This window comes from Longimicrobium sp. (assembly GCF_036399255.1).
Lineage (GTDB): Bacteria > Gemmatimonadota > Gemmatimonadetes > Longimicrobiales > Longimicrobiaceae > Longimicrobium.
Genome location: NZ_DASWNM010000099.1, coordinates 57,303 through 160,948 on the forward strand (window position 1 = coordinate 57,303; position 103,646 = coordinate 160,948).

78 protein-coding genes, 10 tRNA genes and 2 pseudogenes (1 of these 90 only partly in view) are annotated in these 103,646 nt (G+C 70.2%); 45 read left to right on the forward strand and 45 right to left on the reverse strand.

Annotated elements, in window-relative coordinates; all coding sequences use genetic code 11:
• From VGC13_RS18210 to VGC13_RS18220, 3 genes are all read left to right on the forward strand, one after another.
• On the forward strand, positions 1-348 hold the final stretch of the coding sequence (locus VGC13_RS18210; RefSeq protein ID WP_331126711.1) for an alpha/beta fold hydrolase. Its footprint begins 486 nt before the window's first position; only the last 348 of its 834 coding nucleotides appear in the window; its start codon lies beyond the left edge, outside the window; it ends in the stop codon at positions 346-348.
• 195 nt (positions 349-543) lie between these two features.
• Positions 544-891, forward strand: coding sequence for a hypothetical protein (locus tag VGC13_RS18215; protein WP_331126712.1), 348 nt, complete (start codon positions 544-546; stop codon positions 889-891).
• Between the two features lie 316 nt (positions 892-1,207).
• On the forward strand, positions 1,208-1,705 hold the full coding sequence (locus VGC13_RS18220; RefSeq protein WP_331126713.1) for a hypothetical protein: 498 nt from the start codon (positions 1,208-1,210) through the stop codon (positions 1,703-1,705).
• Between the two features lie 875 nt (positions 1,706-2,580).
• Here the strand turns inward: VGC13_RS18220 and VGC13_RS33490 are convergent.
• Positions 2,581-2,901: a hypothetical protein gene (locus VGC13_RS33490; protein ID WP_349264240.1), complete on the reverse strand. Its 321-nt coding sequence runs from the start codon at positions 2,899-2,901 to the stop codon at positions 2,581-2,583.
• A gap of 523 nt (positions 2,902-3,424) precedes the next feature.
• On the opposite strand from VGC13_RS33490, the gene VGC13_RS18225 reads away from it, so the two are divergent.
• The 4 genes from VGC13_RS18225 (at position 3,425) to VGC13_RS18240 (ending at position 6,765) form a co-directional block, all read left to right on the forward strand.
• Positions 3,425-4,156 (forward strand): phosphotransferase, encoded by a 732-nt coding sequence (locus VGC13_RS18225; protein ID WP_349264241.1) that lies wholly within the window; start codon positions 3,425-3,427, stop codon positions 4,154-4,156.
• Between the two features lie 534 nt (positions 4,157-4,690).
• Positions 4,691-5,437 (forward strand): protein-glutamine glutaminase family protein, encoded by a 747-nt coding sequence (locus tag VGC13_RS18230; protein WP_331126715.1) that lies wholly within the window; start codon positions 4,691-4,693, stop codon positions 5,435-5,437.
• A 204-nt stretch (positions 5,438-5,641) separates the two neighbouring features.
• Positions 5,642-6,124, forward strand: a complete 483-nt coding sequence (locus VGC13_RS18235) for an OsmC family protein (RefSeq protein WP_331126716.1) — start codon at positions 5,642-5,644, stop codon at positions 6,122-6,124.
• A 50-nt stretch (positions 6,125-6,174) separates the two neighbouring features.
• Positions 6,175-6,765: an HAD-IA family hydrolase gene (locus VGC13_RS18240; protein ID WP_349264242.1), complete on the forward strand. Its 591-nt coding sequence runs from the start codon at positions 6,175-6,177 to the stop codon at positions 6,763-6,765.
• A gap of 138 nt (positions 6,766-6,903) precedes the next feature.
• On the opposite strand, the pseudogene VGC13_RS33495 reads toward VGC13_RS18240, so the two are convergent.
• The 3 genes and pseudogenes from VGC13_RS33495 to VGC13_RS18260 all read right to left on the reverse strand — a co-directional run bounded on the left by VGC13_RS33495 (position 6,904) and on the right by VGC13_RS18260 (position 8,430).
• Positions 6,904-7,452, reverse strand: a pseudogene (locus tag VGC13_RS33495) (dihydrofolate reductase family protein).
• 154 nt (positions 7,453-7,606) lie between these two features.
• Positions 7,607-8,092 (reverse strand): SRPBCC domain-containing protein, encoded by a 486-nt coding sequence (locus tag VGC13_RS18255; protein WP_331126720.1) that lies wholly within the window; start codon positions 8,090-8,092, stop codon positions 7,607-7,609.
• On the reverse strand, positions 8,089-8,430 hold the full coding sequence (locus VGC13_RS18260; RefSeq protein ID WP_331126721.1) for a metalloregulator ArsR/SmtB family transcription factor: 342 nt from the start codon (positions 8,428-8,430) through the stop codon (positions 8,089-8,091). Before VGC13_RS18260 ends, VGC13_RS18255 begins: the two co-directional genes overlap by 4 nt.
• Positions 8,431-8,682: 252 nt before the next feature.
• Here VGC13_RS18260 and VGC13_RS18265 point away from each other — a divergent pair, with 252 nt between their 5' ends.
• A complete protein-coding gene (locus VGC13_RS18265; protein WP_331126722.1) occupies positions 8,683-9,246 on the forward strand; it encodes a GNAT family N-acetyltransferase in 564 nt (187 codons plus the stop codon).
• Positions 9,247-9,659: 413 nt separating this feature from the next.
• Here VGC13_RS18265 and VGC13_RS18270 read toward each other — a convergent pair whose 3' ends face one another.
• Positions 9,660-10,787, reverse strand: coding sequence for a Kelch repeat-containing protein (locus VGC13_RS18270; protein WP_331126723.1), 1,128 nt, complete (start codon positions 10,785-10,787; stop codon positions 9,660-9,662).
• Positions 10,788-11,146: 359 nt separating this feature from the next.
• Here VGC13_RS18270 and VGC13_RS18275 point away from each other — a divergent pair, with 359 nt between their 5' ends.
• The 3 genes from VGC13_RS18275 to VGC13_RS18285 all read left to right on the forward strand — a co-directional run bounded on the left by VGC13_RS18275 (position 11,147) and on the right by VGC13_RS18285 (position 13,298).
• A complete protein-coding gene (locus VGC13_RS18275; RefSeq protein ID WP_349264243.1) occupies positions 11,147-11,851 on the forward strand; it encodes a hypothetical protein in 705 nt (234 codons plus the stop codon).
• 351 nt (positions 11,852-12,202) lie between these two features.
• The gene (locus VGC13_RS18280) at positions 12,203-12,646 is read left to right on the forward strand and encodes a hypothetical protein (RefSeq protein WP_331126725.1); all 444 of its coding nucleotides are present in this window, start codon (positions 12,203-12,205) and stop codon (positions 12,644-12,646) included.
• A 184-nt stretch (positions 12,647-12,830) separates the two neighbouring features.
• Positions 12,831-13,298 carry a hypothetical protein gene (locus VGC13_RS18285; RefSeq protein WP_331126726.1) on the forward strand — a complete coding sequence of 156 codons (468 nt, stop codon included), beginning with the start codon at positions 12,831-12,833 and terminating at the stop codon, positions 13,296-13,298.
• 127 nt (positions 13,299-13,425) lie between these two features.
• Here VGC13_RS18285 and mce read toward each other — a convergent pair whose 3' ends face one another.
• The gene (gene mce, locus VGC13_RS18290) at positions 13,426-13,833 is read right to left on the reverse strand and encodes a methylmalonyl-CoA epimerase (protein ID WP_331126727.1); all 408 of its coding nucleotides are present in this window, start codon (positions 13,831-13,833) and stop codon (positions 13,426-13,428) included.
• 135 nt (positions 13,834-13,968) lie between these two features.
• Here mce and trxA point away from each other — a divergent pair, with 135 nt between their 5' ends.
• The 8 genes and pseudogenes from trxA (at position 13,969) to VGC13_RS18330 (ending at position 23,640) form a co-directional block, all read left to right on the forward strand.
• Entirely contained in the window at positions 13,969-14,304 is a 336-nt protein-coding gene (gene trxA / locus VGC13_RS18295) for a thioredoxin (protein ID WP_331126728.1), read from the forward strand.
• A gap of 219 nt (positions 14,305-14,523) precedes the next feature.
• Positions 14,524-15,501: a hypothetical protein gene (locus tag VGC13_RS18300; protein WP_331126729.1), complete on the forward strand. Its 978-nt coding sequence runs from the start codon at positions 14,524-14,526 to the stop codon at positions 15,499-15,501.
• A gap of 2 nt (positions 15,502-15,503) precedes the next feature.
• On the forward strand, positions 15,504-16,355 hold the full coding sequence (gene rsmI, locus VGC13_RS18305) for a 16S rRNA (cytidine(1402)-2'-O)-methyltransferase (RefSeq protein ID WP_331126730.1): 852 nt from the start codon (positions 15,504-15,506) through the stop codon (positions 16,353-16,355).
• A 491-nt stretch (positions 16,356-16,846) separates the two neighbouring features.
• Positions 16,847-18,676 (forward strand): diguanylate cyclase, encoded by a 1,830-nt coding sequence (locus VGC13_RS18310; RefSeq protein WP_331126731.1) that lies wholly within the window; start codon positions 16,847-16,849, stop codon positions 18,674-18,676.
• Between the two features lie 99 nt (positions 18,677-18,775).
• Positions 18,776-20,569, forward strand: a complete 1,794-nt coding sequence (locus VGC13_RS18315) for a diguanylate cyclase (protein ID WP_331126732.1) — start codon at positions 18,776-18,778, stop codon at positions 20,567-20,569.
• Positions 20,570-20,712: 143 nt separating this feature from the next.
• Positions 20,713-22,500, forward strand: coding sequence for a diguanylate cyclase (locus VGC13_RS18320; protein ID WP_331126733.1), 1,788 nt, complete (start codon positions 20,713-20,715; stop codon positions 22,498-22,500).
• A 249-nt stretch (positions 22,501-22,749) separates the two neighbouring features.
• A pseudogene (locus tag VGC13_RS18325) lies at positions 22,750-22,881 on the forward strand (IS66 family transposase); the annotation flags it as partial.
• 519 nt (positions 22,882-23,400) lie between these two features.
• Positions 23,401-23,640: a hypothetical protein gene (locus VGC13_RS18330; protein WP_331126734.1), complete on the forward strand. Its 240-nt coding sequence runs from the start codon at positions 23,401-23,403 to the stop codon at positions 23,638-23,640.
• Positions 23,641-23,736: 96 nt separating this feature from the next.
• On the opposite strand, the gene VGC13_RS18335 is transcribed toward VGC13_RS18330, so the two are convergent.
• The gene (locus VGC13_RS18335; protein ID WP_331126735.1) at positions 23,737-24,108 is read right to left on the reverse strand and encodes a hypothetical protein; all 372 of its coding nucleotides are present in this window, start codon (positions 24,106-24,108) and stop codon (positions 23,737-23,739) included.
• 46 nt (positions 24,109-24,154) lie between these two features.
• A complete protein-coding gene (locus VGC13_RS18340; protein ID WP_331126736.1) occupies positions 24,155-24,430 on the reverse strand; it encodes a hypothetical protein in 276 nt (91 codons plus the stop codon).
• 412 nt (positions 24,431-24,842) lie between these two features.
• On the opposite strand from VGC13_RS18340, the gene VGC13_RS18345 reads away from it, so the two are divergent.
• From VGC13_RS18345 to VGC13_RS18375, 7 genes are all read left to right on the forward strand, one after another.
• The gene (locus tag VGC13_RS18345) at positions 24,843-27,392 is read left to right on the forward strand and encodes a helicase C-terminal domain-containing protein (protein ID WP_331126737.1); all 2,550 of its coding nucleotides are present in this window, start codon (positions 24,843-24,845) and stop codon (positions 27,390-27,392) included.
• A gap of 533 nt (positions 27,393-27,925) precedes the next feature.
• The gene (locus tag VGC13_RS18350; RefSeq protein ID WP_331126738.1) at positions 27,926-28,543 is read left to right on the forward strand and encodes a fumarylacetoacetate hydrolase family protein; all 618 of its coding nucleotides are present in this window, start codon (positions 27,926-27,928) and stop codon (positions 28,541-28,543) included.
• Complete coding sequence (lspA, locus tag VGC13_RS18355; protein WP_331126739.1) at positions 28,540-29,037, forward strand: signal peptidase II; 498 nt, start codon at positions 28,540-28,542, stop codon at positions 29,035-29,037. Before VGC13_RS18350 ends, lspA begins: the two co-directional genes overlap by 4 nt.
• 16 nt (positions 29,038-29,053) lie before the next feature.
• Entirely contained in the window at positions 29,054-30,229 is a 1,176-nt protein-coding gene (locus VGC13_RS18360; protein ID WP_331126740.1) for an aminotransferase class I/II-fold pyridoxal phosphate-dependent enzyme, read from the forward strand.
• A 79-nt stretch (positions 30,230-30,308) separates the two neighbouring features.
• Complete coding sequence (locus VGC13_RS18365) at positions 30,309-30,731, forward strand: endonuclease domain-containing protein (RefSeq protein ID WP_331126741.1); 423 nt, start codon at positions 30,309-30,311, stop codon at positions 30,729-30,731.
• A 165-nt stretch (positions 30,732-30,896) separates the two neighbouring features.
• A complete protein-coding gene (locus VGC13_RS18370) occupies positions 30,897-31,763 on the forward strand; it encodes a hypothetical protein (protein WP_331126742.1) in 867 nt (288 codons plus the stop codon).
• Positions 31,764-31,946: 183 nt separating this feature from the next.
• Entirely contained in the window at positions 31,947-32,990 is a 1,044-nt protein-coding gene (locus VGC13_RS18375; RefSeq protein WP_331126743.1) for a BON domain-containing protein, read from the forward strand.
• 611 nt (positions 32,991-33,601) lie between these two features.
• On the opposite strand, the gene VGC13_RS18380 is transcribed toward VGC13_RS18375, so the two are convergent.
• From VGC13_RS18380 to VGC13_RS18430, 11 genes are all read right to left on the reverse strand, one after another.
• Entirely contained in the window at positions 33,602-33,814 is a 213-nt protein-coding gene (locus VGC13_RS18380) for a heavy-metal-associated domain-containing protein (RefSeq protein ID WP_331126744.1), read from the reverse strand.
• A gap of 127 nt (positions 33,815-33,941) precedes the next feature.
• Positions 33,942-34,529 carry an HNH endonuclease gene (locus VGC13_RS18385; RefSeq protein WP_331126745.1) on the reverse strand — a complete coding sequence of 196 codons (588 nt, stop codon included), beginning with the start codon at positions 34,527-34,529 and terminating at the stop codon, positions 33,942-33,944.
• A gap of 87 nt (positions 34,530-34,616) precedes the next feature.
• Positions 34,617-34,692 (reverse strand) — tRNA-Pro (locus VGC13_RS18390).
• A 64-nt stretch (positions 34,693-34,756) separates the two neighbouring features.
• Positions 34,757-34,831 (reverse strand) — tRNA-Arg (locus tag VGC13_RS18395).
• A gap of 8 nt (positions 34,832-34,839) precedes the next feature.
• Positions 34,840-34,913 (reverse strand) — tRNA-Asp (locus VGC13_RS18400).
• Positions 34,914-34,936: 23 nt separating this feature from the next.
• A tRNA-Ser gene (locus tag VGC13_RS18405) sits at positions 34,937-35,024 on the reverse strand.
• A gap of 6 nt (positions 35,025-35,030) precedes the next feature.
• Positions 35,031-35,116: transfer RNA gene (locus tag VGC13_RS18410), tRNA-Ser, on the reverse strand.
• 90 nt (positions 35,117-35,206) lie between these two features.
• Positions 35,207-35,289: transfer RNA gene (locus tag VGC13_RS18415), tRNA-Cys, on the reverse strand.
• Positions 35,290-35,313: 24 nt separating this feature from the next.
• Positions 35,314-35,386, reverse strand: a tRNA-Trp gene (locus tag VGC13_RS18420).
• 20 nt (positions 35,387-35,406) lie between these two features.
• Positions 35,407-35,481, reverse strand: a tRNA-Arg gene (locus VGC13_RS18425).
• A gap of 25 nt (positions 35,482-35,506) precedes the next feature.
• Positions 35,507-35,580: transfer RNA gene (locus VGC13_RS18430), tRNA-Gly, on the reverse strand.
• Positions 35,581-36,398: 818 nt separating this feature from the next.
• Between VGC13_RS18430 and upp the strand changes: the two genes are divergently transcribed.
• On the forward strand, positions 36,399-37,040 hold the full coding sequence (gene upp, locus VGC13_RS18435) for a uracil phosphoribosyltransferase (protein WP_331126746.1): 642 nt from the start codon (positions 36,399-36,401) through the stop codon (positions 37,038-37,040).
• A gap of 378 nt (positions 37,041-37,418) precedes the next feature.
• Here the strand turns inward: upp and rhaD are convergent, their stop codons facing one another.
• From rhaD to VGC13_RS18465, 6 genes are all read right to left on the reverse strand, one after another.
• Positions 37,419-39,488 carry a bifunctional rhamnulose-1-phosphate aldolase/short-chain dehydrogenase gene (gene rhaD / locus VGC13_RS18440; RefSeq protein WP_331126747.1) on the reverse strand — a complete coding sequence of 690 codons (2,070 nt, stop codon included), beginning with the start codon at positions 39,486-39,488 and terminating at the stop codon, positions 37,419-37,421.
• Between the two features lie 28 nt (positions 39,489-39,516).
• Positions 39,517-40,623, reverse strand: coding sequence for an S-methyl-5-thioribose-1-phosphate isomerase (mtnA, locus tag VGC13_RS18445; RefSeq protein WP_331126748.1), 1,107 nt, complete (start codon positions 40,621-40,623; stop codon positions 39,517-39,519).
• 208 nt (positions 40,624-40,831) lie between these two features.
• The gene (locus VGC13_RS18450; protein ID WP_331126749.1) at positions 40,832-41,047 is read right to left on the reverse strand and encodes a hypothetical protein; all 216 of its coding nucleotides are present in this window, start codon (positions 41,045-41,047) and stop codon (positions 40,832-40,834) included.
• A gap of 729 nt (positions 41,048-41,776) precedes the next feature.
• Positions 41,777-44,014, reverse strand: coding sequence for a penicillin-binding protein 1C (gene pbpC, locus VGC13_RS18455; RefSeq protein WP_331126750.1), 2,238 nt, complete (start codon positions 44,012-44,014; stop codon positions 41,777-41,779).
• Positions 44,011-49,755: an MG2 domain-containing protein gene (locus tag VGC13_RS18460; RefSeq protein ID WP_331126751.1), complete on the reverse strand. Its 5,745-nt coding sequence runs from the start codon at positions 49,753-49,755 to the stop codon at positions 44,011-44,013. The genes pbpC and VGC13_RS18460 overlap by 4 nt, the downstream gene beginning before the upstream one ends.
• 85 nt (positions 49,756-49,840) lie before the next feature.
• Positions 49,841-50,266 (reverse strand): hypothetical protein, encoded by a 426-nt coding sequence (locus VGC13_RS18465; protein WP_331126752.1) that lies wholly within the window; start codon positions 50,264-50,266, stop codon positions 49,841-49,843.
• Between the two features lie 386 nt (positions 50,267-50,652).
• On the opposite strand from VGC13_RS18465, the gene VGC13_RS18470 reads away from it, so the two are divergent.
• Positions 50,653-51,927, forward strand: a complete 1,275-nt coding sequence (locus VGC13_RS18470) for a hypothetical protein (protein WP_331126753.1) — start codon at positions 50,653-50,655, stop codon at positions 51,925-51,927.
• Positions 51,928-53,043: 1,116 nt separating this feature from the next.
• A complete protein-coding gene (locus VGC13_RS18475; RefSeq protein WP_331126754.1) occupies positions 53,044-53,409 on the forward strand; it encodes a hypothetical protein in 366 nt (121 codons plus the stop codon).
• A 320-nt stretch (positions 53,410-53,729) separates the two neighbouring features.
• Here the strand turns inward: VGC13_RS18475 and VGC13_RS18480 are convergent.
• Both VGC13_RS18480 and VGC13_RS18485 read right to left on the reverse strand, forming a co-directional pair.
• Positions 53,730-53,802, reverse strand: a tRNA-Ile gene (locus VGC13_RS18480).
• 637 nt (positions 53,803-54,439) lie between these two features.
• On the reverse strand, positions 54,440-54,808 hold the full coding sequence (locus VGC13_RS18485; protein ID WP_331126755.1) for a hypothetical protein: 369 nt from the start codon (positions 54,806-54,808) through the stop codon (positions 54,440-54,442).
• A 1,184-nt stretch (positions 54,809-55,992) separates the two neighbouring features.
• Between VGC13_RS18485 and VGC13_RS18490 the strand changes: the two genes are divergently transcribed.
• The 5 genes from VGC13_RS18490 to VGC13_RS18510 all read left to right on the forward strand — a co-directional run bounded on the left by VGC13_RS18490 (position 55,993) and on the right by VGC13_RS18510 (position 61,378).
• Positions 55,993-57,039: a hypothetical protein gene (locus VGC13_RS18490; protein WP_331126756.1), complete on the forward strand. Its 1,047-nt coding sequence runs from the start codon at positions 55,993-55,995 to the stop codon at positions 57,037-57,039.
• Between the two features lie 32 nt (positions 57,040-57,071).
• Entirely contained in the window at positions 57,072-58,106 is a 1,035-nt protein-coding gene (locus tag VGC13_RS18495; protein ID WP_331126757.1) for a hypothetical protein, read from the forward strand.
• 286 nt (positions 58,107-58,392) lie between these two features.
• The gene (locus VGC13_RS18500; protein WP_331126758.1) at positions 58,393-59,484 is read left to right on the forward strand and encodes a sensor histidine kinase; all 1,092 of its coding nucleotides are present in this window, start codon (positions 58,393-58,395) and stop codon (positions 59,482-59,484) included.
• A complete protein-coding gene (locus tag VGC13_RS18505) occupies positions 59,481-60,620 on the forward strand; it encodes a sensor histidine kinase (protein WP_331126759.1) in 1,140 nt (379 codons plus the stop codon). The genes VGC13_RS18500 and VGC13_RS18505 overlap by 4 nt, the downstream gene beginning before the upstream one ends.
• Positions 60,617-61,378, forward strand: a complete 762-nt coding sequence (locus VGC13_RS18510) for a LytTR family DNA-binding domain-containing protein (RefSeq protein WP_331126760.1) — start codon at positions 60,617-60,619, stop codon at positions 61,376-61,378. The genes VGC13_RS18505 and VGC13_RS18510 overlap by 4 nt, the downstream gene beginning before the upstream one ends.
• Before the next feature lie 140 nt (positions 61,379-61,518).
• Here VGC13_RS18510 and gspG read toward each other — a convergent pair whose 3' ends face one another.
• The 6 genes from gspG to purE all read right to left on the reverse strand — a co-directional run bounded on the left by gspG (position 61,519) and on the right by purE (position 68,020).
• Positions 61,519-61,971 (reverse strand): type II secretion system major pseudopilin GspG, encoded by a 453-nt coding sequence (gene gspG / locus VGC13_RS18515; RefSeq protein WP_331126761.1) that lies wholly within the window; start codon positions 61,969-61,971, stop codon positions 61,519-61,521.
• Between the two features lie 222 nt (positions 61,972-62,193).
• The gene (locus VGC13_RS18520) at positions 62,194-63,558 is read right to left on the reverse strand and encodes an APC family permease (protein WP_331126762.1); all 1,365 of its coding nucleotides are present in this window, start codon (positions 63,556-63,558) and stop codon (positions 62,194-62,196) included.
• A gap of 282 nt (positions 63,559-63,840) precedes the next feature.
• A complete protein-coding gene (locus tag VGC13_RS18525; RefSeq protein ID WP_331126763.1) occupies positions 63,841-65,364 on the reverse strand; it encodes a flavin-containing monooxygenase in 1,524 nt (507 codons plus the stop codon).
• Between the two features lie 299 nt (positions 65,365-65,663).
• Positions 65,664-66,083, reverse strand: coding sequence for a hypothetical protein (locus tag VGC13_RS18530; RefSeq protein ID WP_331126764.1), 420 nt, complete (start codon positions 66,081-66,083; stop codon positions 65,664-65,666).
• A 291-nt stretch (positions 66,084-66,374) separates the two neighbouring features.
• On the reverse strand, positions 66,375-67,541 hold the full coding sequence (locus VGC13_RS18535) for a 5-(carboxyamino)imidazole ribonucleotide synthase (protein ID WP_331126765.1): 1,167 nt from the start codon (positions 67,539-67,541) through the stop codon (positions 66,375-66,377).
• Between the two features lie 8 nt (positions 67,542-67,549).
• Positions 67,550-68,020 (reverse strand): 5-(carboxyamino)imidazole ribonucleotide mutase, encoded by a 471-nt coding sequence (purE, locus tag VGC13_RS18540; protein WP_414683006.1) that lies wholly within the window; start codon positions 68,018-68,020, stop codon positions 67,550-67,552.
• Positions 68,021-68,454: 434 nt separating this feature from the next.
• Here purE and VGC13_RS18545 point away from each other — a divergent pair, with 434 nt between their 5' ends.
• Positions 68,455-70,104 (forward strand): hypothetical protein, encoded by a 1,650-nt coding sequence (locus VGC13_RS18545; RefSeq protein ID WP_331126767.1) that lies wholly within the window; start codon positions 68,455-68,457, stop codon positions 70,102-70,104.
• A 358-nt stretch (positions 70,105-70,462) separates the two neighbouring features.
• Positions 70,463-71,065, forward strand: a complete 603-nt coding sequence (locus VGC13_RS18550) for a hypothetical protein (RefSeq protein WP_331126768.1) — start codon at positions 70,463-70,465, stop codon at positions 71,063-71,065.
• Here VGC13_RS18550 and VGC13_RS18555 read toward each other — a convergent pair.
• Entirely contained in the window at positions 71,053-73,815 is a 2,763-nt protein-coding gene (locus VGC13_RS18555; RefSeq protein ID WP_331126769.1) for a BTAD domain-containing putative transcriptional regulator, read from the reverse strand. The genes VGC13_RS18550 and VGC13_RS18555 overlap by 13 nt on opposite strands.
• Positions 73,816-74,084: 269 nt before the next feature.
• On the opposite strand from VGC13_RS18555, the gene VGC13_RS18560 reads away from it, so the two are divergent.
• The 5 genes from VGC13_RS18560 to VGC13_RS18580 all read left to right on the forward strand — a co-directional run bounded on the left by VGC13_RS18560 (position 74,085) and on the right by VGC13_RS18580 (position 80,228).
• Positions 74,085-75,635 (forward strand): hypothetical protein, encoded by a 1,551-nt coding sequence (locus tag VGC13_RS18560; protein ID WP_331126770.1) that lies wholly within the window; start codon positions 74,085-74,087, stop codon positions 75,633-75,635.
• A 162-nt stretch (positions 75,636-75,797) separates the two neighbouring features.
• The gene (locus VGC13_RS18565) at positions 75,798-76,292 is read left to right on the forward strand and encodes a nucleotide pyrophosphohydrolase (protein ID WP_331126771.1); all 495 of its coding nucleotides are present in this window, start codon (positions 75,798-75,800) and stop codon (positions 76,290-76,292) included.
• Between the two features lie 543 nt (positions 76,293-76,835).
• The gene (locus VGC13_RS18570) at positions 76,836-78,203 is read left to right on the forward strand and encodes a sigma-54 dependent transcriptional regulator (protein ID WP_331126772.1); all 1,368 of its coding nucleotides are present in this window, start codon (positions 76,836-76,838) and stop codon (positions 78,201-78,203) included.
• Positions 78,200-79,669: an ATP-binding protein gene (locus tag VGC13_RS18575; RefSeq protein WP_331126773.1), complete on the forward strand. Its 1,470-nt coding sequence runs from the start codon at positions 78,200-78,202 to the stop codon at positions 79,667-79,669. The genes VGC13_RS18570 and VGC13_RS18575 overlap by 4 nt, the downstream gene beginning before the upstream one ends.
• Positions 79,670-79,838: 169 nt before the next feature.
• Entirely contained in the window at positions 79,839-80,228 is a 390-nt protein-coding gene (locus VGC13_RS18580) for a response regulator (RefSeq protein ID WP_331126774.1), read from the forward strand.
• A 703-nt stretch (positions 80,229-80,931) separates the two neighbouring features.
• Here the strand turns inward: VGC13_RS18580 and VGC13_RS18585 are convergent.
• Positions 80,932-81,300: a hypothetical protein gene (locus VGC13_RS18585; protein WP_331126775.1), complete on the reverse strand. Its 369-nt coding sequence runs from the start codon at positions 81,298-81,300 to the stop codon at positions 80,932-80,934.
• Between the two features lie 578 nt (positions 81,301-81,878).
• Between VGC13_RS18585 and VGC13_RS18590 the strand changes: the two genes are divergently transcribed.
• From VGC13_RS18590 to VGC13_RS18600, 3 genes are all read left to right on the forward strand, one after another.
• The gene (locus VGC13_RS18590; RefSeq protein WP_331126776.1) at positions 81,879-82,637 is read left to right on the forward strand and encodes a hypothetical protein; all 759 of its coding nucleotides are present in this window, start codon (positions 81,879-81,881) and stop codon (positions 82,635-82,637) included.
• A 17-nt stretch (positions 82,638-82,654) separates the two neighbouring features.
• Positions 82,655-83,131 (forward strand): hypothetical protein, encoded by a 477-nt coding sequence (locus tag VGC13_RS18595; protein WP_331126777.1) that lies wholly within the window; start codon positions 82,655-82,657, stop codon positions 83,129-83,131.
• 208 nt (positions 83,132-83,339) lie between these two features.
• On the forward strand, positions 83,340-83,573 hold the full coding sequence (locus VGC13_RS18600) for a hypothetical protein (RefSeq protein ID WP_331126778.1): 234 nt from the start codon (positions 83,340-83,342) through the stop codon (positions 83,571-83,573).
• Positions 83,574-83,663: 90 nt separating this feature from the next.
• Here the strand turns inward: VGC13_RS18600 and VGC13_RS18605 are convergent, their stop codons facing one another.
• The 8 genes from VGC13_RS18605 to VGC13_RS18640 form a co-directional block, all read right to left on the reverse strand.
• A complete protein-coding gene (locus VGC13_RS18605; RefSeq protein WP_331126779.1) occupies positions 83,664-86,246 on the reverse strand; it encodes a carboxypeptidase-like regulatory domain-containing protein in 2,583 nt (860 codons plus the stop codon).
• A gap of 8 nt (positions 86,247-86,254) precedes the next feature.
• On the reverse strand, positions 86,255-86,830 hold the full coding sequence (locus VGC13_RS18610) for a hypothetical protein (RefSeq protein ID WP_331126780.1): 576 nt from the start codon (positions 86,828-86,830) through the stop codon (positions 86,255-86,257).
• Between the two features lie 4 nt (positions 86,831-86,834).
• Positions 86,835-87,695, reverse strand: coding sequence for a hypothetical protein (locus VGC13_RS18615; RefSeq protein WP_331126781.1), 861 nt, complete (start codon positions 87,693-87,695; stop codon positions 86,835-86,837).
• Positions 87,696-87,723: 28 nt separating this feature from the next.
• The gene (locus VGC13_RS18620; RefSeq protein WP_331126782.1) at positions 87,724-88,206 is read right to left on the reverse strand and encodes a hypothetical protein; all 483 of its coding nucleotides are present in this window, start codon (positions 88,204-88,206) and stop codon (positions 87,724-87,726) included.
• Between the two features lie 37 nt (positions 88,207-88,243).
• Positions 88,244-88,759, reverse strand: a complete 516-nt coding sequence (locus VGC13_RS18625) for a hypothetical protein (RefSeq protein ID WP_331126783.1) — start codon at positions 88,757-88,759, stop codon at positions 88,244-88,246.
• Between the two features lie 396 nt (positions 88,760-89,155).
• A complete protein-coding gene (locus VGC13_RS18630) occupies positions 89,156-90,292 on the reverse strand; it encodes an aminotransferase class V-fold PLP-dependent enzyme (protein WP_331126784.1) in 1,137 nt (378 codons plus the stop codon).
• Entirely contained in the window at positions 90,289-90,672 is a 384-nt protein-coding gene (locus VGC13_RS18635) for a carboxymuconolactone decarboxylase family protein (protein ID WP_331126785.1), read from the reverse strand. The genes VGC13_RS18630 and VGC13_RS18635 overlap by 4 nt, the downstream gene beginning before the upstream one ends.
• Before the next feature lie 154 nt (positions 90,673-90,826).
• Positions 90,827-91,252, reverse strand: a complete 426-nt coding sequence (locus VGC13_RS18640) for a GxxExxY protein (protein WP_331126786.1) — start codon at positions 91,250-91,252, stop codon at positions 90,827-90,829.
• Positions 91,253-91,350: 98 nt separating this feature from the next.
• Between VGC13_RS18640 and queG the strand changes: the two genes are divergently transcribed.
• Entirely contained in the window at positions 91,351-92,517 is a 1,167-nt protein-coding gene (gene queG, locus VGC13_RS18645) for a tRNA epoxyqueuosine(34) reductase QueG (RefSeq protein ID WP_331126787.1), read from the forward strand.
• A 607-nt stretch (positions 92,518-93,124) separates the two neighbouring features.
• On the opposite strand, the gene VGC13_RS18650 is transcribed toward queG, so the two are convergent.
• Positions 93,125-93,904, reverse strand: a complete 780-nt coding sequence (locus VGC13_RS18650) for an aspartate/glutamate racemase family protein (RefSeq protein WP_331126788.1) — start codon at positions 93,902-93,904, stop codon at positions 93,125-93,127.
• A 77-nt stretch (positions 93,905-93,981) separates the two neighbouring features.
• Positions 93,982-103,641, reverse strand: coding sequence for a methylaspartate mutase subunit E (locus tag VGC13_RS18655; RefSeq protein WP_331126789.1), 9,660 nt, complete (start codon positions 103,639-103,641; stop codon positions 93,982-93,984).
• Positions 103,642-103,646 lie beyond the last annotated feature (5 nt).

Here is a 103,646-nt window from a genome sequence, read left to right on the forward strand (position 1 = left end):
GTCGTGTCGAGCCAGGCGGAGGAGCTGGCGGCGCGCCTGGAGCCGCTCTTTGGGCACGATCTGGCGGAGCAGCCGCCCGTGGCGATGCGGCAGCTGCGGGCACTGCGCGCGTATGACGCGAGTACGCGGCTGGGCCGGTTGGCGGGCGTGCCGACACTCGTCGTCAGCGCCACGCACGATCCCATCGCACCGCCGCGGTATGGACGGGCACTGGCGCAAGGGGTGCCGGGTGCCCGCTTCGTCGAGGTGAGCGATGCCTCGCACGGAGTGACGATCCAGCGTGCGGAGCAGATCAACACCCTGCTGAGGGAGCACCTCACGCGAGCGGAGGCGCTGTGTCACTCCTGAGCCCGCACCGCGTCCACCAAACGGGTCCAGCTGACTGCCGTCCATGCGTTCCCCGAGGCTTGCGCGCCGGCCCCCCACCCCTTGACCCCTGTGTCGTTCGGCGGCTTTGTATGGTTCCGTTTCGCGCAGTGGGTTGAATTTGCTCTTCCGCCACACGAGGATCCCTGAGCGATGACGCCGCGCCGGCTGAAGCTGATGGCTGACTACCAGTGCAACCCGCTGTGGGAATACGAGGAACCGCCCGGCGACCTGTACACGAACCCGGATCCGGCCGAGCTGCCGCTCTCTCAGGCTACGATACGGGACTTGCGGGCGTGGGCGGCGTGGTTCGACACGTTCATCAACCTGGACGACCCGCATGACTCCCGCGAGGTGCTTCCGGAGGAGACGGCGGCGTTCGACCAGGCGGGCCGGCGGTTGTGGGCAGTGCTCCGCAGGGAGCTGGGGCCAGCATGGGTAGTCAGCTACTTCCATGATGGAAAGCTGTTGTCCCCGCCCTGCCCAGCCGCCGAACCAGGCGCTGCAGCGGACGACGCGCCGTAGGCAGGCGCGTGCAGGAGGCTCCGAGCTGCGCGTCCCGGTTGAGCCTGGTGTTCGGCGGCTCCGACCACGTGCTGATTCAACCGCTCAGGTCCAGCTTTGGATCGACGGCGTCGCGGTTCCACGCCCAACAATCGGGCTACCGGGGTTGCGGGGCCGTCCATACTTTCGGCCGCCGACAGGCGTGCGCGCCGTTCCGGCACCCTGACCCTTGTGTCCTTGGGCCCGTTCACACTTCTTCTGACAGGCTCCCCACGCGATATGCCGTCGGTCTGGCTTTACGGTATCCGCAGGGTGTGTTGCCGCTTCGCGAGGATCCATGTTCGAGCACATCACTGCTCCGCGGCCGCCGCTCACGACCCGCTTCATCCTCTCGGTAGCCACCGCGTACGCACCGCTCGGGGTGCTCTTCTCCGTTCATCCAGATCGGTTCGCGCCTGAGCCCGCGCGTGTTCTTCAGTTCACCCTCGCGCTCCTGGTCTACGTTGTCTCGACGGGCCTCTTCGCGGTGCGGACGAAAGGGGCCTGGGTCCGAACCACCGTGCTGCACGCCGGTGCATCCGCGACCGCTGGGAGTGTGCTCATGCTCTTCACTGCATGGATCGCGGCTAGAACACCGCTCGGCCGGGATCCTGATCCGGGCCCCGCCCTGGACTTCCAGTGCATGTGGGATTGTCCCTCACGCCTGGGCGAGGCGGTTACGACGCTCATGCTCGCTCTGGCAGCCGTCTACGTGGCAGCGTTGTTTGCCCCGCTGGTGGGAGGAGTCGTTCGCTACCTACACCCGCTGCCGGTTCAGCAGCCCGACCAACCATGAGCTGCAGGGACACCTGGCCGTCTGCGTTCTGTTGATTCTGGCACTGCCAAACCCCAAAACTCACAAAGAAGCGGTGACTTCCTGAGGGAGCGCACCACGTGTAACCAGAAGCTACACAACCGCCTGCGCGCGACCGAAGGATCTCGTCCGCCTTCGCGAAGGCCTGTCCTCCGGGCGCGGCAGCCAGCCCCCCGGTTCTGCCGGCGAGATCCTTCGGTCGGCGCCAACGTCCATCGTACCCGCAGGCTGCGTAGCGGCGCCTCCCTCAGGAAGCCAATCGCAGGGCGAGGTTTGGCAACACCCTCTCAGGTTGCGAGCCGCCGCACTACCTCCCTCGATCCCCTGCGGTACACGGTGAGGCAGACGAGCTCGTCCTCCAGGTGCGCGCCTCCCGCCAGCGGCTGTGCTTCTGCTCGATGATGGTGACGGCGGGCTTCGCGGCTGTGGGCGCGGGGTCATCCGGGTCGGGAAAGTTGTCCCCACGGCCGGCGGAGACACGAAGTGCGGCGGCATCCAGACCTGCGGCGCCGGATGTAACGCGTGACGAGGGCGCCCCGCCTGGCCGTGGGCCAGGCGGGGCGATTTCAACCGGCCAGGTTTACGTGGCTGCGCGCTGGTAGCGCCGGTGGTAAAGGCGACCCGGTCGAGCAGCATTCCCGGCTGCCACTGGTAGTGGACCACTGGAGGTACGCGGTACACGCAGCCTGACAATCGGCTGCGGGAGATGCGGGGCCGGCCATGCTTTCGCTCGACGACAGTCTTGCGCGCCGGTCCCGCCCCCCCTGAACCTGGTGTCGTCAGGCGCCTCGTCCAGCAGGCCTCCTCGCGCGGGCCGGGCCTCTGCCTGACTCGCCTTCGGCGTTCTCCCACACTGCCTACTCGTCCGGTATGCTCGCGAACCACTCCCGATAAGGGGTGTTCCTCGCCATGTGCCGGTTGTAATCCGGGGCTCCGTCCGCCCACCAGACTGCCCCTCGCTCTCCCAGGGCGACTTTCGCCCGGTTCACCGCGGTGCGGGCGATGCGCACACCCTCCTCGTCCCCCGCGCGCTTCGCCCGTCCGACCGCGGCACGTGCCCGCATCAGCTCGCGTGTAAGCCGCTCGCGCTCATCCGGGTTCAACCCGGGGTTGGTACAGCGCCAGAGACGGCCCCGCACCACGAAGTATCGTCCATCGGGGGTAACCGGGTAGCGCATCCGCACCGTGTCCAGTAAGCTGAGCTCAGGCGTCTCCGGCGCGCCGTCAGCAGGGTCTGTTCCCCGTGGTGCCGCTGCGCCTGACCGCTGCGCCGCGGGCGACATGCGGCCGGCGATTCTTTTTGTGCATCATGATGGCTGAAGCGCCGGTCGTCGCGTCCGGGTGGTGCGGTCCGGGCGCACGCGCCTGAAAGTCTGGAAGCGCTGAGCGCCGAAAAACGCGATGATCGGATTTACCTTCGATTTTTGCGGAGACCACGATCGGCACGGCGGTCGGGGCGCTCGGTTTCCCGCCGACCGGGGAGCAGGTCCCCGGCCTCGAGCACGCCGCGTCGCCATGGCCGAGCGCCAGCGCAAGAATTTCACTTCGAGTTCACGACCCTTCGCTTCTGGCCGATCGCCGAATCTGGCAGTGGGGAAGGGCGTGCCAGCATCATTCCAGCGTGAGACACGGGCGGCCCCGCACCCGGTCGCCCTGACCTTGTATCGTCAGCCGCACGGACTGGAAACCATGAGGTGGCCGGTGGGATGGGAGGCACTCGCGCAGTGGGGTGCCGGCGCCGCTCGCATCGAACCGCTCGCGGGCGGAGTCGCCAACGACGTGTGGAGCGTGCGCGTCTACGGGCACCTTGCGGTCGGTCGTCTCGGCGCCAGGAGCGACGCGGATCTCGCGTGGGAGACCAGGCTCCTCCAGCACCTCGACCATGAAGGTATGGCCGTGCCGGTGCCGATTCCGACGACGGACGGCCGGCTGTTCGACGACGGTCTGGTGGTGATGACCTGGGTGAAGGGCGGACCGCCCGGTACGGAGGCCGACTGGCGTCGCGTGGCGGACACGCTCCGCCAGCTTCACCGGTTGACGCGGGGCTGGCCGCAGCGCCCGGGGTGGCGATCGTCGGCCGACCTTCTGCACGCCGAGACCGGGACGAAGATCGATCTCGGCGCGATGCCGCGTGAGGGCGTTGCTCGATGCCGGGCAGCGTGGGCGCGGCTCGCCGGACGTGGGACCTGCGTCGTCCACGGCGACCCCAACCCGCGCAACATCCGCATGACCGCGGAACGGGTCGCGCTGATCGACTGGGACGAGGCGCACGTCGACGTCCCCGACCTCGACCTGGTGCTTCCCCACAACGCCGCGGGTCTCGACGAGGGCGCGTACGACATCGCCGCGCAGGCCTCGGCCGCCTGGGAAGCCGCCGTCTGCTGGGACGACGCGTACGCGGTCAGCCGGCTCGCCGAAGTTCGAGCGGTCTGAGCAGCGGCCGCGAATCGAGCGAGTATGCTGGCGAACTCGAAACGCCGGCCACGCTCCTGGAGCCCAGGTAAGCCGCGGCATGTTTTCAGCCGGACAAGAGTCTTGCGCGCCGGCCCCGCATCCCTGACCCTCGTGTCGTCAGGCCGCCGGGCAAACATCGCGGCAGCACACAGGTGATCCTCCCGGTGGCTGCCGTGCGTTACAGTGCTGGTCCCGTCTCAGGCGGCCAGGCGGCGAATCGCCTTCTCGCGTCCTTCCGGTACACGGTGAGGCACACCAGTTCGTCGTCCGGGTCGCGCACCTCTACCCGCAGGAGCCAAGAATATGCAACGTGCCCGTTTTTTCTGCCTCCTTCCTACATCCTCGCTTCTACTGCTCGCAGCTTGCCTTGGGGGGGCACCGTCAACGGCGTCCGAGACGATGGCCTCGCCAGTTGCACCGGCACCTCTGAATGCCCCGCAAACTCAGGAGTCTGGGCCCAGCCCATCCACCACGGGGCTGGTGCTTGTTCCTCCTGAGGCAAGGAACCCCTTCATGCGCCAACGTGAGGCTGGCGCGCTGTTGGCTGCTGAGCTTCAAGAAGTGCAAAGCGCCGCGACAAACGTTGGTGTCGAGACTGGGTACTATCGAAACGGATGTCAGTCGCGTGCCCATGCCGCATGGCTAAGTCTGCCGCGTCACATCCAGCCCCGAGTCGGCAAAATCTGGATCTTTCAGCCTTCGCTCCACTCGTACTTTCGCAGGCGAGAAGCGATTTTGACAAAGCTAGATAGCGGCGTTCGGTGGGACTACCATGTAGCTCTTGTATTTGACACGCCCAGCGACGGCGAGCAGGTGCTCGACATGGCCCTCGGCGCCAACTGGATGTCGATTGACGATTGGCTTGGGCAGTTCACGGTGCCGGACGAGTCTCTCCTCGTGACGACTGCAGGTGACTACTATGCCTATTTCTCGGCTGGGGGTGTCATGACCGGGTTTCACGACTACTCTGGCCTGTCTTGCGAACAGAAGTGGATCCCCGGTGACCTTGCCTTTGAGAAGGTAGGCAAGGCACTGTTGGAAGATCCGACCGCCTGCCCATCGCTGAACGAGTACGCAGAAAGTAGTATAAAGGGCAAAGCGGAACTCGAACATCACGACTTCGAAAGCCGACATGCGGGTACCCGGTGTCAGGAGCTCCGCGATGTTTACCTGCGCGAATCCCAGCGAGTGCTGGAGCTTCTTCCAGGTTGGGCAATTCCAGATAGTGGCGGTCTGTGTCGCGTCCCTCCCCGGTCGTAATCTCCGGGCATCCCTGCGGTCGCATCCGCGACCGCAGGGCTTTGCTGAAGCTTCAAGGAGGTGCTCGACCTGAGCGGGGGTGCCGCCTGACATCGGCCGCAGGGGATGCGGGGCCGTCCATGTTTTCAGCCGGACGAAAGTCTTGCGCGCCGGCTCCGCACCCCCTGGCCCTTCTGTCGTCAGGCCGCGTCCACGGTTTTCGACATGACCGCACCAGCGATACCCTCGAGTACGCCACGCACCTACGAGGCACACGCGGAATCGACCGAGATCTTCGGCCGGGTCGCTGCCTCCGTCCGCACCCACCGGCTGACGGTGGATGGCCCGGTCCGCAACGGCGCGCCGGGCGAGGCGCCGACACCGGGCGAGCTGGTCCTCGTGGCTGTCGCCAGTTGCGGGGCAGAGGTGCTGCAGGTACTCGCCCGCGACGCCGGTGCGCCGCTCGACGCGGTCACCGTCACCGCGCGCGGAACCATCGACCTCGAGCAGCAGCCGCACCCGGGCGTCACGGTGTTCAGCAGCGTGGAGCTCGAGATCGTACTTCGCGGGCCGATCCCCGAGCAGGCGGCGGCGCTGGTCGCGGGGTTTCAGCGGCGCTGCCCCGTCTACGGTTCGCTCGCGGTGGCGAGTGGCCGAATGTCCGTGCACCACCACACCGAGCCCGGCACCGATCAGCCGGAGAGCTAGGCCGTACGGGGTGTCTGAAAGGAGGGAGAGTCTTGCCTGCGAAGGCGCTGATGGTAGATGTAGACGGCGTTCTGGTCGACGGGCGGCCAGAAGACGGGCGTCACTGGCAGGCGTCTCTTGAAGAGGATCTTGGATTCACTTCTGATGCACTCCATGAACACTTCTTTGCTCCTTGCTGGGAGAACATCGTCCTCGGTCGTGCCGGGTTGATGGAGCATCTGGCCACTGCACTTCAGAAGATCGCTCCACATGTAAGTCCGGCCCAGCTGGTTTCCTATTGGTTCCAGATGGATTCGCGGCTCGCCGCACCTCTCCTGGCGGAACTTTCGCTGGTTCGCGCCGCGGGAGTCCGTGTGTATCTGGCGACCAATCAGGAACACCTGAGAGCTGCCTGGCTCATGGAGAAACTGGGTCTGGCGGAACATGTGGATGGCATCTTTTACTCTGCGCGCCTTGGAGCCAAAAAGCCCGACATGGAATTCTTCGCCAGGGTCCAGGCGGCGGTCGGGCTGCGTGGCGAAGAGCTGCTGCTCATCGACGACAGCCGCCCGAACATCGAGGCTGCGCGAAAGGCGGGATGGCAGGCGCTCCATTGGACAAAGCACAGTTCGCCCGGCATCGTGCGCAGCCTGTGTACATGATCCGCCGCGCGTGGCGGCCTGACGAAGCGGAGCACGAGCGCGGGGAGTGCCTGGACGCACCACGGCAGAATGTCGAGTGGGCGCCCCGCGGCGGCGGGGCGGGGGCTGCAACGCTGCCTGACGTACGACTTCCGGCGCTCAGGCCAGGGATGCGTATGCCAGCTTCACCGCGTCCTCGCCGACGGATTCCGTGCCGGCGAGGCGAAGTGGCGGCCGGGGACCGGAGAAGTACGGCTTGCCACCCCCGAGGATGAACGGCCGGAAGTACAGGTGATACGCGTCGATCAGGCCGAGTGCGGTGAGACTGCCGGCCAGTTCGGGTCCGGCAACGTCGACAACACCGTCCAGCCTGGCTTTGAGCGCGCGCACGAACGCTCCGGCGTCGTCGCGGACCAGGGTGGCATTCGGCCCGGCGGATTCCAGCGTGTGCGACACGACCCACTTCGGCGTCGCGCGTCACGCTGCCGCGAAGTCCCGTGCGACGGCGTCCCAGTCCGGCTGGTCGTCGTCCCAGTAGCGCATCACCTCGTACATGCGCCGGCCGTAGATGATGCCCGCCGACGCACGGACAGCGTCGTTGAAATGGCGATGGAGCCGATCGCCGGGCGGCGGCAGCTGCGGGCCGCCGGCGGCATCGGAAACATAGCCGTCGAGCGACTGCATCATGCCGAAAACGAGCGTTCCCATGGGATCGCGCCTCCGTACCGCGGTGTGTGGATGGTCCCGGGAGCCCTGTCGCTACGGGACCGGGACGATCGTGAGCCGCCCGGTGAAGCGCGACCCGGCGAAGGCGGCCGCAAAACGCGCGACGCGCAGGGCCGCCCGCCCCGGATGTCCCCAGCTACTTCATCGACTCCACGTGCGCCACGAGCTGCTCGATGGCGATCTCGGTCCCCTGCCGCCATCCGCTCGTCCTGTTCTCCTCGAGGTCCGCTTCGTTCCGGTGCAGCGCCGTGAAGACGTAGCGGGTGCCCGTTCCCACGCTCTCCATCGTGATGATGGCGGTGATGGGAACGTCGTCGAAGACTGCCGGGCGATAGCCGGGGAACAGCATGGAGGTCCAGACAAGCCGCTCCATTGGAACGGCTTCCAGGACACACCCCAGGTTGGGAACCTCCTGGCCGCCCGCCGTCGTGATGTCGATGCTGAAGATGCCGCCCGGCCGCACGTCCATTTCGGCGCGCGCCACGCGCCCCCAGGCCCGGGGCATGTACCACTCCTTGAGATGCTCCGGTTTCGTCAACGCTTCCCAGACGAACCGCGCGGGGGCGTCGATGAACCGTTCGAAGACGATGTCGAGCTTCGGGTCGACGGTGTGATTGCTCATGCTTCCGATTCCCTTTCCTTGAGTTGTAGGACGTATTCGTCGAACCGGTCCAGTCGGGCTTCCCACAGCCGGCGACGCTCGGTCAGCCAGTCTTCAGCGACCTTGAACCGTTCGGGCGCGAGCTCGTACGTCCGCACGCGCCCGCGCTTCTGGGACCTGACCAGCCGGCTTTGCTCGAGCACCGAGAGGTGCTGCACGAACGACGGGAGCTGCATGTCGAACGGTGCCGCCAGCTCGCTGACGGTGGCGGGTCCGGCCGAGAGTCGCTCCAGGACTTTTCGCCGGGTCGGGTTGGACAAGGCGTGAAAGACCTCGTCGACGTCTGCGAATTGAACCATTTCCTAGGCCAGATGCTCGGGTGATCCGATCGGACAGGGGGATTCTACATCGGGTTGATACTTTTGTAAATGCCTAAGTATTGTGCTATCCTGGAAGTGTTGTCCGCGCTGACAGGGAATAAGGAATAGGGAATAGGGAATAGGGAATAGGTAATAGGGAATAGGTAATAGGGAATAGGGGACAGGGGACAGCCGGCAAAGGCGGGCAGGATGCCGCTGCTGCTGGTGGGGAACTCACAGGGAGACAACGGCATGCAAGACGTCGAAGCGTTCACGATCCGGGCGTGCGGGCCCGGCGAGGCGGGCCGCCTGGCCGCCACCGCGGCGCGCCTTTTCACGCAGGCCTACGGGCCCACGCACCCGGAGCCCGAGCTGGGCGCCTACCTTGCCCGCGCGTTCGCGCCCGTGCGGCTGGCCACCGAGCTGGCCCAGCCGGACCGGCGCGCGCTGGTCGTCGAGAGCGGCGGACGGTGGATCGGCTATGCCTGGCTGCGCGAGTCCGCGGAGGGGTGGCCGGGCAGCGTGCCGGGGCAGCGCCCGGTGGAGATCGTACGGTTCTACGTCGACGCCGGGTGGCACGGGCGTGGCGTCGCCGCGGCGCTGATGGCGGCGTGCGAGGGCGAGGCGCGCCAGCGGGGCGCCGACGCGCTCTGGCTGGCCGTGTGGCAGGAGGCGGCGCGCCCGCTCGCCTTCTACCGGCGCGCGGGATTCGAGGTCGTGGGCACGGCCACGTTCGCGTTCGGCGACCGGCTCGACGACGACTTCGTGATGGCGCGGCGGCTCGCCGCCGCCGCCGAGGCCGGGATCATGGAGTAGTCTCCGCGATCGCCGCGGCACCCTGTCCGCCGTGCGCCTCGCGGATGGCCTCGTGCAAAGGTGGCGATCCTCAGCTCGCTGCCGCGCGCAGGCGCGCGCCGTACCCCGCCGTGTCCACGTCTTCCATGCGGTAGCGAGCGCGGGCGCGAGCGCCTCGATCCCCGGCTCCCAGCTCGCGCGCAGCTCCACGTATTCGCGTGCGCCGGCCTCCGGGTCCGCGCGCGTGGGGATGCCGGCCTCGCGCAGCCGCAGCAGGGCCTGCTCATAGCACAGATCACGGCAGCCGCAGGAGATCCCTCCCGCGGCTGCCGTGTGTTTCACTCCTGGTCCGTCTCAGGCGGCGAGCCGCCGCACCACTTCTCGCGCGTTCTTCCGGTACACCGTCAGGCGCACCCGCTCGTTTTCCGGAGCCCTCACTGGCAGCTCATGGTGGGCCGGTACACCTGCATGGCGTTGGTGCCGGAATTTCCGCCCAGCGTGATCCCGCCGCCCGGCAGGAAGATCCGGCCGCCGATCACCGCGGTACCCTTGAGGCCGTGGACGGCGATGGGGAGATTCGGCAGCGTGGTCCAGCGGTCGGCGCGGGGATCGTAGCCATACGTGGTGGGCGTCAGGCCCAGCACGTGGGTCGGCTCGCCTTCGCCGCCAAAGACGAACATGCAGCCGGCATGGGCCGCGCCGGTGATGCCCCCTCGGGGCGCCGGAAGCGGCGCGCCCCGGGTCCAGGTGCGGGTCGCGGGATCGTAGATCTCGACCACGTCGGTGCGCTCGGCGCCGGCACCGGGGCCAAAGCGGCCGCCGGCCACGATGATCTTTCCGTTCAGCGCGACCATGGCCAGGTGGTTGCGCTGGGTGGGCAGGTCCGGAAGCTTTTCCCACGTGTCGGTCGCCGGGTCGTAGACCTCGAAGGCGTGGCCCGCGGGCGGGCGGCCGCCGGCCACGTAGATCTTGCCGTCGATCACCGCCTTGCCGCCACCGCTTCGCGCGGTCGGCATCGGCGCGCGCGCAACCCACCCGCCGCCGGCCGGATCGTGAAGCCAGGTGTTCGCCACGAAGACCTCCGGCCGTCCCGTGCTGGCGCCGTCGATCTCGCCGCCGATCATGTAGAGCTTGCCGCCGACGGCCGCGACGTGGGTGTGGTGGATGGGCTGGGGCAGGCGCGGGCCCAGCGACCAGCGGCTCGTGGCTGGATCGTAGACCTGGACCAGGTCGGAAGGGAGCCGCCCGGGCGGATAGCCGCCAAGCACCCAGACCTTGCCGCCGAATTCCGCGACCGCATGCTCGGAGCGAGGAAGGGGCATCGCGGCGCCCATGCTCCATCCATCGAACTCCCGCATGGCACCGACCGGAGGACCGGCGCTCACCCGGTCGTTCCAGGTCTCGCGAAGCTCGTTCGCCTCGACGGGGGTAGACCGATTGGGGGGCGGCCCGCCGCCCGGACCCGGCTGGGCCATTGCGGCCGTGGCGAGCAGCAGCGCCGCCGCGGTGCCCAGAAGGGGGAGGGCGGCAGGGCCGCGGGGAAGGGTGCGCCGGTGGGTCATCTCGATCTCCTCTCCAAACAGTTCCGAATTCATCATCCTTGCGCAGGACGTCAACGGTCGGACCGCACGTTCGGCAAGCGGCAGGCTGGGATCGCCTGGTGTGCGCCCGGGCCGTAAAGCGGATGGAAATTCAAAAAACGCCATTTGGTGCCTCAGGCCAAGATCGGCTCCAAAGACCGGGCGTGTCAAGGCCGCCGCGGCGTGGACGCGGGCGGGCGGGAGCCGCGGATCGGGGTGGGTGGATCGCCGCGCGGACGGGAGAACGCGAGCATCGTCCACCCGGGTTTCGCGTGGGGGCGACCCCACGCACATTCATCGGCGAGGTGCTGCTCATCACACGTCCTCGATGGATGCTCGGCATGCCGATCTTCACCTTCCATTTGGCGAAGACCACCATCGCGACCACGGCCACGGCCCTGCTTCGGCCGCCCGCCACGCGCCGTCTGCCGGGCCTGCGCCGGATGGAGTGCATGACGGTGATGGCGCTCGGGTCGCCGATCGTGTCATCCGCGCGATTCCAATCGCGAAACCTCGCCGTCTTCGCGTCATGGGACGACGAGCACGCAATCGACCGCTTCCTGGTCGATGATTCCCTGGGTCGCGCCCTTGCCGCTGGATGGCACGTACGGATGGAGTTCCTGCGCCGCTGGGGTCGCGTCTCCGGCTTCGACGACCTGCCCGCCAAGGCCGAAGACGAGGACGCGGCTGCGCCGGTCGTTGCCGTAACGCTGGCCCGGCTGAAACTGCCGGAGGTCCCTCGCTTCATCCAGTGGGGCAGGCCCGTCGAGGAGCTGGTGCGTGATCACCCCGCCACGATGCTGGCGCTTGCCGCGATGCGGCCTCCGCGTACCGTCAGCACGTTCTCCGTGTGGCGCTCGCTGCGGGAGATGACCGACATGGTGCGCGGCCGGGACTCCGTCCCGGGTGCCCATCGCCACGCCGCGGCAATGGTGGAGCGGAATCGCAGGGACTTTCACCACCAGTTTACGACCCTCCGATTCCGACCGCTCGCCGAACACGGGTCCTGGGGCGGTCGCACCGGCATCGTGCCGAGGTCCGGATGATCGTCACGAACAGCGCGGTCCCGGGCGCACGCCTGCCAGGACGGCACGACGTCGCCTGTGCCGCCTCCGCCGGGCCGCGCTCATCCACCCCGCTCGCACCCGACGACATCACCGCCTGGTGAGCGGCTGACAGGTACGACCGGCCCTCCGGGCACTGCGGGGGCCGGCTGCTGTTTCAAGGACTGCCTCCGCACCTCCGCACCTCCGCACCTCCGCACTTCCGCACTTCCGCACTTCCGCACTTCCGCACTTCCGCACTTCCTGCTGGCGGAAAACATTTGTTGCAGGCCCGTGGGCCGGGCGGTAAGATCAAGCACCGCACGCGTCCGCGAACTCGCACTTCAGGAATCCATGTCCGGCCAGCTCAACCAGGAGATCAAGAACAGCCGCCCGTTCGCCTCGCTGGAGGTGGAGGCAGCGCTGAACATCCAGTGCACGGGCGACTTTCTGGAAAAGTGGACGGACTCGGTGCTGGAGCCGGCGGGGCTGCGCGCGGACCAGTACAACGTGCTGCGCATCCTTCGCGGCGCGGGGGCGGAGGGGCATCCTTCGTCCGAGGTGCGCAAGCGGATGGTCCAGGACACGGACCGGCTTCCCGGGCTGGTGCACACGCTGCGCGCGCGCGGCCTCATCGAAGGCACGCTGCGCCTCACCATCACCGACGCCGGGCGCACGCTGCTGGCTTCCGTGGACGACACGCTGGACAACGCCATCCGCGAGCGGCTGGGCCGCATCGACGCCGCCAAGCTGCGCATGGTGGTGGAGGTGATGGAGCGCCTGCGGTCGGACAGCTGAGGCGATCGATCACCCTTCCGGAGAAAACCGGCCCCGCGTACACTCCCGCGGGGCCGGTTTCCCGTAGCCGGCGGAACGAGAGCCGTCCCGCCCTCCCGTACTTTCGTACGCCCGTACATCCCGTTACACTGTGCGGGCCGGTGCTTGCCGGAATCCACAGATCACTTCCCCGCCCGGAGGTCCCGTGCGTCCCAGGCATCTCCCCGCAGTGGTGCTTTTTGCTCTCGTTTCGCTGGCCGCGTGCGGCGGCGGAGGCCGCTCCGGCGGTGGGCCCGCGCCCAGCGGCGTGGGCGCCGCGATGGCCCCGGCCTCGGCCGTGGAGCAGTTCATGGGCTTTGCGGCCCAGCAGCGGTACGTAGAGATGGGCTACGTCTTCGGCACCGTGCGCGGCCCGCTGGCCGAGCAGCAGGAGCCGCAGCGCGTGAGCCGGCGGATGCAGGCCATCGCCAGCGTGCTGCGGCACGACACCTACTCCATGACCGGCGTGGTCCCCGTCGCCGGCCGTGCCGAGGCGCGGCAGGTGACCGTGCAGCTTCGCCAGGGCCAGCGCACCTTCTCGGTGCCCTTTACCGTGGTCCAGGGCCCCGGCGGCCGCTGGCTGGTGGAGGTGGTGGACGTGGAAGCGGCCATGCAGGCGGGCCGGAGAAGCTGAACTACAGGGAATAGGGAACAGGGAATAGGGAATAGCGGGCAACGGCAACGGCTCCACGCGGGCGCCGTTCATCCCTTGCAGGCATTCCCTATTCCCTATTCCCTATTCCCTATTCCCTATTCCCTCTTCAGTGTCCCTCCTCCAGCAGCTCCACCAGCACACCCTCGGTAGACTTGGGATGCACGAAGGCCACCAGGTGGCCGGCGGCGCCGGGGCGGGGGGCCTCGTCGATCAGGCGGCGGCCCTCGGCGCGGTAGCGGTCCAGCTCCGCGGCCACGCTGGGCACCCGGTAGCACAGATGGTGCATCCCCGGGCCCCGCTTGGCGAGGTACTTTGCCACGGCGGAGTCGTCGCGGGTGGGGGCCAGCAGCTCCAGGCGGCCGGCGCCGGTGCCCAGGAACACCACCTCCACCCCCTGCGACTCCACCCGCTCGCGGCCGTACCCCTTGTGCCCCGTGATAGATTCGAACACGGGGAGCGAGTCGTCCAGCGAGTGCACCGCGATTCCCACGTGGTCCAGCGCGTGCTCGGTCATCGGGCTCCGTAACGATCGGTTTGAGGTTTGCGTGGTACTAACCGGATCAGCCGCGACAGCATAGCCCGGAGCGCCGGGCGCGGCTACCGCACAGGGCCCGGCGGCGGGCCCTTACAACGGGGAAGGAATCCAGCAATGGCGGACAGCAACAACATCAAGGTGGTCACCGACGCCGACTTCCAGTCGGTGATCGCGGACAACAACGGCCTGTCGATGGTCGACTTCTGGGCGTCGTGGTGCGGCCCCTGCCGCATGATCGCGCCCTTCGTGGAGCAGCTGGCCGACGAGTACGCCGGCCAGGTGACCGTGGCCAAGCTGGACGTGGACGCCAACCAGCGCACCGCGGCCCAGTTCGGCGTGCGCTCCATCCCCACCGTGCTGTTCTTCAAGAACGGCCAGGTGGTGGACCAGGTGGTGGGCGCCGTTCCCAAGCCCGCGCTGGACCGCAAGATCCAGGAGCACCTGGCCTGAGAGGGGACAGGGGACAGGTTACAGTGGGCCTTTGCAGGCTGTAACCTGTCCCTGTAACCTGTCCCCTCTCCCCCGCAAAGTGCGTCGCCCGCCGCGCAATGCGAGGCTGCGCGCAGGTGTCCGTTTCGTATCCCGAGTCCCCGCAACCCCTTGCGCCGCGGCACGGATCGTGACCCCAACGGCGCTGGGTCACCGCCGCCGCCCGCCACGCCCCAGCCCATGATCTACCGCTTTCCCAGCGACGCCGCGTACCTCCCGCGCACCAAGCTTTCGTACGCCAACCTTCCCGGAATTCTCAGCGACGGCAAGCGCGACCGGCAGGCCCGTGTGCCCGGCTTCGTGGCCGTGCAGCTGGGCGAGCGCTGCTTTCTGATCTTTCTCAAGGGCGGCGAGCCCTTCTACGCGGCCCGCATCACCCCCCAGGGGCGCGGGCCGGCGGCGCTTTCGGAGGTGCTGCGCCTGGCGGGGACCGAAAGCGAGCGCGGCGAGGGCGGGCAGATCGGCTACTTCGGCGCGCCCGAGGCGCAGCTGCGCGCCATGCTCTCCACCCTCGTCCACGAGCCGCTCCCCCTGACGGGCGAGCTGGACGCGGGGCGGCCCGAGCGGCTCTTTCCGCTGCTTCGCGAGCAGGGCTTTACGGGGGTGATGGAGCTGAACGACGGGGGCAAGCACCACTACCTGCACTTCGAGGCCGGCACCTTTCGCGGCGGCTGGTTCGCCGAGCGCAGCGACGCCGTTCCCGTCCCCGAGTTCCTGCGCACCCTGTTCGTGGCCGACGCGGTGCTGGGGGCGGCGCTGTATCCCGCGCTGGACGCGCTGCCGGTGCAGGCGGGGCCGGGGTTCGTCGACCTGTACCGGCGGATGATCGGCGGCACGCTTCGCGAACTGGCCATCGCCACCGGGCGCGAGACGGCGCTGGAGATCGTGCAGCGGGGGCAGGGGCTGGCGGCGCTGGAGCATCCCGTGGTCGCCGCGTTCGACATCACCCCCGAGGGGCGCGTGGCGGGCGATCCCGTGGCATCGCCCGACGCGCTGACGGACGGGGTGGCGCGGTGGGTTACCGAGGTGCTGATCGCCGCGGCCGACCACCACGGCGTGGACCCCGCGGCGGTGGTGGAAAAGGTGGCGCGCGACAGCCGGTTCGTGCTGCAGGAGCAGGGCTTCTTTGCCCGGCTTCCCTGGGCGGTGGCGCTGTAGCCGTGGCGTCTCTCTACGTGGTCAGCACGCCCATCGGCAACCTGGGAGACATCTCGCGCCGCGCGGTCGAGGTGCTGGGCGCCTGCGACGTGGTGCTGGCCGAGGACACCCGCCGCACCGGCGTGCTGCTGAAGCACGTGGGCGTGCACGCGCGGCTCATCTCCGCCCACGAGCACAACCAGGCCTCGCGCTCCACCCTCGTCGTCGAGATCCTGCGCGAGGGGCGCGACGTGGCGATGGTGACCGACGCGGGAACGCCGCTCCTCTCCGACCCCGGCGCCCGCATCGTCCGCGAGGTGGTGGCGGCGGGATTCGACGTGGTGCCCATCCCCGGCGCGTCGGCGCTGCTGGCGGCGCTGGTGGCGTCGGGGATCGACGCGGGCACCTTTACCTTCCTGGGCTTTCCGCCGCGCAAGGGCGGCTCGCGCACCGAGATGATGGAGGAGATCGCCGGCTCGCCGCGCGCCGTGGTCCTCTACGAATCTCCCAACCGCGTGGGCAAGCTGCTGGCGGACCTGGCCGAGGCGGCGGGGGGCGAGCGGCGGGTGTGTGTGGCGCGCGAGCTCACCAAGCTGCACGAGGAGTTCTGGCGCGGCACCCTGGCCGAGGGCGCGGAGCGGTACGCCGCCGCCGAGGTGCTGGGCGAGGTGGTGGTCGTGGTGGAGGCGCGGCAGAAGGACGTCGAGCGCGAGGAAGAGGTGGACGCGCTGGCGGCGCACTCCATCGCGCAGGCGCTGCTGCGGCAGGGCGAGTCCGCCAGCGCGGTGGCCAAGGAGCTTCGCCGGCGGCTGGGGATCTCGCGCAACGACGCCTACCGCATCGCGCAGGAAGCCGTGGACGCGGAGCCGGCGTAGTTCGTCTTCCCTGGTCATGCCCAGCGCGGATCCGATTCCGTGGTCGCCGAGTTGCGGACGCGCAGGTGCCTGGGACGCCGCATAGAGCCGGGCCGCCGAGTCCGCGCAGGCGGACTTTGCGATTTTCCAGCGGCGAATTCATTCGCTCCAGCGGGCGGACGGCACGTTGCCGGATGGGAATGGCAGCGGGCATGATTCGGCGCCGGGACAGCACGAGGTCCGCCCGCGCGGACTCGGCGATCCGTGCGCCGGCATTCCGAACTGTACGATCTGGCCAAACTGTTATGCCGAGGGAGGTGCTGCTCCATACTCTCCTGAATCCCGGGAGTGTGGCAGCTACCGAAGGATCTCCATGCGGGGCGGCAGGATCCCAGAATCACCATGTTTTCCGAATGGGCACCAGATCCGAAAAGGGCATGACCCGCGTGGATCGATGCTGATCGGCGGCTGACGATGCGCCCCATCCGATCCGCATCCTCGTTCCCCTTCCGGTGACGCTCCCCATGGAGGTGCCGCTGGAGACGCCCGACATCATCCCCGTTCCCGCCCTGGTGGAGCGCGCGCCCGCCCGCGACCGGGTGGATGCGCTGAACGCGCGCGCCTGGGAGCTGCGCTCGGTGGACGCACCCCGTACGGCGGAGCTGGCGGGCGAGGCGCTGCGGCTGGCGGAGGCGGAGGGGTACGCCGCCGGGCAGGCGCTGGCGCTGCGGGCGCTGGGGACGCACGCGTACCACACCGGGGCGGACTACGACGCGGCGATGGAGCGCTTTCGCCGCGCGCTGGCGCTGCTGGACGGGGCGGGGGAGGACGGGGGGCGCGCGGACGTGCTGAACGGCGTCGGCAACGTGCACTGGCGCCGCGGCGACTATCCCGAGGCCATGCGCATGCACCTTCGCGCGCTCGAGCTGCAGCGCGCGCAGGCGGACCGCGCGGGCGAGGGATACTCGCTCAACGCGCTGGGCAACGTCTCCTATCACCTGGGCGACTACGGGCAGGCGCTGGACTACTACCAGGCCAGCCTCAAGCTGCGCGAAGAGATGGGCGACCGGGTGGGCGTGGCCTACTGCCTGAACAACGTGGGCAACATCCACGGGCAGATGGGCGAAAGCCAGCTGGCGCTCGACTACATGCTGCAGGCGCTGGCCATCAAGGAGGGCGCGGACCCGCAGGCCGCCGGCATCTCCATGCTCAATGTGGGCAGCGCCTACGCCGACCTGGGCGACGACGAGCGGGCGCTGGAGTACACCCTGCGCGCCGCCGTGCGCCTGCGCGAAACCGGCGGCCGCGACGCCGAGGCCACCTGCCTGCGCGACATCGGCCGCATCCACGAGCGCCGCGGCGACCTGGCGGGCGCGCTGGAGTGCTACCGCGACAGCCTGCGGATTACCCGCGAGCTGGGCGCGCGCGTGTTCGAGGCCGAGACGCTGGTGCGCCTGGGTGCGCTGCGGGTGCGGATGGGCGAGGTGGCCGACGGGCTGGCCGACCTGCACCTGGGGCTCGAGATCGTCTCGCAGCTGGGCGCGCGGCCGCAGGTGTACGCCGCGCACGAGGCCCTGTACGAGGTGTACCTGGCGCGCGGCGAGCTGGAGCCGGCGCTGCGCCACTTTCGCGCCTACCACGACGCCTGGCGCGACGTGTTCAACGCCGAGACCAACGCGCGCATCAAGAGCGTGCTGGTGCGCGCCGAGGTGCAGCAGGCGCAGCGCGAAGCCGAGATCCTGCGCCAGAAGAACGACGAGCTGACCGCCGCGTACGACCGCCTGCGCCAGGCGGACGAGGAAAAGGCGCGGCTGGTGGCGCGGCTGCGCGAGCAGGCGGTGGAGCTGGAGCGGCAGACGCGCGAGGACGCGCTGACCGGCGTCAGCAACCGGCGCCACCTGGACGCGCTGCTGGCCGTGGAGTGGGAGCGCGCCCTGCGCTTTGGGCGCGCGCTCACGGTGGCCATGCTTGACCTGGACCAGTTCAAGGCCGTCAACGACCGCTTTTCGCACGCCGTGGGCGACGAGGTGCTGCGCACGGTCGCCCGCATCCTGCGCGAGAACACGCGCGGCGTGGACGTGGTGGCCCGCTACGGCGGCGAGGAGTTCTGCGTGATCCTGGTGGAGACGCGGCTGGACGAGGGCGCCCGCCTGTGCGACCGTCTGCGGGTCCTGATCCAGGCGTACGACTGGTCCGAGCTGCGCCCCGGCCTTGCCGTCACCCTCAGCGCCGGCGTCGCCGGGCTGCACGAGGCGGAGGCGCCCGACGCCCTGCTGGCCGCCGCGGACCTGCGCCTGTACGCCGCCAAGCACGCCGGCCGCAACCGCGTCTGTGCGGCGTGAGCAGGGTCCGGCCGCGCGTCTGGATGCGGACGCGAGGCCGGGTATTTTGTGGCTTTCGTTGGGTGTGATCGCTGGTTCTTGAGCAAGCGCAGGTCTTCAATGCTGGTAGATCCGAACGAGTCCGGCGTTCTCTCCGACAGCCTGCCGCCCGCTCCGGAGGCGAACTCGCGTGCGCGGGTAGATGCCCTTGCGGACGAAGCGTGGTCCATCCGCCTTACCGATCGCGAGCGCGCCAACTCTCTTGCCTGTCAAGCACTGGAGCTGGCGGAGGTGGAGGGATATGGCGTCGGCATTGCGCTGGCCCTACGAACGCTGGGGGTTCAGCGCAACTATTTCGTTTCCGACTATGAGGGTGCGCTGATTCTTTTGCAGCGTGCCCTTTCATTGTTGGATGCGGAGGGGGAGACGCGCGGCCGTGGAGACGTGCTCAGCGGGATTGGATACGTCCACCTGCGTCGCGGGGAGTATGCGCAGGCCACGCACCTTCACCTGCAGGCGCTGCAGATCCAGCGTGCCACTGGTGACGTGGTGGGCGAGGCCAACTCGCTGAACCACCTGGGGGTGGTTGCCAGTCGCGCGGGTGAGCACGGTGCTGCACTGGAGTATTACCAAGCCAGTCTCACGATCCGCGAACTGCATGGGGACCGTGCAGCCGTAGGGCACTCCCTGATGAACATCGGCGCTACGTACGGCCATCTGGGTGAGATGGAGCGGTTGCTCGAGTATTCGACGCGTGCGCTTCAGATTCATGAGCACTCCGACCTTCCGGCTGCCGGGGTCTGTCTGAACAACATCGGCACTGCGTTCCTGGCGCTCGGGGAGTACAACCTCGCATTGGAGTACCTGGAACAGGCAGCAGCGGGGTTCCGAGCCATCGGGCATGTAGACGAGGCGAGTTGCCTCTGCGAGGTCGGCTGCGTCCACCAAGCACGGGGTGATGACGCTGCCGCACTCTCTTGCTTTCTGCAAGGTTTAAACTTGATGCGCCGCCTGGGTTCGCGGGTCTATGAGCCAGAGATCCTGATGCGTCTTGGGCATCTTGAGGAACGGCTCGGGGACGCAGCCGGATTAGCACATCTGCATGAGGCGCTGGGCCTTGCAGAGGCCCAAGGCGCTCGTGAATACGTCTATGCCGCACACGAGGCGCTGGCGGAGGCGTACGAGCGGAACGGCGACACCGCTCGCGCGCTGCTGCACCACCGGGCCTTCCACAAGGTGTGGCGGGAGGTCTTCAGCACCGAAACCAACCGCCGCATCCAGAACGTGCGCGTGCGGGCGGAGGTGCAACAGACGCAGCGCGAGGCCGAGATCCTTCGCGAGAAGAACGAGGCGCTCACGCGCGCGGACGAGGAAAAGGCGCGGCTCCTGGAACAGCTCCGCACACAGGCCGCGGAGCTGGAGCGGCAGACGCGGGAGGACGGGCTGACCGGCGTGTTCAACCGCCGCCACCTGGACACGCTGCTGGCGGTGGAGTGGGAGCGCGCCCTGCGCTTTGGCCGGTCGCTCACGGTGGCCATGCTGGACGTGGATCACTTCAAGGCCGTCAACGACCGCTTCTCGCACGCCGCGGGCGACGAGGTGCTGCGCACGGTCGCCCGCATCCTGCGCGAGAACACACGCGGCGTGGATGTCGTCGCCCGCTACGGCGGCGAGGAGTTCTGCCTGATCTTGGTGGAGGCGGGGGTGGACGAAGGCGCCCGCCTCTGCGACCGGCTGCGCGCGCTGGTGCAGGCGCACGACTGGTCCGCCATCCGCACCGGGCTGGCGGTGACGGTCAGCATCGGCGTCGCCGGGCTGCACGAGGCGGAGGCCCCCGGCGCCCTGCTGGCCGCCGCGGACCTGCGCCTGTACGCCGCCAAGCACGCCGGCCGCAACCGCGTCTGCGCCGGCTGAACGGACGCGGGGCTCACCCGGCGTGCCGTTCCGCGCGGCGCACCGCCCCGGGCGCCGCCGCCGCTCTGGCGCATCCGCCTTCATCGTCCGATTTTGAACAGGTGAGCAGTTTTCCTCCCCTCTCGCCCGATCCCGATCGTCCGATGCCCGTCGGACTGGATGCAGCCCCGTCCATCGACCTGTCCACCCAGCCCGCCGCGCACGTGCGCGCGCGGGCGGATTCGCTCGTGGACGAAGCGTGGATCATCCGCTTTACCGACCGTGAGCGCGCGGAGGCGCTGGCCCGCGAGGCGCTGGAGCTGGCCGAGGCGCACGAGTACCTGGCCGGGATGGGGCTGGCGCTGCGCACGCTGGGGACGCAGCGCTACTACTTCCATTCGGACTACGAGGGCGCGCTGCACATGCTGCAGCGCGCCCTGGGGCTGCTGGACCAGGCCGGCGAGGTGCGCGGCCGCGCCGACGTGCTCAACGGCGTGGGGCACGTGTACCTGCGCCGCGGCCAGCACGTGGAGGCGGCGCGGCTGCACCTGGACGCGCTCGAGATCCAGCGCGCCACCGAAGACCAGGTGGGCGAAAGCAACTCGCTGAGCCACCTGGGCCACGCGGCGTACCTGGTGGGCGACTACGCATCGTCGCTGGACTACCACCAGGCCAGCCTGGCCCTGCGCGAGCAGACGGGCGACCATGCGGGCGTGGGATACTCGCTCATCAACGTGGGCATCATCCACGGGCAGCTGGGCGAGCCGGAGCGCGTGCGCGACCACATGACGCGCGCGCTGCAGATCCTGGAGGCCGACGATCCGCAGGCGGCGGCGGTGTGCCTGGCCAACATCGGCAATTCGTACGCGGACCAGGGGCTGCACGACCCGGCGCTGGAGCACCTGCAGCGCGCCGCCGAGCGCCTGCGCGCCGTGGCCCACGCCGACGAGTCCAGCTGCCTGAGCGACCTGGGGCACATCCACCAGGCGCGCGGCGACGACGAGGCCGCCCGCGAGCACTACCTGCGCGCGCTGGAGCTGGCCCGCAGCCGCGACGCCCGCATCTACCAGCCCGAGATCCTGATCCGGCTGGGCGGGCTGGAGGCGCGCGTGGGCGAGGCCGACGCCGGGCTGGCCCACCTGCACGAGGCGCTGGCCATCGCCGAGGCGCAGGGGGCGCGGCAGCAGGTGTACGCCGCGCACGAGGCGCTGGCGCACGCGTACGAGCTGCGCGGGGACGCGGCCAAGGCGCTGGAGCACTACCGCGCCTACCACCACGCGTGGCGCGAGGTGTTCAGCACCGAGACCAACCTGCGCATCCAGAGCGCGCTGCTGCGGGGCGAGGTGCGGCAGTCGCGGCGCGAGGCCGAGATCCTGCGCCAGAAGAACGACGCCCTTTCCGCCGCGGACGACGAAAAGGCGCGGCTGCTGGACCAGCTGCGCACGCAGGCCACCGAGCTGGAGCGCCAGACGCGCGAGGACGCGCTGACGGGCTTGAGCAACCGCCGCAACCTGGACCGGCTGCTGGAGGCCGAGTGGGAGCGCGCCCTGCGCTTTGGCCGCGCGCTTACGCTGGCCATGCTGGACCTGGACCGCTTCAAGGGCGTCAACGACCAGTTCTCGCACGCCGTGGGCGACGAGGTGCTGCGCACGGTCGCGCGCATCCTGCGCGACCACACGCGCGGGGTGGACGTGGTGGCCCGCTACGGCGGCGAGGAGTTCTGCGTGGTGCTGGTGGAGACGAAGAAAGAAGAGGGCCTGCGCCTGTGCGACCGCCTGCGCGCGCTGGTGCAGGACTACGACTGGTCCGCAGTTCGCCCCGGCCTGGAGGTCACGCTGAGCGCCGGCCTGGCCAGCATCGACGAGGCAGACACCCCCGAAGACCTGCTGGGCATCGCCGACGCGCGCCTCTACTCCGCCAAGCACGCCGGCCGCAACCGCGTGCACGGGTGAGCGGTAGCCCCCGGCCACCCGAGTCCGCCCGGCCCGGGCGAATGAATTCGCGGCTGGGACAACGCGATGTCGGCCTTCGCCGACGGGTGTGTGCCGTACGCACGCGGCAGTGTGCAGGTGAAGCCCCGCGCGGTTTGCGGGGTTTTCCGCCGTTGTTGCGGCGAGGCGCAGGGCAGCGATGGAGAGGGCGACGAAGTCGAGCGGGTGCACCTGCTGCTGCTGGCAGGTCGCGCTGATCGAGAGGATCCGCTCGGCATAGCGGAGTCGCTGTGGACCTTCCTGGATGAGGCCATCGAGATAACCAACAACGCGGCGGAGCGCGCGTTGCGAAAAGCCGTGCTGTGGCGGAAGAGCTGCTTCGGCAACCAGAGCGAAGCCGGGCTGCGGCGAGTTCACTCGCTCCCGCGCGGGGATGCGCCGAACCCGATTCCGCCGCCGCCTCCAGCCCGGGCGAATGAATTCGCGGCTGGGACAACGCGATGTCGGCCTTCGCCGACGGGTGTGTGCCGTACTCACGCGGCATTGTGCAGGTGAAGCCCCGCGCGGTTTGCGGGGCTTTCCGCCGTTGTTGCGGCGAGTTCACTCGCTCCCGCACGGGGATGCGCCGAACTCGATTCCGCGTTCGGCTCCAGCCCCGGGCGAATGAATTCGCGGCTGGGACAACGCGATGTCGGCCTTCGCCGACGGGTGTGTGCCGTACGCACGCGGCAATGTGCAGGTGAAGCCCCGCGCGGTTGCGGGGCTTTCCGCCGTCGTTGCGGCGAGGTTACTCGCTCCCGCAGGTAGATTGGCGGTTCGCGTGCGATTCCACGCCCGCCGGAGAGGTGTTATCCTTTTCGCCGAGCGGGCGCGCCGGCGTCCATGAATTACCCGTCCATCCTTCTCTTGCGATCCGAACGGATGCCCAAGGACAAGGCCATTTTCCAGGACGAGCAGGGCCGCGGCTGGCTCGTCGAGATCCAGTACGGGCACCCGTCGCCCACGGAGCTGGGGATCTACGCCGCGCGCTTCTCGTGCCCGGAAGATCCGGACGAGCCCGTGCGCGTGGGCTTTCTGCTGATGGACGAGGTGGCGCTCGGCGACGAGGAAGGCCTGCGCGAGGCGCTGGCCGAGGCCGACGTCGCCGAAGCCATCGGCTGAGCACTCGCTGCCTTCCACGGTGCGGGATCGGCGCCCGACGGCAACGCGGCCCCCGGCGAACGAGCGCCGGGGGCCGCGTGCCATCACGGGGGCTGGTCAGGGGCAGGGGCAGCGCTGCGGCGAGTCGCTGACGAAGCTCATGCAGAAGCCGCAGCTGTCCTGGCCAGGATCGGCGGTGTAGTTCTGCGTGGTGCAGCCCACGCAGCTCAGTTCGTTGACGGTGGGGCAGGTGTTGCTTCCCGGAGGGCAGGCCGTCGTGTCGCAGCCCCCCGAGCAGGCGAACGGGTCGGCGGTTTCGATCACGCAGTACGCGGGGAGGCAGGTTTGCGGGCCGCAGGTGTTCACCGCCTGGCAGGTGTTGCCCTTGTAGGTGTTGTGCGCCTCCACGGTGCCCCGCGGTCCGGCCGCGTCGGAGGTGGTGAACGACTCGACCGACAGGTCCTCGATCTGCAGCTTCAGCTTCTTCATCGGATCGCTCCGTTTGAGGTGAGGATTCGTTGATGCGTCGACGCGGCTACGGACAGGTGGCGGGATCGAACGAGCAGCCGTCCCACGAGCAGGGATCGCACGACGGCTGCGGCCCGGTGTGCGGGCACAGGCAGGTGAGGCAGGCGGTCACGGCGCAGCTCTCCGCGCCCCTGCACGTCTCCTCTTTGGTGCAGATCTCCTCGACGCTGCAGCCGGAGGTGTCGGCGTTGGCGCGGACGGTGCCGGTTTCCGGCACGGGGCCCGGAGATGCGTCGAACGATTCCACCTGCAGCGCGTCCAGTTCCAGCTTCAGCTTAGCCATGGGGGCCTCTCGGGCGGGGGGATGGGATGCTCGGAAGACAATGGGACTCCTTAATGTGCACTAAATCGTCGTAAAAAGAAAGAACGGGAGGCTGGTCATCCCTGTAAGTTCCCCACCTGCCGCGCAGACCCTGCTCACGGAACCTGGGCCAGCAGTAGCGGCACCCGACCCGCCGTCGCCGGCTGTTTCCTGTTTCCTGTTCCCTGTTCCCTGTTCCCTGTTCCCTATTCCCTATTCCCTGTCAGAGCGACGGGAATGCCGCCCTCTGATCCGCCTTATGCATACCGCGTCCGCCGGGGAGGTGTTATCCTTTGCGGTGCCGCGAACGGCGTCCACCGCGCCGGCCGACGTTCGCCGCAACCTGTCGCCGGGAGCCCGCCGCTCCCGGCGCCCCGCATTTATCGTGGTCCTGATGGATTCCACCCGTCCCCGCAGCGCCGTCGAGCACTTTCTGTCCACCGCGGCCGCGGAGATCATCCGCGGCCAGATCGCGCGCGCGCGCGGCAACGAGGTGTGCTTCGTGGCGCGGGTGTCGGAGGGCGGGGAAGTGGTGGAGCCGCGCGTCCTGGGGCGGGGGCACGCGGGCGCGGTGCTGGCGCTGGTCAAGGACCCGCCCCAGCCGGGGCTGCTCATCCACAACCACCCCTCGGGGCTGCTGGAACCGTCCGAGGCGGACTTCCACGTGGCGGCGCAGCTGTGGGAGCTGGGCGTGGGCTTCGCCATCACCGACAACGACGCCAGCGAGCTGTACGTCGTCGTGGAGCCGCCGGAGCCCAGTGAGACGGAGCCGCTGGACCTGGACGCCATCGACGCCGACTTGGGCCCCGCCGGCCCGCTCGCCATCCGCCATCCCCGGTACGAGGACCGCCCCCAGCAGCGCGAGTTTTCGCGGATGATCGCCGGGCTGTACAACACCGGCGGCGTGGGCGTGGCCGAGGCGGGGACGGGGACGGGAAAGTCCGTGGCCTATCTCCTCCCCGCCATCCGCTGGGCGCTGCAGAACAAGGAGCGCACGGTCGTCAGCACCAACACCATCAACCTGCAGGAGCAGCTGGTCGACAAGGACCTGCCGCTGCTGCGCCGCGCCCTGGGCCAGCCCTTTCGCTTTGCCCTGGTCAAGGGGCGCAGCAACTACGTCTCCATCCGCCGCGCGCTGCTGGCCAAGTCGACCGCGGCATCGCTGTTCGAGCCAGAGAAGCAGGCGGAGCTCAACGACATCGTGGAGTGGATGAAGGCCACCAACGACGGCTCGCTGAGCGACCTGCCGTTTCGCCCCAGCGGCGAGGTGTGGGACGAGGTGCAGAGCGAGACGGACGTATGCCTGCGCGCCAAGTGCCCCCACTTCGAGGACTGCCACTACCAGCGCGCCCGGCGCGACGCGGCGCAGGCGGACGTGCTGGTCGTCAACCACCACCTCCTCTTCTCGGACCTGGCCGTCCGGCGCCTGCAGGGGAACTACACGGCGCCGGCCGTGCTGCCGCACTACAAGCGGCTGGTGCTCGACGAGGCGCACAACCTGGAAGAAGCGGCCACCAGCCACCTGGGCTCCACCGTCTCGCGGCGCGGCATCTTTCGCACGCTGCGCCGGCTGGAGACGCGCGGCAAGGGACTCCTTCCCTCGCTGGCCATCGCCATTTCGCAGGTCAAGAAGGACCTGGTGGGCCAGTCGGCCATCGACCTGCTGGACCAGCGGCTGCTGCCGTCGCTGGAGGGCGCGCGCGAGCGGGCGGCGGCGGTGTTCTCGTTCCTGTCCGACGTGTTCGCCGGGTCGGAGCCGGTGGTGCGGCTGGAAGACAACTTCGACGCGCACCCGGTGTGGGTGCTGGGGCTGGACGACGCGCTGAGCGCGCTGCTGGATCACCTGAAGGGGCTGCTGGACGGCATGCAGCTGCTGCGCGAGCGCATCCAGGCCGACGAGCAGCTGAAGGCGGGGCTGGAGCCGCAGATGGTGGAGATGCGCGGCGCGGCCAACCGCATCGGCGCGGTGGTCGACGGGTTGCGGGGGGCGCTGCGGCCGGGCGAGGTAGAGACCAAGATGGTGCGCTGGATGGAGCGCCAACCGCCGCGCGACGGGCGCGAGGGCAACCTTACGCTGAACGCGGCGCCGCTGGACCTGTCCGGCGTGCTGCGCGACTCGGTGTTCGAAAAGGTGCCCACCGTCATCCTGACCTCGGCCACGCTGGCCACGCAGGGCAACTTTCGCTTCATGCGGCAGCGGCTGGGGATCGGGACGCAGTTCGCGGCCGACTTCAACGTGGAGGAGGGCGTCTTTCCCTCCCCGTTCGATTATCCAAAGCAGACGCTGCTGGCGGTTCCCACCGACCTGCCCACCCCCGCCGGCGACTACGACCCGCGCCACGACGAGGCCACAGTGCGCGCCACGCTGGAGCTGGCGAAGATCTCGGACGGGGGGATCTTCGTGCTCTTTACCAGCTACCGCGCGCTGCGCCACGTGGCGGCGGCGCTGCGAGAGCGGAAGGCCGACCACCAGTGGCCGCTGTTCGTGCACGGCGAGGCGCCGCGGGGGCAGCTGGTGGAGCAGTTCGCCGAGTCGGGGCGCGCCATCCTGCTGGGGACGACGAGCTTCTGGGAGGGCGTGGACGTGCCGGGGAAGCCGCTGCGGGGGCTGGTCATCCCCAAGCTGCCGTTCAAGGTGCCCAGCGAGCCGGTGACGGCGGCGCGCATCGAAGACATCGAGGCGTCCGGCGGCAACTCGTTCATCCAGTACATGCTCCCCCACGCCGCCATCCGCATGAAGCAGGGCTTCGGCCGCCTCATCCGCAGCCGCGAGGACTACGGCGTGGTGCTGGTGCTGGACGGGCGCATCGTCAAGAAGAGCTACGGCCGGTACTTCCTGGACTCCCTGCCGCCCACGCCGGTGGTCAAGGGCCCCTGGCGCGTGGTGAAGGACGCGATCCTGGCGCACTACGGCGAGCGGATGCCGGCGAAGCGGGCGGGGTAGGGCGGGGATAGGGGACAGGTTACAGGGGACAGGTTACAGCCAGCCGGGCCTTCTCTCGCTTCGGAACTGTCACCTGCAACCGGCGGCACGGGCGAATGAATTCGCTGCAACAACCACACGAAGGCCGCCTTCGCGGACTGGAGGATGTGGGGTTCGAGCGAGTGTCTGCCACGTAGCCGAGGATCGGAGTAGCATGCAGTTCAACCTCCCCCAGGGGTTTTGGGGGAGGTGGGCGAGTAATGCGAGCCCGGAGGGGGCGTGCTTCTCGCGCGGTACCCTGCCGAAGCGGGATCGAATTCTCCCCTTTCTCCCGCTCCGCGGGGGAGAGGGGCCGGGGGAGAGGGGGCCCGTCGGGCGCCAGTTCGATTCCAGTCGCCGAGCCTCGAATCCGGGACCACTCCAAGGCCGGCAAGGGCATCACATCGTGCACGCCAGGTGTAACCCCCGATAGCACTGGTTGACGAGCCGCGTCAGGATATAGATTCCAGCCGCCGAAACCGCCGTCATCTTTCCCGAACTACCGAACGACCGTCGTGAACCGCCCGTCCAAGATCGTCTGCGTGGGGCGCAACTACCTGGAGCACGCCCGCGAGCTGGGGAACGAGGTTCCCGAGCGTCCCCTCCTCTTCTTCAAGCCGCCGTCCTCCATTATCGCGAACGGCGAGGCCGTCGTGCTGCCGCCGGAGTCGGAGCGGGTGGAGCACGAGGGCGAGATCGCCGTGGTCATCGGGCGGCGGGCGCGCAGGGTGCGCGCTGCCGACGCGTGGGACTACGTCGAAGGGATCGCGCCGCTGAACGACGTAACCGCGCGCGACCTGCAGAAGACGGACGGGCAGTGGACGCGCGCCAAGGGCTTCGACACCTTCTGCCCCTTGGGGACGATGGTGCCGCTGGCGGAGATCGCCGACCGCGACGCGCTGGAGGTGATCTGCCGCGTGAACGGCGAGGTGCGGCAGCACGGGCGCGTGGGTGACATGGCCTTCAACATCCCCACCCTGATCGAGTACATTTCGGGGGTGATGACGCTGGAGCCGGGCGACGTGATCGCCACGGGCACGCCGGCGGGCGTCGCGCCCCTGCAGCCGGGGGACGTGGTCGAGGTGGAAATCCCCGGCGTCGGCACTCTTACGAACCCTGTGCAGGCCGCATGAAGCTCTCGAGAAACCGCTGGATGGCCCTCGTGATCGCGCTGATCGTGGCGGCGGACTGGCTCACCAAGGCCGCGGTGCAGCGCCGCTTTCCCTCGGAGGGCGACCGCTGGACGCTCATCGACGGGTGGCTCACCTTCACGCACAGCATCAACCACGGGATGTCGTGGGGGATGCTGAGCGGGTCGGCCGGCGCCTGGCGCTTTCCCCTGCTGATCGTCCTGACGCTGGTGGGGATCGGCGCCACGATCAGCATCGTCCGGCAGTCGCGCGACAGGTGGATCCACGTGGCGGGCGCGCTGGTGCTGGGCGGCGCGGTGGGCAATTTTGGCGACCGGCTGCTGAACGGGGGCGTGACGGACTTCATCTACGTCCACTTTTTTCCCTACATCTTCAACGTAGCCGACATCTTCATCTCCATCGGCGGCGTGCTGCTGGTCGCGCGGATGCTGCTGGAGTCGCGCGGCCGCGACAAATCCACGCCCACTCACGCCTGAACGGACGGTCAAGCCGATGCCCCAGCTGGCCCGCAGGTTCACCACGCTTCCGCCGTACCCGCTGTCTGACGTTCCCGCCATCAAGCGCGACCTCAAGGCGCGCGGCGTGGACGTGATCGACCTGGGCACGGGCGACGCCGACCTGCCGCCGCCCCCGGCCGTGGTCGAGGCGCTGCGCGCGGCGGCGCTGGACCCCGGCAACTCGCGGTACGCGTTCCAGATGGGGCTGGTGGAGTTTCGCGAAGAGATCTCGCGCTGGATGGAGACGCGCTTCGGGGTAAAGGTAGACCCCATGAAGCACGTGGCGCCGCTCATCGGCAGCAAGGAGGGGATCTTTCACCTGCCGTTCGCCTACCTGGAGCCGGGCGACGCCACCATCATCCCCGACCCGGGCTACCAGGCGTACCTGGGCGGCACCGTGCTGGCCGGCGGGCATCCGCACATCGTCCCCCTGCGGCCGGAGAACGACTTCCTGATCCCGCTGGACGAGATTCCCGCGGACGTGGTGGCGCGGGCCAAGATCCTGTACCTGAACTATCCCAACAACCCCACGGCGGCCATCGCGCCGCGCGAGTACCTGGCGGAGTGCGTGGAGTGGTGCCGGCGGCACGACGTGATCCTGGCGTACGACAACGCGTATTCCGAGATCGCGTTCGACGGCTACAGCCCGCCCTCCATCCTGGAGATCGAGGGCGCGTGGGACGTGGCCATCGAGTTCCACTCGCTGTCCAAGACGTACAACATGACGGGGTGGCGCATCGGCTGGGCGGCGGGGAACCCGGAGCTGGTCGCCGCGCTGACGCGGGTAAAGACGTTCGCCGACACGGGGCTGCCGTTCACCATTCAGCACGCGGGGGTGGCGGCGCTGCGGTCGCACGCGGCGTGGGTGCCGGGGAACGTGGCCACCTTCCAGGACCGCCGCGACGCCGCGGTCGAGGCGCTGCGCGACGCGGGCTTCGACGTGCCCAGCCCGTGCGGCGCCATGTACCTGTGGGTGCCGCTGCCGGAGGGCGTCAGCAGCGAGGCGTGGGCGCGCCGGCTGCTGCTGGAGCAGGGGGTGGCGCTGCTCCCCGGCAAGTCGCTGGGCGACGGTGGCGAGGGCTTTGTCCGCATCGCGCTCACCTGCTCGGAGGACCGGCTGCGCCAGGCGGCGGCGCGCATGGCGACGCTGCTGGAGACGAGCGCGGTGTAGGACCCTCACCCCCCAACCCCCTCTCCCGCAAACTGCGCGGGAGAGGGGGCGTTTGTTTGGTGCGCGATTGGAGGTCTGGATGAGCAAGTTCAGATTTCGCGGAGCGAGCATCGAATTGATCGAGCAGGCCCGGCGGTTCCGGAAGGCGCAGACCACCGCGGAGGAACTCCTCTGGGAAGTGCTGCGCGACAGGCAGCTCGCGGGCATCAAGTTCCGGCGCCAACACCCGGTGTCGCGCTTCATCTTCGATTTCTACTGCCCGGCCGCCCGCCTCGTGATCGAGTTGGATGGCCCTGTGCACGACCCGCAGCGGGAGCGCGACGAGGCACGGACCGCCGCCCTGGAGTCGCGAAACTTTCGCGTGATCCGCTTCCGCAATGAAGAGGTGTTCGATGCGCTGCCATCGGTCCTGGATCGTATCGTAGCCGCCGTCGAGCAGGATCCCCGAAGCCACATCTCCCCCTCTCCCGCGCAGTTTGCGGGAGAGGGGGCCGGGGGGTGAGGGTCCGGAACAGCCTGTGGTGGGGGGAGTAGAAAGCTGGACATGACTCCACCCGCCGTCGCCGCTCCGCCGCCTTCCGCGGCCCCGCGGGCCGAAGCCCCCGCGCCGGCCCCGGAGCTTCGTGCGCGTGCACCGTTCAGCCGCACGCGTCCCGAAAGGCCGCGGGTGCTCACCGGGCGTACCGTCGGCGTCTCGCTGGCGCTCCACCTTCTGCTCTTCGCGGCCGTCCTGCTGGCGCCCAAGCCGGAGCGCCCGGCGCCGCGCGTGCCCGCCAGCCCGCCGTCGACGGAAGTGGTGGGATACGTGGAGGTGGCCGAGTGGGGCGGCCTGTCGACGGACCCGTCCGCCAGCCTTCCGGAGCCCCAGGCCGTGACGCCTACAGAGATCAGCGCGGCGGCGGTGGATTCTGCCCTGCGCGCGCTGCCGAACGCGGGGCCGTTTCCGCAGCGGGTGCCCACGGGCATTCCCGGCGCGCCGGCGGGCCAGGCGGCGGGGCAGCCGGGCGCGGCGGCACCCGGCGCGGGCGGCGGCGCGGCGGGCGGGCAGCCGGGCGCGGCGGGGCAGGGCAGGATGGGGATGGACCGGCTGGGCCCGGAGCTTCGCGATCCGCGGCTGGTGGTGCGTCCCACGGCGGTGCCCGACGCGCCCGTCGAGGACGTGGACCGCTACCAGCGCCACATCCGCGGCCGCATCCAGGCGCTCAACGACAGCATCAGCGGCGAGGCGGAGCGGCAGCGGCGCGCCAACGACTGGACGGTCACGGACCGCAACGGGCGGCGCTGGGGGCTCGACGATCGGGGCGTGGTGGTGAACGGCAAGCACGTCCCCACGCCGCGCCCCGGCTTTGGCCGCCCGCAACGCGACCGCGAGGAGGAAGCGCGCCGCGAGCGCGACCATCGGCGCGAGATCGACCGCCAGGCAGAGACCATCGAGCGCGACCGCCACCTGCGCGAGCGCGGCGAGGCCATCCGCGAGCGCGAAAACCAGCGCCGCGCGGCGGAGCAGGAAAAAGAGGGCGGCACGACTCCGTAAGGGAAGTGCCCAGGATCAAGTGCCTAGGATCAAGTACCTAGTACCTAGTGCGGGATGAAGTGCTCGCGCCGCACTCGGCACTCGGCACTCGGCACTCGGCACTCCCGTTCATATAGAGCCGTACGGAACGCGACTTGCACTTCCGTACGGCTCATTCGTTTGCCACGACACGCCTTACGGACCATGACCGAAGACAGCGAGAGCAGGCCCAGACGGCAGAACCGCCAGACCGCGGAGTCGGAGAGCCGCCCCCGGCAGAACCGGAAAGCCGAAGAGGCGCCGGAGCGGCCGAAGCGCCAGAACCGGCAGTTCGTCGTGGAGCTTGAGGAAAGCGGCGACCACAAGCTGGTGTACGCGCTGGGAGCCCTGGGCGGGCTGGCGATCGGGGCGCTGCTGCTGCGTGGCCTGGGCGGGGTGCGCGAGGAGGCCGGGGCCGCCTACGACACCGACGTGGACGAGGGGGTGGATACGTCCGCGCGCGAGCAGGCGGCGCGCGCGGTGGGGCAGTTCCGTCCGGCCCGCCTGCGCCGTCCGCCGCGCGACCAGGAAGCCCTGGTGGGGCTGGAAGACTCCGTGCTGGACGCGTTCCTGGGCGATGACACGCTGCGCGACTGCGGCATCGACGTGGGCGCCATCAGCCGGGGGATCGTGGAGCTGTCCGGATCGGTGTGGACGCGCGACCAGGCGCACCGGGCGGTCTCGGTGGCGCGGAGTGTGCCCGGCGTGGAGACGGTGGTGAACCGGATGGACATCGAAAGCGAGCGGGAGCGCCTGCACCCGCGAGTTGAAACCGACGACGACGAGGGGTTCGAGATGAGCGGAGCCGAATGGACCGGCAACCAGTCGGGGATGGGCCGCCGCAGGCAGGGCAGCGACACCGATCCGGATCGCCCGGACGATTCGCGCCAGCAGAGGGAAGAGGCGATCGAGCAGGCGGACCGCGCCCAGTTTGCCGACGAGGGGCACTACGGCTGGCCGCGCGTGGGTGAGCGCGACGAGGTGCAGGAGGCCAACCGCACCAACTTCAGCGAGGACGAGCTCGACAACCAGAGCCCGTTCGGCAAGCACGCCGTCCCGCAGGGAAACCCGACGGACGGGCCGCCGCAGGCGCTGAACTCGCAGTCGCGCGTGGGCGAGGGGATGAAGCCCGGCACCGAGCTGGCCCTGGAGGCCGCCGACGTGCCCGTGAAGCCCCACCAGCACCCCACCACCGAGCGCCCCGAGTAACGGCGCCGGGTGGATGGATGAAAACCGCCGGGGCGATGCGCAGATGCATCGCCCCGGCGGTTTTTGTGTGTCGGAGCAGGCTTTGTCCCGGGCGGGTGAACCCGCGGCTGGAAAAGCGGGAAGCCCCGCAAACCGCGCGGGGCTCCGGGGCCGCGGATCGCGTCGCGCGCGAATGTGCGGATGCACGCGCTCGGCCCTTCGTACGGGCGATGGTGTGTGCGTCAGGAACTCCGCTCCACACCCAGCCGATCCCGCACCGTGACTCCCTCAGCGGGTGTTGCTAAACCTCACCCCGCGATTGACTTCCTGAGGGAGGCGCCGCGCCTGACTCGCTGCTACGAAAAAGCTTGGCGCCGACCGCAGGATCTAGCCGGCAGTACGCATGGGCTGGATCTTAACGCTGGATCTGGCCCCGTCGTGTCCGAGAGTAGATCCTTCGGTCGCGCGCAGGCGATTGTGTAGCTTCTGGTTACCCGTGGTGCGCTCCCTCAGGAAGTCACGCTTCGTTGTGAGCTTGAGGGTTTAGCAACACCCTCTCAGGAAGTCATTGCGGCTATCGCTGCGGGAGCACCCCAGCGCGTCAGTAGCGGCCGATCCCGATCATCCGGCCATCAAGCCACCTCGGCGGTGTAGCCTTCCTCGGCCACGGCGGCGGTGAGCGTCTCGGGCGAGACGGAAGACGGATCGTACTCCACCTCGGCGGTGTTGCGCTGCAGGTCTACCGTGGCGGTGCGGACGCCCTGCTGCCGGCGCAGCGCGTTCTCTACCGCGGACTTGCAGTGCCCGCACGACATGCCGCTTACGTTCAGCTGGATCGTTTCCATCAGACTCGGCCTTCCTGCATTCGGGACGCGAAAAACAAGGGAACAGGTTACAGGGGACAGGTGACAGCGGGCAACTGCAAGAGCTCCGCCCACTGTAACCTGTAACCTGTTCCCTGTCACCTATCCCCTACAGTGCGTCCGCCACGTCCGTGCCGAAGAACTGCGCCACGTACTTGCGCTGCAGCGCCGTCAGCCGGCGCACCGACCACTCCAGGTGCACGAAGTGCGGCTCCGCCGGAACCAGGCGAAGCGCCATCCCGGCCTCCTGCGGCGTGCGGTCCGCCTTGCGGTGGTTGCACGTGCTGCAGGCGGTGACGCAGTTGTCCCACGTGTTGGCCTCGGCGCGCCGCGCAAACCGGCTCTGCGGCAGCACGTGGTCGCGCGTAAGGAACTCGCGGCTGCGCAGCGCGTCACGCGGGCGCCCGCAGTACGCGCAGGCGTAGCCGTCGCGCGCGAACAGGATGGTGTTGGTGACGCCCCGGCGCATGCGGCGCGGCACGTAGACGAACCGCACCAGCCGGATTACCGCCGGCAACGGCACCTCGCGCCCCGCCGAGCGGACGACGCGCGTGCCGTGCGCCTCGACCAGCTCGGCGCGGCCATCCATCACCAGGCGCACGGCGCGCTGCACCGGCAGCATCACCAGCGGCTCGTACGAGGCGTTCAGCGTAAGGCACCCGCGCCGGGTCGCCCGGGCAGTGGTCATCGTCGGCATGGCTACATCCCTCCGTTTCTCCTCCTTCAGTGGTGGTGCGCGTCCAGGGTGGAGGCGCGGGTCGGGGTCCGGGTGAGCGGTGCGTGATCGGGGAAGCTGGATTCGAACCAGCGATCTCCTGCGTCCAAGGCAGGCGGGGTAGGCCGGGCTCCCCCATTCCCCGTGACGAAGTGCGGAAGTGCGGAAGTGCGGAAGTGCGGAAGTGCGGAAGTGCGAAAGTGCGAAAGTGCCCCGGAGAGGACTCGAACCTCTGGCCTCTGCCTTCGGAGGGCAGCGCTCTGCTCCATCTGAGCTACCGGGACCTGAACAGCGGGGGCGGCGGGATTCGAACCCGCGATCTCCGGAGCGACAGTCCGGCGCTTTAAGCCTCTAAGCTACGTCCCCACACGTACATCCATCATCTACAGCGGAGGGGGTGGGAGTCGAACCCACGGGGCGCCTGAAAGCGCCGGCGGCGTAGCAGACCGCTGCCCATGCCGGCAGGCGGACCCCTCCATCACAAGGAAGCGGCGAGATTCGAACTCGCGACGCACTCGCGTGCGCTACCGGTTTTCGGGACCGGCTCCTCATCCATCCGGATCACTTCCATCACCAGTGCGAACCCCCAGGGCCTGACGGCACCCGGTTTACGGCCGGGCCCGCTTCCAGTTACGGTTTACTTCCGCATTCGATCAAAGAGCAGGGGGCGGGATTCGAACCCGCGAAGGCTTGCGCCACCGGTTCTGCGGACCGGCCCCTTCGGCCGCTCGGGAACCCCTGCATCACCCGGGTCCTTCATCGTCAGCACGCCCGGAGGGAATCGAACCCCCGACATCTGGATTTGGAGTCCAGCGCTCTTCCAGCTGAGCTACAGGCGTATGTCCATCAGATCCTTCAACGCGCCCGGAGGGATTCGAACCCCCGACCTCCGGATCCGTAATCCGGCGCTCTGGTCCAGCTGAGCTACGGGCGCATCTGTCGTCGCCATCTGTTGATCAAGCGCCTGGAAGGATTCGAACCTTCGGCCTCCGGACTGGCGGTCCGGCGCTCCGGCCATCTGAGCTACAGGCGCATCTGCATTTCCATCAACCGCATACGTCGTTTGATCATGATCGCTGCGCAGCCGCGGGAGCCCCACCAGAGGCGGAGAAGACGCACGGCACCGGGAGTCGCGTTCGCCAGGCCGGCGGCATCTTGCCCCGGCGGGTCCCCACGCGGACTGCGCTGCTCTACCCGAACCCGAGTTTTCAAACACGAGAAAGGCGCCCCGCCTTCCCCGGTACGTCAGGGAGGCAGGGCGCCTTGCCGCCGGCGCCTTTCAGGCCGGCCGGGGCTGCAAAAGCCCTACGCCGGACCACCTCCCACTGGGTTTCCGAAATCCACACTCCCGAACCGCGAACCGCCGCACGGATACAGCCCGTCCACGCCCCGGCCTCGCCACGAGGCGAGGCTGGCATCCATATCCGCGCACGACGGGGCCACGCTTCGCATGTGCTGCGAAGGCGCCTGCGTGCGCGTGCGGATGAGGGAGGTGTCGGCGTGCATCGTACGTGTCCTGGTCAGTTCCGAAAGTTCTGGGCAACAAAAAGGAGCCGCGATCCTCCGGCCTTCTTGCGAAGACCCGGCGGGCCCAGACCTGTCGGTCTGCATGGCCTGCCGTGAGGGACGCGACTCCCGATGGCCGCAACTCTAATGGCCCCCGCGAAGCCTGTCAAGGGGGGATCATTCGAAATCGACGACGCGCCGAATCCCTCCATCATCATCCCGCTCATCATCCCGCTGTAACCTGTCCCCTGTACCCTGTACCCTATCCCCTGCAGTCATCCGGGTTGACCACGCCCCGACGTTGCACGTACCTTGGCGCGCCAACGTCCATCCCCGGGAGGAGCCGTGCCTCACCAGTTTCCCAACCTGACCGTCATCGGGCACCCGCTGGTTCGCCACAAGCTGGCGGTGCTGCGCGACAAGGAAACGTCCAAGAAGAAGTTCAAGGAGCTGGTGGACGAGATCGCCATGCTGATGGCGTACGAGGTCACCAAGGACCTTCCGCTGCAGGCGGTGGAGATCGAGACGCCGCTGGAGCGGACCACCGAGATGAAGCTGAGCGGAAAGAAGCTCACCGTCGTCCCCATCCTGCGCGCGGGATTGGGGATGGTGGAGGGGGTGATCCGGCTGATTCCGTCGGCGCGGGTGGGGCACATCGGGCTGTTTCGCGACCACGACACGCTGCAGCCGGTGGACTACTACTTCAAGATTCCGCCGGAGCCCGAGGCGCGCGACTTCATTTTGCTGGACCCCATGCTGGCCACCGGCGGCTCGGCCTCGGCCGCCACGTCGTCGCTCAAGCGCAGCGGCGCCTCGCGGGTGCGCTTCGTGTGCCTGGTCGCCGCGCCCGAGGGCGTGCAGCGCATGCTGGACGACCACCCCGACGTGCACGTCTACACCGCCGCGCTGGACCGCGAGCTGAACGACGTGGGCTACATCCTCCCCGGCCTGGGTGACGCCGGCGACCGGCTGTTCGGGACGAAGTAGGGGAGGGGAGTGCGTGAGTGCGGGAGTGCGGGAGTGCGGGAGTGCGAAAGTGCGAAAGTGCGAAAGTGCGGGTGATGGAGGCGGTGCGAAGGGCGGGTCTGGCGCGTCGCCGGCGGGCGTCGATCCCGGGCGGGTGAACCGCGGCTGGAAAAGCGGAAGCCCCGCAAACCGCGCGGGGCTCCGCGACCCATTAGCGTCCGTGGCATCCCCAGGTGAAGCCCCGTTCGGCGAGCGCATGCGAGCCGAGGCGGGGCTTATCGCTTTCCCGGCGGCGGGTTTACCCGCTCATGCCGCGGGGCTTGGATGGCGTTCCCCGCGGCACCTAACATCGTCTGTCTCACACTTCCGCACTCACGCACTCACGCACTCACGCACTTTTCATCGCACGAACGCCTCGCGCACGCCGCCGTCCACGGCCAGCATCGCCCCCGTCGTGCGTGACGAGCGCTCGGAGGCAAGGAAGAGGACCGCCTCGGCCACGTCCTCCGCGCGGACCTCGACGCCGAGGAGGGTGCGGCCGCGATAGACGGTCTCCAGCTTGTCCGGCTCCACGCCGTAGGCGGCGGCGCGCTGGTCGCGGATGCCGTCCCACAGGTGGCTGCCGCCAAAGATGGCGTCGGGGTTCACCATGTTCACCCGCACGCCGAGCGGTCCGCCCTCGATGGCCGCCACGCGCGCCAGCTGCGCCTCCGCCGCCTTGGAGGCGCTGTACGCCGCGAAGTCCTTGCCCGGCGCCGTCACGTTCTTGGTCGCCACGAAGACGATGGCGCCGCCCGTCCCCTGCCGCCGGAAGTGGCGCAGCGCGGCGCGGGTCACCAGAAAGTGGCCGGTGGCGTTCACCGCCAGGCTGCGCTCCCAGTCCGCCAGCTCCAGCTGCTCGATCGGCGCGCAGTGGGCGATGCCGGCGTTGCTGACGATCACGTCTACGCCGCCGTACTCCAGGCAGGCGCGCTCCATCGTCGCCTCCACCGCCTCGGGCCGCGTTACGTCCAGCGGGCACGCCAGCGCAGCCCCCGCGCCTTCGCGCTCCACGATGGCCGCCGCGACGGACGTAATCCCCGCCGCGTCCACGTCCGTCGCGACCACCTGTGCGCCCGCCGCCGCCAGCCGTAGCGCGATGGCGCGGCCCAGGCCGTTGGCGGCGCCGGTCACCAGCGCCACGCGGCCGGCCAGGTCGCGATCGGGCGGCGCGAGGGTCAGCTTGTACAGCTCCAGCGGCCAGTACTCGGCGCGGAATCCCTCGCCCTCCGGCAGCGAGCGGTAGCCGCCCATCGCCTCCGCGCCGGCCATGATGCCGATGGTGTGCAGGTAGATGTCGCGCGCCAGCACGGCCATCTTCGGCGTCCGCCCAACCGTCCACATCCCGATTCCCGGCACCAGGACGATGCGCGGCGCCGCCTCCAGCGCCGGCTCATCCGTCCGCCAGCGCGCCACGTACGCCTGATAGTCCGCGCGCCATCCTTCCAGCGCCGCGCCGAACGCCCGAGCGATGCCGTCCACGTCCGCCGGATCGTCCACGTCCACCCACAGCGGCAGGCGGTTGGTGGTCAGGATGTGGTCCGGCGTCGCCGCGCCCGCCGCGGATGCCGCGCGCGCCCGTTCCGATCCCACGAACTCCAGCACCTCCGGCGCATCCGTGTAGCGCGCCACCACGTGCTTTTCCCCGCTCAGCGCGCCGCGGATGACGGGCGCCAACGCCGCCGCCACGCGCCGCCGCGTATCCTCGTCCAGCCGAAAGCGGGGCTCTGCGGTGAACGCCGGTTCAGTAACCCGCGCGTCCACGTGCGCCTTGGCCAGCGCGACCAGCTCCAGGTGGCGCGCGTACGCCTCTTCCGGCGTGGCGCCCCAGGTGACGGCGCCATGGTTGAGCAGGATGAGGCCCAGCGCATCCGGCCGCGCCCGCACCGCCGCGCCCACCTCCTTCGACAGCAGAAAGCCGGGGCGGCGATACGGAACGCGCAGCACGCGGTCGCCGAACGCCGCCTCGCAGGCGCCGTCGGGATCGGGCGTGTTGACCAGCGCCAGCACCGCGTCGGCGTGCGAGTGAAAGACGCTGCCGGTGGGGATGAAGGCGTGCAGCAGCGTCTCGATGGAGGGCCGCGGCGAGCCTGGATCGGTCAGGCAGCGGGCCAGGTACGCCACCATCTCCTCGTCCGTCATGTCGCCGCGGTCGAACAGCGGCAGCACGTCGTCCAGCCGCACGCCGCTGAAGTCGGAGCGCTTGATGGACGCCAGGTCCGACCCGCTTCCCTTCACCCGCAGCACCCGCAGCTGCCGGCCGAGCACGTCCTGCTCATCCACCTTGACCGAGGTGTTGCCGCCGCCGCGCAGCACGAGGGACGTGTCCGCGCCCACCATCCGCGAAAAGCGGACGCAGGCGTCCAGCGCGTCCTCGGCGGCGGGCGGGCTCAGGGGGATGGATGCGGTCGCGGGCGTGGCGGAGGCCATTCGGAAATTCGGTGGATGGATGGGGATTTCAGACCGCCGCCGGGCGGGGCGCCGCGGCGGGAAAGACGTCCGCCGGCAGCGCACCGGCGGGAAATATGCCCAGTTCGGTGACGTACGCCGTCACCAGCCGCGCGGGGGTCACGTCGAACGCCGGGTTGCGCGCGGAGCAGCCGGGGGAGGTCACGCGGATGCGGCGCATCGTCCCCTCGTCGTCCGGACCGGACTGGAAGTGCACCTCGTCTTCCGAGCGCTCCTCGATGGTGACGGACGCGCCGCCGGGGACGGAGGCGTCGAAGGTCGACGGCGGGGCGGCGACGTAGAAGGGGACGCCGAACTCCTTGGCACACACGGCCTTGGCCAGCGTGCCCACCTTGTTGACCACGTCGCCGTTGGCGGCGATGCGGTCGGCGCCCACGATCACCAGGTCCACCTCGCCGCGGCTCATCAGGAACGCCGCCGCGTTGTCGGCGATCACGGAGTGCGCGATGCCTTCGCCGGCCAGCTCCCACGCGGTCAGGCGCGCACCCTGCGCGCGCGGACGCGTCTCGTCCACCCACACGTGCGGGCGCCTTCCCGCGGCCGCCGCCGCGTAGACGGGCGCGAGCGCGGTGCCGTAGTCCACCGTCGCCAGCCACCCCGCGTTGCAGTGCGTCAGCACGCGCGCCCCCTCCGGCACCAGCGTCGCGCCGTGCTCGCCGATGCGCCGGCAGCAGGCCACGCTCTCCTCCGCCAGCGCCCGTGCCGCGTCCAGCCCCGCTAGAGCAGGGGACTCATAATCCTTTGGTCGAAGCGCGGGACCCGTGGCTGCCTCCGCGGCGCTCCACACCTGCTCCGTGCCGTGGAACAGGTCGCGCGCCGTGGGCCGCGTGGCCTCGATGAAGGCGCGCGCGGCGCGGACGTACGGCCACGGGTCGTCCGCGGGCGCCTCGGCGAACGCCTGCGCCAGCGCGTACGCCGCCGCCGCGCCGATGGCGGGCGCGCCGCGCACCGTCATGTCGCGGATGGCCTCCGCCGTCGCCCGGTGGTCCGCGCACTCCACGAGCGCGAACGCGAACGGCAGCCGGTTCTGGTCGATGAGGTGCACCGTGCCGCCCTCCATCCAGACGGTGCGGTACGGCGTTCCGTTGACGCGCATGATCCTGCGGCGAACGTGGATGGATGATGCTAACGAGCGTCGCGCGTGCGGATGCGCGACCGTGTGCGGAACGCTACCCGCACGCGGAGGCGGGGGCAAGTGCCCGCGGAAGGATCAGGGGAGCTGCGCGGATGCGTGGCGCCTGGAAACGCGAAGGGTGGACGGGCGCTGCGCCCGCCCACCCGTTTCGTTGCTGGCCGTCAGCCGGTCAGGGCGTGGGGCCGTAGCTGCACTGACAGACGCCGTTCCAGCAGGCCCAGTGAGTGTAGCCCTTCTTGAAGCAGGCCGTGCCGCAGGTGCTGGAGGTGCACGCCGAGGGCGCCACCATCTGCGCCTGCGCCGGCTTGGCGAGCGCCTGCTGCCCGCCGAATCCCAGCGCCAGCGCAACCGCCGCGGCCCCGGCCGCGTGAACGAGCTTCCGCATCATCCCTCCGTTGTATCAGGTAAGCACTTTCCGCCGCCGCGTGCGACGGACTTGCGCGTACGGTAGGGCGGCAAACGATGCCGTGCAAGGGGCGTCAGCGATGTCGCGAGGGAGTGTCCGCTGGGGAGCGGAGCGGTGCGCGCACCCCTGCTTGATGAGACCAGAATGTCATTCCGAGGCCCGGCCACACCGCCGCTGGACGAATGTGATGCAGGTTGCAGGGCCGAGGAATCTACCGTCTGCCCGCGCGAGGGTGGACGCGGCAGCCCGCGCGATGCGTGCGGCGACGAAACGCCCTGACAGGGCCGGTCCGGGGCGTCGCGACAGGTCACGAGGAGGCGGACAGTAGATTCCTCGGTCGCGCGCTGGGTCCCGTGGTTGGACGGGGTGCCGGGTGTGCGCTCCCTCGGAATGACAGATCGGGTGGTGCGGGGGGTTCTATCCGGGAGGTGCTGCTCCGTACCTGCTTATGCGACGAACGGTGGTGTTGATCTCGCCGGGCAGAACCGAGGGGCTGGCTTCTATGCTTGGGAGCCAGCCCCTTGCAGGCCGGGAGTAGGTCCTTCGGTCGCGCGCAGGCGGTTGTTTGAAATCGGATTACACGTGGTGCGCTCCCTCAGGAAGTCATCGCTTCTTTGTGAGTTTGGGGGGTAGCAACACCTTCTCAGGAAATCAATTCTCCGCGGCCGTGGGTGCCAAACATCTGCGGTACGCGTTTGACCACCAAGCCTACCGCGCCGCCACGACGACGCGGACCTCGTCCCACTCGCCGGAGGGGGCGATGGCGCGGATGGTGTGCGGGCCGGGGACCAGGCGCCAGCGCTGCTGGGAAAGCTCGCGGCCGTCCACCAGCCAGCGCACGCCGACGTCCGCGCCGGCTGCGCGAAGGGCGACGGTGGCGTAGCGGGCGTCGACGCCCAGGGGGACCTGGTACCGGTCGCCGTCGCGCGGGGCCAGGATGCGGAAGCGCTCCTCGCCGCCCAGCGACGCCGCCGCGCCCAGCCGGCCCCGCTCGCCCGCGGCCCAGTCGCCGTACTCCTCGGGGAGCGCAATCCGCCCGCCCCGCTCCCAGTCGTCCGTCCGCGACGGCTCGGTGCCAAGGATGAACCACTCGACGGTGGAGACGCAGCCGGGGGTGGCGCGCAGGCCGGAGAGGCGGCACACCTGCACCGGCACCAGCCCCGCCTCGCGCGGCGTGGGGAGCGCGCCGGGCGGATAGCGGCCGGCGGTGGCCAGCATGGCCCGGTACAGCAGCGGCCCGGCGCCGGTAACCCCGCTGACCCCCTCCATGGGCCGGCCGCTGAAGTTGCCCACCCACACGGCGACGGTGAACCCCTGCGTGACCCCCACTGCCCAGTTGTCGGTAAAGTGCCGGCTGGTCCCCGTCTTGGCCGCCGCGGGGAAGGGAAAGTCAAAGGGCGTCTCGGCGCCGAAACCAGGCGCGCGGGCGTCGGCGTCGGAGAGCACGTCCAGCACCAGCGCCGCGGCCTGGGGCGAGACCACCCGCTCCCGCAGCGGCGACACCTCGCCGGGGGCGGCGGGGCGCCAGCGCCAGGGCGTCCACTCGCCGCCGCGGGCCAGGGCGCGGTAGCCGTTGGCCAGCTCCACCAGCGTCACGTCGCCGTTGCCCAGCGCCAGCCCCAGCCCGTAGTGCGAGGCACCGCGCGACAGCGAGGCGAAGCCGGCGCGGTGCAGCGCCTGCAGCACCGGCTCCACCCCCAGCCGGTCCGCCAGCTCCACCGCAGGGACGTTGTACGAACTGGCCAGCGCCTCGCGCATGCGCACGGGACCCCGGAAGCGGCGGTCGTAGTTCTGCGGGCGGTACGGGCCCAGGCTGGTGGCAAAGCTGCGCGGCACGTCCGGCAGCACGGTGGCGGCCGTGTGCCCGCGGTCGAAGGCCAGGGCGTACACGAAGGGCTTGAGGGCGGACCCCGGCTGGCGCGGCGAGACCACCATGTCCACCTGCCCCGCGCCCGGCTCGCCAAAGTCCGGCGAGCCCACCCAGGCCAGCACCTCGCCGGTGGCGTTGTCGAGCACCACCGCGGCCGCCTGGCGTGCACCCCGGTCGGCCAATACGCGCACGGTGTGGCGCACCTCGGCCTCCAGCAGCGTCTGCAGCTCCAGGTCAAGCGAGGTGCGCCAGGTGCCGTCCATCGCCCGGCCCTCCGCCTCGGCCATCTGCAGCACGTGGGTGGTGAAGTGCGGCGCCAGGAAGGGCGTCGCGCGGTGCGGGGGGAGGACGGGCTCGGCGCGGGCGCGGACCACTTCGTCCGCGGTGGCGTACCCCAGCGCGCGCATCCGCCCCAGCACCACGTCGCGCCGCGCCCGCGCGCGGTTCGGTGAGACGAGCGGGTTGTCGCGCGAGGGGGCGCGGGCGATGCCGGCCAGCAGCGCCGCCTGCCCCAGGCTCAGCTCGCGCGCGGAGGCGCCGAAGTAGAGCGCGGCGGCGGGGGAGACGCCGGTGGCGGCCTGCCCCAGGGGAACGCGGTTCAGGTACTGCTCCAGGATGGCGCGCTTTTGGAGGTGCGCGTCCAGCCGCAGCGCCCACAGCGCTTGCCGCGCCTTGCCGCCCCAGCTGCGGGGGAGGGGGCGCAGCAGGCGGACGGTCTGCATGGTGAGGGTGGATGCGCCCGCGCGGCGCCGGCCCCGCAGGTTGTCGCGCACGGCCCGGCCGATGGCCCGCGCGTCGACACCCGCGTGGGCGAAGAAGCGGTGGTCCTCGGCCGCCAGGAACGCCTGCACCAGCCGCGGATCCATCTCCCCCACCGCCGTCCACCCCCCGCGGCTGCCGTCCGGCGAGCGGGTGGCGCGCAGGGGCATTCCGCCCCGGTCCTCCATCGCCACGGCGGGGACCGGTGTGGGCGCGGCGAGCGCCGCCGGCGGGGGGAGCGCGATCCACCCCAGCGTCCCCAGGATCCCGGCGATCACCACGCCCGCCGCGGCCTTCCAGCGCGCGCGGCGGGTCACGGCGCCACGGGGGTGACGGTGAACACGCCGCCGCCGCTGCGGCCGTGCACGCCGGGGTTGTACATCTCTTCCGCGTGCGCGGGCGCCATGGTAAAGCGGCCGGCGGTGGTGGCGCGGGCCAGGTAGGTGGCGGAGTACGTCCCCTTCCACAGCACGCGGGCAAAGTAGACCACGCGGTCGTCGCGGATCTCGCGGTGGTCGAACGCGGACCACATCCCCGAATCCCAGCTGCCGAACGACCACACCGGCGCCGCGCCCTCCTCCTCGCCTCCATCCCCCTCCGTCCCCTCGTCGAAGGCGCCGGCGGGGAAGGGGCTGACGGTGCGCAGGCTCAGGTCCACCGCCTCGAGCCCGGCGGGGAGCGGATCGTCCAGGATCACCATCTGCCGCCCGTCGGGGACGGTGATGCGCAGCCGGACGCGCACCACCTGGCCCTCGACCACGCTGGTGATGGGGCGGCGCGTGTCCAGCGTCTCGTACCAGCGCTCCACGGCGATGCCGCGGTCCAGCGGGGTGAGGGTCGGCCTCGAGACGATCTCGCGCACGGACAGGTCGTAGTAGACGGGCACGCCCTCGCCCGGCGCCTGCAGCGTCAGCCGGAGCGCGCGGCGCCCGTCCGGCAGCGTCCGCAGCAGCCCGGCCAGGCCGGGGACGGTGTCGCGAAACTCGCCGCGGCGGGCGCGCGTCTCCAGCACCGTCCGGCCGTCGTGCTGCAGGCGGACGACGCGGTCGGGGGCGCCACGCTGCGTCTCTTCGAAGCGCAGCAGGGCCAGGACGGCGGCGCCGTAGTCCTGGGTGGTCCACGGCAGCCGCGCCTCGGCCCGCCCCTGCTGCACCAGCGTTTCCACCAGCGCGCCGATGCCGGGGTGCCCGGGCTGCACGGCGAGGGTGGCCGTCAGCAGCCGCGCGGCGGGGCGCACGTGCGAGGCGAAGTAGAAGTCGCGCCGGTACGCCGCTTCCGGGAGCACCGCGCGCGACCCGCGGACCTGCACGCCCTCCCACGCGGCGGCCAGCAGCCGCCGCGCCGGGTCCGCCGCCCCGCGCCGCGCCAGCATCTCGGCCAGCGCCAGGCGGTCTTCCCACGACAGGCGTGCGGCCTGGCCCAGCAGCTGGTTTTCCGCCGGGACGTCCGGGCGGCCCAGGCGGCTGAGGAAGTCGGCCGCGGCCAGCCGCTCCGTCAGCACCGCGTCCACCCGGTGCTGCCCCGGCCCCAGCACGGCGCGCAGCACCTCCGGCTCGCCCAGGGCGCGCTCCAGGTAGCCGGCCATGCGGTTGAGCACGGTGTCGCTCACCTCCACGCCGGCCCCGCGCGCCTCCAGCATCACCCGCCCGGCGTACGCGGTAAGGAACGGCGACGTCCAGTCCAGCGCGCTCCACAGCCCGATCCCCCCGTCCGTGCGCTGCCGCGACGCCAGCGTGCGGACGACCAGCTCGATCCGCGCCTGCGTATTCCCCGGCGCGGCATCCCCCGTCGCCTGGCGGGCACGGTGGAGGGCGATGAGGGGAAGCGCCTGGCTGGAGATCTGCTCGGTGCATCCGTACGGATACAGCTCCAGCCGCCGGTTGTAGCCCTGCACCAGCGCCAGCGGCGAGGTGCCGAATCCCAGCTCCAGCGACGAGCGCACGGGATCGGTCTCCGCGGGGAGGATGAACTCCACCGTGGCGGTGTCGCGCAGCACGCCGGCGGAGGTCTGCACCACCGGGCGGTTGGCGGGGCGGATGGGGACGCGCACCTCCACCGCGTCCGCCTCGCCGCCTCCCGTCACGCCGAAGCGGAAGACCGCGCTGTCGCCCACGGGCGCGGCGAAGCGGAAGCGCGCCTCCGCGCCTCGGCCCGCGAGGAGCGAGAACGCCCGCTCCGCGTCGCCGGAGAGGGTGACGCCGCGCGCCTGTGCCGTCACCCGCGCGTCCACGCCGCCGGGGAAGCGGTGGTTGACCACCACCCCCGCCATGAACTCGTCGCCCTCGCGAAGGAAGCGGGGAAGGGCGGGGCGGGCGATGAGCGGTTTGGTGGACAGGAGCGGCGACTTGCCGGCGCCGTAGCGGTCACCCGCGGTCACGGCCACCGCCATCACCCGGAAGGTGGTGACGTTGTCCGGCAGCCCGCCCGCCACCACCGCCTCGCCGTTCGCATCCGTCACCACGCTGCCGATGAAGAAGGCCGTGGGCCGGAAGCGGGAGCGGAGGATTCCGGTCAGGTCCTGCCCGCCGGAGCCGCCGGGGTTGCGCGTTCCCTTTTGCCCCTCGGGGACCTGCGGGGCCACGGCCACCAGGTTGCTGGCCAGCCGCATTCCCACGCCCCGCGGCTGGTACAGCAGGTCCAGCGGATCGGGCGTGCGGTAGCCGGTCAGCGAGAGCACGCCCTCGTCCACCGCCCACAGCGTCACCTCGCTCACCTGCGGGCGCCCGGCGCCATCCCGCACGCGGACGCGGATGCGCGCGCTGTCGCCCGGCCGGTACTCCGGCTGCAGCGGCGACACCTCCACCGCCAGCCGCTTGACCTCCGGCGTTACCCGCAGCTCCGTGTAGCCCACGCGCAGCGTCGGACGGCCGGGATCGTCCACCGTCCCCGGCGGGGCGCTGCGCCCGCGGACCACGATGACGGAGACGAAGGCGTTGGGCGCGAACGCCTCCGTGATGGGTATCCGGAGCGTGTGCGTGCCGGAGGTGATGCGGATGCGGTGCTGCTCCAGCACCCGCTCGCGCTCCACCGTGACCCACGCCTCGGCGTCCGTGAACGGCGAGGCGATCAGCACGGTGGCCGTGTCGCCCACCGAGTAGCGCTCGCGGTCGGGGATCACGTCCATCTTGAACTTGCCCTCGTCGTTCCACGGCACCCAGTCGCCGCCCACGGCCCAGCGGCTGAAGGTGGTGGTCGCCTTCCGCCCCCGGCTGTCCGTGGCGGTGAAGGAGACGGTGTACGCGCCGCCCGCGTGCGGGGTGAATGCGCACGCCGCCGGCTGCGCGGCCGTGGTCACCCGGCAGGTGGCCACGGTGTCGGAGACCCACTCGCCCACCTCGTCCTCCACCCCGCCGCGCCCCCGGCGGACGGTGTGCCACTCGCGGCGCACCACGGCGCCGCTGACCGCCACCCCGGCCACGGAGCGTCCGTCGGGGCGCACGGCGATGACGCCCACCCGCACCGGCATTCCCGCCGTCCAGAAGTAGCCGCTTCCCTCCGGCCGCGCGCCCACGTAGAAGTCCGCCGGGTGGACGAGGACGCCCGTCGCGCCCGCCACGGTCTGCCGGTTGGCGTCCACCACCTCGGCCTGCACCGTCACGCGGGCGGGGCGGCCGTCCTCCAGCGGCGGAAGGGCCACGTCCAGCGCCCGGTAGCCGCGCGCGTCGAGCGAATCCGTCCCTCCGGCGAGGACCGCCGGCTCCTCCCACGAATCTTCCCACCACTCGCCCGAGTCGCCCAGGTACCATCCCTCGGTGCCGGGGATCTGGAGCTCCCACGCCGAGACGGGTGTCTGCCGCACCGTCCAGCGGAGGGGGGCGCGGGCCATGGGCGCGCCGAAGAGGTAGCGCGCGCCCACGGTGGCGCGCAGGCGGTCGCCGGAGAAGCGGGGCGCCGAATCCGTCGCCACCTCCACCAGGAACTCCGGCGGGCGGTACTCGGCCACCTGGTAGCGGGCGTAGCCCACCTGCCGCCACTGGCCGTCGCGGCGCATGCGGATCTCCACCGCGTAGTCGCCCAGCGCCGCGTCCGCGGGCAGGCGGAAGGTGTGGTCCGCCGTGCCGAAGCGGCTGAGCGGCACCGTCTGCTCGCGCAGCGGCTCGCCCTCGCGGCCGGTAAAGATCCAGCGGAGCGAATCCCCAGGGGCGGGGGGGGCCAGCGAGCCCAGCGGCCCGCGGCGGACGATGGCCTTGGCGTAGACCGGCTCGCCGGGACGGTAGATGCCGCGCTCGGTGAACACGGCGCCCACGCCCGGCGCGCGCTCCTCGCCCCAGGCCCCGTACAGCCCAAAGCGGTAGGGCGACAGGTCCGGATCGTACTCGCTGATCCCCACCACCGCGCGGTCCGCCCCGAGTTGCGCGGCCACGTAGCCCTCCACCGGCGGCGTCCAGGCGCACTCCTCCTCTTCCGCGCACACCTGTGCCGCGGCCGGGGGCGGGCTGGGCCGGAAGCCCGTGAGGGTGGCGACCCCGCGCCGGTCGGTGCGGCCGGTGGCGCGGACGCGGCCGTCGCCGTCGTGCAGCGTCACGTCCACGCCGCCGCGCGGGCGGCCGTCCTTGACCCCCGTCACCCAGACGGCGGCCTGGTCCACTCCCACGCGGGCGTGCACGGCCAGGTCGGTCACCTGCACCAGCGCCAGGGGGTGGCGGCCGTCGGCGCTGTCCACGCCGCGCCCGCCCACCTGCACCAGCATCATGGTGCCGCGCGGGCGCTGGCGCGCGTCGGGCGCGGGGAGGGCGACGCCGGTGACGGCGCTGCGGTCGCGCTCGCCGCGCACGGGAATGCGGCGGCGCGTGGCGGAGGGCTCCAGCGCCGTCCACGCCTCGTTCCACCCGCCCCACCCGCGGCTGAGCAGCCGCCCCTCCAGTGAGTCGGGAACGGCGACGACGTCCACATCGAGCGTGTCGACGTTCACGTGCTGCACGGCCAGCGTGCGGAATCCGTCCCGCTCCACCACCAGCTTGCCGTGGGGATGGACCACGGAGGGCGGCACGCCGGGCGTGGTGAACGCGATGCGCGCCGCCGTCCCCAGCCGCTGCCCAAAGACGTCCGTCAGCTGGGGATCCACGGTGATGGTGTAGGCGCGGCGGGGCTGCAGCCGCCCCTCCAGGACCCAGCGGTCCTGCTCCGCGGCGGTGTCGCGCACGGTGAAGGGCCGGTCGCGGTCCAGGTGGACGTGGCGCAGCACCTCGGACCCGCGCACGGGGGTGGAGAACTGCAGCACCGCGGGGCCGTAGTGGCAGCCGCCGTTCTTGGGGCATCCGCCTTCCACCACGCGGAGCGGCCCGTAGGTGGAGAACCCCCACGCGTGCGGCTCGTCCTCCGACGGGTCCATCCCCTGCGGCACCACCAGCTCCGCCGCGCACCCGGCCGGCAGCGGGCGCGCGGGGGCAAGCTCCACCACGCGGCGCAGGTCGCGCGCGCTGTCGTTGCCCGTCACGCCAAAGTACCGCACCCACTCCGGGTCGTCCCCGCCGATCCGCCGCGCACCCACGCCGCGGAGCGCGACCGTCCCGCCGCCGCACGACGCGTCCAGCGCCAGCCGGGCAACGCCCGCCAGCTCGGCGGGCTCCACGCCGCTGCTCATCAGCAGAAAGAAGCGGAGCTCCCGCGTCAGGAAGCGGGGCGCGCTGTGCGGGCCCACGGGCCAGCCGGTCAGCACGCGCGCCTTTTCCACGCGGAACGAGAAGCGGTGCGGGCGCGGCAGGCGGGCGCCGTCCATGGCCGCGAACGCGTCGTCGACGGTGACGGTGTAGGTGGTGCCCGGTCGCAGCGGCGCGGCGGGGGTAAAGCGCAGCGTCACCGGGTCGCGCCACTCCGCGCGGCCCTCCACGGCGGGGTCGATGCGGAAGAGCGCCTCCGCGTCCACCGTCTCGTCCAGCCCGCCCGCGACGGGGCGGTCGAAGGTGACGGTGACCAGGGCCTCCGGCTGTGCCACGGCCTCGGGCGCCGTGCGCAGGACGCCGAGCACGGGCGGGGACTGCGTGGAAGGTTCGGCGCTCAGGACGAATGCGCCCGTAAAGCCGACGAGCGCGACCAGCGCGGTGGAGACGCGAAGCATGTGGGGGCGGAACGGAAAGGTGGGACGGCCGGGGCCTGCACACCCCACAAGATAATGCGGCGCGGCGGGGATCAAACAGAAAACTTCAGGGATGAAGACGAACCGACGCACTCGCCCGGACCGGCCGGGCGGGGCTCTCCTCGTTCCCCAGCGCTGCGTTCGCCGCCGCATCAACGCCTTCACGATCCGCGTATGCGGCCTTCAGAACGTCTGCAATTTCCGTCCTTACCCGTCTCGCCTCATCCTTCCCCAGGTCTCGCTCGATCTCGCGGGTGAGTATCCCGACGGCGGGGGCGACCAGTGAGGCATCGGGCGCGGTGAGGCCGCGCGATGCCCGGCGCTCGCGCCACCCGATGAGCTTTTTGAGCGTCTTTCCGTACAGGGTGCTGCCCGGATTGCCCACGAACTTCAACAGCCCGGTTGGCGACATCTCGAGATCGCGCGCCACCGCCCGCGCGCTGGAGTCGCGGATCGCCTGCCTCACTTCGGCCCGCAGCTGCTCGATCTTCAATCGCTCCATCCGTACTCGCCTCTCGTAACCGGGTTCGCCTCAGGCTACCCGCCTCCTCTCCCGCCGAGTCGAGAAAACGCGGGCCTGGCGACCGTCCGCCAGACCCGCGCTTTTCCTCATCCCACGGGACCAACCACGGCGCCCCAACGCCGTAAGGACACGATAAACGTGCGCGTCGGGTGGTGCCAACACCGCAAATACCAGAGTTGGGGTCCACTTGCGATCTCCCAGTTTTGGGGACTTTCGCACCACTGGTCGCGCCATCAAATCTTTGCAGCAGGCCGGTCTGCGTGTGGCGGCTACTCTGTCTATATCTCGCGATGGCGCAATTCGGAACGAGGAAGTAGACTGTCCGATAGCGTACGTACTCCGTTCACCATTGTATCATGCTGTCCTTGCAGCCGGCACAGGCGAAGAAAAGGCGGAGCGGCCAGTGGAGCGTCGCTGCGCCGCCCAACTGGCCCATAGACGACCTCACCATTTTGCGTGAAGTGGACGGGGAGGTTGGGCGTGAGCTCCTTCTTGCTTTATACAACGTGCGGCTCTTCGCTGATGCTCCCGCACATGTCCGGAGCCAACTGTTTGATGTCACACGAAGCCCGGCTCTGGAGATACCTGGCCACCCCGAGATCCGGGATGCGCTGCACATTCTCTTCAGTCTGCCACGCAAACCTCAGGCGTTCTCTGAACGCGAACTTGCGCGCGCCTGCCGAATGATAGCGGAGTGGGCGGAGGATCACTCGCACTTCGTGGCGGCCGTGGCGTTCGCGGAGGTGGCGGCACGGCTGGTTCCAGATGACGCGGAGCTGGCGAACCGCGCAGGCCGGGCGTGCCGGCGAGCTGGGGAGCGAGCCAGGGCCGAGCTTTGGTATGAAAGAGGGTTCGGGTTAGCTCGCCGGCACGGCGACGTTCTCCAATACGTGAAGGGACACCTGGGCTACGGAAACATCTTTCGCGACCACGGCGAATATGACCGGGCGTTGAAGTGGATCAAGCGCGCCGGAATCTCGGCTCGGAAGAGCGGGCACCGAGAGGCGGGTGCGGAAGCGATGCACGATGCGTTCACCTTAGCCTACTTACAGGAAGACCTGAGCCGTGCGGCAATACTTATTCGACGTGCGGCCAGGATCTATCCTGTCCACGCCCGGCGGGTACCCTACTTCGCGGCCGACCTGGCGTTGCTCCTGACGAGACGCGGACTCTATGGGATGGCGCTGGAGCTGCTGCATGTAGTGCAGGGGCACCTGACCGCACCGGTGGACAGTTTGCAGGTCTGGGGGCTGGTCGCCTTTGCATCGGGCGGCGCTGGAGAGCAGAATACTTTCGATGCAGCGCTCCATCACATCCTCGAGATGGCGGACCTGTACCGCGAGGCCAGTGCAGCCTCATTCGCCTATGCTGCGGCCGGAGCGCATTTGCTACGCGATTTGGAGCTCGCGCAGTCTCTTATCGCTGAGGCGACTACGAGAGCGCGGGGTGACACACTATCCGAAGAACTCGCGGCCAGGGTGGGACGTGATATCAGACTGCGCAACGCGGGAGTTCCCGAAGCGCCTGAACAGGACCCAACCACCGCCGTACTTCGTGGCATTTTCCCAGATGTGGTGTCGAGAGTGCGGCGGTGGCGGGGCCCCACCTGGAGGCCCGCTAGAAGAAGATAGGTTCTCAGTTTCCGGATCCGAAAATGACGCCACCACGCCCATCTTGCGTGATGGCGTCAGTGTTTCCCGGAGTTGTCGAAGTCGTGGAGGTGCCAGTACCCGTCGCATCCGAGCCGGAGCGATTTCCGGATCCGAAAATCACGCCCCCGTCCATTGAAGGTGATGCGGTTTCAGCGCTCGTTGTAGGCGCTGATTCACAGCCCGCCAATAGGATTACCGCCAACAGGGCCGCAATGCAATTCTTCATGGGTTAGCCTCACCTTAGCATGTGTTCCCCGCAACCGGAGTGGCTGCGGGATGTGGACAAAAGTAGAGTACCCATACATGAAGTGCCAGATTCGGGGTCTAGCTGACAGATGTCAGTTTTGGGGTCTACGTGCCAGCCGCCAGATTTAGGGTCTTTTCACGCGGAATGGCGGCCTGTACGCTGGAGGCATGAAACGACACGAACTCACGCCCGGGGCGACCCGGGCTCTGACTTTACCTTCTCGAACTCGCATCACGCGAGAGGGGGCTACCTACTGCACGACGTCTGCGGCTGGGCCACCGCACGCGACATAGAGGATGAAGCGGCCATGTGGTCAGCGTCCGAGTTGATGTCCGGGCAGAATGCGTGTAGTCGCGTGACCCGGGTGGATGTCCGCGTTCAGGGGGAGGCGAGACCCGCGTGGGTTTACCGCATTGTCCAAAGAGGGGTTGATGCTCTGGCGGCTGCCGTGGGCACTGCCCCGGCCGGGATTGACCCGCCACGGGAGGAGCTGGCAGATGCGGTCTATATCCGGTCCGGTGCGTGGATCGCCTTATCCGCGTTGCGGAGCGTGGCCACCATACCCCCGCATCGCGAAAAGATCTGGGTCGAGGGGCAGTCCGGGTGGCGACCGAGCTGGGAGCTGACGCGGCTGGTGGAGCGGGAGGATGAGGCGGCCGGATTGAGCCCGAGGCGTTCGTTTCTTTCGGAGGACCTGGGCTGGCTGGTGCGAGTGGGTTATGCAGAGCGGCAGGTGGTGGACAGTACCCACGTATACCGGCTCACGCCCAGGGGTGCCGCCGCCCAGCGCCTGGAGTGGAAGGAGCCTGGGAATGCCTGACCCAAAGCGTCCCCTCCCGTATGCGGAGGTGGACATCGACGAGGTGCGGAAAGCCGCGAATCGACGGGCAGACGCTACGTCCGTGCGGCAACTGTCGCGAGAGACCGGGATCAATCACACCACCCTGGAGAAGTTCCTGGCTGGTGCTACGCCGTTCGCGAAAACCCGTATCCCACTCTGTGAGTGGTACCTGGGCGTGCAATCCGCGAAGCCCCCCGTGAAGGTCGCAGATACGCCTCAACGTCCTGATCCCGCTTCGCATCTGGAGGCTCTCCTGGCCGATCTGGGCGCCGAGGCACGGACGGAGGCGCGGATTCGGATTGCGACCGCCCTATCTCAGGCGTACGCAAGGATGGGCAGGAACGCGCCGGACTGGCTCTACACCACGCAATAGGAGGGGGAGAGTGCAAGACCGCCGATCCGTGCCGCTGGACGTTCTGCGCGATTTCGTGTCGAGCCAAACCGAACTCTCATCGATCCGGCAAGTGTCGGTCGAGGTGGGACTGGGCCGAACGACGATCTCCGCATGTAGCAACCAGGAAACGACGCCCCACTCCCGGATTTGTCGGATGCCGGCCTCGAGGCGGCGTGAGCCCCGGAACATGACCCGAGGCGCCACGCGGTTGCATGCCCTGCATAACCCGGCGCTGAAAACCCGGGGTAACGCAACGAAGCCACAAGGATGTAAGGCCTTGTGGCTTCGGTATTTATAGGTGGGCCCAGTAGGATTCGAACCTACGACCAAAGGATTATGAGTCCCCTGCTCTAACCGCTGAGCTATGGGCCCGCACCATCAAGACAGGATCAGACTGGCCTGAATATAGGCCCATCCAGCGCCGCTTTCAACCGGATTCATCCCACCACCGCTGAGCCCATCGTTCGGACCGGAAAAAAGACCGGGCCTCACACGAAGCCAGCACAGGAATCCGCGAGGAAGGCGAAAAGCGTTGCAATTCTCTGATGTTCCGGAAGAGCCAAACGGATTCCTGAGCCCCCCGCTCGCCCGCCGTAAGCGGATTAGTTGCTCTCCTCATTGACCTGGCGCCGCATACCGCGCAAGGGCCCCGCCCATATCTGGATCGTCCTGTACCGCATACCAGTTCCACGCGGGCAATGGAAAATCGCTGCGCCTGCTTCGCCACTCGGACGTAAACATTTGGCTCTCGAACTCGACCCCATAGTGCGAATAGAATGTTGGGGCATACGAGTATTCGCAGGGCACGTCGCGGGACTCCCCTACGGCCATGTCATCGTAGCCGGACCCTTCTACGCCTGTTTCGTAGGTGTAGGTGACTGTCTGGGCACGGGCATCGTGCGGAAGAACGCAAGGGAGCAAAAGGAGCGTAAAGATGATTCTTCCCAACATGGTGGGATTGGTAGGCTAGGTTTGAGTAGGCCGTCGAACGTACGCCAACGCCGCCGTGCTATTCCGGATTGGTCCGGTGGCGGTCCCGCATCTCCTGGCGCTGCTTCATCACCGTTGCGCGGCCCCTCATGCCGTAGATGTTGGCTTCGACCTCCTCATCCGTCGCGTTCTTCCACATAGGGGCCCAGACAGCGTCGAGGAGGGCGTCGAGCTTCGGATCGAAAATCTCGACGAGATGCCCCCGACGCTCACCGTCGAAAGGCTCGTTCTGAAAGTGCGCCAGAATGTCCATCCGGTGGTCCGGATGCACCACTTGGAGGAGATGTTCCAACGCGTCCGGGTCGAACATCGGGTTGATGTTCGCGCGTCCCGCCGCGTCGAGGCGAAAGCTTTCGTCCGGCGTATCGAGGCTGAGGGATACGGGCATTGGCGCCGTCTCGGTTGGCGGTAGCCGGTCGCACCCGGTTAGCGTGAGGTTCCCGGCAAGGGCCAGCGGCAGGAGCCGGGCTAGGAGTCGCATCTGTCCTTCCCTCGCAGCAAAGGATTGCAGGGATTGCTTCCGGCGGCAAACGCGGGGGGCATCGCCTCCATGGTAGTCGCGTTGACGCAACGGCGTCAAGCGCGCGGACGGCCCCCCGGATTGCACTGGCTTCAATTCTACTTTGAGCTGTGCTCCCCGTACGGCGGAGTTTCGCAGGACGCCCGCGGGTTGAACCACCTGACCGGGCACGCGGACAGCGGGACGCGAACGCATCTACCAGGACTTCAGCGACGAGCGTGTACGCGCCCGCGCAACCGAGGCTGCGGCGGAGCATGCGCAACTACCTGCGGGGATGTGGAGGTCGCGAATTGCTCGCGGCTCGTGACTTATCCCACTTCCTGTCCCACCCGACACCAGCCCACCGGCTCGGCAACATAAGTCTCTGGCAGGTAGCAGTTTAGAAGGTACAGGGGCGGGGTGTGCAGCAACCGGTAGTGCTGCCACGGAGTCAACGGAGTTTTCTCGTGCCGTTTTCCTCTGCGTTCGCTGTCCGGGATTGTCCGGACCGCGACCCGTGGTGAGCGGAGGCATGGCGCGGCGGTCGGCGAGGCACGAGCCGGCGTGGGCCATCGGGAACGCGATGCAGGCGGAATGCGGCAGGGGGCCATGAGAATTTTTTTGAGGAGGGACGCGTATCGCCGGATGCTTCCGCAGGCGCACGGAAGCAAGCCGTCAGCACCACCTGATGCGCGATCTTGAGAACCATCCGCCGCCTCTACGGGTCGAGGTGCGCGGCACACGGGCCCGACGCTGCTCCGGCATCCAGGACCCCTCACGTTACGCGGCGCTTCTCCGGGTCCCGGAGGGGCGCCGCGCGGCGTTCGGCGGCCGGCGCGGTGTCGAAGAGCCCCGCAGCGGTGCCGGATGTCCCTGGACCGGTGTCATCCATCCCCGTTCCGTAGCCGGAAACGGAAGGCGGGGTGATCGTTGGGGCCTTCACGAGACGACTCCAGACGAACGAAGCGGCCGGTGCCCCACGGGTGCCGGCCGGCCGCCCCCGCGGCGCACACCGGCGGCACCCTCCCGCCCATCCACATCCCTCTCCCATCCCGGAAGGACGAACCCTGCAAATGCGAAGTTCCCTCGTGCGGCTGCTTCCCCTGCTGCTGGCCGGCGCGCTGCTCGCCGCGTGTGGCGACGCGCCTACCGACCCCCCCGGCGCCGGCCAGACGGCCGAGCTGGGCTTTTCGCTGAACCTGTCCGGCACCGACGTGCGCCTGATGGTGGTCGAGGTGACCGCCCCCGACATCACGCAGCCGCTGGTCTACGACATCAACGTCAACAACGGCACCGCCAGCGGCCGCATCGAAGTGCCCGCGGGCCCGGCGCGTACCATCCAGGTGCGCGCGTACGACATCGAGCGCACCCAGACCCACCAGGGGAGCGCCACCCTGGACGTAAAGCCCGGCAGCAACCCGCCCGTGACGGTGACGCTCACCCCGGCCGCGGGGCGCGTGCCCATCAACGTGAACTTCGGCTCGCTGGTCGTGGCCGTGCGCGCCGTGGACGGGCCCAACGCCCCCACCGGCGAGTACACCATCGGCGCGCAGGCGCGCTTCGAGGCGGTGGTCACCCGCGCCGACGGCACCCCCGTCCCCGGCGCCGCCGTGCGCTGGGCCTCGCTGAACCCCGGCGTGGCCAGCGTGGGCACCGACGGCATGGTGACCATGCGCAACGCCGGCGCCACCGAGATCGCCGCCACCTACAACGGCTACGGCGCGTCCATGCCCGTGACCGTCACCCCGCGCACCGACTTTGCGGCGCCCACCCTGACCGCCCTGTCGTTCGATCGGACGACCGTGGCGGCACCCGCCAGCGGCAGCACGATGGTGCACCTGATGATCCACGCCACCGACGACCTGAGCGGGATCTCGTCCATCTGGGTGGAGATCCGCGGCGTGGCGCAGCACTGGACGGGGTGGAACTGCGCGCCCACCGAGCCCGCGTCGCCCGGCGTGTACGACTGCTCCGTCCCCGTGCAGTCGTACCACCCCGCCGACGACTACATCGTCGCGCTGGCGCAGCTCACGGACGCCGCCGGCAACACCGTCAGCTACACCCGGGCCGACCTGGCCGCGCGGGGCATCGCCCCCCGCCTGACCGTGACCCGCAACTGACCCCCTTCTCTCCGACCCTGAGGACACGTTCCATGCAACGCTCCCCCCGGTGGCTCGCGGCCGCCCTGCTGGTTCTTCTGACGGCCGCCGCCTGCGGCGACCTGCCCACCGCCCGCCCCGCCGCCGAGACGGCGCAGCTGGGCTTTGCGCTGGACCTTTCGGCCACCGACGTGAGCTCCGTCTCGGTGCAGGTGACGGCGGCCGACATCAGCCAGCCGCTGGTGTACAACATGACGGTGACCAACGGCACCGTCAGCGGCCGCATCGACGTGCCGGCCGGCACCGCCCGCACCCTTACCGTGCGCGCGTACGACAACGACGGCGTGCAGACGCACGAGGGAAGCACCACCGTCGACGTGCGGCGGGGGAACAACCCGCCGGTGACGGTGACGCTGGTTCCCCGCGCCGGCGAGCTGCCGATCTCGGTGAACTTCGGGTCGGTGCTCATGCGCATCAACCAGCTCACCTACCCCAACCAGTCCAACGGCTACTCCATCGGGTCCATGGCCAACTTCGAGGCGGTGGTCACCTCGCCCGACGGCACCCCCATTCCCGGCGCGGTGGTGCGCTGGGCGTCGCTTGACCCCACCGTGATGGGCGTAAGCCAGACCGGCACCGGCTACGCGACCGCCGTGGGGACCACGGAGATCGTGGCCACCTGGAACGGCTACGGCACCTCCATCCGGGTGCACGTGGCGGGAAGCGGGCCCGACTACCTTCCGCCGCAGCTGAACGGCCTTGCGTTCGACAAGCCGATCGTGCGGTACACGGGGACGCCGCAGACGGTGACGCTGGAGATCTCCGTCACCGACGAGGTCTCGGGGATCGACCACGTCATGGCGCACATCCGCAGCACCAGCTACGGCAGCGTGAACCCCTGCCATGCCCGCCCCAGCGGCACCGCGGGGCTGTGGAAGTGCGCGGTCACGGTCGACGCGTCGTCGCCGCTGGGCGACTTCACGGTGGAGTACCTGGACGTCCGCGACAGCGCGGGCAACGGCACGGTGTACAGCGCCCCCCAGCTGGAGCAGATGGGGATGGCCGCGCGCTTCTCGGTCGTGCCGTAGTCGCGGCGGGCGGACGGCCGGGCGCGGATGGAACCGCCCGGCCCCGTCCTTGATGAGAGAAGGTGCGTCCGGAGAACGGGGGCGGCGGAGGATGTTTCGCTCCGCCGCCCCCGTTTTTTGCTCGTGGCGGGGCGGGGAAGCGTCTGATTCCCAGATCCTGCAAAAGAATTATCGTACAGGGGAACAGAGTCAGACAGAGAAAGAGAGCTGAAGTATCCTCGCTTCTCTGTCTGACTCTGTTCCCCTGTACCCATAAAGGTGTTGGTTTCCCGTATCCGGCATGACGATGAACGGCTCGGCGGAGGACGAAGCGGGGGGCGGCCGCGGCGCGCTGTGGCGGCCGGCGCTGGCGGCGTGGATCGTGGTGGCGGCGGGGCTGGCCCTGGGGCAGTACGCGCAGAACGGCGGACGGCTGCACGGCGCGCTGGTCTACGGGGTGTACGACGCCGCCAGCTGGACGCCGGTGGCGGTGCTGGCGTACGGGTTCGCGCGCTGGTTTCCGCTGGAGCGCGGGCGGCCGGTGCGCTCGGCGCTGCGGGTGCTGGCGGCGGCGCTGCTGCTGACCGGGGGCCGGCACGCGGCGCTGCGCGTGGTGCACCCGCTGCTGTTTCCGTCGGACCCGCTCTGGCCGTTCGCCCAGGCGCTGGCGCTTTCTTCCAGCAACGTCCTGCTGGTGGCCCTGCTCATCGGGCAGGGGTACGCGGTGCGGTTCTACGGCGCCCAGCGCGAGCGCGAGCTGCGGCAGCTGCGGATGGAGGCGCAGCTCAGCGGGACGCAGCTGCAGGTGCTGCAGCACCAGCTGCAGCCGCACTTTCTGTTCAACGCCCTCAACTCCGTCTCGGCGCTCATGCGGCGCGACGTGCACGCCGCGCGCGGCATGCTGGCGCGCGTGGGCGAGCTGCTGCGGCTGGCGGTGGGCAACTCGCACGGCCAGCTGGTGCCGTTCGACGAAGAGTGGCGGTTCACCGCGCTGTACCTGGAGATCGAGGGGGTGCGCTTTGGCGAGCGGCTGCGGGTGGACAGCCGCATCGACCCGGCCGTGCGCGGGCTGGCGGTGCCGTACATGCTGCTGCAGCCGCTGGTGGAGAACGCCATCCGCCACGGCATCGCCCCGCGCGAGGGCGGCGGCACGGTAGAGATCGAGGCGCGCGGCGCCCCCGGCGGCGGCCTGCACCTGGAGGTGCGCGACGACGGCGTGGGGCTGGCCGAGGGGTGGGACGGGCCCGGGGCGGGGATCGGCATCCGCACCACGCGGGCGCGGCTGGCCCAGCTGTACGGCGCGTCGTTCCGCCTGGAGCTGCGCCGGCGGACGCCGCGCGGCACGCTGGTGCGGGCGGTGCTCCCGGCGCGCCCCGCGGCGCAGGCGGGCGCCTCGTGACCCGCGTTTCCGCGGGAGCCGAAGCGGGCGCCGGCGTGCCGGAGCCGCCGCGGGTGTGGCCCGCCTTCGCGGCGTTCTGGGCCGCCGCCGCGCTGGTCTCGGGGTGCATGCTGGCCGCCGCGTACGTCCTGCTGGGGCGCTCGGCGCTGGAGGGGTTCGTCCTGGCGCTGGACGAGACGGCCGCGTTCGCCGTGCTGGCGCTGGCGGCGTACGCCTGCGCGCGGCGCTTTCCCGTGGCGGGGGTGCGGCGGGCGCGCAACGGGGCGGCGCTGCTGGCGTGCATGGCGGCGGCCAACCTGCTGTGGACGGCGGCGGCCATGGCGTGGTGGTCGCACCGGCCCTGGTGGCCCATGCGGTTCGGCGGCCGGGACGCGACGGTGGGGTTCTTCTGGATGATGACGGGGCAGGTGAACATGCTGATCATCCCCCTCTTCGCCTGCGCGCAGGGGCTGGTGCTGATGGAGCTGCGGCGGGTGCAGGAGGTGCGGGCCGAGGCGCTGCGCACGCGGCTGGCGCGGGTGCAGCTGCAGGCGGTGCGGCAGCAGCTGCGGCCCGAGTTCCTGTTCGGCGTGTTCGATTCGGTGGGCGAGCTGATGCTGCGCGACCGCGACGCGGCCGACGCCATGCTCAGCCGGGCGGCCGAGCTGCTGCGCGGGGCCCTGCGCCACGCCGCGGCGGACGAGGTGGCGCTGCGCGAGGAGTGGCGCTTCACCGAGCTGTACCTGCAGATCGAGTGCGCCCGCCTGGACGGGCGGCTGCGCTACGAGGCCCGCATCGACCCCCACGCGCACCGGCTGCGCGTTCCCCACATGCTGCTGCAGCCGCTGGTGGAGGCCGCGGTGCTGAACGCCGCCGCGGCCGGCGGCGGCACGGTCGAGGTGGTGGCGCGCCGCCTGCCCGGAGGCGCGCTGCGGGTGGAGGTGCTGGACGACGCCCCCGACGCCGCCGCCGGCGCGGAGGCGGAGGGCCGGGCGCGCGAGCACCTGCACCGGCTGTACGGCGGCGGCTTCGTGCTGGAATCCGGCGGCCGCGAGGGCGGCGGCCGGTGCGTCGCCCTGACGCTGCCGCAGGCGCCGGACGACGCGGGCGCCGGCCCCGCGCGGCCCCCGCTGTCCTTTCGGCCCCAGGTAAGATGACGCCCATCCGTGTGCTGATCGTGGACGACGAGCCCCTGGCCCGCTACAAGATCCGCAGCTTTCTGGAAGAGGAGCCGGACGTGGTGGTGGCGGGCGAGTGCGCCAGCGGCGACGAGGCCGTGCGCGCCATCGGCCGCGACCCGCCCGACGTGGTGTTCCTGGACGTGCAGATGCCGGGGACGGACGGGTTCGCCGTCATCGAGGCGGTGGGGGTGCGGCACATGCCCGTGACCATCTTTTCCACCGCCTACGACGAGTTCGCCGTGCGGGCGTTCGAGGCGCACGCGCTGGACTACCTGCTCAAGCCGTACGACCAGGCCCGCTTTCGCGCCGCGCTGGACCGGGCGCGCGAGGTGGTGCGGGCGCGCTCCAGCCGCCAGGTGAACGAGCAGCTGGCGGCGCTGCTGGGGCAGCTGGGCAACGGCCCGCAGTACGTAAAGCGGCTGCTGGTACGGGACGGCGGCCAGTACGTCTTTGTCCCCACCGACGAGATCGACTGGATCGAGTCCGCCGACAACTACGTGGCGCTGCACGTGGGCGGGCGCACGCTGCTGGTGCGCGACACCATCACCGCGATGGCGGCCCGGCTGGATCCGCAGAGCTTTCTGCGCGTGCGCAGCTCCGCCATCGTGAACCTGGCCCGGGTAACGGCCATCGTCCCCTGGTCGGGCGTGGAGTTCCAGCTGGTGCTGAGCGACGGCACGCGCCTGCTCTCCACCCGCCGCTACCACTCCGCCATCCGCCGGCTGATGGCCTGACGCCAGCGTCGGAAAACAACACCTTTTGGGGTACAGAGGAACAGAGTCAGACAGAGGAAGCGAGCCGATACTTCAGCTCGCTTCCTCTGTCTGGCTCTGTTCCTCTGTACGCTTATTCTTTTTACAGGATCTGGACGACCTTACTCCCAGCTGCGGATGTCCGCGTCTTCGCCCTGGCCGTCCGGCTTGCCGTCGGCGCCCAGGGAAAGCAGGTCGTAGCCGGTGGGGTTCACCTGGCCGGGGCTGCGGAACTGGTACGGGTTCCCCCACGGGTCCGCGGGAACGTCCTTGCGCAGGTACGGACCCCGCCAGCGCGCGCCGGCCCCCGCGGGCGCGGTGCGCAGCGCGGCCAGCCCCTCCTCCGTGGTGGGATAGCGCCCCACGTCCAGCCGGTACGCGTCCAGCGCGGCGCCCAGCATCTCCACCTGCGACTTTGCGGTGGACTCGCGGGCGCTGCCCAGGTGGCGGAACACCTCGGGCGCGACCAGGGTGGCCAGCACCGCGATCACCGCGATCACCACCAGGATCTCGATGAGGGTGAAGCCGGCGCGGGCGCGGATCCGGGCTCGCGTGCGAGCGGAAATCGAAGGCATGTCAGGCTGCGTTGGACCGCCCGGAGAGGGGCGGCGGACGGGAGGCGCGTCGCGTGGACGTGAGGCGAAAGATAGCGGCTCCGCGGCGCGCGGTGAAGCCCGCCGCCGCCCGTTTCTCCCTGCTACGGCGCCGGGAGCAGCGCGGCGGGACCGTCGTGGAATCGCATCCCCGGCTCCTTCCGGCGGCTCATTCCCGATCGCGCGCAGCGGTGGGAGACGGCGTCACGAACCCGCCGGCTGCCGCCGCGACGCGGAGCGCCAGGCGTAGTAGATCGGCACGCCGACGGCCACGATCCCCGCGGCGAGCAGCGTGGCATCGGGCCGCTCCAGGAGCGAGTTCACCATCATCGCCACCGTCCCCACCAGGAAGATGGCGGGGACCAGGGGATATCCCACCGTCCGGTACGGCCGCTCCAGCTCCGGCCGGCGGCGGCGCAGGACGAACACCGCGGCCACGGTCAGCGCCAGGAAGGGGTAGAGAAGAAGGACGAACGCCTCGGCCAGCTGCTCGAAGGTCCGCACCGACGCGTTCAGCGCGGTGAGCACCACCAGCAGCACCACCGCCACGTGCGGCGTTCCGAAGCGCGGATGCACCGCCGCCACCCGGCGAAAGAACAGGCCGTCCTCCGCCATGGCGTAGTACACCCGCGGGCCCGTCATCAGCCCGGCGTTCAGCCCGCCGAAGGTGGAGAGCATCACCAGCGCCGCGATCAGGGCCGCCCCGCCGGCGCCCGCCACGCGCGTCACCGCGTCCACCGCCACCGCCTTCGACGCGGCCAGCTCCGCCAGCGGCAGGGCGTACAGGTACGCCAGGTTGATGGTGAGGTAGGTGGCGACGATCACGACGGAGCCCCACGCCAGCGCCCGCGGCAGCGCCCGACCCGGATCGCGCACCTCCCCGGCGATCAGCGTGGCGGCGATCCACCCGTCGTAGGCGAACAGCGCCGCCACCAGCGCCACCCCGATGCCGCCCAGCCCCGCCGGCGCAAAGCCCACCGGCCCCGCCAGCGCGCCGCCGCCGGCCTGGCCCAGCGTAAAGATGGCGGCCGCCGCCAGCAGGATGGCCAGCACCTTGGCCACCGTCGAGGCGTCCTGGATGGCGGCGCCCAGGCGCACCGAGCGGTAGTTGGCCGCGCCCACCAGCACGATCAGCGCGACCGCCGCCGCGCGCTGCCCCGCGCCGCCCAGCGGCACGAAGCTCCCCAGGTACGCCACGAACACCAGCGCCGTCCCCGCCGACGCCGCCGAGCGGATGAAGAACCAGCTCCAGCCGAAGAGAAACGCCGGCAGCGGCCCGTACGCCTCGCGCAGGTACACGTAGATGCCGCCGGCGCGCGGAAACGCCGCCGCCAGCTCGGCGATGGTCAGCGCGCCGCAGAGGGTGATCACGCCTCCCAGCACCCACACCAGCGCGATGGCCCCCACGCTCCCCGACTCCGCCGCCACCGTGGCGGGAACGCGAAAGATCCCGCTGCCGATGGTGAGCCCCACCGCGGCCGCGGCGGCGCTCCACACCCCCAGCTTGCGCGGCAGCCCGTCCCCGTCTCCCGTCGTGGGATGAACGGAAGCCGCCTGCGGTGTGGTCACGGGTGTCGCGTGCATGGGGATGATAGGCCGGAAGGGCAGGGAAAGGCGCGAGGATCCGCCGACGGAAGGACGGCTGCTCGGACTGGAGGATGCGGATGCTCAAGCTACGCGCCTCCGCCCCGCGCGCCAGAGCCACGCGGACGATCACCCGTGGCCGCCACTCCGTTGCGCCGGCTCACCACCTCGCCTGTCACCATCCAGGCGCGCCGGCCTCTGCCGACCCGAGCGGGTGAAGCCCCGCCTGGCGAGCTTTGCGAGCCCTGGGCGGGGCTTATGGCCGTTCTAGCCCCGGGCTTCAGCCCGGGGTTGGAGGTCGGACGCCGAAGCACGCAGGCGGCGGGCGCGGTTGCGGTCCAGCTCGGCCTTGAGGTTGGCGTAGACGGAGGGGTCCACGGGGAGCATCACCTCGCGGATGCGGTTCAGGGGGCGGCGGACGGTGCGGGCGCCCATGTCGCGCAGCAGGTCGTCGACGTAGTGAAAGGTAAAGGGGATGATGCAGGTGCCGCTGGCCACGCCCTTCGGCCGGTTCTCGCGCACCCACGCCCAGCGCGCCTCCATCTCGCGCAGCACCGCGTCGCGCGGGGGCAGGCGCAGCTCGCCCATGAACCAGCGCGCCGCCCACCGCGCGCCGATCTCCGACGTCAGCTGGCTGTACAGGCTGCTGTTGTAGCCCACGAAGGCCAGCCGCGGCACGTCGGGGTGCACCAGGTTGCGGTGCAGGTGAAAGACGCCCGCCTCGTCCTGCACCGTGCGCCGGACGGACTCGTCCAGGAACGGCACCTCCTGCCGGAAGCCGGTGGCGAACACCACCACGTCCGCCCGCACCCGCTCGCCCGTGTCCAGCTCCACCGCGCCCGCGTGCAGCGCCCGCACGCCGCCTTTGCGCGCCGCGATCCGCCCGGTGCGCACCGCGTCGTAGAAGCCGTCCGTCGCCAGCCCCAGCATGCAGTTCACCACCCGCTCGATCGGCTCGTCGGGCACCATTCCGCACGCCCGCAGGCGGTGCGTGCCGCGCAGCAGCGCCTCCACGCCGCGCCAGAACAGCCAGACCAGGGGCTTGCCCACCGTGTGGATCACCTTTTCCGCCCCGCGCAGCTCGCGGCCGCGGAACAGCATCTCGCTGAAGCGCGTGGTCAGCACGTACCGCAGCGGCACCAGCCCGGCGAATCGCTTGGGCATCTTCCACCCGGCGCCGCGGAACACCAGCGTCGTCTCCTTTGCCGTGCCCACCGCCGCCATGGCCGCGTCGCAGGCCGACTTGGCGCCGCCCACCACCACCACGTGCCGGCCGCGCACCTGCTCGGCCGTGTTGAAGCGGGTGGAGTGCAGCACCGTGCCGCCCCCCGCGCGGAACGCGTCCTCTCCCGGCACCACGGGGACGAACGGTGCGCTGAAGGTGCCGTTGCAGACGGCGAGAAAGTCGAACGTCTCCGTCCGCGGCATCCCGTCCTCCAGCGAGTACGAGCGCACCGTCCACCCCTCGCCGCGCGGCTCCGCGTGCTCCACCCGCGTGCGAAATCGGATGTGCCCCGTCACGCCGAAGCGGTCCGCGTACGCCGCCAGGTACGCCTGCACCTGCGCGCCCGAGGGAAACTCGGGGTAGGTGCGCGGCATGGGAAAATCAGAAAAGGCGTAGGTGTCGCGCGGGTTCTGCGTGTGCACGCCCGGGTAGCGGCGCGAGCGCGCCCACACGCCGCCCACCTCGTCCTCCGTTTCGAACAGGGTGACCGCGAAGCCTTCCTCCAGCATCGTCTTTGCCGTCACCAGCCCGCTGATCCCCGCTCCAATGATTGCCACGCGACGCATGCGTGCCTCCGTGTGCTTGAAAAGTCCGGACGATCTCCCCTTTCATCCGTGCAACGCACGAGGGCTTCCGGAATCGGACGATCATGGGATGAACGGTGATCCCGCGGGGACGAGCGGTTGATCGCGGGCCCGAAAAAGAGTTGACGCACCCAGAGGCCGCAGAGGCCACAGAGAAGAACCTCCTCTGCGGCCTCTGGGGCCTCTGGGTGAGACAATCTGTTGGGGGATGGCGGAAGCGAAGAAGCCCCGCGCCTCGATGAGGGGCGCGGGGCTTCGGTCGTCAGCAGTCGATGGGCGCGTCAGTCGGGAAAGCTGATGCTTCCGCCCAGCTCGGGGTGGCCGCCGGTGATCAGGTCCACGATGGCCTCCATCTCCGTCCCCATCTGGTCCAGCCGGTGCAGCACGCTGCGCGAGTGGCCGTAGTCGAAGTACAGCGTGACCGCGTCTTCGTGCGCCGGGTTGAACTCGATGATCTTCTGGTCCAGCCGGGTGTGCAGGTCGTTGACGATCACGCTGACCGCGTGGCGAACGCGGCGCTGGTCGTCCAGCGTCTCGATGCCGATGTCGCCGACCAGGCGGGGGAGAAGCATCTCCACCTTCGCCACGCCCTCGGCGGGGGCGGACACGGCTCCCGCGGACTCGGCCTCGGCGGCGGAGACCACGGTCTCGCCGGCGGACGCCAGTGCGCGAAGCTCTTCGAAGTTGCAGCGAAGGATCATGGGAATCTCCCTCCCGGTCTCGGCTCTTCTGGTACGGAAGCAAGGCAAGCGGCGGGCCACGTTCGCCCTCAGCCGCCAAGCCGTTCCGCTACCTCTGTTTACGCGCGCGGCGGCCTTTTGTTTCACACACGCGGTGTGGTCCGAAGCGTTGCACCCGCGGGCGTTCTGCGTGACGTCGGCGCCCCAGGTGAAGGACGCGTTCGCCGGTGGCGAGTTGAGAGCGGTGATCGGAGATGGTGCGGTCTTCGTACAATTGCACCACAAGATGTGGGGCGCAAGAGTCTCCTGTTTCTACCCCCCGGCCACGATGCGTTCCCACGCCTCCCGCGCCCGGGCCTCCGCCTGGTCCGCCGAGTCCGCCAGCACCGTCAGGTGCCCCATCTTGCGCCCCGGCCGCGCCTCGCGCTTTCCGTACAGGTGCAGCGCCGTTCCCGGCACCGCCAGCGCCCGCGCCGCGCCCGGGCGGCCCAGCCCCGTCCCCGCGTCCTCGCCCATCAGGTTCACCATCGCCGCCGGGCGCAGCAGGGCGGGGTCCCCCAGCGGCAGCCCGCACACCGCGCGCAGCTGCTGCTCGAACTGGCTTACGCCGCACGCCTCCCAGGTGTGGTGGCCGCTGTTGTGGGGGCGCGGGGCAATCTCGTTCATCAGAATGCGCCCGTCCGGGTCCACGAACATCTCCACCGCCAGCAGGCCGACCACGCCCAGACCCTCCGCCAGCGCCGCCGCCACCCGCCGCGCCTCGGCCGCCACCGCCTCCGGCACCCGCGCGGGGACCACGGACAGGTGCAGGATGCCGCGGCGGTGCTCGTTCTCGGCCACGGGAAAGCAGGCCGTCTCGCCGCTGGCCGAGCGGGCGCAGATCACGCTGACCTCCATCCGGAACGGCACCCGCGCCTCGAGGATGAAGTCGTCGCCCTGCGCGGACACGGCGCTCCACGCGGCGTCCGCGTCCGAGAGGCTGTGGAGGGCCGCCTGGCCCTTGCCGTCGTAGCCCATCCGCGCCGTCTTGAGGATGGCCGGCGCGCCGATCTCGCGCAGCGCTTCATCCAGTTCCTCCCGCGACCGCACCGCGCGGTACTCCGCGGTCAGCACGCCCAGCCGCCGGGCCGCGTCCTTTTCGCGGACGCGGTGCTGTGCCACCTCGAGAACGTCCGGGGAGGGGTGGATTTGCACGCGCTCGGCCATCGCGCGCAGCGTGGCCACGTCCGCGTTCTCCCACTCCAGTGTCACCACGTCACTTACGTCCGCCAGCTCCAGGCAGGCGTCCACGTCCTCGAACGGGGCCTGGATGTGCCGGTCGCAGAACTGCGCGGCGGGCGTGGCATCCCCCGGATCCAGGACGACCAGGCGGTAGCCCATGCGCCGGGCCTCCAGCGCGAACATGCGCCCCAGCTGCCCGCCGCCCACCATGCCGATGGTGGCGCCGGGAAGAAGCGGGGAGGGGTTCGGCGGATTCATCGGCGGATTCACTGCGCCCCGTCCGTTGGCTCGGGGCGCAGCGCGTCCTCGGCCATGCGGGCGGCGTACGCCTTCAGCCGCTCGCGCATCCGCGGATCGCGGCTCCCCAGGATGCGCGCCGCCAGCAGCCCCGCGTTGGCCGCCCCCGCCTTGCCGATGGCCACGGTGGCGACGGGCACGCCTTTGGGCATCTGGACGATGGAGAGGAGCGAGTCCAGCCCGTTGAGGGTGGACGAGAGCACGGGAACGCCGATGACGGGAAGGACGGTCTTGGCGGCCGTCATCCCCGGCAGGTGCGCCGCCCCGCCCGCGCCGGCGATGATGACCTCGATGCCGCGCCCCTCCGCCTCTTCGGCGTAGCGGAACATGCGGTCGGGGGTGCGGTGCGCCGAGACGATCTCCATCTCGTAGGCGATGCCCAGCTCGTCCAGGACCCGCGCGGCCTCCTGCATGGTCTCGCGGTCCGAGCGGCTTCCCATGATGATGCCGACGCGCGGCGGATGTGCGTCCACGATTCTCGTTCTTGGCTACTTTGTCTACAAAGCCGTCCTGGGGCGCGCCAATGTACGCGCGCCACCCCGCCGCAACAATGCAATCTGTCCCTTTGGCCACTTTGTCTACAAAAAACCGCCGTGTTGCAGGCACCGTCCGCCCCTGTCCACAGCCCCTGTCCGCCGCGCCCGGCGTACCCGGTGCCGCCTTGCCACGCGCGAAAAACCGTGCAGCATGGTATGCCCTCAGCCCTTCCGGTGGATGGGTCCGGCGCGGGAGCAGCGGTGCGCCGTTTGCGTTGCCCCGCCCAGTCTGCATCCGTATGATGTAGCACCACAGCCCGTTTCCGTATCCTCTTCAGCCATCGTGGGCTGCACCGCATCCGGGTGCCGCGCCGCACGAACCCGAACTCGCTGCCTCCATGACGCTTCGCGCCCTTCTGGCCGCCGCCGCGCTCTGCGCGCTCTCCGCGTGCGGCATCGCCGACGGCCCCACGCTGGCCGCGCCCGGCGCGCCGCCCTCACGGCAGGTGCAGCACACCTTTACCGACGGCTACCCGGGCTTCTACTTCTACAACGGCATTCTCCCCGGCGACTCGGCGACGGGCACGTTCGATCCCAACGTGTCGCCGACGGTGCGCATCTGCCGAATCACCAGCGGCGCCTGCGGAAGCAACCTGGCCACGTTCACGCGCACCGGCGGCTCGTACGGGCGCCTGGTGACGGTGAACGCGGGGGAGGAGCGGTACGAGCTGGGCTGGCCCACGGGCTCCACGGGGGCACAGACGGGGCACGTCTACCGCGTGTCGGTGTCGGTGGGCGCGCGGACGCTGGGGTTCATGGACGTAAAGATGGTGAGCAGCTGGGGGGAGTTCTTCGCCACCGACACGGACGAGTACATCCCCTGGTTCGCGGGGAGCACCATGCCCGTCTACTTTCGCATCGAGACGGGGGTGCCGGGCTCCATCACGGTGTCCACGTCCAGCATCAACCTGAACGTGGGCGCGGGGATGCAGGTGACGGCAACGCTGCGCGACCTGCACGGCCAGCCGATGAGCCAGCCGGCGCTCTGGTGGCTGGAGTCGTCCGTGGTGCGGATGGACAGCGGGATGGTGGTGGGGCAGACGCCGGGGACGGCGACGCTGTGGGCGTGGTACTACGACATCGAAGTGCAGATCCCCGTCACCGTGACGGACACCCGCCGCGCGTGGAGCACCCAGGCCACGCCCGACGACCAGGGAAACCGCGGCGTGTGGGGGACGGCGGCGAGCAACGTGTACGCGGCCAACCACACGGGGTTGCTGCGCTACGACGGCGCCGCCTGGTCGCACGTGGCCGACGCACGCTGGCGGTCGCTGCACGACGTGTGGGGATCGTCGTCGACCAACGTGTGGGCGGTGGGTGAAAAGGGCGAGATGATGCGCTGGGACGGCGCCGCCTGGACGCTGCACCGCTACGACGGCACCTCGGTGGCGCAGCAGCCGCTGGGCAGCTACGACGCGCCGGCGCGGTCGTACACGCTGCGCGGGGTGTGGGGCTCGGCGGCGAACAACGTGTTCGCGGTGGGCGACAGCGGGGTGGTGCTGCGCTACAACGGCACGTCGTGGACGCGGATGACGACGGGGACCACGGCGCAGCTGAACCGGGTGTGGGGAAGCGGCGCCACCAACGTGTACGCGGCCACCGAGACGGGGCGGCTGCTGCGCTACAACGGCACGTCGTGGTCGTTCGTGGCGGGGGTGCAGGCGCCGGGCGCGCTGGCGTCGGTGTGGGGCACGTCGGCGAGCAACGTGTACGCGGTGGGGGCGGGGGGCATCGTGTTCCGCTACAACGGCACCAGCTGGCAGCGCATTCGCCTGCCCACGCGGCAGCCGCTGTACGCGGTGTGGGGCTCCGGCACCAACAACGTGTACGTGGCCGGCGGCGGCGGCGCACTCTATCGCTTCGACGGGACCAGCTGGATTCCGGAAAAAGCGCAGAACGGCGCCAGCCACGTGCAGGGCCTGTGGGGCACCTCCACCGGCGCGGACCTGTTCGCCACCGGCGCCGGCGGCCTGGTCGCCAGGCGCTGACCTCCAGAATCCGCGGACGGAGAGCGGGGCCGGATCTCACCACGAGATCCGGCCCCCGCTTCTTGTTCCGACACTCGATCCTGAAAAAGAATGATCGTACAGAGGAACAGAGTCAGACAGAGGAACCAAGATCATATTTCAGCTCGCCTTCTCTGTCTGACTCTGTTCCTCTGTACGATTAAAGGTGTTGTTTTCCATTCCGGGGGGAGGCGCCGCGCCGTACCTCTTCCAGCGATTCCGCCGGAAATCCGGCATCAACCTCCACGCTGAGAGCGCGTTGAAGGGCGTGCGCCATATTGTGTTACGTCCGGTGCGCGGCGGGGCCGCGGCACCCGTTTACCCCTTCGATGGAGAGAGCATGCCCAAGCCCAACATCACCTTCGTGACCCTGCGCCAGATCGCCGAGAGCGCGAGCGGGATGCGCGACCAGGACCTGTGGTTCGTGGTCACCGACGATCCCGCGACGTACACCTTCTCTACCAAGCCCGTGCATGCGGGCGACGACACCGAAGTCATCTTCGTCGCGGCCGTCAAGGATCCCGTGTCTACGGTGGACTGCGCGATGGTCGGCGTTCCCGGGCACAAGCCGGTGGACCTGCTGGGGATCACGGTCAAGCCGATCGGCGCGCACCCGGGCGGGACGTACGCGGCGGACGCGGTGTTCTGGAGCGTGTCGGCGGTCGAGAAGTTCCTGGTGCCCTACTACGCGTCGGTGTACGGCGACAAGGGCCCCGAGATGGCGCAGGCGGTGTTGGCCGTGCTCTTGCCGCCCACCGGAACCGCGGAAGGCGGTGAGGCGATGGTGGAGGACGACACGCCCTTTGCCCTGGCGCACCTGCCCAGCTCGGAATACGTGGGCGAGCCCGACACGGAGATCAGCTTTGTGTCCAGGGTGGTGTCGCTGCACCCCGGCGGCCACGTAAAGCGGGTGCCCCTGGCCCCCCGCCCTCAGGGCCGGTAGGCCAGCGCCACGACGAGCGGGTCGCGCAGCAGGTATTCGCGCATGGACGGACGGTAGGCCAGCATGCGGTCCACCAGCATGCGCGCGCCCGCGGTGTCGCGCAGCATCAGCCGCACCCAGGCTTCCTCGTAGTTCAGCGAGTGGGCAAGCGCGGGGTGGGCCCCCACCTCGCGTCGCGCCCGGGCCACCACCGCCCGGGCGCTGTCCGCGTCGCCGGCGCGGGCGGAAACCGCGGCGGCCACCATCCGCCGGTAGATGGGCCCGTAGACGCGGTTCTGCGCCCGCGCGCGCGCCGGCGGGTCCATGCGGTCCAGCTCGGCCACCAGGCGCCAGGCCGCCGCCGCGTCGGCCGGGCGCGTGCGGTCGTTTCGCAGCAGGGTCAGGCGGCACTCGGTGAACCGCCGGTCGGCGGGAAACTGCACGGCGCCCTGCTCGCACTGCTCGTGCGCCTGGGCGTAGTCGCCCCGCCAGAGCCCGCTGAAGTACAGGAGGTGGCGAATGGCGGCCATGTCGTCCAGGTACGCGTCGGCGGCCAGGGCGCGCCGCGCGGCCATCTCGCTTTCGGCGAGGCGTCCGCGAATGCGCAGCAGCTGGCTGAGCGTGCTCCACACGCTGGCCCGCGAAGGTTCGGCGGCGGTGGCGGCGCGCAGGTCGGTTTCGGCCGTGTCCATCCACACGCGCTGCATCAGCGTGTCGGGCGCCTCCAGCGCCAGCCGGTAGAGGGCGGTGCCGCGCAGCTCCAGCGCCTCGGCGCGGGAGCCGCGCCCCTGGGCCAGTACCTGCTCGGCGTGCCGCTGCGCGGACCGCAGCCGCGCGTTGCGGGCCTCGCCGCGGGCCACGCCGGCGCGGTCGACGTCCACCCACCCGCGCAGCAGCGTGGGCTGCGCCCAGCGGGGGTCGGCGGCCTGGCCGCGCGCCAGCAGCGAGTCGGCGCGCAGCAGCAGGCGGGCGGCCGAGCCGGTGTCCAGCGTGTCGAGGCTGATGGCCATGGCGCGTCCCTCGCGCCGCAGCTGCTCGGCCATCAGCACCCGCTCCCGCGCCTCGGCGCTCTCCGTCTCGGCCGCGGCGGTGCGCAGCCGCACCTCCTGGCCCAGCCGCTTGCGCAGCGCCGCCGACACCTCGGCGGCGACGGCGCGCTCCAGCGCCACCACGTCGCCCAGCGGCCTGCCGATCTCGCGGCTGTGCAGGTGGCGCTGCGTGTTGGCGTCCACCAGCGCCACGGTAACCCACACGCTGTCGCGCGAGCGCTGCACCGTGCCCTCGACCACGCTTCCCACGCGCAGGTGGGCGGCCATGCTGTCGAAGCGCACGGCGCCCCCGCGGTACGGGCGCACCCCGCCGCGCGAAACCACGTCCAGCGCGTCCACCTGGCCCAGCTCGTGGATCAGCCGCTCGGTCAACCCCGCCGCCAGGTACTGCAGCTCGCCCCCGGGGCTCAGGTCCTCGAAGTACAGCACGGCGATGCGCCGCGGATCGTTCCGCGCCGCATCGACGTTCCGCCCGGTCTGCAGGGACGAGCCCGTGAGCAGCGATAGCAGAAAACCAAGCAGCATTCCGCCCGCCGCCGCGTACGACGCGCTGGTGCGGCGGCGGGCCACGAGGGGCGCGCGCACGGCGGGCGTGCGGCGAGGCCCTTCCGCGTCCACCGGTGCATAGGGCGCCGACGGAGGCGCGATCGGCGCGGCGTCCGCCGCATCCGCGGGAAAGGGCACGGGGCGGATCGATGCCGCGCCGGACGCATCCACCCAACCCGCCGCATCCGCCTGATCCACCGCATCCACCCGACCCACCGCATCCGCCTGACCCGCCACATCCATCCGCCCCACCGGATCCGCCCGATCCACCGCATCCGCCTGATTCACCGGATCCGCCCGATCCACTTCATCCGCCGGTGATGCGGGCGATCCGGGACGGAGAACGGCGACGGAGGAAAAGACGGTGGGTTCGGGCGGATGGATGGCGGGCGGGGGAGGGGACGGCTCCGCGGCGGGCCGGTGCGCCAGAGGCGGCACGGGCGCGGCGGCGCGGGGGGGATCGGCACGGAGGCGCGCGACCAGGGCCAGCAGGTCCGGGTCGGGCTCACCCCCCAGCTCCTGGCGCAGCAGCGCGGCGTGCATCTCCGCCGCGCGCATGGCGGAGGGGCGCTCGCCCGCGGCGTCCAGCGCGCGCACCAGGCGCAGCGCCGTGCGCGAGCTGAACGGGTCGTGCGCGGCCAGCCGGCGCCACCAGTCCACGGCGCGGATGGCGCTTCCCTCGGTTTCCGCCGCCTGGGCCAGTCCCTCGAGCGCCGTGGCGTACGCCCGGGCCAGCCGGTCGCGTTCGCCGTCGATCCAGCGCTCGAACTCGGGCGCGTCGCCCACGAAGAAGCCGTCCAGCAGCGGGCCGCGGTACAGGGCCGCCGCGCCCTCGGCATCCCCCGCCTCGAGCCGGTCCTGGAACTCGGCCACGTCGCTGGCCACCGCCTCCGGGCTCAGCACCACGTCGCCCGCCGACGCGGCCGACACGCCCTCCCCCAGCTCCTTGCGCAGCACGTACAGCGACTCGGACAGGTTGTGCCGCGCCGCCTCGGTGGTGAGCTCCGGCCACAGCAGCCCGATGATCCGCTCCCGCCCCACCGGACGCCCCCGCGCCACCGCCAGGACCGCCAGCAGCGCCACCCGCCGCTTGTGCGCGGCGCGTCCGCGAACGGGCCCGGCGGGGCCGGAAAAGGCGGGATCTCCGAGCAGGTCCAGGCGAAACGGAGGGGGCATTCGGGGCTTCAACCAGGGGGATGACGGAGAGCATGAAACCGGGTTGATCTCAAGTCTTTACAATGTGTTCACGCATCGGGGACGCCGCAAGCGTTTCCCGCCTCGTGGACGGGCAGGTGCCGTCCTTCTTCTCCCTCTCGCCACCCACACGAGCCATGTGCACGAGAGCCCGGGGTCCGCCCCGTCCGCACGGCGGGACAGATCGACCGGCAAGCGGAGAGTGCGACCGCACTTTCATCCATCCATCACGAACAGATACGGAGCACACGATGAGCACTCCTTTCGACGGCAGCTGGAACCGTGGCACGGGCATCATCGGCTCGCAGGCCGACACCCTGACCGTGCAGATGCCCGGACGCTCCTCCGCGGCCCGCGTGGCCGTGAACGCGGGCGCGCCGGTGATCTACGCCGACTTCACAGACGACGCGCCCTTTACCGGCGTGCTGTCAGCGGACGGACAGAAGATCCTGTGGAGCAACGCCACCGTCTGGACGCGCGACAACGGCAATGTCAACGGCAAGTTCGCCGATGCGCCCGCGCCGAACGCCGCCGTGGTGCAGGCGGTGAAGGCCGCGATCACGGCGGCCAACCCCAAGCTCAAGGGCGTCAACTTCGGGCCGTTCAACGCGCTGGTGGTCCCGACCGCCGGGAACTTCGTCGATATCTACGACGGCGGCGGCCAAACCAGCCTCACCTTCTACCAGTTCCAGGGGACGGCTCCGAGCGGAGGGTGGCTACCGCTGGGTGACATCGTGGGGGTGCCGGCGGGCAACCTTCCCCTGGGTGTCATGTTCTTCGCGCCCAACAGCGCACCCGGCGGCGACCCGGCCGCCTTCCTGAATCCCACCGGCTTCAACCGCCTCCTGGACGACGCAGGGTCGGGGGATCACCGGAACGTGGTCTACTGGGGGCCGATCGCGCCCGCTGGCTACGTCGCCCTGGGGATCTGCTTCAGCAACGGCAACACGCCCGATACCAGCAACTACTGGTGCATCAAGCAGGAGTACGTGCTCGAGGTGTCGAGTTACACCGCGTGGAACGATTACCACGCGCATTGGGACAACAACGGCAACCTCATCAGTCCTTGCTTCACCGCGTCCGTGCCGGAGACTGCGCCCCCGGGTGGCATCCTGATCCTGCCGCCCACCCTGCTGAGCGTGCAGGCCGGCGGCACGCCCTACGCGCTGGTGGGGACGCAGGCCACGGTCGACGTGCCGCCGATCGCGGTTCCCGAGCCCGTGTACGTGGACGGCATCACGGACATCGGTGATACGACGGCCTGCGGGCTCCGCGGCACGCTGGTCGTCGTGCCGTACACGGCCGTTCCGGCGGACAAGGTCTTTCAGCAGGCGGTCGTCTCCCCCTTCTACTACGTGGCGAGCGAGCCCTACTGGCAGTGCACGATGATCCAGCCCACACCGCTGGGGGGCATGGTGAGCGTGCAGGAAAGCGTCGGTGTGTCGCAGACCGACGCGACCGGCTTTGCGAAGACCACTTCGATGACCGTGGGGGCGGAGTTCGGCGCGGCATACGCCGGCGTGAACGTGGGCGCCTCGGTGTCGATGACCGAGGAGCTGCGGCTGGAAACGTCCACGAGCACCACGGGGAGCACGGAGGTCACCACCACGGTGAACCTGAACTTTCCCGAGCAGGAGATCACCTCCGTGTGGCAGAGCCAGAGTCAGATCCAGGTGTTCCGCTCGGACGGCACCCCGCTCGGCGCGGTGGCGTACGAGAACGGAAGCGGCAACGTGCGCTTCGCCCCTTCCGGGATGACGCCCGAACTGCTGGCGCTCAAGGCCGCGCTGGCGCGCGGGTGAGGCAACAGGGAATGCACGTGAAAGCCACCATTCCCGTGCACACCCACTGACGGTCCCGACAGGAGGGCCCGCCGCGCTGCGGCGGGCCTTCTTCTTGTTTCCATTTGGGAACACGCCTACCTTGTCGCCACACACCCGCTCGAACCCGGACGGCGCAACGGTATGGATCTCCGCGAAATCCAGCAGCAGGTAGACGCGTACATCGGCCAGTTCAAGGAAGGCTACTTTCCGCCGCTGGTGAACCTGGCGCGGCTGACGGAAGAGGTGGGCGAGCTGGCGCGCGAGATCAACCACGCGTACGGCCCCAAGACCAAGAAGCACGACGAGCCCGAGGGCGACATCGCGCTGGAGCTGGGCGACATCCTGTTCGTGGTGGTGGTGCTGGCCAACCAGCTGGGGATCGACCTGTCGGATGCCGCGGCGCGCACGCTGAGCAAGTACCAGGTGCGGGACGCGGACCGGTGGGAGAGGAAGGACGAGGGGACAGGGGATAAGGGGACAGGGGATGAGGGGACAGGGGACAGGGGACAGGGGACAGGGGACAGCGGACAGGGAATAGCAGGCACGGGGCGTGGCGCGGGTCCGGTGCGATCCGCGGCGCCCCCTCCGGGCGAGCACCACTCGCCCACCTCCCCCGAAACCGCCGGGGGAGGTTGAGGGTGGGGCAGGGTTGCAGACTCGCCGACGGGGATCGGGCTGCGTCCGCGGGGGCCCCCCTTTCCCGGCCTCTCCCCGCAAACTGCGCGGGGGAGAGGTGACGCGCACCGCCGGCGTGGGGCGCTCCGGCCGGTCACGAGGATTCCGACAGTAGGTTCCTCGTTCGCGCCACGGTTCCGAGCGGGCGGAAAGGGTAGCGCGGCGCTCCCTCGGAATGACAGCCTTGGCCGTTCCGGGGACGTTCCGGAGCGCCATCGAATTCTCCTCTCCGCGAGGAACGAGCGGGGAGGGGCACCCTGCGGGCGCCAGTTCGGTCCTGGTCGACGAGCCTCCACCGCCAGCGGCCACCCCCAACCTCCCCCAGCAGTTTTGGGGGAGGTGCGAGCCTAAGCGAGCGGAGGGGGCGCCCGCCGGAGCCTGCCGCCGAGCCTCGAACCCACTCCCGCACTCCCGCACTCCCGCACTCCCGCACTCCCGCACTCCCGCACTCACGCACTCACGCACTCCCGCACTCCCGCACTCCCGCACTCCCGCACTCCGCCCATGAGCCCCACCGTCTTCATCATCGACGACGACGCCGACCAGGTGGCGCTGGTGACCGCGCAGATCGAGCGCGGCCGGCAATTCGCCACCAAGGGGTTCACGCGCCCCGAGAGCGCCATCGACGAGATCCGCGCCGATCCCCCCGACGCCGTGGTGTGCGACCTGGTCATGCCGGGGATGGACGGCATCGCCTTCGTGCGCCGCGTGCGCGAGATCGACCGCTCGCTCCCCATCATCATCGCCACGGCGCGGGGGACGGAGGGCGACGCCGAGCGGGCGCTGGAGGCGGGCGCCACCGACTTCGTCACCAAGCCCATCGAGCCGCGCGCCCTGGAAACGCGCATTCGCCGCGCGCTGGAGCAGGCGCCCCGCGAAGAGCTGCTGCAGTCGTTCACCCAGGCCAAGTTCGACCCGCACGCCATCATCGGCCGGCACCCGCTCATCGAGGAGGTGCGCGAGTTCATCGCCAACGTGGGCTCCGTCCCCCAGGTGTCGTCGCTCCTCCTCGGCGAGAGCGGAACGGGAAAGAACCTGGTGGCGCGCGCCATCCACGCCGCCAGCCGCGCGGCCGGCCACCGCTTCGTGGAGGTGAACTGCGCGGCGCTGCCGGCGAATCTTCTCGAGGCGGAGCTGTTCGGGTACGAGAAGGGGGCGTTCACCGACGCCCGGCAGGCCAAGAAGGGGCTGGTGGAGGTGGCGGACGGGGGCACGCTGTTCCTGGACGAGATCGGCTCCATGCCGCTGGAGCTGCAGGCCAAGCTGCTCAGCTTCCTGGAAAGCCGCAGCTTTCGCCGCATCGGCGCCACGCGCGAGCAGGGCGTGACCCTGCGCGTGGTGGCGGCGACCAACGCCGACCTGCAGGCGGACGTGGCCAACGGCGCCTTTCGCGAGGACCTGTACTACCGGCTGAACGTGGCCAGCCAGGTGCTGCCCCCCCTGCGCGCCATCCGCAGCGACATCCCCGAGATCGCCCGCCACTTCGTAAAGCGCGCGGCCGAGTACTTCGCCAAGCCGCTGCCCGAGGTGGAGCCGGAAAGCGACGAGCGGATGCAGCGCTACGACTGGCCGGGGAACGCCCGCGAGCTGCGCAACGTGATCGAGCGGTCGATGATCTTCAGCCGCGGGCCCCGGCTGCGCATCGTGGAGCTGGCGCCGTTCGCCCCGCCCGCCACCCCGGCCCCCGCGGCGGACGGACTGCTGCTTCCCCACGGGATGACGCTGGACGAGGTGGAGGCGCGCTACATCGACGAGACGCTGCGGCGGCTGGGCGGCAACGTGCAGGCGGCGGCGGAGCAGCTGGGGGTGAGCCGCAAGGTGCTGTGGCAGCGCCGCAAGCAGCACGGCCTGCTCACGGGGAGGGAATCGTGACCCCGCGCGGCCGCCGGTCCGCCCCGGCCACGGAGCTGGAGGAGCTGCGGGCCCGGCTGGAAGAGGCGGAGCGCTCCAGCGAAGAAAAGACGCGCTTCATCCGCCACGTGAGCCACGAGTTCCGCACCCCGCTCAGCTCCATCATCGGCTTCGGGGCCCTGCTGCAGCGCGAGGGCGAGGCGATGGATCCCGGGGTGCGCGCGGAGTACCTGGAGATCGTCCTGCGCAACGCGCGGCACCTGCTGCACGTGGTGAACGACCTGCTGAACATCTCCAAGGTCGAGGCGGGGAAGCTGGAGGTGACGCTGGCCGCCACCCGCGTTCCCGAGGTGGCGGCGGCGGTGGTGACGGCGCTGGGCCCGCAGGCCGAGGCGCACGGCGTCCGGCTGCGGCTGGAGGACGCGGACGCCCCGCTGGCGCTGGCGGATTCCGGACGTCTGCGGCAGGTGCTGTTCAACCTCATGGAGAACGCGGTCAAGTATTCGCCGCCCGGCGCGGAGGTCGTCGTCCGCGCCTGCGCGGCGGAGGGCGGGGTGCGGGTGGAGGTGGTGGACCGCGGGCCGGGGATCAGCCGCCGCGACCAGGCGCGGCTGTTCAAGGAGTTCTCGCGCGTGAACCCGCCGGGAATGCGCGTGGTGGGCGCCGGGCTGGGGCTGGCGCTGTCGCGGATGCTGGCCGAGGCGATGGGCGGGCGGATCGGGGTGGATTCCACGCCGGGGAAGGGAAGCACCTTCTGGGTGGCGCTCCCCGCGGCGGTGGGCCCCGCGGCCGCCGGTCCCGCCGCGCCGCGCCGCGGAGCCGCGCGCAGGCGGACGGAGACGGTGGTGATCGTGGACGACGACGCGGACCTGCGCGCCTACGCGTCGGCGGTGCTGCGGCACGCGGGGTACCGCGCGGTGGTGGACGACGGGACGCCCGGCGCGGGGGCGCGGCTGGCGGGATCGGCGCCGGCGATCGTGCTGCTGGACATGAACCTGGCGGGGCGTAGCGGCACCGAGGCGCTGGCGGAGCTGCGCGCGGTGCCCACGCTGGCGGCGGTGCCGGTGCTGGCCTTTACCGCCGGCGCGGCGGCGGACGCGGCGGGCGAGGGGTTCGCGGGGCGGGTAAGCAAGCCGGTGGAGCCGGAGACGCTGCTGGCGCAGGTGGACGCGGCCATCGAGTCGCTGGCGGTGCGCGTTCCCAAAGCGGAACCGGCGGACGCGGACGACTACCTGGCGCCGCTGCGCGCCCGCTTTCGCGCGGGGCTGGGGGCGCGGCGGCTGGCCATGGAGTCCGCGGCGGCGGAAGGCGACACCGAGGCCCTGCGGCGCGAGGTGCACAAGCTGCGCGGCGCGGCGGGCGGGTTTGGCTACGAGGCGCTGGCCGACGCGGCGGGGGAGGCGGAAGAGGCGGTGCGGGGCGGCGGGGGCGCGGCGGAGGTGGCGCGGCTGGTGGCGATGCTGCGCGCGGAGGCGGAAGAGGGATGACGCGCGTTCCCGATCGGGAGCACGCGTTCCCGCGGCGGAACGCGTGCTGCTCGTCCCGTATCGTGGCGGATTCCGGCAAGGCGTTGCGGCACAGGGAGATAGGGATTCGGCTTGGGATGGGCCGATCCTTGCCTTCTTCGTGCGCGTGTTTACTGAAGCCTATCTACCGATGAGCGAATCGCCTACGCTGGCGCTCGCCGACGACGACGAGCTGCATGCGGAGCTCGTCAGCGTCTGGCTGGAGCACCAGGGCTACCGCGTCCTGCGCTTTCCCTCGGGCGACGACCTGCTGGCGTGGGCGTCCGGCGCCGCCGAGCGTGCGGACGGCCTGGTGCTGGACATCGACATGCCGGGTCGCGACGGCATCCAGAGCTGCCGCGAACTGCGCGCGCTGGACGGCTACGCCAGCGTCCCCGCCGTGTTCGTCAGCGCCACCTCCCCGCGCTCCCGGCTGGAGCAGGCGGCGGACACCGGGAGCGTGCAGTTCATCCGCAAGGACGGGCAGATGTTCCTGCACCTGGGCGAGTGGCTGGCCGAGAACCTCTATACGACCGGTTGATCGCCGTCCCGCTTGATTTCCAGCCCTCGGCCGCCTCCCCGCGGCCGAGGGCTTTTGATTGCATCCATCCTCCAGAGACGTCGCCTCGGACGATCACCTGTCATTCTGAGGGAGGCGCCGCGCATGACCGTCTTCACGCTCCAGGGCCGTGGCGCCGACCGAAGAATCTCCTTCGGGAACGGGGGCCCCTCGCGCCGAAGCCAGCCGTAGCCGACGGGATCGTGCGCCATCCGGCAGGTTCTTCGGCCGGCGCACGGGCGCTGTGCATCTGGAGAGGACCGGGCGCGCGTCTTCCTCAGAGGGTGTTGCTAAACCCCCAAACTCACAAAGAGGCGATGACTTCCTGAGGGAGCGCACCACGTGTAACCCGATTCCACACAACCGCCTGCGCGCGACCGAAGGACCTACTCTCCGGCGAGGCGGGGCGGGCTCCATGCCGCGGAACCAGCCCCGTCGTTCTGCTGGCGAGGTCCTTCGGTCGGCGCCAAAGTCCATCGTACCCGCAGGTTGCGGAGCAGCGCCTCCCTCAGGAAGTCAATCGGGGGCAAGGTTTAGCAACACCCTCTCAGGAAGTCAATCGCGGGGCAAGGTTTAGCAACACCCTTTCAGGAAGTCAATCACGCTGGGAGGGTTGGCAACACCCTCTCATATCAGAATGACACGGTCGACCTGAACTTCGCACCCGTGCTTCTCGCCTCCCCCGTCAGATCATGGGGGAGATGACGTAGGTGATGCGGGGCGGGGCCTGTCCGGCGGCGGGCTGGCGGCCGACCTGGAAGCGGACCTCGCGGTTCTCGCCGCCGCGCATCACGGTGCTGGAGCCGGGCGCGGGGCTCGACAGCGCCGACCCGCCCTCGCGGATCACCTGCACCACGTAGCTGCTGGCGCCCTTGTTGGCGATGGAGACCGCCACGTCCATCGCCCCCGTCCGCGTCTGCACCGTCGCGACGCCGCTGCCCATCTCCACCCCCTGCCGCGGCGCGATGACGGCGCTGGCCCGCAGCGACCCCTGCGCGGACGCGGGTGCGGCGAGGACCAGGGCGATCAGGGCGGTCAGCAGTGCGATCTTCACGGGTCGGTTCCGTCGCGGAGGGAGGTGTCTTGCTCCTCCCGGCAATGCGAACGGCGAACCATGCTCAGAATCGCGCTAAGTATCTATAGGTCAAATGACTTAGGTAATTTGACCCCTGTCGCTTGTTTGTGCGGATTGCAGACGCGCGGGATCGATGCTCATTTCTATGTGATTGTGGATCGATGACTTACGTGCGAGTGTCCTGTAATCGTACGCTATGAAGGGTGACTCTGCCCACTGTCCGATGATCAGACATTCGTACGAAACGAAGAGGCGCGAGGATCTCTCCCCACGCCTCTGCACCAGATGTTGATTCGGATCCGCCGCACCGTGATGGAGTCTCGCGAAAGAATGTTTGCGCCCGCTCGCCAAATCGGGGGTGCAGACGATTGGCACCCCCTCTGCGCGGATATTTAGGATGACGGACGGTAAAGGTGTGTTTAGCGTATCGCTCTGTTTGGACACTCACGTTTTGATTTATCCCGGCGCGGGAAGAAAGGAGCGAATCTTCAGTCTCGGTAGCCCCCGTCGTTCCGGACCTCAACTCCCCGATCCCACCCCTCCAACAGGAACGCCACATGCGAAATTTCGTCTTGCGCCTCGCCACAATTGCGGGAGTGCTGTTCACGCTCGGGGCGTGCGCCGACAGCCCGACGCAATCGGATCAGCAACGCGCGCCGGACCTTCCCGCGCAGGACGCCCAGGTGCAGGGCTGCGTAAGCGATGGGCTGTGCGTGCTCCCTCCAATCAGCGGGGGATGGTGCGAGCCATGGATGGAACTGGATTGGGACTGTGACGATGGCGGCGGCGAATGCATGACCTCGGCAGGCGACCCAAGCGACCCGCAGGAATCCGTGGGCGTTCAGTCGTGCCCGGGCGGCGGCGGTGGCGGCACCGGCGGCGGTGGTGGTTGGGATGGCGGTGGCGACGGCGGCGGGGATGATCGCGGCACCATCTGCATCCAGTCGTACACGGAACCGTGTGCGCCGGAGTGTGAGGACTGCAATCCGCCCGAGGCGGAGTCCAACATCTGCCCGTCGCCCTTCTTTGGAAACGTGCAACCGGCGCTGATCCCCGTCGCGGGGCGAAACCATGAGTTCAGCTTTAGCAGCACCCTCACGGAGCCGTTCAAACGTCTGACGGGGGGCAGGTCACCGGCCACCTACGAGATCGGCCTGCCCACGGCCAGCAGGGACACGTGGTGGATCGCACAAGCGGGCACCATCACGGTATGGTGCCGGGGTGCGTGGATTACCCGAAGGCACTGGATGGGAACGTTGACCGTTGTGGATAGCGACCTGCATATGGTGATGGGACCCGGACACCCGGACTTCTGACGCGGGAGGCAAGCACCGTGAACCAATCGCGCTACATCGACGAGGACGATTTACCCTTCACCGAAGACGAGTTGTTTCGCGCCTTTGCCCTGACGGAGGATGAGCAGGTCGCACGGGACGCGGCGCGCACGTTGGCAGAACTACTGTCCAGCGGCACGTACGAGGGGGGGTGGTCCATCGCCGACGAAGGGTTTGCGGCGCTTGCCCTGCTGTCCGAAGAACTGCGGGAGCGCGTGAGCGCGTACATGGGCGCACGGTGGGAAAGGATGCGGCGGATGGAGGTCCGCGCCGCTCTACGGCGCGAAGGACTTCCGCCCGACGCCGAGCCGACGGAGTCCGCACTTCGCGCGGGAGACGAAGAATTCGCGGGGTACGTGGCCGATTGGCGGCGTGGGTGCGCTGCGCTGGCGGAGTGGGTCCGGGGGCGGCAGGCAGGCGAACCGGTGGGGGACGAGCCGCCCCCTTGGCCGGGGACGGAGCACGAAGAGAGATAATTGCGCGGCAGTGTCACCTGCGGCGGGCGAGCGGGGGCTTTTCCCCCAGCCCGCGTTCAGACTTTTGAGCGCGGACTTTCGGTTTTTCGACGCGCACAAGAGCGCGCCCCGCGTGCTTAGGTCAGGCGGGAGGGCGCTTGTCATCTCTCGCACATTACGCCAGATTACAAACGTCCGTTTTCTTCCATTCCTCGATTAAGGACTCCCGATGAAGAAGCTCAGGCTCAAGCTCGCCGATCTGGAGATCACCTCGTTCACCGCCCAGGAGAAAGAGGCTCCAGGTAGTACGGTGTACGCCAATCAGCTCACTACCATCTGCAGCACGCAGTACCCGATCTGCACCCAGGCAGACGGTTGTTATCCATCGCTCTACTGCAGCCAGGACTCGCCCGAGTTGACATGTGCCATGGGGTGCATGACGAACGAGAACGGGTACTGCTGAGCGGCTCCGGTCACAGGGCGAAAAAACGAGCGTAGGCGTCCCGCGGACGTCCACGCTCGTTTTGCTTCCAACGAATCCACTCCACTCAATTCAGCGCCGCAACTCAAGCGTGATGACGGGCGCCTCCACCAGCAGGCTCTCGCCGCCGCTGGGAACAACGATGATGGCGGGACTGGGCTCCGCGCGGGCGTTCAGCGCGCGCAGGGACGATTCGGCCACGCGGATCTCGTACGTGCCGGGGCGCAGGCGGCTCAGGTAGTACTCGCCGTCGCTGAAGGTGGCGGTGCGCTGCGAAACGCCCGTCTCGCGGTTCACCAGCTCCAGCGTCACCCCGCCCACCGTGGGGATGTCGCGCCCGGCCACCAGCCGCCCCGCCAGCTCGCGCGTCTGCACCAGGGGGATGTCGACGGTGGCGAAGACGTGCGGCGCGGGGCGCACCTGCTCCATCGAGCGCACCGGCACCCAGTTGGGGTCCGACATCGACAGCGAGTCCAGCGCCACGCTGGCCACCTCGAACGGCAGCACCGACCACACCCGGTACGACCCGTCCTTTTCCGTCCGGGCCGTCACCGCGCCGATCCGCACCCCGATCCCCTCCAGCGGCCGGTCGCCCGCGCCGAAGCGCCCGTCGCCGTCCAGGTCGTAGTACACCCGGCCGCCCACCCCCGCCATCCCCGTCCCGCGGTGGGGCAGGGGAAGTGCCCGGCGCGCGCCGCCGTACGCCACGCTTCCCTCCGCCGACCACGACCCCTCCACCCGGTCGCGCATGGACGCCGCCTGCGTCTGCACGTTGGCGAAGCCGAACCGGCGCGCGAAGCCCACGTGCAGCGCCGTCCCCTGGCCATCCGGCAGCCACTGCACCGCCACCGTGGCGTACGACGACGTCCCCGTCTGCACGCTGGTGTTGAGCGCCGCCTGCCGCACCCCGCCCTCCGCCACGGCCACGCTGCCGCTGAGGCCCGAGCCGCGCAGCCAGCGGGGCGCAAAGCGCGGCATCGACACGCTGGGCTGAACGAAGACGACGGCGGGCGAGCCCGGCCCGCCGGACTCGTAGCCCCCCTCCAGCCGCATCCACGAAAAGCCGGTGGCCGCGCTCACCCGCACCCGGTCCATCCCCGTCTCCGCCGTCCCCTCCAGCCGCCCGTTCAGCGCAAACGCGCGCAGCGGCCCCACCCGCACCGCCGAGCGGCTGAACCCCCCCGCCACCTGCCAGCGCGGCCCCGCCAGCGGCGCGAACGAGAACTGCCCCGAGCCGGGCCAGTTCACCCCCGCCGTGGCCTGGACGACGCCGCCGGCCGCCACGTGCTGCACCGAGCCGCGCACGAACGAGCGCGCCAGCGCCTGCACCTCGACGATGGTCCCGGGCCGCGGCAGCGCGCTCACCGCCGCGTAGGGGCGAAACCCGGCCGCCGCCACCGTGGTGTCCGCCGACTGCTCGTGCTCGAAGCCGCCCACCAGCGTCAGCGTGCGGGTGAGCCCGCGGCGCAGGTCCACGTAGCCCGTCAGGTCGCACTCCCCGCGGGGGCACAGGCCGGCGCCGGCGGAATACTCCGTCACCCCGGCGGGAAGCTGGCCCACGGGGACCGCGTAGACGATGCTGGACTGCCGGATCTCGCCCGCGGGGCCGTACATCTTCACCTGCACCGGCGTGCTGCCGTACTCCAGCGGCACGGCAACCGGCCGCTGCGCCGCCGCGTCCGAAAAGCCGACGAGACGCCCGCCCTGGTACACCTCGTACTGCCACCCCGGCGGCAGCTCCGGCGACAGCAGCACCTGGTCGAAGCGCGTGCGCCGGTAGAAGGGCGCGTTGCCGATGCTGACGCCCCGCAGCGACCGCGCGCGCAGCCCGCCGCTCAGGTGGTCGCCCAGCTGCAGCTGGCGAATCCAGCGGCCGGCGGGAAAGACGCGGTGGTAGGCCACGGTGGGGTCCAGCAGCCCCGCCGAGCCCGAGTCCGCCGCCAGCGTCCCCCGCAGCGTCAGCATCCCCCCCGCCACGCTGAACCCGGAGCCCAGCCGCAGCGCCGGCGCCGCCGACTCGCTCCCCACGCGCCCCGACATGGCCCAGTCCAGCACCCCCGCGCCGTTCACCGCGCGGTAGCGCACGGAGTCGCCCCCGGGCCGCACCTCGCCCGCCTGCTGCAGCAGCTCCTGCCGGCGGCGGCTTTCCACCTCGCGCAGGGCCTCCGCCGGGAACGGAGCGCCGCGGCTGAAGGCGATGGAAAGCGACTCCCACTCCACCTGCGCCTCGGCGCCCAGCACCCGCGCCAGCGCCGGCGCCGCCAGGTAGATCTCGCCGCCGGCGCGCAGCAGTTCGCCGGGCTCCAGCGTCACCGTGTCGGCCCCCAGCACGCGCGCGCCCGCCACGTCCAGCGTGACGGGCGGGCCCTCGGGGGTGGCGCGGATGACGACGGTGTTGCCGGACGCCCCCAGCTCCATCGGTGTGCCGCCCAGCTCCAGCACGGGGCGCAGGGGAACCAGGACGCGCCCCTGGTCGTTCACCACCACCATCAGCGTGGCGGCGGGAAGGCTGCCCACGCGCACCTCGAACAGCCCCTGCTCCCAGCCGGCGGGAAGCTCCTGGGCGCGCGCACGTGCGGGGAGAAGCGCGAAAAGAAGGGGGATGATGAGCCGGAGGGTCCCGAACCACCCCCGCCTGGAAGCCAGGGGGAGCATGGGGACCCTCAGTTCTTGGACGGGACGGCGTAGACGACGACGGTCGCCGTGTACGTGCCCGGCGGCTGCGAGGCCGGCGGCGTGACCCGCCCGCCGATGTAGACGGAGACCTGGTTGGTGTTGTAGCGCGGGCGCCCCGGCCGCCACCGCTCCGCCACCAGGCGGTACGACGCGGGAAAGACGGTGGTGGTGGGATTCCACGTCTCGTACGTCGTGGGATCGCAGACGTTGTTGTAGATCTCGCACGCGCCGGCGAAGGCGCCGTTGAAGCTGATCGCCAGCGTGTTCCCGTTCGCGTTCACCAGCGTGGCGGGAAGCGCAAAGCTGATGTCCATGAAGCGCTTGCCCTGCACCCCGCCCAGCCGCCACTCGCCCGACTGAGGCGTGCGCGGCAGCACCGTGGTCGTGGTCTGGGGGATGACGACGCCGAACTGCAGCGTCCGCGTGCCGATGGCGGTCAGCGGCGGCTCCAGCACCCACGCGCTGGCCCGCAGCTCCCCGCTGGACTGCGCCGCGAGCCGCCCCGGCAAGGCCAGGGCGGCCGCGATCAGCAGCACGAGGGCGGCGGGCAGGCGCATGTGCATCACGTCAGGAGACGGCCACGGTGCCGGTCACGTTCTCGGCGCGCACCACCCCGCCGGGCGGCAGGTCGGGGCGCACGGTCTCGAAGGTGTAGCGCACCCGGTAGCCGGCCCCCGGCGTTCCCGCGAAGGGAAGCAGAAAGCGGCGGCGCAGGCGGTGGTACACGGCCAGCTCGTCGGTGGCCTCGGCCACCACGCCGCCGTCCGGCGCCAGCAGCTCGGCGCGCACGCGGCCCAGGTAGGCGGCGTTCCCCTGGCGCGACAGGTCCACCTGCAGGAACAGCCCCTCCGGCGTGCGGACGGTGCGCGGCTCCCCCACGGCGACGCCGGTGGTGACCTCGCCCTTGCGGAAGCTGGCGGCGGCGACGACGACGGTCTCCACGTTCAGCTGCAGCGTCACGGCCCCCTGCGTCTGCTCGATCGGCGGCTGCCCGCCGCGCGAGCGCACCAGCACGCGCGCCCAGTACTCGCCGTCGGCCAGCCCGGCGGGGGGCTCGGCCATCACGCGCACCACCTGGCGCTGGCCGGGCTCCAGCCGCAGCCGGCGGGGAAAGGCGCGCATCCAGCTGACGGCGGAGGGCTCGCCCACCGCGGCCGTGTCGGCCAGGGGGACGGAAACGTTTCCCGCGGAGTCCGACACCGGGTAGCCGAAGGCGAAGCCGATCTCCACCTCTTCGGCCAGCGGGCCGCTGTTGTACAGGGTCAGGGTGGCCGTGCGGGTGTTCTGGTCCAGGTACACGGCGATGGGACTGACGGACACCGCCGCCGCCGGCCGCGCGCCGAACGCCAGCAGGAGCGCCGCCAGGGCAAGCGCCCGGACCGTCATCCGCATCCCCGACCCGCTCCGTACTCGCTGGCGCTGCATCATCCCGCGTACTCCCTGTGTGACTGCTCTCTCACGTGCCACTGTTCACCACCGCGACCGAGATGGTGGCATGGTACGTACCGCCCACGTGCGCATCGCCCGCCAGCGCCGTTCCGCCGATGAGGATGCGGGTGGGCCCGCGCTCCGGGTCCAGCGTGACGGTGACCGGGCGGTTGGGGTCGAAGGCCATGGCCTCCACCGATCCCGGCCCCAGCACCGCGGCGTCGCCGGCCGCAAAGCGCAGCGGGACGCGTCCGCCGTCCGCCGAAGACAGCTCGTCCGGGAGCAGGAGCATGAGCTCCACCGTGCCGGACCCCTCGATCACCAGCTCCGCGCGGCGCGCGGCGTCGGTGGTGGAGACCCGCTCGGGGACGCCCGGGATGAGCGATCCGAACACCAGCTGGCGCCCCTGCAGGAGAACGACCTCGGGCGGTGCGCCAGTCTGCGTAAAGCCGGCGCGCGGCGCTCCGGCGCAAAGAACGAGCGCGAGGAGGGCGCCGAGCCCTCCCCGCACGTGCGTTCTCCGTCCGGCCGCGCGCGCCATCCGCCAGTTAGATGGTGGACTTGGCGGCGCGCACCTCGATGGTGCCCTCGTACAGCCCGGGCGCGGCGGCGTTCACGTCGTCGGCGTCCAGCGTGGCCTTGACGTGCACGTAGTTGGTGGTGGTGCCGCCGACGGGGGTCTGGTAGAACTGCGAGGCGGCGGTCACGTCGCCCTGCGCGGTGGGGCAGGTGCCGTAGGTGCCGGCGGTGGTGGTCGCGGCGACCGAGCACTGGTAGGTGGTGGTCAGCGTGGCGCCGGCGGTGCCCACCTGCAGGCTGGGCAGCGAGGCGAACCAGATCTGCACGGCCACGTTGTGCTTCAGGGGGATGTAGCCCTCGGCCGACACGTCGGCGGTCTGGTCGGGCGACAGCGTGCCGAAGCTGATGGCCTGCGCGCTGGTGTTGTCGAAGGCGAGCACCTGCGCGATGGTGGCGCTGGCGTTGATCTGGCCTTCGGCCTGGGCGTGCGCGGCGGCGGGGGCGACCAGGGCGGCCAGCGCGGCGACGGCGATGAGCTTCTTCATGAGAGGTCCCTGTAAGGTTGTAAAGTGCGAACCGCGACGGAGAATCGTCCGGGGTGTACACGCGCCGGTCCGTAACAGGATGGCTGCGTCGGGAAGGGGCAACGGGCGTGCCGGGTGGGCGTGCTGGTGTAAGTGCTTGAAAATAAAGGAGTTTTGGTGATCTGGCAAGGCGTTTTGACGCGTTCCTGTTCCCATTCGGGAACACGCGCCGTTCCCGATCGGGAATCGAGGGTCCGATTCCGATGCTTTCGGCCCTGGCCAGGAACGGAACTGATGGAGGTACAGAGGAACAGACAAAAGCCGGAGGAACAGAGGAAAAGAAGGGGAGCGGGTCCTCTGCTCCTCCGGCTTGTCTCTGTTCCTCTGTACCCCTGCGCAGTTTGGGGGGGATGCGGGTCAGGCGCCGCGGAGCGCTTCGATGAAGAGGCGGTTCTCGTCGGGCGTGTTGTAGAAGTGGGGCGACACGCGCACGTAGCCCGCCCGGTGGTCCACGATGATGTTCTGCTGCGCAAGCCGGTGCACGGCGCCCGGCGCATCGTCGTGGCGGATGAGGATGATGCCGGAGCGGTGCGCGGCGCCGGCAATCTTCATCGTGAACCCCGCCTCCTGGGCCAGCCCCACCAGGTCCGCCGTGAGCGCGGCGATCCGTTCGTAGATCTTGTCGTGGCCCGCCTCGGCGAAGATCTCCAGGCCGCCCAGCGCGGTGTAGGCGGTGGGGACGGCGGGGGTGCCCATGCTGAAGCGGCCGGCGTCGTCGCGGAACTCCAGCTCGTCGTTGCGGAACTGGAACTGGTCGCGCGCGCCGAACCACGAGGCGATGGTGGGGCGCAGCTCGGCGATCTTCTCTTCGCGCACCCAGAGGAAGGCGATGCCGGGGCCGCCCAGCAGCCACTTGAGCGGGCCGGAGACGTACACGTCGGCGTCCACCGCGCGGGGATCGACGGCGATCTGGCCGGCGGACTGGTATCCATCCACCACGAACAGCGCCCCATTGTCGCGCGCCGCCCTGGCCGCGCCGGAGAGGTCCTGCACGTAGCCGGTGCCGTAGAACACGTGGCTGGTGGCGACCACGGCGGTGCGCTCGTCCACGTATTCCGCCCAGCGCTCGGGCGGGATGCCGATGCCGTCGTCCGAGGGCACGCGCACCACCTCCACGTCGGGGCGCGCCAGCCACTGGTACACCAGGGTGGGAAAGTCCAGCTCGGCCACCACCACCTTGTTGCGCGTGCGGTAGTCGATGGACGAGGCGATGGACGAGAGCGCGCCCGAGACGCTGGGGGAGAGGGCGATCTCGTTCTCCTTTGCGTTCCACATCTGCGCCACGGCGCCCTTGAGCTGGCCCAGGCGGCCCATCCACAGCTCGTACCAGGCGCTGGCGCCCATGGTGTTCCAGAGCGCCTGGTACTCGCCCAGGTAGCCCATGGAGCGGCGCGAGAGCGCGCCCAGCGAGCAGGAGTTCAGGTAGGTGCGGGTCTGCAGGATGGGGAACTCGGTGCGCCAGCGCTCCAGCTCCGGGTGCGGAATGCCGCTCATGCGCCGTGCTCCGCGTGGCCGGTGGATTCGGGGCCCTCGCCCGCGTTCAGCCGGTCGAGCATGTCGACCGCGCGGCGCAGGTGGGGGATGACGATGCTGCCGCCCACGATGAGGCCCACGTTGAAGGTTTCGAAGAACTCGGCGTCGGTGACGCCTTCTTCCTTGCAGCGGATGACGTGGTAGGTCACGCAGTCGTCGCAGCGCAGCACCATGGAGGCCACCAGCCCCAGCAGCTCCTTGGTCTTTACGTCCAGCGCGCCGGCCTCGTAGCAGCGCGTGTCGAGCGCGAAGAAGCGCTTGATCTCCAGGTTGCCGGCCTCGAGGATGCGCGTGTTCATGCGCTCGCGAAAGGCGCGGAATTCAGCGAGTCGGTCCGACATCATCACTCCCGATTTGAGGAATCGGCAACTTGCCGCCTGCGCCCTGCCAGCGTCAAGAACAAACAGAAATTAGCGTACAGAGGAACAGAGTCAGACAGAGGACGGCTCCGTTGCCTGTCTCTGTCTGCTCTGTTCCTCTGTACGCCAATGCAGTTCATCGTGAGCGTCGGCCCGCGACGATGCTTGTCGCAGCGAGTGAAGAACGGTCGTTCACGATGCGGTGCAGCCCCTCGTTCATCCGCGCCGCGCCAAAGTTGATCAGAAGCCCGACGGGAAGGTCGAGCAGTCTCAGGTACGTGAGTATCTGCTTTCGGTGCACGGGAGCGAGCTTCTCCAGTGACTTGAGCTCCGCGACGACCCGGCCTTCTACCAGCAGATCCAGCCGGAATGCATTGATGATCTGAATCCCCTGGTACTCGAACGAGATGTGCTTCTCCTGCTCTACCTTCAGTCCCCGCTTCGTCAAGTCAGTCATCAGTGCCAACCGGTACGCGGATTCCACCAGCCCGGGCCCAAGGGTGGTATGCAGCCGGTACGCGGCATCCACGATCTGTCCCGTGATCTGATTGATTTCTCTCACCCCGCCTCCTCGTCTGAATGTGGAGGACAGGATTGTATACTCCGTCTCCTTTGAGGGGAAGTGCGGCACGGGAGCAGGGTGTGGGTGTACTCGGGCGCATGCCGACGCAAGTGCTTTCCCCGCACGAGATCTCCGAGCGCATCCGCCTTAAGGCCCGCGAATTGGGCTTTGGCGCGGTGGGCGTGGCGCCCGTGCGGCCAAGCGCGTACGGAGATGCGTACACGCGCTGGATCGGGGAGGGGATGCACGGCGAGATGGCGTACCTGGCCCGCGAAGACGCCGTCGCCAAGCGCAGGGACCCGGCGGTGCTCGTTCCCGGCGCCCGCTCCGCCGTCGTCGTGGCCATCGAGTACTACAACGCCGACGCCGACGCCGCAGCTCCGGCTGATCCGTCGCGCGGCATCGTCGCACGGTACGCGCGCAACCTGGACTACCACGACCTGCTCAAGGAGCGCCTGATCGCCCTGCAGGAGTGGATCAGCGCCGAGCTGCTGCCCGTCCAGGGACGCGCCTACGTGGACACCGGCGCCGTGCTGGAACGCGAGCTGGCGCAACGCGCCGGGCTGGGATGGTTCGGGCGCAACACCATGCTCATCCAGCCGCGCCGGGGATCGTACTGGTTCCTGGGCACCATCCTGCTGGACGTGGAGCTGGCGTACGACGCGCCGTTTGCAAAGGACCACTGCGGCACCTGCCAGGCCTGCGTCTCCGCGTGCCCGACCGGCGCCCTGCTGGGCCGCGACGCCGCCGGCGCGCCGCGGATGGATGCCCGGCGGTGCATCAGCTACCTGACCATCGAGCTGCGCGGCCCCATCCCCCGCGACCTGCGCCCGCTGATCGGCAACCGCGTCTACGGCTGCGACATCTGCCAGGAAGTCTGCCCCTGGAACTCCTTCGCCACGCCCGCGTCCGAGGAGGCGTTCCTGGCGCGCGAGGGGCTGGACGGGCCGTCGCTCATCGAGTGGATGACGATGACGCAGGAGGAGTTCAGCGCGCGCTTCAAGGGCTCGCCGATCAAGCGGGCGAAGAGGCGCGGCCTGCTGCGCAACGTGGCCGTCGCGCTGGGCAACTGGGGCTCGCCCGATGCCGTCCCCGCGCTCGCCGCCGCGCTGAACGACGAGGAGCCGCTGGTGCGCGGGCACGCGGCGTGGGCGCTGGGCCGGATTCCGGACGAACGACCCGTAGACGCCCTGCGCGCGCGGCTGGAGGTCGAAGATGACGAATGGGTGATCTCCGAGATCAAGTCGTCACTCGACGAAGACTGACGGTCGATCTGGAAGAACCTCGGTGCGTCGGACCGGGGAAGTTCGCGCGGCGGCCACCGCCGGGATCGAAGCCACTGCCTCCGGGGCTGCGGATGGTATCTCAAAGCAAAGCAGGGCCAGGACCCCGTAAGCGATGGAGGTCTGCAGCAGGGGATGGATCTGATATGAGCAGGAAAAGGAGCTGTCCGAAACCCGGCCTCCGAGGCGGCGACGTCGTACCGGCGTGCCGATCGCCGGGAGGCGCTCGCCGGCAGAGGGGACGTTGCGATCGTTCATCACCCACCTCCGCACGTGGTGGGTCGCCGTGCTCCGGCCTTGGCGGCTGCCCGGGGCGGGCGAGGTTTCGTTGAAAAGGTCCTGTTCGAAGCGCCGAGCCGGCGTCAGGGTGCGAACGGTGCTGAATGGTCAGCGAGCTGCATCCTCGCGGGTCGCGGACTCGACCACTGCCGGTGGGCTCATCCCGAATCCGGCGAGGAGCCGGAGCTCGTCCGCGTTGCTTCCGTGCACCACGGCGCCGGAATCCGCCCCGAACGCGATCGGCGCCCCGGCCGGGACGTGCGCGCGTGCTCCGCCAGCGCCTCGTCCTTCAGCGGGCCGGGGACGCGGATCAGGACGGGACAGCGAGCGCACGGCCCAGGGCGCCCTCGCGGATGGCGTTCGCCACGGCGGCGAGCGGGTCGATGCACTCGCGCCTCCGCTCCGGGTCCAGTGTGGCGAAGTAGTGCTTGGCCAGCACGTGCACCTCCGAGCACCCCACGATGAACCCGTCCGCGGCGTACCGGTCGATCAGCTCGTCCAGCATCCGCACCAGCCCGTCCATCCCGGCGTTGCGCTTGACGGGGTAGATGAGGTCGTGGTGGATCCGCCGCTGGTCGTCGGGGTCCGCCAGGATCACGCGGCCGCGCACCTCGTCCCAACGCGGGTGCCGGTCGAAGAGGCCCAGCTGGCGGGTGCCGGTGCTGCACACCAGCAGGTACCGCCCCCGCGCGTTCGCCAGCTCCTCCATCAGCACGTCCAGCAGCGAGACCACCCGCTCGCGCAGCGCCGGCGGCAGCCGGGGAAGCAGGTGGTGCAGCGTCATGCAGCACATCACCACCGACGATGCCCCGCTCGCGCGCATGCGCTCCAGCGCCCGCACCAGCGGCTCCAGCACCACCTCTTCGTGCCCAGCCAGGAACGACTCCGTGCGGTCGGGAAAGCTGGGGTCGGAGAAGAGCATGACCACCGGCCCGTCCTGCTCGCGCTCCCCCACCTCCGTCTCGTAGATGGTCTTGAGGAACTCGGCGGACGCCAGCCCGCCCATCCCCCCCAGCACGCCGACGATCTCCCGCCCGTCCCGCGGCGTGTCCGTCCATTCGCGCACCAGCGCGGGTACCTGGATCTGCATCTCCCTCTCTCGCCGTCAGCGGTTGGCTCGTGCGCGGCGGCCCGCGCTCCCGTTTCGCTTCCTTGCTTCGCCGCCGGCTACGCCAGCGGCCACCCCGCGTACTCGCCGCGCGCGATCTGCAACACGTCGTGCTCCACCAGCGTGAACCGCTGCTCCTCGGCGACCCCGCCGGCCGTGTGGCGCCGCTCGCTCATGCGGTCGCGGTGGAACTCCGCCGTCTCGCGGTCCAGCGGCAGTCGCCCGATGGCCAGGAAGCGCACGGCGCCGTTCATGTCGCGGGCGGTGACCACCTCGCCGCGGTTGTGGATGCTGGGGGAGAAGGGGATGTCCAGCAGCCCCTCCCGGAACGCCGCTACGATCCCGCTGGCCACGCTCCCGCGCCCGGCCTGGATCACCCCCTCCACGATCGCCCACACCTCGCGGCGGATAAGCGCGGCCTCGTGCTGCACCGCCGCCTCGTCCAGGATCACGTTCGCGGAGGCCTCGATCCCGGCGCGCACCAGGCTCACGGCGCGCAGATTGTCTTCCATGGTGGGGATGCGGAACGCCTCCACGGGCGTCTTGATCATCACACGCGTGGCCCCCGACAGCCCCGCCGTGATGGCGGAGTTGTAGATCAGGTCCTCGGAGCGCGCCGGATCGTTGGGGAAGGCGGCCATGTACTGGTGGAACACGGTGTTCACTTGCACCCCGGTGTGCCCCAGGTTCTCCAGGACCTCCGTGGCCAGCGTGCCCAGCATGCGGATGGCGGCCACGTCCTGCGCGCGGTTCCCCACCTCCGCGTAGCCCAGGCTTACGCAGCGCACCCCCTGCTCCACCGCCAGCAGCGTCTGCAGGATCCCCACGGTGATGGCCAGGCAGGGGGGGATGAGCGTGGCCGTCAGCGTACCGAAGTACTCGCGGTCCAGCACGATGCCGAAGCGCTGGTGGTACTGCCCCGTGAGGTAGTCCACGTACTGCCAGGCCCGGATGGACTGGTCCAGCGGGTAATCCTTGTAGTAGGGAATGTTGTAGCAGATGGGCCCGCCCTCGAACGAGGTCACGCCCCCCGCGTACGACATCTCGGCCAGGAGGCGGGGGTCGCGGGTGCTGTGGCGCACCTGCAGCGGCGTGCGGACGGCGTGCACGATGCGGCGCAGGGCCGGCACGCCGTGATTCACCACGGGAAAGCCGTTCAAGGTGTTCACGCCGGTGGCGCGGCTCTCCCGCAGCGCCTCCTCTACCCCCGTGTGGTTGTTGTTGCGGGTGAGGGAGTCCACCTGGTACGAAAGCACCGGCACCCCGGCCGCGCGAAACGCCTGGAAAAGGGCCAGCTGCTCCGGCACGCCGCCCACGCCGCAGCGGGGCTGGATGAGCATGGCCCGCGCGCCCTCGTTGCGTTGCCGCTGCACCTCGGCGAACGAGGGCTGGCGCGCCAGGAAATCGGCGTTGGCCTCCAGGCTGCGCGCCGCGTGCCCCGTCTTCCACTGCTCCAGCACCTCGCGCCGCGCGCGCTCGAACTCATCCGGCTCCATCCGCTCGTCGCGCACGGTGACGGGGCCGGCCAGGGAGCGGGCGCCCCGCGCCGCCAGCAGTGCGGGGGAGATGGGCACCGGCTCGCGCTGGTGCAGGTCCACCTGCAGCACGGAGAGCACCTGCCGCAGGTCCGCGAACTTCACGAACACGCGGTCGAAGCCCATCTCGTGGAACACCTGCTCGTAGCCGAGCGCGTCGCCGATGGTCAGGTTGCCGCCCAGGTACCAGAGCGGCCCCGACACCTGGTACTTGCGCACCAGCTCGGGAAAGCGCCGCAGGTAGTGGCGCGTGTGCCCGTCCATGCTGGAGATCATCACCACGTTGAAGAGCGGCGCCAGCTGCACCACCTCCTCTACCGAGTTCTGCGTCCCCAGGAAGTGCACCGCGTAGCCGTTGGCGATCAGGGCCTGGCGCAGGATGGTGAGTCCCACGGAATGCGAATCGCCGCCGACGCCCCCCAGCAGGATGCTGTGCTGCCCTCGTTCCGCCGCCGTTGCTTCGCGCCCCCCGTGTGCGGTTGAATGGTGCGGCCTCACGCGGCGCCGGGACGTCCCCGGTGCCTCAGTCAGGGGCATAGAATTCATAGCTTGTACGCACGATGGCGCAACGCACGCTATCCGGAGACTCTCTTCGATCACCGCCCGGAGATGCCTGGCCAGCGCGGCGGCATTCTCGCCCAGCACCATGTTGTTGTGATGGCCCGGGACCGTCTGCTTCAACAGGGGTTCGGAGACGTACGCCTCCCACCCCGGCGACGATCCGCCGTCTGGGAGGGGGCGGAACTCGGGACCCACGTTGCGCTCGCTCGGAACGAACATCGCGATCCGGCCGGGATAGGGCTTCGGCGCGTAGCGGAGCACGGAGCGCATGCGTACCTCAAGGCCTCGCAGGAAGGCAGCGCGCCAGCCCACCTCGACGTCACCCGGGACCACGCCCGCCGCCCTCAGCACTTCCAGGGCGCGGCCGATCCGCGCGTCCGGGTCCAGCGGGCGCAGGTCGTCGGCCGTGAGCGAGATATCCTTTCCCGCCGCGAGAGCCTCCGCCCGCGCCATCCCTGCCAGGTGGATGCACGGATCCAGGTCGGCCGGCCGGCGCTCTCCCGGAGACCGGGTATCCAGCATGCTCACGAGGGGTACCGGTTCCCCCGCGCGGGTGAGCTGCTGCGCCATCTCGAACGCCACGAAACCGCCGAACGACCAGCCTCCGAGCAGATAAGGTCCCTTCGGCCGCACCTCGCGGATCGCCGCCACGTAGCGTGCGGCCATCTCCTCGATGCTCGCCTCCTCCTCCCCGAGGTGCACCAGGTCACCCGCCTGCAGGCCGTAGAACGGCTGCTCCGGGCCCAACTCGCGGGCAAGGTCGGCGTAGCACAACACCTCCCCGCCCACGGGGTGCACGAAGAAGATCGGCACCCGGTCACCGTGCGGCTGAATGATGACGAGCGGGGAGCACGGCCGGGGGCGGGGCTCACCCTCCATGCGCGTCGCGAGCCCGCGCACGGTGGGGTGCTCGAAGAGCGCCGCGAGCGGAACCTCCACGCCGAGCCGCCTGCGGATCTGCGTCATCAACCTCACCGCGAGCATGGAGTGACCGCCGAGCCTGAAGAAGTGGTCGTCCACGCCGATCGGGCGGACGTCCATGAGCAATTCCCAGATCTCGACCAGCACCCGCTCCGTGGCCGTCGAGGGCGCCACATACCCCTGGCCGTCTCTCCACGCGCTGGAGTCCGGCGCCGGGAGGGCGGCACGGTCCACCTTCCCGTTCGGCAGGAGGGGGAGCGTCTCCAGCCGCACGAGCACGGAGGGGATCATGTGTGCCGGAAGCGTCCTCTCCAGGGAGCTGCGCAGCGTGCTGGCGGTCAGCGCCTCTTCCTCGCCCGCCACGTAGGCCACCAGCCGGGTCTCGCCCGGTGCCGCCTCCTGGGCGACCACCACCGCTCCCCGTACCCCGCCGTGGGCACGCAGCACCGCCTCCACCTCTCCCGTCTCCACGCGGATTCCGCGGACCTTGACCTGCTGGTCGAGCCGGCCCAGGAACTCCAGCCCGCCTTCCGAACGGCGCCGCACGCGGTCGCCCACACGGTAGATCCGCGCTCCGGGAGCGGCGCCGAACGGATCGGGGAGGAACCGCTCGGCGGTCAGCCCCGGCTGGTTCTGGTAGCCGCGCGTGAGTCCGATGCCCGCGATGTACGCTTCCCCGGCGACGCCCGGGGGGACGGGCTGCATCTGCGCGTCGAGAACGTAGATGCGGGTGTTGGGGATGGGTACGCCCACCGGAGCGATCCCCTCGCCGTCGTTCTCCTCGACCGTATGGAAGCTGGACGACAGGGTGCACTCCGTGGCTCCCCACAGGTTCACCACGCGCACCCCGCTCCCGAACGCACGACGGGCCCGGTGGCAGTCCGCGACCGCCAGCGGCTCGCCGCTGACCAGGAGCAGGCGAAGCGAGGCGGGAGAAGCCACCTCTTCCGCTGCATCCAGAAGCGGACGCAGGATGGAGGGGACGATCGCCAGGATCGCGCTCACGCGGTGCTCGCGGATCCGCCTCATGAGGAGGACTGGGTCGGCGGCCTCGTGGGCATGGACCAGCACCACGCGCGCCCCGGCGGTGAGCGGGCCAAGGAGGTCGCGGACGGAAGCGTCGAAGGAGAGCGTGCTCCGCTGCAGCACGACGTCGCCGGGCGCCAGTCCGTACTCCTGGACGAGAGCGGCGAGGTAGCTCACCACGCCCCGGTGCGGAACCATCACCCCCTTGGGCCGGCCCGTGGACCCGGACGTGTAGATGACGTACGCCAGGTTCTCCGGGGTCGCGCCGCAGGGCGGGGGGGCATCGCTTTCCCTCCCGATCGCCTCGGCTTCCCTGTCGACGAGCACCGGGTCGGCCGGCGTGGCGCCAAGCTGTGCCAGGAGCGCCCGGGTGGTGACCAGCAGTGTGGCCCCGGAGTCCTCGACCTGGTAGGCAAGGCGCTCCGCGGGGTAGCTGGGGTCGAGCGGGACGTACGCCCCCCCTGCCTTGAGGATCGCCAGGACGCCGATCACCATCTCGAAGGAGCGCTCCAGGAAGATCGCCACCCGCACCTCGGCCCCCACCCCCCTGCCGCGGAGGTGGTGCGCGAGGCGATTGACCCTGCGGTCCAGCTCGCCGTAGCGCAGCGAATCCTCCCCCAGCACCAGCGCGACGGCCTCGGGCGTCCGCGCCGCCTGGCATTCGAACAGCTCGTGGACCAGGCGTTCGGGGTAGGGATGCCCGGGCGCGCTGGATTCCGCCAGGAGCCGTGCCCGCTCGGCTTCGCCCAGCAGCGGCACCTGGGAAAGCTTCCGTTCCGGGTGGGCGGCCACCGCCTCCAGCACCCGGCCGTAGTGCTCCACCATCCGCCGGATGCTCGCTTCCGTCCACAGCTCCGTCCGATACGAGAGGACGCCGCGGATCTCCTCTCCCGCCTCTGCGAGGGTGAGCGACAGGTTGAACTTGACCGCCCCGGCCCCTCCTCCACCGTGCTCCACCGCCGCTTCGCCGAGCCGGAGCCGACTGCTCTCGTTGTTCTGCAGGATGAACATCGCCTGGAACAGCGGAGTGTGCGCCTGGCTGCGCTCGACGCCCAGCTCCTCCACCAGCTTCTCGAACGGGAGATCCTGGTGCTGGTACGCCCCCAGCGTGCTCTCCCGTACCCTGTGCAGCAGTTCCCTGAAGCCCGGGTCACCGGAAAGGTCGGCCCGCAGGACGAGGGTATTGAGGAAGAAGCCGATCACCCCCTCGGTCTCCAGCCGGTTCCGCCCCGCGATCGGGCTCCCCACCACCACGTCCTCCTGGCCGCTGTAGCGCGAGAGCAGCAGCTTCCAGGCGGCCAGCAGCGTCATGAACAGCGTCGCCCCCTCGCGACGGGAGAGCCGCCGCAGCGCCGCCGAGGTTTCTGCCCCGATGGTGAAGTCGACGCTCGCGCCCGCGTCGCCCGGCACGAGCGGCCGGGGCCGGTCGGTGGGCAGTTCCAGGAGGGCGGGGGCCCCGGCAAGCCGCGCCCGCCAGTAACCGATCTGCGCCTGCAGGACCTCGCCGGTGAGCCATTCTCTCTGCCACACCGAGTAGTCGGCGTACTGGATCGGCAGCTCCGGGAGCCGCGCCTCCTCGCCCCGCGAGAACGCTTCGTACAGCGTGGAAACTTCGCGGACCAGGATCCCCAGGCTCCAGCCGTCGGTGACGATGTGATGCATGGTGAGGAGCACCACCGCGTCGTCGTCCGCGAGCCGGAGCACGGTGCCCCGCAGCAGCGGGCCCGCGGCGAGGTCGAAGGGGCGTCGCGCCTCGCCGACCGCGAGCCGCTCCATGTCGGCTTCGCGCGCGTCCCCGCGCACCCCGCCGAGATCCACCACCGGAAGCCGTACCGGCCCCGCGAGGTCGACCTGCTGCACCGGCTCACCGTCCCGCATGGGAAAGCGGGTGCGCAGCGACTCGTGGCGCCGCACCACCTCGGAGAGCGCCCGCTCCAGCGCGGTGAGGTCCAGTACGCCGCGCACCCTCATCCGCAACGGCATGTTGTAGGCAACCCGGCCCGGCTGGAGCCGGTCCACGAACCAGAGCCGCTGCTGCGCGAACGACAGCGGAAGCGGCTGGCCATCCCGCGGCACCGGCAGGATGGGGGGCGCCTCGGTCCCCAGGTTCTCGGCCCGGAGCCTCACGATCCGCTCCGCCAGCCCCCCGACGGTGGATTCTTCGAAGATCGCCCGCAGCGGAAGCTCCACCTCGAACGCCGCCCGCACCCGCGAGATCACGCGCGTAGCCAGGAGCGAGTGCCCCCCCAGCGCGAAGAAGTCGTCCCCTGCGCCGACGCGCTCCAGCTTTAGCACGTTGGCATAGATCCCCGCGAGCACCTCCTCCACCGGGGTGCGCGGGGCGACGTACCCCACGTCCTCCACCCTCTCGGGTGTCGGCAGCGCCCGGCGATCCAGCTTGCCGTTGGGCGTGACCGGGAACGCCTCCAGCCGCACGAACGCCGCGGGGACCATGTGCTCCGGCAGGTGCGCGGAGAGGTGCGCCCGCAGGGCCTTGCTCTCCAGCGCCTCGCCCACGTACCAGGCGGCCAGCCGCTTTCCTCCGGAGCCGTCCTCCAGGGCAAGCACCACCGCCTCGCGCACCTGTGGATGCGCCAGGAGCCGCGCCTCGATCTCGCCCAGCTCGACCCGGAAGCCCCGCACCTTCACCTGGAAGTCGGTGCGCCCCAGGTACTCCAGCGTCCCGTCGGGGAGCCACCGGCACAGGTCGCCGGTGCGGTACATCCGCGCGCCCGGCTCGCCGAAGGGGGCGGGTACGAACCGCTCCGCCGTCAGCCGGGGCCGGCCCAGGTAGCCGCGCGCCACCGCCACGCCGCCGATGAACAGCTCGCCCGTCACGCCGACGGGCACCGGCTCACCGGCACGGTCCAGCACGTAGACCGCCGAGTTGTGAATCGCCCGGCCGATGGAGACGCGTGCCAGGCCGGGAGCGCACTCCCACTCGGTCACCTCGCCCGACTCCGTGGGTCCGTACTGGTTGTACAACCCCACGCCGGGAAGCCGCTCGTGGAACTGCCGCGCCAGCGCCGCGGAAACCGCCTCGCCGCTCACGGGGACGCGAAGGAGCCCGGAGCACGCGGCCGCGTTCGGGTGCTCCAGGAAGAGCGGGAGCATCGAAGGGACGAAGTGCGCCACGGTGACCCCCTCGCGGCGGATGACATCCACCAGGTACGCCGGGTCGCGGTGGCCGCCAGGGCGCGCCATCACCAGGCGGGCACCCACCATCAGAGGCCAGAAGAACTCCCAGAACGAGACGTCGAAGGAGAACGGCGTCTTCTGCAGGAGCGCCTCGTGCGGCTCCATGCCGTACCGGTCCTGCATCCACGCCAGCCGGTTGACCAGGCTCCCGTGCTCCAGCATCACCCCCTTGGGGCGCCCGGTGGAGCCCGAGGTGAAGAGCACGTGGGCCAGGTTCCGCGGCCCCAGCCCATCACGGTCCGGGTTCTCCGCGGGCCGGTCCGCCCACGCCGCCCGGTCGGTGAGGTCCAGCACCGGGACGGCGGACCCGTCCGCCAGCTCGGCCACTGTGGCGGCCAACGGCGGGTGCGTCAGGAGAACGGCGGGGGCGCTGTCCTCAAGCATGCAGCGCAGCCGGTCCACCGGGTAGCTGGAATCGAGCGGCACGTACGCGCCGCCCGCCTTCAGGATCGCCAGCAGCCCCACCACCATCTCCACGCTGCGCTCCACGCAGATCCCCACCCGCGCGTCGGGGGCGACGCCCAGATCTCTCAGGTGGTGCCCCAGCCGGTTCGCCCGCGCGTTCAGCTCCGCGTACGTCACCCGCTCGCCCTCGCTTACGACCGCCACCGCGTCGGGCGTGCTCTCCACCTGCGCCTCGAACAGTTCGTGGACGCACGACCGGCTCGGATACTCCGCCTCCGTCGCGTTCCACCCCTCCACCACCTGCCGCCGCTCCGCGTGCGACAGGAGCGGCAGGCGGTTAACCGCCTCCTGGTCGTCCGCCACCATCGCGGAGAGTGCCTCGCGCAGATAGCCGAGGTAGCGCTCCACCGTCGCGCGCTCGAACAGCGCCGTCGCGTACTCCAAACCACCGGCGATCCGGTCGCCTGCCTCGTGCAGCGTCAGTGACAGGTCGAACTTCGCCGTCGTTTGCGGCGCCGCTCCCACCTGGGCGATCCTGAGCCCCGGCAGCTCCAGGCCTTCACGCGCCATGTTCTGCCACGCGAACAGGACCTGGAAGAGCGGGTTGTGCGACAGGCTGCGCACCGGCTGCACCCCCTCCACCACCTGCTCGAACGGGATGTCCTGGTGCTGCTGCGCCGCCAGCGACCGGGCCTTGACCCTCCCCAGCAGCTCCGCCACGCTGGGCGAGCTCGAGAGATCCACCCGCAGCGCCAGCGTGTTGACGAAGAAGCCGATCAGCCCCTCGATCTCCGCGCGGCCGCGATTGGCCGACGGTGTGCCGATGACCACGTCCTCCTGCCCCGAGAGGCGGCTCAGCACCACCGCCCATCCCGCCAGCAGCGTCATGAACAGCGTCGTCCCGTGCCGCTGGCTCAGCGCCTTGAGCTGGGCGACCAGCGCCTCGTCCAGTTCGACGGGGAGCGCCGCACCCGCATGATCCTGCTGCGCCGGACGCGGGTGGTCGGTGGGGAGCTCCAGCAGCTCCGGCGCGCCCGCGAGCGTCTGCTCCCAGAACTCCGCCTGCTGCTGCAGCACCTCGCCGGCGACCCAGCACAGTTGCCACACCGCGTAGTCCACATACTGCACCGGCAGCGGGGGCAGCGGGTCGGGCTCGCCGCGGGTGAACGCACCGTAGAGCGCGCTCAGCTCGTTGACCAGCACCCCCATCGACCAGCCATCGGAGACGATGTGGTGCAGGGTCACCAGAAGCACGTGGTCTTCCTCCGCCAGCCGGATCAGCCGCCCGCGGATCAGTGGACCCTGGACCAGATCGAAGGATGCACTCACCTCCTGGATCATCACCTGGCGCAGTTCCGCCTCCGGCTCGGGGTGCCCGCGCAGGTCATGCTCGAGGAGGGCGAAGCGGCTCCCCTCCAGTGGCGAGATCCGCTGCAGGGGCCTTCCATCCACCTGCACGAAGGTGGTGCGCAGCGCCTCGTGGCGGGCTACGACGCGGTCCAGCGCACCGACGAGCGCATCGCGATCGAGCGTGCCCTGCAGACGCAAGTCCACGGGGATGTGGTACGCACCCCCCACACTCCCCAGCTGCTCCAAGAACCAGAGCCGCTGCTGCGCGAACGACAGCGGCAGCGGCCCCGCGCGCCCGGCCGGCACCACCGGCGGCAGCACCGGCAGCCCCGCGCGGCGCATCTCCTCCACGCGCCCGGCCAACTCCGCCACCGTGGGTCCCTCGAAGAGCGCCCGCAGCGGCAGCTCCACGCCGAACAGCTCCCGGATTCGCGAGACTACCCGCGTCGCAAGCAGCGAATGCCCGCCCAGCACGAAGAAGTCGTCGCGCACCCCCACCCGCTCCACTCTCAGCACCTCTGCCCAGATCCCCGCGAGCACCTCCTCCGCCGGCGTCCGCGGAGCGATGTGCCGCTCCTCCACCCCGCCGTACTCCGGCGCAGGCAGCGCCTTGCGGTCCAGCTTCCCGCTCGTCGTCAGCGGCAGCCGCTCCAGCACGACGAACGCGGACGGGACCATGTAGGCCGGCAGGCCGGCGCGCAGCTGCTCCCGCAGCGCCTCCACGTCGA

Coding starts and splice junctions, on each gene's coding strand:
- VGC13_RS18615 (WP_331126781.1), bottom strand. CDS start 87,695: ATGATGCAGCGCCAGCGAGTACGGAGCGGGTCGGGGATGCGGATGACG.
- VGC13_RS18360 (WP_331126740.1), top strand. CDS start 29,054: ATGCCCCAGCTGGCCCGCAGGTTCACCACGCTTCCGCCGTACCCGCTG.
- VGC13_RS18255 (WP_331126720.1), bottom strand. CDS start 8,092: ATGAGCAATCACACCGTCGACCCGAAGCTCGACATCGTCTTCGAACGG.
- VGC13_RS18555 (WP_331126769.1), bottom strand. CDS start 73,815: ATGCCCCCTCCGTTTCGCCTGGACCTGCTCGGAGATCCCGCCTTTTCC.
- VGC13_RS18625 (WP_331126783.1), bottom strand. CDS start 88,759: ATGAAGAAGCTCATCGCCGTCGCCGCGCTGGCCGCCCTGGTCGCCCCC.
- purE (WP_414683006.1), bottom strand. CDS start 68,020: ATGGGAAGCCGCTCGGACCGCGAGACCATGCAGGAGGCCGCGCGGGTC.
- VGC13_RS18460 (WP_331126751.1), bottom strand. CDS start 49,755: ATGCTTCGCGTCTCCACCGCGCTGGTCGCGCTCGTCGGCTTTACGGGC.
- VGC13_RS18335 (WP_331126735.1), bottom strand. CDS start 24,108: ATGAAGAAGCTGAAGCTGCAGATCGAGGACCTGTCGGTCGAGTCGTTC.
- VGC13_RS18220 (WP_331126713.1), top strand. CDS start 1,208: ATGTTCGAGCACATCACTGCTCCGCGGCCGCCGCTCACGACCCGCTTC.
- VGC13_RS18530 (WP_331126764.1), bottom strand. CDS start 66,083: ATGATCCTTCGCTGCAACTTCGAAGAGCTTCGCGCACTGGCGTCCGCC.
- VGC13_RS18375 (WP_331126743.1), top strand. CDS start 31,947: ATGACCGAAGACAGCGAGAGCAGGCCCAGACGGCAGAACCGCCAGACC.
- mtnA (WP_331126748.1), bottom strand. CDS start 40,623: ATGCGCGTCAACGGAACGCCGTACCGCACCGTCTGGATGGAGGGCGGC.
- VGC13_RS18270 (WP_331126723.1), bottom strand. CDS start 10,787: ATGACCCACCGGCGCACCCTTCCCCGCGGCCCTGCCGCCCTCCCCCTT.
- trxA (WP_331126728.1), top strand. CDS start 13,969: ATGGCGGACAGCAACAACATCAAGGTGGTCACCGACGCCGACTTCCAG.
- VGC13_RS18630 (WP_331126784.1), bottom strand. CDS start 90,292: ATGAGCGGCATTCCGCACCCGGAGCTGGAGCGCTGGCGCACCGAGTTC.
- VGC13_RS18525 (WP_331126763.1), bottom strand. CDS start 65,364: ATGCGTCGCGTGGCAATCATTGGAGCGGGGATCAGCGGGCTGGTGACG.
- VGC13_RS18535 (WP_331126765.1), bottom strand. CDS start 67,541: ATGAATCCGCCGAACCCCTCCCCGCTTCTTCCCGGCGCCACCATCGGC.
- VGC13_RS18570 (WP_331126772.1), top strand. CDS start 76,836: ATGAGCCCCACCGTCTTCATCATCGACGACGACGCCGACCAGGTGGCG.
- VGC13_RS18230 (WP_331126715.1), top strand. CDS start 4,691: ATGCGCCAACGTGAGGCTGGCGCGCTGTTGGCTGCTGAGCTTCAAGAA.
- VGC13_RS18600 (WP_331126778.1), top strand. CDS start 83,340: ATGAAGAAGCTCAGGCTCAAGCTCGCCGATCTGGAGATCACCTCGTTC.
- VGC13_RS18610 (WP_331126780.1), bottom strand. CDS start 86,830: ATGCACATGCGCCTGCCCGCCGCCCTCGTGCTGCTGATCGCGGCCGCC.
- VGC13_RS18315 (WP_331126732.1), top strand. CDS start 18,776: ATGCTGGTAGATCCGAACGAGTCCGGCGTTCTCTCCGACAGCCTGCCG.
- VGC13_RS18635 (WP_331126785.1), bottom strand. CDS start 90,672: ATGTCGGACCGACTCGCTGAATTCCGCGCCTTTCGCGAGCGCATGAAC.
- VGC13_RS18470 (WP_331126753.1), top strand. CDS start 50,653: ATGCTGTCCTTGCAGCCGGCACAGGCGAAGAAAAGGCGGAGCGGCCAG.
- VGC13_RS18215 (WP_331126712.1), top strand. CDS start 544: ATGGCTGACTACCAGTGCAACCCGCTGTGGGAATACGAGGAACCGCCC.
- VGC13_RS18320 (WP_331126733.1), top strand. CDS start 20,713: ATGCCCGTCGGACTGGATGCAGCCCCGTCCATCGACCTGTCCACCCAG.
- VGC13_RS18240 (WP_349264242.1), top strand. CDS start 6,175: ATGGTAGATGTAGACGGCGTTCTGGTCGACGGGCGGCCAGAAGACGGG.
- VGC13_RS18260 (WP_331126721.1), bottom strand. CDS start 8,430: ATGGTTCAATTCGCAGACGTCGACGAGGTCTTTCACGCCTTGTCCAAC.
- lspA (WP_331126739.1), top strand. CDS start 28,540: ATGAAGCTCTCGAGAAACCGCTGGATGGCCCTCGTGATCGCGCTGATC.
- VGC13_RS18495 (WP_331126757.1), top strand. CDS start 57,072: ATGCAACGCTCCCCCCGGTGGCTCGCGGCCGCCCTGCTGGTTCTTCTG.
- VGC13_RS18340 (WP_331126736.1), bottom strand. CDS start 24,430: ATGGCTAAGCTGAAGCTGGAACTGGACGCGCTGCAGGTGGAATCGTTC.
- VGC13_RS18365 (WP_331126741.1), top strand. CDS start 30,309: ATGAGCAAGTTCAGATTTCGCGGAGCGAGCATCGAATTGATCGAGCAG.
- mce (WP_331126727.1), bottom strand. CDS start 13,833: ATGACCGAGCACGCGCTGGACCACGTGGGAATCGCGGTGCACTCGCTG.
- VGC13_RS18510 (WP_331126760.1), top strand. CDS start 60,617: ATGACGCCCATCCGTGTGCTGATCGTGGACGACGAGCCCCTGGCCCGC.
- VGC13_RS18545 (WP_331126767.1), top strand. CDS start 68,455: ATGACGCTTCGCGCCCTTCTGGCCGCCGCCGCGCTCTGCGCGCTCTCC.
- VGC13_RS18385 (WP_331126745.1), bottom strand. CDS start 34,529: ATGCCGACGATGACCACTGCCCGGGCGACCCGGCGCGGGTGCCTTACG.
- VGC13_RS18275 (WP_349264243.1), top strand. CDS start 11,147: ATGCCGATCTTCACCTTCCATTTGGCGAAGACCACCATCGCGACCACG.
- VGC13_RS18330 (WP_331126734.1), top strand. CDS start 23,401: ATGCCCAAGGACAAGGCCATTTTCCAGGACGAGCAGGGCCGCGGCTGG.
- VGC13_RS18490 (WP_331126756.1), top strand. CDS start 55,993: ATGCGAAGTTCCCTCGTGCGGCTGCTTCCCCTGCTGCTGGCCGGCGCG.
- VGC13_RS18580 (WP_331126774.1), top strand. CDS start 79,839: ATGAGCGAATCGCCTACGCTGGCGCTCGCCGACGACGACGAGCTGCAT.
- VGC13_RS18380 (WP_331126744.1), bottom strand. CDS start 33,814: ATGGAAACGATCCAGCTGAACGTAAGCGGCATGTCGTGCGGGCACTGC.
- VGC13_RS18590 (WP_331126776.1), top strand. CDS start 81,879: ATGCGAAATTTCGTCTTGCGCCTCGCCACAATTGCGGGAGTGCTGTTC.
- VGC13_RS33490 (WP_349264240.1), bottom strand. CDS start 2,901: ATGCGCTACCCGGTTACCCCCGATGGACGATACTTCGTGGTGCGGGGC.
- rhaD (WP_331126747.1), bottom strand. CDS start 39,488: ATGGCCTCCGCCACGCCCGCGACCGCATCCATCCCCCTGAGCCCGCCC.
- VGC13_RS18550 (WP_331126768.1), top strand. CDS start 70,463: ATGCCCAAGCCCAACATCACCTTCGTGACCCTGCGCCAGATCGCCGAG.
- gspG (WP_331126761.1), bottom strand. CDS start 61,971: ATGCCTTCGATTTCCGCTCGCACGCGAGCCCGGATCCGCGCCCGCGCC.
- VGC13_RS18300 (WP_331126729.1), top strand. CDS start 14,524: ATGATCTACCGCTTTCCCAGCGACGCCGCGTACCTCCCGCGCACCAAG.
- VGC13_RS18565 (WP_331126771.1), top strand. CDS start 75,798: ATGGATCTCCGCGAAATCCAGCAGCAGGTAGACGCGTACATCGGCCAG.
- VGC13_RS18235 (WP_331126716.1), top strand. CDS start 5,642: ATGACCGCACCAGCGATACCCTCGAGTACGCCACGCACCTACGAGGCA.
- queG (WP_331126787.1), top strand. CDS start 91,351: ATGCCGACGCAAGTGCTTTCCCCGCACGAGATCTCCGAGCGCATCCGC.
- VGC13_RS18450 (WP_331126749.1), bottom strand. CDS start 41,047: ATGCGGAAGCTCGTTCACGCGGCCGGGGCCGCGGCGGTTGCGCTGGCG.
- VGC13_RS18265 (WP_331126722.1), top strand. CDS start 8,683: ATGCAAGACGTCGAAGCGTTCACGATCCGGGCGTGCGGGCCCGGCGAG.
- VGC13_RS18485 (WP_331126755.1), bottom strand. CDS start 54,808: ATGCCCGTATCCCTCAGCCTCGATACGCCGGACGAAAGCTTTCGCCTC.
- VGC13_RS18280 (WP_331126725.1), top strand. CDS start 12,203: ATGTCCGGCCAGCTCAACCAGGAGATCAAGAACAGCCGCCCGTTCGCC.
- VGC13_RS18500 (WP_331126758.1), top strand. CDS start 58,393: ATGAACGGCTCGGCGGAGGACGAAGCGGGGGGCGGCCGCGGCGCGCTG.
- VGC13_RS18605 (WP_331126779.1), bottom strand. CDS start 86,246: ATGCTCCCCCTGGCTTCCAGGCGGGGGTGGTTCGGGACCCTCCGGCTC.
- VGC13_RS18560 (WP_331126770.1), top strand. CDS start 74,085: ATGAGCACTCCTTTCGACGGCAGCTGGAACCGTGGCACGGGCATCATC.
- VGC13_RS18345 (WP_331126737.1), top strand. CDS start 24,843: ATGGATTCCACCCGTCCCCGCAGCGCCGTCGAGCACTTTCTGTCCACC.
- VGC13_RS18650 (WP_331126788.1), bottom strand. CDS start 93,904: ATGCAGATCCAGGTACCCGCGCTGGTGCGCGAATGGACGGACACGCCG.